We start from the raw sequence: 107929 nt of genomic DNA, 5'->3' as shown, positions 1-107929 counted from the left end.
GACGCTGTGCCCGTGACAACGGTGATCGCCTGGCCGCCGCACAGCCGCCTTCGTGCAGTTGCCGACCTGGTCCGCATCGCCACACACCTGTGAACCCGGATGAGGAGGGCGGCCACCCGGCGACAGCCTCGATCAAGCAACTGGCAGCTCAACGCCCCTGCCTCAGCAGGGTGGTGTCCTTGACGGTCTGCTGCCCTGAGCGGACATCGGCACCACGATCGCCCGCGGCAGCTGTCCTTCGCCGTCCGGCTGATCCGCTGCCAGCGGCAGCCTTCCTCCATGCTGACCGGCCGACGAACAAACCCCGGGCGACGTCCCACGACCAACGCCAAGCAGGTCCTGGAGACAGTCCGCTGACCGCCGGGCGGCACATCGATGACCCGGCCAACGCTGCGAGACGAGCCACTACGCAGGTAAGCGCCAGGTTGCACGTGTCACCTCGTACTGCTGCCCGAGCCCTGTGGAGCCACGCCTCCCCGCGCCCACTCCCAGCCGGAGCCGACCATGAGCAACAGGACCGACCGACGAATCCGCAAGACCCGTCACGGCCCGAAGGCGCCCCGCTCCGTCAGGGCGGTCTGATGGTGCTGCTGGCTGCGGTACCGGGCGCATCCTGGGCACGTGACCGGTTCGGCCGTATCTGTCGGATCGTCAACTCTGGCCCTCCACAACGGAAACGAGTGCCCAAGGAGGGCGGGCACCACACATGGGCGGGAACGAACGACGGTAAGCCGTCTCCGTTCACATTTCAATCACAAACTCTCGTATGAATCGCCTCAACAACCATTGTGGCTACGCATGTTCGAAGGTAGAGTCCCGGTTCGCCGAGCACGGAGTTGCTCGTGAGCCTTCAAATTGGGGCGGACATGTCAAAAATTCGAGGCGTCAATGGGGTCGTCCTCGACCTGTTTGACGCGTTCACGGAAATCGCCGGGCGATTTCCCGAACGTCCGGCGATCGTGCACGGCGGGCGCGCCGTGAGCTACCGCCGGCTGCAACAGCTGGCGAACACCCTGGCAGAGCGCCTGGGGCCGGAGCCCGGTGCGGTTGCTGTGGAGGCCACCCACACGCCGGGAACGGTCGTGGCGCTGCTGGGAGTTCTGGCCGCGGGTGGCGCGTACTGCCCCGTCGATCCGGCCTTCCCGATCGAACGCCGACAGGCGATGGCGGCCGCGGTGGGCTGCCGCACAATAGTGGCCTCGGAGCCCGGTTCAGCGGCCCGACCGGGCCTGGAATTAGTGGAGTTAGAGCCCCTCGAGGACCCTGCGGAAGACTTGCCGGGAAGCGCGGCAACCGGCCGGACGGATTTCCCGGCCGACGGCGGCCCTCCCGCACCGAACACCCCCGGGGCGCCTGCCCCGCGCGCCGCTCAAGGCCCCCATCGGGCCGACGCGCCGGCCTACATCCTCTTCACCTCGGGCTCCACGGGGCAGCCGAAGCCCGTTGCCACTCCCCGTCGGGCGGTCTCCGCCACCGTGCAGTCGCTGCGCGCACTCTTCGGCCTGACCTCCGAGGACCGCGTCCTGCAGTTCGCCTCGCTCAACTGGGACACCAGCCTCGAGGAGATCCTGCCGACGCTCACCACCGGAGCCGCCCTCGTCCTCGACGACGAGGCGCACTCGGGGTCCTTCCCCCGCTTCCTGCGGATGGTCGAGCGCGAGCGGATCACCGTCCTCGACCTGCCCACCGCCTTCTGGCACGAACTCGTGCTGCACCTCGCCGAGGACGGGCTCGCACTGCCCACCTGCGTGCGCACCCTCGTCATCGGCGGCGAGGCCGCCGGCCCCGCCCGGCTGGCCGACTGGAGCCGCCTCGACACCGGCCGGATCCGCCTGGTCAACACCTACGGCTGCACCGAGACGACCATGATCACGCACGCGGTCGACCTGCACGGGCCCGAGGCGCCGGCGGACGGTCCCGTGTGGGACGGCACGACGCGGGCGCCGATCGGCCGCGCGCTGCCACACGTCGTACAACGCATCGTCGAACAGGGCGAGTTGCTCGTCGGCGGGCCGGCGGTCGCGCTGGGCTACGTCGGGCTGCCCGAGGCCACGGAGGCCCGGTTCACCGTCATCGACGGCGAGCGGTACTTCCGGACGGGCGACCGGGTCGCCGCCTCGCCGGACGGCGTGCTCACCCACCAGGGGCGGCTGGACGGCGAGATCAAGGTGCGCGGCATCCGCGTCGACCCCGCCGAGGTGGAGGCGCACATCGCCGGCCACCCCGGGGTGGGTGCCGTCGCGGTGGCCGGGGCGACCATCGCCGGCCGCTCGGTGCTGGTCGCCTACGTGGTGCCCCGGGCCGGGGCGGCGGGTCGCACCCTGGACGCCGACGTCCTGGCGTACCTCCGCGGCAAGGTGCCCGCACACCTCGTACCCGGCCGGATCACCGTCGTGCCCGCCCTCGTTCACACCGCGAGCGGCAAGGTGGACCGGGCCGCCTCGCACCGGCGGCACTCCGCGCCCCCGGGCGCAGCACACGCCACCCCGGCCGCCGCCGGCACCTGACCCCGCGCACACACCGGCCCCGCCCGCCGGGCGCCCGGACGCACCGCTCGCACCGCTCGGCCCGCACGTCACCGCGCCACTTGTACGTCACCGCGCCACCCGCATGCTGCCTGCGCCACCCGCACCCGGCAGCCCGACGCACCGCACCGCCGCCGTCCGACACCCGGTAGGCGGCACCGACGCACAGCACCGCCGTGCCCGACACCCCGGTACGCGGCGCGCGACCAGGTCAAAGGAGACCTCGCATGAGCGTTGACACCACCGGCGCCACTGCCGGCGCACCCGCCGGTCCCGGTGCCCCGGACGGTCCCGGCAGCGGGGCCGAGGCTGTGGCGGCGATCTTCCGACGTGTGCTGGAGAGCTCCGACGTCACGGCCGACTCCGACTTCTTCGAGCTCGGCGGCGACTCGCTGATCGCCACCCGGGTGCTGAGCGCGATCGCCCGCAACCACGGCGTGGAGCTCTCGTTCGAGGACTTCCTGCTCGCCCCCACGCCCGAAGGCCTGGCCCGGGCGATCGAGGCCGCCCGATGAGCGGCACCGGTCACCTCGCGGACGACCACCCCGACCCGACCGCCACCCCGCGTACGACCAGCGCCGTCGTGGTCGGGGCCGGGCTCGCCGGACTCACCGCCGCGGCCGGTCTGGCGGCGCACGGAATCGAGGTCACCGTGCTGGAGGCCCGCGACCGGGTCGGCGGACGGATGCACGGCCTCCAAGTGGCACCCGGCGGCTGGGTCGACGCCGGTGCCGCCTACCTGGGCGAGCGGCACACCGAACTCCTCGCCCTGATGGCCGACCTGGGCCTCAAGACCACGCCCACCACGATGCTCGGTGCCAGCCGCTTCGCGCTCGGCGCCGAGGACGCCATCCGGGACGGCCGCTTCCCGCCGCTGAACGCGGTCGCGCTCGGCGACATGTTCGAGCTGCTGGACGAACTCACCGCCGCCGTGCGGCCGGACGCACCCTGGCTGACCCCGGACGCCGAGCGGCTCGACACCACGACCGCCGCCGCCTGGGCGGACCGGCACCTGACGCACCCGGACGCCCGCCTGTTCTTCCCGCTCTTCCTGGGCGAGATGATGGCCGCCGACCCGGCCGACGTCTCCGTCCTGCACATGGCCTTCTATCTGCGTTCCGGCGGCGGCATCCGCTACCTCAACGCCTTCGAGGGCGGCGCCCAGCAGGACCGCGTCGCCGGCGGCGCCCATCTGGTGTGCGAGCGGCTGGCCGAACGGCTGGGTGCGCGGGTGCGGCTCGGCGCGCAGGTCACCGCCGTCCACCAGGACGGGGACGGGGTCACCGTGCACGCCGCCGGCGGCCCGTACCGCGCCGACGTCGCGGTGATGGCGGTGCCGCCGCTGCTGGCGGACGCCGTCGAGTTCCGCCCGGCCCCGCCCGTGGGCCGGGCCGGCGAGCGGACGGCCCGCGGCTGCGCGGTCAAGGTCAACCTGGTCTATCCGGCGCCGCTCTGGCGGGAGCACGGGCTCTCCGGCTGGTCGGTGAACGCCGAGGGGCCGCTGCTGTCGACCGTCGACGACTCGCCGGCCGAGGGCGGGGTCGGCGTGCTGACCGGCTTCGTCACCGGCAGCGAGGCCCACCGCTTCGCCGCCCTCGACCCGGAGCGCCGGCGGGCGGCGGCGGTCGCGCAGGCCGCGCGGCTGTTCCCGATGCTCCCGGAGCCGATCGGCTTCCACGTCACCGACTGGGTCAACGAGCCCTACAGCCGCGGCTGCTACGCGGCGCTGTTCGGGCCGGGGGACTGGCTCGGGAACGGGCCCACCCTGACCGTGCCGCACGGCCGCGTCCACTGGGCCGGCACCGAGACCAGCACCGAGTTCTTCGGCCTGATGGAGGGCGCCGTCCGATCCGGCCACCGGGTCGTCGCGGAGATCAGCGCCCGCTAAGACACGCCCTGGCCCGCCACGGCGGGTACCACCGCACTCCGCTACCACCGCACTCCGCGCAGACCGGTGCCACCTGCACCGATCCGTTCACCTGTACCGCCATCAGCGCTATCTGCACACGGATCTGACGGAGCGTCAGATTTCTTGCCACTTCAGGAGAGCGACATGAGCGAGCAGACGTCCATCGCCCCACTTTCCGCCCGACAGCAACTCATGGCCGAGCCCGAGCTCGGCGCCGGCAACTTCCTCGACCACGCCATCGCCGCCAACCCCAACCGGGCGGTGCCGTACCTCTACACTCACCGCACCGACCACCGCGGTGCCGTCGTCCTGCGCGGCCACAGCCTGCTCGACGTCGCCGCACTCCGCGACCGCTACGCCGCCTGGTACCTGGCGAACGGCGTGCGCCCGGGCGAGCCGGTCGGCATCGTCGTCGGCGAGGGGCTGGAGCCGCTGCTGCACTTCCTCGCACTCACCGCGCTGGGCGCCGTGCCCGCGCTGATCAACGACGCCATGCGGCACGACGTCATGGTGCGCTACCTCGACCACGTCGGCGTGGTCGGTGTCGTCGCGGACGACCCGACCCGGCTCGCCGCCGCCTACCGCGAGGACCCGCAGCGCCGCCCGCGGTTCATCGCCATGGCCGCCGAGATCCAGGCCTTCGACGCCTCCGCCGTGCAGCTGCCCGAGCAGTACCCGTACCGGCACGCCGCCGAGGACGTCGTCGCGCTGATCCACTCCTCCGGCACCACCGGCACGCCGAAGTCCACCATGCTGGCGCACCGCCAGTTCTGGGACGGCAAGCAGCCGCGGATGGTGCGCTTCCCCGCGGAGCCGTACGACCGGCTGATGTCGCTGATGCCGCACACCCACGCGGGCGGCCTCAGCTACTTCCTCACCGCCACCCTGCTCGGCCTGCCCACGGTCGTCATGTCCGACTGGCGACGCGCCGTGGTTGAGCCGGTGATGGAGGCCTTCCGGCCGACCATGGTCGCCTCCTTCCCGCGCACCTTCGTCGAGCTGGCCACCGGCGAGCTGCCCGTGGCCGGCGCGGCGAAGGTGCACTCCTGGTTCAACACCGGCGACAGCGCCCACCACGGGCACATCCGGCGGCTGGTCGGCCTCGGCGAGCGCCCGGCCGGCCTGATCAAGCCCTGGCTGCTGCCGCAGGAGCAGGCCGAGCAGCCCGCCCTGCCCGGCTCGCAGTTCATCGACGGCCTGGGCTCCTCCGAGATGGGCATGGCCCTGTTCGGCCAGGTCACCACGCCCGAGTCCACCCGCGACGACCGCTGCGTCGGCAGACCCCTGGAGGTGGTGACCCGGGCCGCCGTGCTGGACGAGAGCGGCGCGGAGGTGCCCGACGGCACCGTCGGCATGCTGGGCGTCGTCACCCCGTCGCGGACGCCCGGCTACTGGAACAACCCGAGGCTGACCGCGACCTTCGAACTGTCCGGCTACTGGCTCACCGGCGACGTCGCCCGCCGCAACGCCGACGGCGCCTTCTACCACCTCGACCGCACCGTCGACGTCATCGACACCGCCGGCGGCCCGGTCTACAGCCTGCCGATCGAGGAGGTGCTGCTCGCCGACTGCGACGACCTGGTGCAGGACTGCTCGGTGGTCGGCGTCCCCGGCGCCGCGGGCGAGGGCCAACGGCCCATCGCCGTCGTCCGGTTGCAGGCCGCCGCCGCGCACGCCGCCGCCGAGGACGTCCAGCGGGCCGCCAACAAGGCGCTCGCCGAGGCCGGGCTCGCCGAACTCGCCGCCGTCAGCATCGCCAGGACCCCGGAGGACTTCCCGCTCGGGCCCACCGGCAAGGTGCTCAAGCGCGAGCTCCGCACCCGCTTCGCCACCCTCTTCACCGGCCAGTAGCCCCTGATGGACCACCACGCTAACCGGCAGCCGTACCAGTACGTACGGACCACCCTGGCCGAGCCGGACTGGCGCCGGCTGCCGGGCTGGCGCGACGTCACCGAGGCCCAGTGGCGCGACGCCCAGTGGCAGCGCGCGCACTGCGTCAAGAACCTCCGGCAGCTGCACACCGTCACCGGCACCCTGCTCACCGACCGGTTCTACGAGGAACTCGCCGCCGACCAGGCCGGGTTCGCGACCATGCCGATGCTGCTGCCGCCGCAGATGCTCAACACCGTGGCACCGCACGCCCCGGACGACCCCAGGGCGTTCACCGCGGCGTTCCTGGCCGACCCCGTGCGGCGGTACATGCTGCCCGTGCGCGCCGACCGGCACCCGCGGTGGCCCAGCCACCCGAAGGCCGAACGGGACTCGCTGCACGAGGCCGACATGTGGGTCGCGGAGGGCCTCACCCACCGCTACCCGACCAAGGTGCTGGCCGAACTGGTCGCCACCTGCCCGCAGTACTGCGGCCACTGCACCCGGATGGACCTGGTCGGCACCTCCACCCCCCAGGTCGCCAAGACCCGGCTGGTGCTGCGGCCGGTCGACCGGCAGGAGCAGATGCTCGACTACCTCAAGCGCACCCCGGCCGTGCGCGACGTGGTGGTCTCCGGCGGCGACCTCGCCAACGTGCCCTGGCCGCAACTGGAATCCTTCCTCGTCCGGCTGCTCGACCTCGGATCGGTACGGGACATCCGGCTCGCCAGCAAGGCCGTCGTCGGACTGCCGCAGCACTGGCTGCAGCCGCACGTCCTGGCCGGCCTCGGCCGGGTGGCGGCGCTCGCCGCCCGCCGCTCGGTCAACCTCGCGGTGCACACCCACGCCAACCACGTGCAGTCGGTGACACCGCTGGTCGCCGAGGCCGCCAGGGCCCTGCTCGACGCGGGCGTCCGCGACGTCCGCAACCAGGGCGTGCTGATGCGCGGCGTCAACGCCACCCCCGAGGACCTGCTCGACCTCTGCTTCGCCCTCCAGGGCGAGGCGAACATCCTGCCCTACTACTTCTACCTCTGCGACCTGATCCCCGGCGCCGAGCACTGGCGGACCCCGCTCCACCAGGCCCAGCGCCTCCAGGAGGCGATCATGGGCTACCTGCCGGGCTACGCCACACCGCGCCTGGTCTGCGACGTCCCGCACGTCGGCAAGCGCTGGGTGCACCAGGCGGTGGCCTACGACCGCGAACGCGGCATCTCCTACTGGACGAAGAACTACCGCACCGCCCTGGAACTCCGCGCCCCCGCCGGCACGGCACCCGAGGACCCGCTGGAGCGGCGCCACCCCTACTACGACCCGGTCGACACCCTGCCGGAGGCCGGCCGCCGCTGGTGGTCCGCGCAGTCCGCACCGCCCGGCGACTGACCCGACGACGCACCCACCCCGCCTGCAACACCCCCTGTGAGGACGACGATGACCCCACCCGCACCGCAGTTGCCGGACACCGGATCCGACACCGGCCCCGGCGGCCCGCTGCGCCGGATGTGCTGGATCTTCCCCGACCGCGAGTCGACCCGCACCGGCGCCATGTGGAAGCACTACTTCTGGGACATGTACGCCGAGGTCGCCGAGGCCATGGGGATGAGCTGGACGCGGCACTCGCCCGACGCCGTCACCGTCGACGGCACCGACCTCCGCCGGCCCCGGGTCTACGTGGACGACCAGGAGGTCACCCCGCAGGACACCCTCTTCGTCACCGCGCTCTACTCGCTGCCCTACCAGTCGATGGACGTCTTCAACCAGTACGCGCTGTACGCCGTGCTGGAAGAGGCCGGCTTCTACCTGCCGTTCCCGCCGCAGACGTCGCTCATCGGCAACGACAAGCTGGCCACCCTGCTCCACCTCGCCGACTCCCCGGTGCCGCCGGTCCCGTCCGTCCGGATCGGCTCCGGCCGCGACGTCGGCAAGCACCTGTACGAGGTCGCGCTGGGGAACATGACCTACCCGGCCATCGTCAAGCCGGCCGGATGGTGCGGCGGCGGCGGGATCAACCTGGCGCGCAGTGCCGAGGACGTCCGCGGCCTCGCCAGCCTCGCCCAGGGCGGTGACACCACCCTCGTCGTCCAGCCCTACCTCGGCGACGGCACGGTGGACCACCGGGTCTACGTCGTCGACGGCAAACCGTACGCGGTGCTGAAGCGCATCCCCGAGGCCGGCTCGCCGGTCGCCAACGCCAGCCGCGGCGGCACCATGCAGTTCGCCGACATCCCGGACGAACTCGCCGCCGCCACCGCCTGGTTCGCAGAGCGGCTGCCGATCCCGTTCTTCTGCATCGACTTCCTGCACGACGGCCGACGGTTCTGGTTCTCCGAGTTGGAACCGGACGGCGTGATCGCCCCCGACTTCGACGACCCGAACCGCTCCGTCCAGCGGGACGTCACCCGCGCCCGCTTCGCCGCCTACCGGGACGCCCACGCGAAATGGCTCGCCGACCGCGGCCACGCCGCCACCTCCGCCGAGACCGCCACCACCGCCGAGCCGGAAGCGAGCTGACGCCGATGTTCTCCCTCACCCCCGACGCCGCCGGGCCACGGCTGCACGTCGCCCGACGCACCCTCGAACGGCTGCGGACCGTACCGGAGTTGGCACCCCGCTACACCGGGCACGCCGAACCGCACGGCCTCGCCGACCTGGCCGCGCTGCCACCGCTCGCCAAGGACGACCTCAACACCGCCCTCGCCCACCTGGAACCCAAGGCCGAACACGGCGCGACCTGGCTCTTCCAGAGCGGCGGCAGCACCGGCGCCCCCAAGATCGGCTACGCACCCACCGGCTTCTACATGGCCGGTGTGCACGCCCACTGGCAGCCGCTCGACCCCGACGACGTGTTCGTCAACGCCTGGGGCGCCGGCCGGATGTGGGGCGCCCACTTCCTCGCCGCCGCGCTCGCCGACCTCTCCGGCTGCCAGGTCGTCGCGGTCGGTTCGGTCGCCGCCGACGAGTACCCCGACTGGCTGTCGTTCTTCGCGGCCCGCCGGGTCACCGCCATCGGCGGCACCCCGAGCGTGCTGCGGCTCTGGTTCGCCCGCGCCCGCGCCGCCGGCATCACCCTGCCCGACCTGCGCAAGGTGCTCTGGCTCGGCGAGGCCTGGCAGCCGCAGCTCGCCGATGACCTGGCCGCCGTCGCCCCGCAGGCACGCCGGTACGGAATGTTCGGCAGCACCGAGACCTGGGTGGTCGGCACCAACGGCCCCGAGTGCCCGGCCGACACCTTCCACACCCTGCCCGAGCAGCTGGTGCACGTCGGCCCGGACGACCTGCTGGACTTCACCACCCTCAACCCCGAGATGCTCAACCCGGTGCTGCGCTACCGCACCGGCGACGCCGGCCGCCTGGTGACCTGCCCCTGCGGCCGGTCCGGCCCGGCGATGCAGGTCCTCGGCCGCCGCGACAGCGTCGTCCAGGTCCGCGGCCTCGGCCTGCACGTGGAGGAGGTCGTTGCGCAGGCCGAGCGGGAGCCCGGCGTGACGCAGGCCCAGATCCTGGTCACCGAGCAGGGCGGCCGAGCCTCCGCCGTCGAGGTGCTGCTGCTCACCGCCTCCGGCGCCGAGGTCGACACCGAGCGGCTGCGCAAGGAGATCCTCTCCGCGACCTTCACCCTCAGCACCGCCTTCCAGCACGACCCGCAGTCCTTCCGGGTACGTGCCGTCGACGCACTGATCAGCAACGACCGCACCGGCAAGACGTCCGACCTCGTCGTCCGGGAGGACTCGTGAAACCGCGCCTGCCCGTCTCCCTCGGACGGGGCTTCAACCTGTTCTGGACCGGCCAGACCATCAGCACCCTCGGCGACCGGGTCACCGTCTTCGTCGTGCCCACCCTGATGATCTTCGTGCTGCACGCCTCCGCCCTCCAGGTCGGCATCGTGGCGATGGCGCAGTACCTCGGCATTCCGCTGCTCGGTCCGATCGCCGGTGTGCTCGTCGACCGCTGGGACAAGCGGTGGACGATGCTCGCCTGCGACCTCGTGCGGCTGGTCGCGGTCGGCATCATCCCGCTCGCCTACTGGTTCGGCTGGCTCTCCACCCCGCTGATCTTCGGCTGCGTCGCCGCGATCAGCGGCGCGACCATCTTCTTCACCGTCGGCTACCTGATCGCCGTCCCCGCCGTGGTGCCGAAGGACGACCTCGTCCGGGCCTACTCCCGCCTCGAGGGCAGCCGCTCGGTCTCCGAGGTCTCCGGCCCGTCCGTCGCCGCCGCCCTCTACGGCGCACTCGGCGTCGCCGCCCTCCTCGTCGACGCGGCCAGCTACCTGGTCTCGGCCCTCTGCCTGCGCTCCATGCCCTCCTGGGGCGACCGGACACCCGTCTCCGGTTCCGTGTGGGAGCGGCTCACCCTCGGCTTCCGGCTCAACTGGTCCGACCCGGTGCTGCGCCGGGTCGTCGTCGCCGCCATCACACTGAACTGCGGCGGCCCGATCTTCGTCACCGTGCTGCCCGTCCTCGCCTACCGCGGACTCGGCGTCTCCGTCGCGGTGTTCGGCGCGGCCATGTCCGTCGCGGCGGTCGGCGCACTGCTCGGCGCAGTGGTCGCACCCAAGATCAGCGAGCGGTTCGGCACCGGCCGGACGATGGCCTACGGCCTCCTGCTGCACTGCCTGGTCGGCCTCGGCGTGCTCGCCGCCCCCACGCTGCCGACCGGCCCGGTGATCGCCGTGACGATGGGCTGCTACGGCTTCTTCATGTCCTGCATCAACGTGTGCAGCGCACCCGCCCGCCAGTCCCGGATGTCCGCCCGGAACCAGGGCGTCATGCACGCCGCCTACCGCACCGTCACCTGGGGCGTCATCCCGCTCGCCGCACTCGTCGGCGGCTGGGCCGTCAGCCTGCTGACCGACTCCCTCGGCATCCTCGACGCCGCCCGCGTGGTGATGGCCGGCGGCACCCTGCTCGCCGCGTTCTCCTTCCTGCCCGCGATCCGGATCCAGCCGCTGCTGGACGCCGCCGAACGCGAGAAGGCCCGGGCGGCGGCCGAGGCCGGGTCGGCGGACGCGGCCCTCGCGGAGCGCACCTCATGACCACCATGCGCAAGACCGTGCTGATCACCGGAACCTCCTCCGGCATCGGCCTGGCCACCGCCGTCACCGCCGCGCGGGCCGGACACGCCGTGGTCGCCACCATGCGCGACCCCGACCGCGCCGGAGCACTGCGCGGGGCGGCCGCGCAGGCCGGCGCCGAGGTCGACGTCCGCCGGCTCGACGTCACCGACGCAGACTCCGTCACCGCCTGCCTCGACGCCGTCGCGGGGGAGTACGGACGGCTGGACGCGGTCGTCAACAACGCGGGCATCTCCAACTTCGACCCCACCATGGAGATGTCGACCATGGCCGCGCTGCGGACCAACCTGGAGGTCAACTTCTTCGGGGTGATCGCGGTCAGCCGGGTCGCGATGCCGCTGCTGCGCGCCGCCCGCGGCAGCCTGATCACCATCGGCAGCGTGCACGGCGTGGTCGGCCAGCCGTTCAACGAGGCTTACTGCGCCGCCAAGTTCGCCGTCGAGGGCTTCATGGAGAGCCTCGCCCCGGTCGCCGCCGCCCACGGCGTGCGGGTGTCCCTGGTGGTGCCCGGCTTCGTCCGCGGCACCAACTTCGGGATCTTCCCGGACGTCAACCGCACCACCGTCCAGGCTGCCTCCGGCCCGTACGCCGACACCTTCGCCGACTACGTCGACTGGGTCCGTACCAAGGGCTGGGAGGGCGCCGGGCAGCAGCCGCAGGACGTCGCCGAGATCGTGGTCGACACCCTCGGCGCCGAGAACCCGCCGTTCCGCATCCCGGCCGGCCGGTGGGCCGCCGACTACCTGGACCGGAAACTCACCGACCGGGACGGCGCACGCGTGCAGACCCTGGCCCGCACCTGGATCGGCCGCCCCGACCTCCCGTAGCCGCCCCGATCGCCCGTAGCAGCACCTCAGCCCACCCGCCCGGAGGATCCGTGCCCGCCAAATCCCTGCAGGAACTCGTCGACCACGCCCGCACCCACTCGCCGTTCTACGCCGAGGCCTACCGCGACGTGCCGCGGACGGTCTCGCACATCACCCAGCTGCCCGTCGTCGACCAGGACGCGTTCTGGACCGCGACCCGCGGCAACCGCCTGCTCACCGGCCCGCTCACCGACGCCGGCGTCTACAAGTCCGGCGGCACCACCGGCGCCCCCAAGCTGTCCCCGTGGACCCGCACCGAGCACGCCGAGGCACTCACCGCCTTCGGCGCGGGCATGGTGCAGGCCGGCCTCAAGCCCGGCCACCGGGTCGCCAACCTGTTCCGCGCCGGCGAGCTCTACAGCGGCTTCCTCTTCATCGAGGGCGCCCTGCACCACGCACCGGTCGACAACGTGCGTCTGCCGGTCGGGGGCGCCGCACCCGACGAGTACATCGCCGACCTGGTCAACGGCTTCGGCGTGCACGTCCTGGCCGGCGAACCGATGAAGCTCAGCGCCGTCGCCGAGCACCTCGTCCACCGCGGCGAGACCGCCGAATCGGTCGAACTGCTGCTGTTCGGCGGCGACCTGCTCTTCACCGACCTGCGGCCGCTGCTCGCCAGGGCCTTCCCCAAGGCGGCGATCTCCTCGATCGGCTACGCCTCCGTGGACGCCGGCCTGGTCGCCTCGCCCGTCCCCGGCGACGACGTCCGGGTGCACGAGGCCTTCCCGAACCGCACGCTGGTGGAGATCGTCGACAGCGCGACCGGCGAGCCGATCACCACCCCCGGCGTTCCCGGACGGGTCGTCGTCACCAACCTCTTCCGCACCCTGATGCCGATCCTGCGCTACCCGGCCGGCGACCGCGCCGAGTGGCTCGACGCCGAGTGCCGCCGCTTCCGGCTGCTCGGCCGCTCCGAGGAGGGCGGCCGGGTCGGCATCGTCTCCATGCCGAGCGAGGACGTCCGCGCCGTCCTCGTCGCCGCCGACCCCGGGCGGCACATCGCCGGCATGCAGATGGTGCAGCGCCGCCGGGACGGCCGGGACGGCATCGTCCTGCGCCTCGGCTGCACCGAGCAGCCGCCCGCCGACCTCGCCGAGCGCCTGATCGCAGCCGTGTACGCGGCCCGCCCCACCTACCCCGAGGAGGTCGCCGCCGGCGCGATCCACCCCCTCTCGATCGAGTGGGTGCCGCGCTCCGAACTGGTCACCAACCCGCGGACGGGCAAGCTGCGCCAGGTCGTGGACGAGCGCCCGGAGGACTGAAATGCCGCGGGGCAGAGCGCCGCGTCCGCCGGAATTCCTCAGTCGCTGCGCGGCTTTCCGGAGAGCGTGACGCTCTGCCCGCGGAATTCCGCGACGACCTTCCCGGTGGATTGCCGGACGGTCACGTCGTAGATTCCGTTCCGCCCCGAGCGCGACCGCTCCGCCGCCTCCGCCACCAACTCGTCGCCGACCGCCGCCGGAGCGAGGAAGGTGACCTGGGCGGCCTGCGCCAGGGTGACCGGGCCGTAGCTGTTGCACGCGTACGAGAACGCGGCGTCGGCGAGCAGGAAGATGTAGCCGCCGTGTGCGATGCCGTGGCCGTTCACCATGTCGGCGGTCAGCTTCATGCCCATGAGCGCGTGCCCCGCGGACACCTCGTCCAGGGTGATTCCCAGTGACCGGCACGTCAGGTCGCGCTCGAAGAGCGCAGCCATCCTGGAATTCACGGCTGCGCCCGGCTCCGCATTCCCGCCCATATTCCACTGCCTCCCCGGCATCGGCCCGAAACGCCCGTTGATCCGTTCCCGGAATTACATCGAGCCGCACCGCCGGCTGTCAATGGTGACCCTCACCGCCTGCCGGGCCGGCAGCGGAATTCATGTGAATTCGGGCGGGGGAGAGGGCCGCAGCCGGACGCAGCACTCCCCGGGGGCGGGGACGAGGACGGCATCGACGCCCGGGACGTCCAGGCCCCGGAGGTAGCCGGCGAGGAAGGCGTGGTTCATGCCGCAGACGAGGTCGGGCGCCTTGGCGGCGAGCGGGTGGAACGGGCAGTTGCGCAGCCGGACCTCGGTCGGGGACTCGCGCACGGGCTCGTACCCGTGGGCCTCTAGCATCTGCTCGCACATCGTCAGCCCGCGTTCCACACCGAGCCGCCCGGGACGGCCGGCCTCGCGTTCCGCCTCGCCGAGCTGCCGTCCGCGCCGGCCCGCCGCGTCCACGGCCGCCCCGGCCGCGCTGCCCCCGCCGCTCTGCGCCAGGACGGCGTCCAGGAGCAGGTCGGCCAGCAGTTCGTGGCGCCGATCGGGGATCGAGACGGTGATCTGGGCGCCGGTCGGCTCGTAGACCTTGGGCTGGCGGCCGACCTTGCGGACGGCGCCGGGGGCGCCGTAGCGGGCCCGCAGCAGGCCGGCGTCGACGAGTTTGTCGAGGTGGAAGGCGGCGAGCTTGCGGGAGATGCCCACGCTCGCGGCCGCCTCGTCCCGGGTCACCGGCCGGCCGGCCCGCCGGACGAAGGCGAACATCCGCCGACGCGACTCCTCCCCGAGCACGCTCACCGACCGGATGCGGTCGGCCGGGGCCGTCGCCGCCGCGCTCTCGGTGCTCTCGTCACTGGTCACCCGCCCACGATAACTCCCACGGGTGAGGTCGTGTCCGCGTGCTCGGCGCTGTGGCCTGCCGGTCTTGACGGACGTCCGAATAACGACAAAACTTGTTGGTGAAAAAGGGCGAGTCGGAAAGGGGCTCGGCATGACCAGTGAGCAGCAGTTGCAGGCGAAGCAGCCGGTCAGCGCGGCGATGGCAGGCCCCTACGGTCATCCGTTCCATCCGATCCTGGTCACCGTCCCGATCGGGGCCTGGGTGGCGAGCCTGGTCTTCGACATCGCCTCGCACGTGGTGGACGACCCGGCCTTCCTGGCACGCGGGGCGATGTGGCTGATCGCGGTGGGCGTGCTCGGCGCGCTGGCCGCGGCAGTGGTCGGCTTCCTCGACCTGCTCGCCATCCCGCCGGGCACCCCGGCCATGCGTACGGCGCTCGTGCACATGTCGCTCAACCTGCTGGTGACCTGCGCGTACGCCGGCGGCTTCTTCTGGCGGCACGCCGCCGGGGCCGCGGGCAGCGTCGGGGCGGGGATGCTCGCCCTGTCCGCGGTGAGCCTCGCCGTGCTCGGCGTGTCCGGCTACCTCGGGGGCAAGCTCGCCTACCGCTACGGCGTGCGGGTGGCCGACGAGGCCACCCAGGCCGAGGGCTACACCGGCGCACCCACCGGTGCCGGAGGCGGCTGAGATGTTCCAGCGCCCCGAACCCGCGCCCGAGGCCGGTGACGGCCGATTCCCCTCCCTGCGGCCGGTGCCCCGGGTCGGCGGCGAATCCCTGCCCCGGATCGGCGACGAGCCGGACCGCACGGATCCGGCCGCGGCCGAACGGGCCGCCGCCCAGTTCCTGCGTGCCCTCGGGATCCCCATCACCTCGGAGAGCCTCCGCGACACGCCCGCCCGGATGGCCCGCGCCTACGCCGAGCTGTTCACCCCGCGTCCGTTCGACCTGACGACCTTCCCCAACGACGAGGGCTACGACGAACTCGTCCTCGCCCGCGCCATCCCGCTGCGGTCGGTGTGCGAGCACCACCTGCTGCCGTTCGTCGGCACCGCGCACGTCGGCTACCTGCCGGGCAGCCGGATCCTCGGCCTGTCCAAGCTCGCGCGTGTCGTCGAGCTCTTCGCCTGCCGCCCCCAGGTGCAGGAACGCCTCACCCGGCAGGTCGCCGACTGGCTGCAGGAACACCTCGAACCCAAGGGCGTCGGCGTGGTCGTCGAGGCCGAGCACACCTGCATGACCCTGCGCGGCGTCCAGGCCACCGGCTCCCGGACCCTCACCTCCACCCTGCTGGGGACCCTGCGCGAGGACGCGCGTTCCCGCGCCGAGTTCCTCATGCTCACCGGCCTGTCCCGATCCTGACCGGGCCCCGTCCCGATGGGGCGGCGTGCACGCGGACGGTTCCTCCACCCGGAGCCCCGTCAGGGACGGTGTGCGGGTCGGGTCCTGCGCGCCGGGCGGTGCCTCCCGGGGCCGGCCGGGACGGCTGCCGGGCCGACCGTCGTGGCGAGCACGATCAGCGGGAAGCTGCGGGTGTCGACCATGGCGAAGAACGCCGAGGCCCACACGCCCGTGCCGACGGCGCCGGGGAGGAACACCCCGGCCGGGCACTGAATGGGATGCACTGCCACGGGAGTTGTGCCGAGTGTGGAGCGCAGGCCCATATGCCGTCCGACCCCGTCGGGGTGTGAACGCGTCGACCGCGAGGCCCGTACGGGCTCAGCTCGTCCAGCGTCAGGACGACCCGCCACGGCGAATCCCGCGCCCACCTCTCGTCACCCCACAGGCGGCACTCGATGACTCCCCCGATGTCCACTCCCACGGGCACGGAGTCTACGGCGTCCGCCCGGTTCACCGATGGGGCTGTCCGGGTGCCTTCCGGGCCTTTCGCGGGCGGGAGGCGTCCGGCGGCGGGTATGTCGTCTCGCACGAGACGGTCCAGGACCCGCGAGGAGAACAGCATGTACGCAGCAGTGCGGCGGTACGAAGGCGTGACCGATCCGGCCGAGGCAGGACGCCGGGTGGCCGAGGGATTCGTGCCCCTCCTCCGCCAGGTGCCCGGATTCGTGGCCTACTACTGGGTCGACGCCGGGGACGGAGTGATGCTCTCCACCAGCGTCTTCGAAGACCGGGCCGGGGCCGAGGAATCCATCCTGAGGGCGGCGGACTTCGTGCGGGACAACCTCGCATCACTGCTTCCCACCCCCCCGCAGGTCACCGCCGGCCAGGTGGTGGCCGCCGGGTAGCGACCTGCGCAGCGGGTGCGGGCGGTCCGGCCTGCCTGATCGGTGCAGGAGAATGGACCGGCGGCACGGTGCGAGGGAGCAGGGCGTGGACTGGTACGGGGTCCGGTGCGTGTTCGAGTGGACGACGTCGGACGGGAGGGCCTTCGAGGAGCGGATCACGCTCTGGCAGGCGTCGTCGGCCGACGAAGCGATCGCCCTCGCCGAGGCGGAGGCCGAAACGTACGCGGCCGACAACGGCTTCGATTATCTGGATTTCGCCCAGTCCTACCGCCTGGACGGCGCACCGGGCTCGGGCGCGGAGGTCTTCTCGCTGCTCCGGGACAGCGCGCTGGAGCCGAGCGAGTACCTCGACGCCTTCTTCGACACCGGCACCGAACGCCAGCAGCACCACTGAGCGCTTTCCGGCCTGAAGGTTCTGGTCAGCGCTGAAGGGGCGGGGCCGCGGTTCCACGGTGACCGGGCGTCCCGCAACTGCGGCGGCCGCGAGCTTCCGCCGGTCCTATGCCGTTGGTTCGGCGGCGTCCTGGTGGGGGTTGAAGGTGCGGCGCCAGGTGGCGGGTGGGATGCCGTAGGCGGTCCGCATGTGGGTGCGCAGGGAGTTCGCGGTGCCGAAGCCGGAGCGGTGGGCGACGAGGTCGATCGGCAGGTCGGTGGTTTCGAGGAGGTGCTTGGCCATCTCGAGGCGCTGTGCGGTGAGCCATTGGACGGGGGTCATGCCGGCTTCGTCGCGGAACCGGCGGGTGAAGGATCGCAGGCTCATCCGGGCGTGCTCGGCGAGGCGGGTGAGGGGGAGGGGCTCGTCGAGGTGTTCCAGGGCCCAGGCGCGGGTGGCGGTGGTGCTGGCGAGGGTGGGTTCGGGGACGGGGCGGTCGATGTACTGGGCCTGCCCGCCGTCCCGCCAGGGCGGCACCACGCACATGCGGGCGGCCCGGTTGGCGACGGCGGTGCCGTGGTCGCGGCGGATGAGGTGCAGGCACAGGTCGACGCCTGCGGCCACGCCGGCGGAGGTCAGGACGTCGCCGTCGTCGACGAACAGGACGTCCTCGTCGACCTTGACCTCGGGGTAGGCGCGGCGGAACTCCGGGGCCAGGTTCCAGTGGGTGGTGGCGGGCCGGCCGTCCAGGAGCCCGGCGGCGGCGAGCACGTAGGAGCCGGTGCAGATGGACACCAGCCGGGTGCCCGGCCGGATCCGGGCGATGGCTGCGGTGATCCCGGGCGGCAGCGGGCCGCCGTCGCCCAGTTCGGGCATGGCGTGCGTGGGCGGGACGATCACGGTGTCGGCGGCGGCCAGGGCCTCCGGGCCGGCGGCCGGCTGCACGGTGAAGCCGGCGTCGCTGAGGACGGGAGCACCGTCGGCCGTGCAGACGGTGACGTCGTAGAGCGGGCGGCCCTCGGAGTCCTGCGCGCTGCCGAAGACACGGGAGGGGATGCCGAGTTCGAAGGGCGGGACCCCGGGCAGGGCGAGCACGGCGATCCGGTGCCGCCGCTGCTGCGCCCCCGACGCCCGCTCGTCCTCCCGGTCGCGTTGCTGCTCGGTGGTTTCCGCCTGCGCCGTGGCCATGGCCAGATCCTGTCACATAGTGGCCAAACGGCCAATACTGTGACGGGCGGGGATGCCGGATCGTTGAGTGCGTTGGCCCCGGGAGACCCCGGCGGCGCACGGATCGAGGAACGAAGGACGAGGCGGACAGCATGCGCGCGGTGGTCGTGGAGCAGTGGGGCGGGCCCGAGACGATGGTCGAGCGGGAGGTCGAGCGGCCCGAGCCCGGACTGAACGAGGTCCTGGTGCGCGTGCACGCGGCCGGGGTGAACCCGGTGGACTGGAAGACCCGCGCGAGCGGGGCCCTGATCGGATGGGGCGAGGTGCCGGTGGTGGGCTGGGACGTGTCCGGGACGGTGGAGGCCGTCGGACCCGGCGTGGGGATGTTCCGGCCCGGTGACGAGGTCTTCGGGATGCCGCTGTTCCCGCGCCAGGCGGGCGGCTACGCCGAGTACGTGGTGGCGCCGGCCCGGCACCTGGCCCCGAAGCCCGCGGGTCTGACCCACGTGGAGGCGGCGGCGCTGCCGCTGGCCGCGCTGACCGCCTGGCAGGCCCTGGTGGACGCGGCGAACGTGCGCCCGGGGGAGCGGGTGCTGGTGCACGCGGCGGCCGGCGGGGTCGGGCACTTCGCGGTGCAGATCGCCAAGGCCCGTGGCGCGTACGTCATCGGCACGGCCAGCGCCGGCAAGCACGACCTGGTGCGGGAGCTGGGCGCGGACGAGGTGGTCGACTACCGCGCGGTGCCCTTCGAGGACGTGGTGTCCGACATCGACGTGGTGCTGGACGGGCTCGGCGGCGAGACGGCCGAGCGCTCGCTGAAGGTGCTCCGGGCCGGTGGCCGACTGATCACGCTGCCCGGCCCGGACGACGTTCCCGCCGCCGGGGACGGGGTGCGGGCGACGTGGGTCCTGGTCGAGCCGGACCACCTGGGCCTGCGGGAGATCGCCGCCCTGGTGGAGCGGGGCGCGCTGAGGCCCGTGGTCGACACGGTCCTGCCGCTGGCCGAGGCCGCGAAGGCGCACGAGATCGGCGAGCAGGGCCGCACCACCGGCAAGATCGTCCTGACGGTCGCCTGACCCGCGGGTCCGTAGCCGGGGGGTTTGTCCGGCCGGGGAGGGGCGAAACGAAGGCCGGGCGGAGAACACGGCCCGGCCGGCAGCACCCCCTCCGCCGGCCCGGACCGGTCTCCGCCGGGTTCAGACCCGGCCGCCGAGACCACCCCCTCCGGCGGCCGGGGAACCACCCGGGACCGGGCCCGGAGGCTGCGTACGCGCCGGCACCCTCCCCGGGCCCGCGTTGTCGGCGCCGCCCCGTACGGTACGGGGTGTCGGGCCGGACGGAGATCGTGAGGGACTCGCGGCCACGGGGGTGGGCAGTACGTCCCCGGCAGCCTGCTCGGGACCGGAAGGACCGAACCCCGCCCCCGCCTCCGACGCGACCCGAGGACGCGACGAGCACGGAGGAGCGCGGAACCGATGACGCCCGCCACGAGTCAGGACGACCTGCTCGCGCCCTACCGGTCGGGCGACTTCGCCGCCGCACGGCGCCGTGTCCGGCAGATCGCCCGCGAGTACTGCGCCGCAGCGGCCCACGGGACACATGAGGTCCACGAGGTGCACGAGGCGTACGAGCGGGTGCTCCGCACCATGCTCGCCCTGATGCACGCGCCCAACGTGCTGTCGGGCCCGACCGAGGGCAGCGCGGCGGCCGAGGCCTTCGTCGACGGGGTCGTGATGCGCAAACTGCTGGCCGACGCGGAGCAGGCCGGCGCCGTCCCGGACTCCGCCGCACACCTGGAGACCTTCCGGCACGGAATCTGGAGCCTGGAAGCGCTGGCCTCCTCCTGCGCAGGCCGACTCGACCGCGGGCACGACCACGGTCGGCTGGTCGCCTCCGTCCGCAAGCTGCTCGCGACTTACCACCGCCGGCACGACTTCGGGGCCGGTACCGACCTGTCCACCACCGTGACGGGTCTGGGGATCCTCGCCGGACGGCTCGCCGAAGCGGGCGACCTCTCTGCCGCCCGCCCCGCGGCGAAGATGATCGTCCAGCTGCGCCGCCGTCAGGTCCACGCGTACGGGGCCGGGTACCACGCGGCGCTCGCCGCCTCGCTGCATCGCCTCGCCGCGGCCTGCGAGCAGGACGGTGACGCCCGCGGTGCCGACGACTGCCGGGCGGAGGCCGCCGCGCTGTAGCGGCTGCGGCGTGGCGCAGGCGCGGGTACCCCAGGCCCTGCCGGGCCCGACCGTCGGCGCGTCGAGGAAGAAGAGTTCTGATCGCAGGGCGGAACGGCAGGCGCAGGGTCCCGGACAAGCCGCGGAGCCGTTCCGCCGCGCGGTCCTACCGGGCGGCAGTGGTCTGCGGCCCGCCCGGGCCGGAGGATCTCCCGCGCCGGTCGAGGCGGTCGGCGATCAGGCGGGCACAAGCGGTGGGATCGGTGGTGGCGGTGTCGATCTCCAGGTCGTAGGTGATGCCGTGGTGGACGGCGAGGGCCTGGATCGCGGCCATGCCCGGGGTGCGGTCGCCGCGTACGGCCTCGCGGGCGGCCGCGACCTCCGGGGCGCAGTGGACGCCGACCCAGAGCACGTCGAGCCCGGCCAGTGCGGTGCGCCAGCGTTCCTGTGACGCCGGGCCGCCGAGGAAGACGTCGTCGACGACGATGCGGGTGCCCGCGCGGGCCATCGCCGCGATGCCCAGGCTCCAGGCGGTGTCCAGCTGCCGGAAGGTGTCGCCGACGGCGATCGAGCCGTCGTCGGCCACGTCGATCCCGCTCCCCGGTCCGTCGACCAGGGCGGGCGGCATCGCGTCGATCAGCGTGTCGACGCCGAAGGTGAGCCAGGGTTCGGGCAGCGTCTCCTGAAGGCTGCGGGCCAGACTCGACTTGCCCGAGCTGGAGCCCCCGTTGAGGACGATCACGTGAACGGTCACCCGGCCACCCTACGGGCCGGCCTGCCGGCACCGTGGCCGAGTGGATCCGCCCCGCGCCGGGGCCTCCCGCCGTCCGTTCAGGCCCGGGAGCGGTAGGCCCGCATCGCCAGTGGGATGAACACCGCCGCGATGCCGGCCGCCCAGGCGAGCGACCACAGCACCGGCCCGGCCACCGGGCCGCCGGTGAGCAGTCCCCGGTAGGCGTCCGACAGGTGCGTCACCGGGTTGACGTTCACCCAGGCCTGCATCCAGCCCGGCATGGTGTCCACGATCACGAAGGCGCTGCTGGTGAAGGTGATCGGGAAGATCAGCGTGAACGCGAACACCTGCACCTTCTCCGGATCCCCGGCCAGCATCCCGATCAGCACCGCGCACCAGGACATCGCCGCCGTGAACACCAGCAGCAGCGCGACCGCCGCCAGGAACCCGCCGAACCCGGTGGTGATCCGGAACCCGAGCAGCATCCCCAGCCCGATCATCAGCAGCATCGCCCACAGCTGTTTGCACAGGTCCGCGGCGATCCGTCCGAACAGCGGCGCCGAGCGGGCGATCGGCAGGCTCCGCAACCGGTCGAACACGCCCTTGGTGAGGTCGGTGTTGAGCGCCATCGCGGTGTACATGGTGGTGAACAGCGCGTTCTGCACGATGATCCCGGCCAGCGCGTACTGCAGGTACTCCTGCGGGGAGCCGGCCATCTGCCCGCCGAAGACGTAGGTGAACAGCACCACGAACATGATCGGCGTGACCGAGAAGTCCACCAGCTCCAGCGGGTTGTGCTTGACCGAGACCAGGCTGCGCCAGGCCATGGTGCCGGTCTGCTGGAGGGCGGCCAGCGGCCGGACCCGGCCGTGGGCGGTCAGCGGGGTGGTGACGGTGGTCATGACCTGCTCCCGGTCGGCTCGAACTCTTCCTCGCCCGCTCCGGCTTCCGGTTCGCCGTCCCCGGGCCGGGTGCGGTGGCCGGTCAGCGCCAGGAAGACCTCGTCCAGCGAGGAGCGGCGCAGTGCCAGCTCGCCGACCGCGATCCCGGCGTCCTCCAGCCGCCGCACCACGGCGGGCATCAGCGCCGGGTCGTTCACCGGCGCGGTGACCAGGTCTCCCTCGATCTTCGTCTGCGCCCCGGCGAGCCGCCCGACCAGTTCGTGGGCCCGCGCCAGGTCCCGGCCGCGGATCGGCCGCAGTTGCAGCACCTGCCCGCCGACCTGGGACTTCAGCGCGTCCGGGGTGCCCTCGGCGATCACCCGGCCGCGGTCGATCACCACGATGTCGTCGGCCAGCCGGTCGGCCTCCTCCAGGTACTGGGTGGTGAGCAGGACGGTCACGCCCTCGCCGACCAGGCCGCGCAGCAGCTCCCACACCTCGCCCCGGCTGTGCGGGTCGAGCCCGGTGGTGGGCTCGTCCAGGAAGAGGATCCGCGGCCGGCCGACCAGGCCGGCGGCGAGGTCGAGGCGCCGCCGCATGCCGCCGGAGTACGTCTTCACGGCCCGCCCGCCCGCCTCGCTCAATCGGAACCGGGCCAGCAGCTCGGCCGCCCGGGCCCGGGAGTCGCCGCGCGGCATGCCGAGCAGACGGCCGATCATCAGGAGGTTCTCGGTGCCGGTGAGGTTCTCGTCCACCGCGGCGTACTGGCCGGTCAGGCCGATCAGCGCCCGCACCCGGCCGGCCTCCCGGACCACGTCGTGGCCGGCCACCGCGGCCCGCCCGCCGTCCGGCTGCAGCAACGTGGCGAAGATCCGCACCGCCGTGGTCTTGCCCGCCCCGTTCGGCCCGAGCAGCCCCAGCACCGTCCCGGACCGCGCGGTCAGATCGACCCCGGCCAGTGCCCGGGTCTCCTTGAACGACTTGGCCAGGCCCTCGGCCTCGATCGCGTACGACATGAACACGCCTCCGCATCCGCTCGGCTGGACACGCACCCCTCCACTCTCCTGCAACCCGGCCCGCGGAGGCAGCCCGGCACCGCGGCCCCGCCTCGCCGCCCCGCCCCGGCTGCCCGCCCGCCCGGCCGTCCTGCCCCGGGCAGGGGTGTACCCAGGTACACCCCCGTCCGGTATCCAGCTGCAATGGCAGCGGCCCTGCGGCCCGGCATCGTCGGTGCCATGCGAAAGACACCCGTGGACACCACGGCGACGGCCCTGTTCCTCGTCGTCGCCTTCCTCGCCGCCGGCCTGCTCGGCGCACTCCAACCCGCCACCCCGATACCCTCGGAGGTCGTCCAGCTGACGCAGTTCGGGCCGGCCCTCGGGGTGGCCGCCGCCGCCCTGCTGCGGCCGGGGCGGGTGCGGGCACTGCTGACCGGCGGCCTGCCGGGACGGGGAGGCCGCGGCCGCCGGGCGCTCCTGCTCGCCACGGCACCCCTGGTCGTCGTGGTGGCCGCGGGCGCGTACGCGGCCCTCACCGGGGACGCCCGGCCGACCCGCCCCGGCGCCCCGTTCGCGCTGATCGCCGCGGCGCAGTTGGTCGGCGCGTGCGGCGAGGAGATCGGCTGGCGCTGCTTCCTGCAGCCGATGCTGCGCACCCGGCTCGGCCTCCTCGCGGCCTCGACCGCGGTCGGAACGGCGTGGGGCGTCTGGCACGTCCAGGTCTTCGCGCAGCACCCCGTGTACGCGGGTGCGTTCCTGGTGGCCGCGGTGTCGATGTCGGTCGTGCTGGGGTGGGCCCTCGACGGCGCCGGGATCTCCGGGCTCCCGCTCGCGGGGGGATTCCACGCCCTGGTCAACCTCGCCATGCTGCTGCTGATGGACGAGGAGTCCGGCGCGGTGCTGCCCATGGTCCTGTTCGGTGCCTCGTGCCTGGCGGCGGCCGCCCTGTGGACCTGGTGGGGCGTCAGGCGGGGGTGGAGGACGGCGCCGACACCGGCTAGGCTCCCGAGGATCATGGAAGACGTCCGATAAGCCGCGATGCCCGACGAGCCCCGTGCGGCCCTCTCCCGTGCCTGTGTCGCGGTCGGCCGGTGCCAGCTGGCGAGCCTGCACGCGCTCGCCGCGTCGGCGGTCGGCGCGCTGGTCCCGCTCGCCCTCCTCCTGGTGCCGGTGGGCATCGGCCTCCGGCTGCTGCCGCCCGCCGCGCGGGCCCTGCGCGCGCTGTCCGACCGCTCGCGGGCCCGCGCCGCCCGGTGGACCGGCGTCCGGATCGACCCGCCCGCCCCGCTGCCCGCGGACCGCACCGCGCCCGCCCGCAGGCAGGCGGGCGCGATCCTCGCCGACGACGGGTTCTGGCGCGACCTGGCGTGGGCCTGGCTGGAGCCGGTGACCGGCGGCCTCCTGGTCGCCGTCCCCCTGGCACTGGTCGAGTACGGGGCGTTCGGCGCCCTGGTGCAGCCGTTCGTCTGGCGGGCCCTCGGCGACGGCAACTGGTACGCCTTCGTCCCGGTCCGCAGCACCGCGACCGTGCTCGCCGCACTGCTGCTGGGCCTGGCCCTCGCCGCCGCCGGCCTCCTCGTCGCCCCCGCCGTGCTGCGACTGCACGCCCGGACGGGTCGGGTGCTGCTCGCACCGGCGCGCAGCACCCGGCTGAACCGGCGGATCGAGCACCTCACCGACACCCGCGGCCGCGCCCACGACACCCTGGCCGCCGAACTGCGCCGCCTCGAACGGGACCTGCACGACGGCGCGCAGGCCCGGCTGGTCGCCCTGGGGATGACGCTGGACCGGGCCACCCGGGCGCTCGAGACCGACCCGGAGGCGGCCCGCGAACTCCTGCAGGACGTCCGCCGGACCTCCGAACGGGCCCTGCAGGACCTGCGCGACCTCGTCCACGGCATCCACCCGCCCGTGCTGGCCGACCGCGGCCTCGGCGACGCGGTCCGCTCGCTGGCGTTCGACAGCTTCCTGGACGTCCACGTCGACGCCCGGCTGCCGGCACGGCTCCCGGCACCCGTCGAGTCCGCGGCCTACTTCGCCGTCGCCGAGGCGATGACGAACGCCGCCAAGCACTCCGGGGCCCGCGAGGTCCGCATCGCCCTGACGCACGGGGACGGCCTGCTGCGCGTCGTCGTCGCCGACGACGGGCGCGGCGGCGCCGACCCCGCCGGGGGCACCGGGCTGGCCGGGGTGCGGCAGCGCCTGGACACCTTCGACGGCACCCTCGCCCTGCACAGCCCGCCGGGCGGACCGACCACCGTGACCCTGGAGATACCGTGCGCGTTGTCCTCGCCGAAGACCTCTTCCTGCTGAGGGACGGGCTGACCCGCACCCTCCGGGAACACGGCTGCGAGGTCGTGGCGGTGGACAACGGCCCGTCCCTGCTGCGCGCCCTGCTCGACGCGGGCGATGCGGCACCGGACGTCGCGGTGGTGGACGTGCGGCTGCCGCCGACGTTCACCGACGAGGGCCTGCAGGCGGCCCTGGAGGCCCGCCGCCGGCGGCCCGGCCTGCCCGTCCTCGTGCTCTCCCAGTACGTCGAGCCGCTCTACGCCAACGAACTGCTGGCCACCGGGGAGGGAGCCGTCGGGTACCTGCTCAAGGACCGGGTCACCAACACCGAGCAGTTCGTCGACTCGGTCCGCCGCGTCGCCGCCGGCGGCACGGTGATGGACCCGCAGGTCATCTCCCGCCTGCTGACGCGCGGCGACGCCCGGGGCACGATCGGCGGTCTGACGCCGCGTGAGCGCGAAGTCCTTGAGCTGATGGCGGAGGGCAGGTCGAACGCCGCGATCGCGCACACCCTCCACATCAGCGAGAGCGCCGTCGCCAAGCACATCGCGAGCATCCTGACCAAGCTCCGGATCGGCCCGTCGGCGGACGACAACCGCCGGGTGCTGGCCGTGCTGGCCTATCTCAGGCAATGAGCCGCACGCACCGGCCGGGCCCCTGCGGGACGCTTTCCCGCAGGGGCCCGGCCGGTGCCGGTCGTGCCCGTCAGTCCCGGTGGGCCTCCGCGGTCGCCCGGACCCGGCCGCGGACCAGGAACCAGCCGCCGACCAGCGCGGCCGCGATCAGCGGGAGGCAGGTGACGGTGGTACGGCCCACGCCGCCGTCCAGCCACATGAGCACCACCACGGAAGCGAGGAAGCCCAGCGTGACGATCTGCGTCCACGGGGCCCATGGCAGCCGGTAGCCGGGCCGGGTGACCCGACCGGCCTCGGCGCGCCGCCAGAACAGCAGCGAGCAGACCATGATCATGGCCCAGGTGCCGAGGATCCCGATCGAGGCGAAGTTGACGACCAGTTCGAACGCCTCGCCCGGCATGACGTAGTTCAGCACCACGCCGAGCACGCCGAACGCGGCGGTCAGCAGGATGCCGCCGTAGGGGACGCCGCCCTTGTTCATCACGCCGGTGAACTTCGGCGCGGAGCCCGCCACCGACATCGAACGCAGGATGCGGCCCGTCGAGTAGAGGCCGGAGTTCAGGCTGGAGAGGGCGGCGGTGAGGACCACCAGGTTCATCACGCCGGCCGCGCCGGGGATGCCCAGCTTGTCGAAGACGGTGACGAAGGGGCTCTGCTCCCCGGAGTAGGCGGTGTACGGGAGCAGCAGGGCGAGCAGCACGACCGAGCCGACGTAGAACAGGCCGACACGCCACATGATGGAGTTGATCGCCTTCGGCATGATCTTCTCGGGGTGCTCGGTCTCGCCGGCCGCGACGCCGCACAGCTCGACGGAGGCGTACGCGAAGACCACGCCCTGGACGAGCAGCAGCATCGGCATCACACCGCCGGGGAAGATCCCGCCGTTGTCGGTGATGGTGGCGAGGCCCGGGGTGTGGCCGCCGACCTCGTGCCGGGTGACGACCAGGAAGATGCCGACGAGCATGAAGGCGACCAGCGCGGCGACCTTGACGATCGCGAACCAGAACTCCATCTCGCCGAAGTACTTCACCGAGATCAGGTTGGCCGCGAGGACGACGGCGAGGGCGATCAGCGCCAGGACCCACTGCGGGACGCTGCTGAACATCGCCCAGAAGTGGGCGTACGTCGCGGCGGCCGTGATGTCGGCAATGGCCGTGGTCGACCAGTTGAGGAAGTAGAGCCAGCCCGCCGTGTAGGCGCCCTTCTCGCCCATGAACTCGCGGGCGTAGGAGACGAAGGCACCGGAGGACGGCCGGTAGAGGACCAGCTCGCCGAGCGCGCGCACCACGAAGAAGGCGAAGACGCCGCAGACCGCGTACGCGATGAAGAGGGAGGGGCCCGCGTTCGCCATGCGGCCGCCGGCGCCGAGGAAGAGCCCGGTGCCGATCGCGCCGCCGATGGCGATCATGTTGACGTGACGGGACTTCAGGTCCTTGCGGTACCCGGCGTCTCCGGCGTCGACGTGCGGGGAGGGGGCCGTCGGCGCCCCGGTGGCGAGCGGGCCGGCCGCAGTCGTCGTGCGGTCACTCATGGAGTTGTTTCGCCTTCGTGAGGGGAGGGATGTCCTGCTTCGCCCCGGTGCGACGGTGGTGAGGGTGGTCACCGCGGCACGGGGCTGACGGCACATCCTGGCGGCAGGCGAGGCTTCTCGGCAGTGGCAGATGTCACGTTTGGCATAGATTTGCAGGAGATTTGAGCTTTCTCCCTCGTTTCGTGCGGGAGCTTGGGATTTACGCCTGCAGAATCAGATTCGGGCGTAGGGGTTGCCGGTAGGCGGGCCGGCCGTGTCGACCGATCAGGCCGACGGCGGAAGGTTCAGGAAGTCCATCCGGTTGTCGGCGCTCAGCACCTCGCCCCGGACGGGGGCCCGCGCCTCGCGGCGAAGTTCCCCGACCGCGGGCCGGGCGAAGGAGACGGTGAGCGTGTACGGGGGCCGGCCGGCGGCGGTGTTGTGCGCGTCGACGGGCGCCATCAGCCGCTCGGTCACGGTCGTGAGGTCGTGTCCTGCGCACAGGGCCTCGGCCGGGAGGACCACGATCCCGCTCGCCGCGTCCGGCCCGAGGCGGATGTGTCCCTCGGGGCTGCGGCTCGCCCCCTCGCCGAACTCCACCCGCAGCCCGTACCCGCCGCCGACCAGTCCGTCCGGGCCCTCGATCTCCACAACGACGCCCTGCGGGGCCAGCCGGTCGGGCAGGTCCATCGTCCCGCCCGGGCCCGCTGCGAGCAGCAGACCGATCTCGAAGCGGCCCGGATCGTGCGCGCCCTCGGACACCGACCCGTACGAGCCGAGGGTGAGCCGCGGCCCGGGCACCGGGCGGTCGGGTGCGCGCTCCGGCTCGGGCGGGGGCTGGGGGAGGAGGTGGAAGCCCTTCTCGCCGCACCGGCTGTGGAGGGACGTCCCGCCGCCGGGCAGCGGGGTGTCGACGGTCGGCGGGGCGACGAGGGGCGCCGCTTCGGGGGCGGGCAGGCGGTGCGGGGCCGACCCGCCGTGCTCCCGCGGCTCCGGCCGGTAGACGACGAGGCCGGTGATGCCGAGGATCAGGACGACCCACGGGGCGGCCTTCCTGGCCCGCTCGTTCACACGTTCCCTCCTCCGCGATGCCGGGAGGATATCGGAGGCGTGCGACGGCGCCGCCGCCCGGTGCAGTGCCCGGTGTGGCGGCGGAGGCCGGTGCCGGTCGGTCAGCCCGGGATGTCGAAGGTGGCGGGGAGGAAGATCAGGGCGGCGGCGACGAGGCCGGCGCCGTCGCGGGCGTCGATCTCGCCGGCCGCCTCTTCGGCCGGACCACCGCCCGGTCCCGGGCCGGTACGGGCTGTCGCGGGTATGGCCGTGGGGGCGGGCGGCGCCAATAATGGGCATGCTCATGACCTGTCGGATCCTCACCGGAAGGTTGTTCCCTTGTTCCTGACCGACACTCCGATCACGAGACGCACGTTCGCCCGCTCCGCGCTCGCCGCCGCGCTCGCCGGTGCCGGGCTCGGGCTCGGTGCGCCGCAGGCCTCCGCGGTCCGGGCCGCGAGCGTCCCCGGCGGCGCCGACTGGCTCGGCGCACTCGGCCCGGACGCCGTGCTGTCCCGGCTCACCCTCCCCGGCACCCACGACACCTGTGCCCTGTACGGCGGGGCGCTGGTGCAGACCCAGACCCTCAGTGTCCCGGACCAACTGGCCGCCGGTGTGAGGTTCCTGGACATCCGGTGCCGGGCGATCGACGGGGTGTTCGCGATCCACCACTCGTCGTTCTTCCAGAAGATCTTCTTCGGTGACGTGCTCAACCAGGTCGGCGCGTTCCTCGCCGCCCATCCGGGCGAGACCGTGGTGATGCGGGTCAAGCAGGAGTACTCCAGCGTCCCGGACGCCGATTTCGGGGCGATCTTCGCCGACTACCGGCGCCGCTGGCCGGGCCTGATGTGGACCGAGGACCGCATACCGCGGCTCGGCGAGGTCCGCGGCCGGATCGTGCTGCTCGCCGACAACGGCGCGCTCCCGGGCATCCGCTGGGGCGGGCCGCGCACCGACATCGAGGACGACTACGACATCGGCACCATCTTCGACTTCTACAACCGCAAGTGGCCGGAGGTCTCCGCGCACCTGGACGCCGCCCGGGCCTCCGGCGACCCGAACCGGCTGTTCCTCACCTTCACCTCCAGCTCGGGCTGGGGCCTGTGGCCGCGGCAGGCCGCCGACGCCGCCGCCTCGAAGCTCCGCGGCTACCTCGGCGGGCTCGACCACGCCTCCCGCCCGGTGCTCGGCACGGTCCCGATGGACTTCGTGACGGCGGACTCCGCGCGCAGCCTGTACGCGCTGAACTTCGGCGGCTGACGGCGAGGGCACCCGCCCGGGCCCGCACGACGGCGGCCCCGGCCGAGAGGCCGGGGCCGCGGTCACCGACGCCGTGTCAGCAGTTGACGGTGCCCCGGCGCAGCGCGTGGCCGGAGGTGTTGCTGTCGTCCGCCCAGTACACCGGCTTGGAGCCGGCGGTGCACTCGCCCGCCCCGGCCAGGGTGAAGCCCTCGTTGTTGATGTTCGCCATGCCGCTCGGACGGTTGTAGACGGCAATGGTGGCGAACACGCCGGAGGCGTTGACCTGCATCGTCCGGTGCTGGCCGCTGCAGGTGTCGTCGCAGACCACCCACAGGCGCGAGGCCTGGGGCTCCCACTGCACCTCCATCACCCCGGCCATCCCGCTGCTGATCGAGGCGACCCGGGTGAAGGCGCCGGAGTCCTGCAGCACGTAGCCGTACACCGTGCCGGTGCCCTCGACGCCGACGAAGAACACGCCGGCGGTGTGCGTGCCGTACCCGGCCGGGTTGTAGGCGGCACCCGTCGACTCGTCCTTGAAGCCGGCCGCGGTCAGCGCCGTGTCGGGGACCCAGGTGATGCCCTCGAAGCCCAGGTTGGAGCCCACCGACGGCAGGTCGGCGGTGAGGTTCCACTCCTTGGCGGCGGTCAGCGTGGTGCCCGTGCCGCTCACGTCGTACCGCAGCACCGACAGCCGGCTGGTGCCGGAGGCGTCGCCGTTGCGCTCGCTCGCCACGAACACCCCGGCCGACGAGCCGGAGCCGGTGACCGTCACGCCCTCGCTGTCGGGCGTGCCGGTGCCGCCGGTGAAGCGCAGCGTCTTGCCGGAGGTCCAGCCGTTGGCGGTGTCCGGCTGCCAGCCGCCGGAGCCGTTCGGGACCAGGCGCCACAGCTTGCCGGAGTTCTGCGCGCCCCACATCACGCCGCCCTCCTGGTGGAGGCCGCTGAGGTCCGTGCCGAACACGTTCGAGGCGTCGGCCGTCGCGACCGAGCTGCCGCCCGGCCACGCCGCCGGCGTGCCCCCGCCGCCGCAGCTGTTGGCGGCGCCCAGGGTCAGCGCCGCCGACCCGAACGTGCCCGTGCCGTCCGGGCAGCGCGACCAGGACGGCGAGGAGTGGCTGCTCCAGGTGAAGCTGTCGACCAGCGTGCTGCCGCCCGGCAGGTACAGCCGCGCCTTGTCGGATGAGCCCAGGCCGAACGAGTTGTGGACGTCGAAGGCCCGGAACCCGCCCGCGGCCAGCACCGTTCCGGAGGCGATCGTGTAGTTCGAGCCGTTGTTGTCGTCCTTGAGGACCCAGCCCGACACGTCGACCGCGGCGGTGCCCTTGTTGTAGAGCTCGATCGAGTCGTTGACGCTGCCGGTGGTCACCACTTCGTTGATCCGGACGTCGTCCGCCGGGGCCGCCTGGGCCGGCGACACGGCGAGGGGCCCGAGGGCCAGCGCCGGGCCGGCGACGGCGACGAGGAAGAGGCGGAGGCTGCGGCGCCACCGGGGCATGCGTGATGCTGTCACGAAGTCCGTCCTGGGGTCGTGCTGACAGGCCGGCACCACCGTCCCGGTCCGTGCCGAACGGGCCTCCTCCGGCAGGCGAGTGTGTTGTGAACGCTGGACGAACCGGAGCCCCGGCGCGGCCGCCGTCCGTGCGGCGCATGGCCGCCGTTCGGGCGGGGCATGGATGACGGGTCCGCGCCAACTCCACCCGGAAGGCTGCCACGTGAAGCGCAAGTCCTGGGCCCTGCTCACCGCTCTGACCACCCTGCCGCTGGCCCTGTCCAGCACCACCGCGGTAGCCCTGCCGTCCGACGGCGGCGGCACGGCGACCACTGCCTGCAGCTACACACCGGCGGTTCCGGCCGACAACTTCAAGGGCATCCCCGTCTTCGACGCGAAGAAGGCCGCGAAGCCGTACAGCGCGACCCTGCGGACCAGTCAGGGCCGGATCACCTTCAAGGCGCTGACCGACAAGGCCCCGTGCACCACCTTCTCGTTCCGGTTCCTGGCCGAGCGCGACTACTTCGACCGCAGCCACTGTCACCGGCTCACCACCCAGCGGATCTTCGTGCTGCAGTGCGGCGACCCGACCGGCACCGGCAGCGGCGGGCCCGGCTACTCCTTCCCGGACGAGAACCTGGAGGGCGCCACCTACCCGGCCGGAACGGTCGCCATGGCCAACGCCGGTCCGAACACCAACGGCAGCCAGTTCTTCTTCGTCTGGAAGGACACCAAGCTCTCGCCCAACTACACGCCGTTCGGGCAGGTCACGGCCGGGCTCGACGTCCTGCAGAAGATCGCCGCGGGCGGCGAGGACGACCAGAACAACCCCGGCGACGGCTTCCCGAACCTGCCCGTCAACATCCGGCACGTCGGCATCACCAAGCGCTGAGCGACCGAAGGTCGCATCGGGCGCCGCCAGCCCCGCGCCGCCCGCAGGCCCGTCCGGTACTGCACCGGACGGGCCTGCGGGCCATCGCCCGGGCCGGTTCCGGCCGGTGCGCTGTCGGCCGCGGCCGGACAGGACCCGGGTGGGCGGAAGGGCGAGAGCCGTTGTCCCGGCGGCGGGCGGACGGGTCGCCGTCCCGCCTGCCGTACCGGCATCGCAGGTCCGATAATCCCGGCGATCAAGGACGGATGGGGCGTATGGTCGTCAATCCCCCTCAAGGGAGAGGAGTTGACCTGATGGGACTTTTCAAGGACGCACCGCCACAGGTGCATCCGGAGTACACCCAGCTGCGCTTCATGGCAGCCGGGTCGCCGTCCTGGTGGAAGCAGAACCGGCACCGCGTCCTGGCCGTCGCGGGCCTCCTGGCCGGCTTCTGGCTGGCGGGACACCACGACGCCGCGCCCGGCACCTGCGAGACCCCGGCCGCCACGGCGAGCCCTGCCCGCTGATCCGTGCGCCGCTCCGGCGGCCGGGCGGGCCGGGCGGGCCGGGCCGGCACGTCACCGGGCAGGGACCGCACTGCGGTGAGTCCGTCGCTCGGGCTCGTGGCACCCGTGGGGCGATGAGGAGTTCGGGCAGGGCACCCACCTCGGGTGCCGCGCCCGCCTGCCGAGTGCGAGCCGCCGCTGTCGGCAGGGCGCACGCGACGGTGCCGTCTCCGGACGAGTTTCTCCACCAGGCCGTCAGCGGCACCCCGGGCATCCGCCTCGGTGCGGGTCACTGTTCTTCGCCGAGTTCGGTGAAGAGGGTGAGCTGGAGGGCACCCGGTGCCTCCAGCCGGGAGTTGAGCGAGTTCCACGGTGTGCGGACCGGCTCGGCGACCACCTCGGCCCCGGCCGCGGCGAGTGCGGCGGTGGTGGCGGTGGAGTCGTCGACCTGGAAGGCCACCCGGATGTGGCCGGCCACCCGTCGGCCGACCTCGACCTCGTCGATGAACGCGGCGTTGCCCGGGTCGGTGATCTCCAAGGTGGCGCGGCCGGCCTCCAGGATGGTCACCCGGCCGCCGGGCGAGGCGAAGGCACCGCGCTCGGTCAGCCCGAGCACGTCGCGGTAGAAGTGCAGCGCCTCCTCGTAGTCGTCCGCCGTCACCACCAGACGGAGTTCGCGAACGGCGGGCTCGTTCCCGGAGGCGGCAGGGGCTGCGTCGGACATCGTGGCTCCTCGTGCGGACGGCGAACGTGTGGACGGAGAACCGGCGGCCCGTCCGATCCATTCTGCGTGGCCCGGCCGCGGCTACTTCAAGAGCGCAGAGTGGTCCGGGCCTGACCGGACCACGGTGACCACGGAGAAGGAGATCACGGTCTTCACCCTGGACCCGCTCAGCGGCCGGCCGAGCGAGCCGAGGACGGGGCAGCGGTAGCCCGCTCGGCGGGGGGGGGGCTGTGCCTGTCAGCGGTTGAGGCGGACCGTCATCTCGACGCTCACCCGGTCGCCCGCCGCGAGGCCATGGGGTTTGCGCACGGCGCTCTTGAGCGGGAGCAGGTAGCGGCCGTCCTTCGGGAAGAGCGAGGTGGCGAAGGCCACGTTCCCGATCCGGGCGTCGACGGGGATGGCGCCCCAGCCGTACGTGGCCTGCGAGGCGATCTCCTGGATGTCGGCGGACTGTTCCTCCGGCACCGGGACGAAGTAGAACGGCGAGGGCCCGCGCCACTCGATGACGCGACCGGCGAAGGCGAGGTCCATGGGGGAGAGTCCGTTCCTGAAGGGGAGCCCGGGCCCTGCAGCGTAACGCTGTCCAGGTCCCGTGTGCCGACGGGTCCCGAGTCGAGTACTTGTACGGATACCAGGTGTCACACCGCTTTCTTAGGCTCTGCGTTCGTGTCACGGACCAGGGGGATCAGAGTGAGCGACCGGATCGACGTCGAGCCGAGCGAACTTCGCGGATCGGCTGTACCGGTCCGTCGGATCCTCGCCCTGGTACTGACTGCCCTCACCACCCTGACTGCCGGAGGATGCATGTCCACCCCGGGAAGGAACGATCCGTTGCCCGTCATGGCCAAGGCCGACGCCCAGGCGTGGGCGCAGCACATGACGGAGTCCCTCGCGCAGAGCGCCGGAGTAACACTGTCGCCGACCACCGCGAAGCCGTTCTTCAGCAACTGCGTCGGCAAGAACGACGAGGTCGCCGACGACGGCCGCTACACCCTCAGCTACGCGGTCGACAGCACCGTTCCCCTGCAACAGCACCCCGAGGCCGTCAAGAAGATCCGCGCCGTACTGGAGCAACAGAAGTTCAGCATCGACGGCTACCGGGAGACCTGGGAAGGCCGGCCGTCCGCGCTGTTGGACGCCACCGACACCGACGGCCGCTACCTGGTCAGCGTCGAGACGGGCGGTGGTACCGACCGCCTGCTCTTCCGGATCAACACCCGTTGCCTGATGCCGCCGTCCACCGCTTCTCCAGGTCAGCGCTGAAGCGGGAAGGACGCCATCTCCGCCGGACCCGGGCAGAAGGTCTTGGTCCTCTGTCGTCCCATGCCCCTGTCTTCGCATCCCCGCCCGTGCCCGCCCCTGCCGGTCCGGTCCGCGCCGAACCGTCGGCGGCCGGGCGGGCTGCGGTCACCACTGGGCCCAGGGCATGGTCCAGCCGCTGAGGCCGTTGGCGGGGTCGAGGGGATGCTTCTTGACGGAGTTTCGGATGATGACGACGTCGCCGACGAGGGAGGCGGCGTAGACCTTGCCGGCGGTGGAGTCGTCGTCGCCGGCCGGGGTGTCGACCATGCCGATGCAGCCGTGGCTGATGTTCGAGCGGCCGACGGCTCCGCCGGCCTGCGGGTTGCCGTGCAGGTAGGTGCCGCTGGTCGTCAGCCGCATCGCGTGCGGCTCGACGGCGTCGTAGCCCTCGCCCACGAGGCCGACCTGGCCCCGGGAGGTCATCCTCTCCATCCGGCTCATGGCGGAGATGACCATGGTGCCGTTCCAGGACGGGTTGTCGTCGGTGCCCGCGGTGATCGGGATGGTCTGGTCGGGCTTGCCGTCCTCCTTGACCACCATCTGGTGGGTGCGGGCGTCGACCTCGCTGATCCGGGAGCGGGCGACGGTGAAGTTCTCGTCGCGCTGGGTCGCGCCGTACACGCCGGGTGCGAGTTCCACGCTCTTGGTCCCCAGGTGGATCTTCACCGTGGTGCCGGGCTTCCAGTAGGCGGCGGGACGCAGGTCGAGGCGGGTGTCGTTCTCGAACCAGTGACCCCTGACCTCGGTGCCGTCCGAGGCCTCCACGGTGATGGCCTTCTCGGCGTCCTTCTTGTTCTTGACCTTCACGCCGAAGTGCACCGAGATGATCATGCCGACGCCGAACTTCCGGCCCGTGACGACGTTGTCCTCGACCTTGGCGGTCTTCGTGGGGGTCAGGGTGGTGAACTTGCCGGTGGCGGTGGTCGCCACACCGGAGGCGTCCACGGCCTTGGCGTTCACGGTGTAGGCCGAGCCGACCGCGAGGCCGCCGGTGGCCGGGATCCAGGTCAGGCCGTCCGCGGCGACGGAGCCCTCGACCGGCCTGCCGTCCGCGCCGGTGACGGCGACCTCGGTCAGCTTGCCCGTCGCCACCGACACCTTGACCGCGCCCGGGGCCACGTTCTGCGCGCCGTCCTTCGGCTCGATCGACAGCACGGCCGCGGACGCCTTCGCCGCACCGCCCCCGCCGGTACCCCCCGACCCGCCGGAGGCCTCCCCGGTGCCGTCGGCCCCGCCACCACTGCACGCGGTCAGCAGGAGAACCCCGCCCAGTGCCGCACCCGCCATCGATGTCCGTCGCACGACGGCCCCCCTCCATCGGATCTTCCGGAGAGGTACACGCGTCGAGGGGCACGCAGGTTGCGGCCGAAATGATCGAACAGTGTCACGGATGCGTACCGGAGGGACCCGGCGCATCTCCGAGGTGCGTCCTCGCCGTGAGCGGGCTCCTTGCGCCGCGGCCTGCGCCCGGGAACCGGGAGCGGGCGGGGTGCGTCGCGAGGCACAGGACGATCGGTCGGGGGCCGGTATGGGGTATGTGGAGGAACACGGGAGTGCCGGTGGCTGCGCGCGGGTTGCGGTGTGGAGCGCGGCAGCGCTGCTCATCGCCACGACGGGCGTCCTCTACGGCAACACCCGGGTGGGTGAGGCGTGGCACTGGTGCCTGACCCAGGATCACGAGCCCGATCCCAGGGCGGCCGCGGCCGCCCGCTCCGTGTGGGTCCTCATGTTCGTCGCGCTGCTGGTGCTCGGCGCGGTGCTCTCCCCGCTGCCGCACAGCAGCTGGTACCTGGTGCCGGCGATGCTCGCCGTCGCCGCGGGGCTGACCTGGCTCTACGTCACCGGAATGGGGTCACCTGCCCCCTCGCAGGTCGGCGAGCCGATGGAGGCCTCGTGCCGGACCGCGCCGAGCTTCCCGTTCAGGCACTGAGCCCGTGGCGGTCGTGACGCCGTCGGGAGCGACGCCGCCAACGGCGCGGAGCCCGCGTGCCGTGCCGTTCGGCGAGGGCCCGCTGGGCGGCCTCGGCCGCCTCCGGGTCGTCGTACTCGTCCTCCTCACCGATCCGGACGCCCCAAGCCCCGGTGACCCGTTCACCGACCGATGAGCCGAGCCACTGCCCGTCACAGCCTGCGATCCCGGAGGCCCTGCTGTGCCGGCAGGGCCTCCACCCTTCGATTCCCCAGGTCGCTTCCACGCGGTCCGGCCCACACCACGACCCGAGCACGGCCTCTGAGACCGGTGAGCTCGCACACCGAAGGGGAGAGAGAAGAAGTGACGGTCCATCTGGTCGGCGGCGGACGGGATCGCGCTGGACGAGAACACCGCGCTGTCCGTGGCCGACGGGACCGGCCCGGTGCGGGGCGCCGGCCGCGCCAGGGTGCCCCACTGGGCGGGGACGGTGCCACGGTCAGCTCCCACCGCGCCGGCGCGGTGGGAGCCGTGACGCGGCTGACGCCGTGACAGCGGACGGACGGCGGCCCGCCGTCCGCCCCTCCCCGGCAGCCCGAGCGGCCCGTGCTGCGCCGCTGCCGCGGCGGCCGGGAAAACCGCTTTCCGGCGGCCCGAGCAGGGTGGTAGACACCCGGGGTGCATAACACTCTCGAGTTCTCCGACCTCCTGCGGCTGATTGACGAACGGTCGACCGCGTTCCGGGCCGCGGTCGCCTCCGCGCCCGGCCTTGACGCACAGGTGCCGACCTGCCCCGAGTGGACGCTGTTCGACCTGGCGCAGCACCTGGGCGGGGGCGACCGCTTCTGGGCCGCCATCGTCGGTGCGGGCCCCGCCGAGGCCCCGCCCGCCGAGGCCGCCGCCGAGCGGGCCACCCTAACCCCGCCGCGGGAGCGCGAGGCCCTGGTGGCCTGGCTGGAGGAGTCGACGCAGCTGCTCCTGGGCGCGCTGCGGGAGGCGGGCCCGGACCGCGGCTGCTGGGCGTGGTGGAGTGCCCTGCAGACGCCGCGGACCTCCGGCGGTGTCGCCCGGCACCGGGTCCAGGAGAGTGCGGTGCACACCTACGACGCCCAGCTCGCCGCGGGCGCCCCGCAGCCGCTGCCGGCCGAGGTGGCCCTCGACGGTGTCGAGGAGTTCCTGTTCACCTGTGTCGCGACGCCCAGCGCCTGGCCGCACAAGCCCACCGCCTTCGACTTCCACGCCGCCGAGGGGCGCTCCTGGCGCCTCACGGTCGACGGCGACGGCGCCCGGACCACCCGTCTGCCCACCGCCACCGGCGGCGAGGGCCCGGACGCGGCCGGCGTCTCCGTCCACGCCACGGCCGGTGAACTGGTCCTCTTCCTCTACGACCGCGTTCCGGTGGACTCCGTGCGGATCGACGGCGACGCCGGGCTGTTCGACCTGCTCCGCGCCTGGGAGCCGGAGGAGTAGGACGTCACGGGGCGCCGGCCACGCCGCCCCCGGGGCCCGCCGCGAGCAGGGCGGTCCGGGGGTGGCGTACCGGGTCGGCGGGTCTCAGGAGAGCACGCCGCCGTAGTCGGGCAGCTTGAAGGTCCGTTCGGCGTGACCGCCCACCAGGTCGGTGGTGTTGTTGCCGATGTTGGCGATGATCGTGTAGCCGTTGCGCTCGATCTCCTGGCGCTTCGCGGTCTTGAAGGCCGAGGTCTCCTGGAAGAGGTCGAACAGCGACCGGCCGTACAGCCCGTCGACCGGGTAGCCGACCTTGGTCAGGTTGTACCGGGTGAAGGCGTCGATGAAGTCCGGCCGGGCGGTGACGAAGAAGACCTTCACTCCGCGGTCGTGCGCCGCCCGCGCCACCTTCAGCACCGCCGCGACCGCTGGCGTCGGGTAGGACGGCGTGTAGTCGGTCTCCAGGGAGGTGTTGTCGATGTCGAGGACGACCGCGGGCCGGTAGCCCGTCGGCGCCTGCGGCACTCTCTCCTGCACGTAGGCGCCCGCGGCGTCGGCGACCACCTGGACGTCCTTCAGCCAGGTCTCGTACGGCACGTCCGGGCGGCCGAGGGTCTGCACCTGGTCCGCGCCCCGGGCGGGTTCCGCGGCGGCGGCCGGCTGCGCCGCCCCGACGAGCAGCACACCGCCCGTCGCCACCACGACCGCGAGATGCCGCACTCCGAACCGTCCTGCCATGCCCATGCTCCTTTGTTCGAGGGTGGGAGCAGGATGACCCATCCCGGTTACCTGTCGGTAGACATCGGGCGAAGATCATTGCGGAACCCGATTCCCCTGCGCCCCACCGGACTTCGCCCGCGCCTCACGCCCCGGCAGCATGCGGGCGGGTCCGGCGGCCGGTCCGGTGTCGTCAACACCCGCTACGGTTCCTGCCGGCACCACGGCGGTGCGGGAAAGGCGGGGAGCGGTGAACGACGGCACGGCCACGGTGATCGGCTGGGACGAGGTACGGGCTCTGATCGCGGGCCGGGTCCCGGGCCCGGTGATCGAGCGGCTGTCCGGGGTGCCCGCGGAACGACTGGCCCACCTCCGCACCCCGCTGCGCAAGCTGCGGTCCGAGCTGCTCCGCGAGGCGGTGTCCGCCGATGCGAACCGCTCCTTCCCCGCCTACGGACAGCTGGCGGCACTCCAGGCGGCCGGCCTGTCCGCCGCCCGCACCCCGGCCGAGGCCCTCGACTGGCTAACCCACCGCCGCCTGCGGGACGTCACCTGGACGCTGCCCGACGGCGGCTCCACCAACGCGGACCACCGCGCACTGCTCGCCGTCCTGCTGGAACCGCACCGCAGCACCGCCTGGCAGTGCGAACTCGCCACCCGCCTCGCCGAGTGGCTGCCGCCGCGCGGGGACGGCCCCCGCTGGCTGGTGGCGCACGGCCTCGCCGTTTGGTCCGGCGCGGCGGTGCCGGCCACCGACGGCTACGTCACCGGCTGGGTGCGCCAGGGCGGCCTGATGCGGTACCAGCACCGCGAGATCGCCGAGTGGTTCGCCGACCAGGGCCTGCGCGAACCGGTGCCGCACCACGACACCCTGCTCTCCTGGCTGCGCGCCCAGCCCCGGCTCGCCGAATTCGTCCGCCGACTGTTCGAAGTCCCGGACGTCGGCGCCGAGTTCACCGACCCGTACGCCGCCCGGTCCGGACCCGACAACGAGTGGCCCGAGGCCCTCGCCGCGCTGGCCGCCGAGGGCGTGCTCGACCGCGCCGAACTGCTCGACCACTGCCTCGGCAAACTGCTCCGCGGCGACCGGCCGGGCAACCTGCGCGGCTTCCTCCACCTGCACGACGCACTCGCACCGGACCCGGACGAGATCCTCGCCCGCTCCCGCGACTACCTCCGGCTGGCCGCCGACGGGGCGCCCACCGCCGCCAAGACCGCCCAGGCGGCCCTCCGCACCCTCGGCGACCGGCTGCCGGCCGACACCTTCGCCGAACTCACCGAGGCCGTCCTCGGCCGCCCCGAGAAGACCCTGGCCAACACCCAACTGACCTGGGCCGGCTCCCTGCTGCGCCACCACCCGGCGCAGGCCGACGCCCTGCTGCCCGCGGTCGCCGCAGGATTCGCCCACCCGGCCGCCGGCGTCCAGGACAAGGCCCTGCAACTCGCGGCCCGCCACCTCGCGCAGGCCGGGCCCGACACCGTCCGCACCCTCCGCACCGCGGCCCGAGGGCTCGGGCCCGTGCCGGCGGCGGACGCCCGCCGCCTGCTCGGCACCGACGACGCGACGGCCGACGCGGCGGCCGACGCGGGCGCCGGCCCCGCAGCCACCCCCGGCCCGCTGCCGCCGGCCGCCCCCGTGCTGGCCCGCCCGATGCCGCCGGCCGTGTCCGGGCCGTACGAACTCGCCGAGCGGCTGGCCGCCCTGCTGGCCGACCACAGCCCGGAGCCCGCCGAGTTCGAGGTGGTCCTCGCCGCCGTCGTCGCGGAGCACCACCGCGACGCACCGGCGGTCGCCGAGGCACTCGCCCCGCTCGCCGCCCGCCGCGGCCGCAGCCACTGGTTCCACTCGGTCGAGTTGCGCAACGTCCGAGTCGTGCTGGGCTGTCTGTTCGACGTCCTCGCCGGGGAGGACCACGGCCACGACCCCGAGGGTTACACCGCAGAACTGTGTGCCCTGCCTGCCCACCTCCGCACCGCTTCCGTGCTGCCGGCGCTGCGGGTGCTCGAGGTCGCGTCCGGCCTCGCCGGCCACCGCGCCGACCGCGGTGGCTCCGGCGGCCCGGTGCCGGTCCTGCTGGCGACGCCGACCGGTGCCGACGGCACGCTCGACCCGGCCGTGTTCGCGGACCGGCTGGACGCCTGCCGGGCCGCCGGTGCCGTCCCGTGGCCCGTCGACCTCGCCCAGGCACTGCTCCGGCTGCCGCCGGAGGCGGTGGCCGCAGCCACCGACCTGGCCCGCGGGCTCGGCGCCGAGCCGCCCACCGCGCCCCTGCAACTGCCGGAGGGTTTCCACGTCCAGCGCCCGGACATGCCGGAGCGGACGGGCCCGTACGGCTGGAAGCCCCCGATGGCCCCCAGGATCGCCCCGTGCGGCCGTCCGGGGCCGGATCCGGCGGCGGTGGCGCCGGTCGACCGGCCCGCCGCCCTGCTGTCCGCGGTGCCCGACCCGGGCGAGGCCGTGCTGTTCGTCGTGGGCGGGCACTGGGCGGCCGGTTCGGCCTGGCTCGCGCAGCTGCCCGTCCAGACGCCCTGGCACCCCGAGTCCGCCGCGGCCCACGCCGTCCCGGCCCTCGCCGTCCAGGCGCTGGACGGCGACGGCCAGCGCGGGGCGAACCCGGTGCTGCCCCTGCTCGCCGAGGCACCCGGCACCCCGGGCCCGGTCTGCCACCTGGCCCTCGCGTACGGGCTGACGGCCGCCCGCGCCGACCACCGCACGGCCGCCCTGGACGCGCTGCTGACCATGGCCGCGCGCGGCACCCTGCAGGGGCGGGACCTCGGCGGGCGGCTCGCCGGGCTCTGGGAGCTCACGGTCGCCAAGCCGAACCGGTTCCTGCCCGTCCTCGCCGACGCGGCCCGCGGCGGGGCGGGCCCGGCGGTGTGGCCCGTCCTCGCCGCACTGATCGCGGAGGCCGCCGCCGCACCCGCCCGCCGCGGGCTGGCGGACCTCCTGACCACCGCAGCGGAATGCGCCGCCGCCTCCGGCATCCGGGCCGACCTGCCCGTCCTCGACGCGCTCACCGCTCCCGCCGCCCCCCGGCGGGTCCGGACGGAGGCCGCCCGGCTCCGGGAGGTGCTGCGCCGTTCCCCGGGATCATGAGAGGGGAACGCGGCCCGCAACGGCGCACCGTCCAGGCCCTGGCCTCCGCCCTCCGACTCACCCCCCGGCAGGCGGCCGCACTCGAACAGGCCGCCGCCGCATGCGGCTGGAGGAGGAGCACGCCGAACGGCTCGCCGCGCTCCGCCGCGCACCGGCCGCCGGCCGGCACCGACAGGTGATCGACACGGCCGAGGCGATGCACTGGTTCTCCGGCCGGCTCATGCGCTGGGACACCTGGGGCGAGGTCTTCCAGCTCTCGGTGGACGCCGCCCGCGTGTGCGGCGACGTCCGTGCCGAGACCGTCCACCTGAACTACCTCACCTGGACGTCCGTCATGTGCCTGCACCGGTACCGGCGCGGGATCGAACTGGCCCACGACGCCCGGGAGCCGGCCCGTCGGATCGGCGACGCCGAGCAGGAGGCGTGGGCACCGAGCTACCGCGCGAGCGGCCTGCGGTACCTGCAGAGGTGCGAGAAGGCGGCCACCGCGTACCGGCAGGCCGCCGGGGTCCTCGCCGCGGTGGGCAACCGGCCGGCGCAGTACGGGGCTGCCGTCGGCGTCGGTCAGCGCTCGGGTTGCAGGTGCGCGAGCAGGTCGTGGAGGGGAGCGGGCACGTTCCCGGGTTCGAGGGCTTCGACCAGGAGGTGGCCGTAGCGGATCTTGCGGCCCTTCTTCGTGCCGAGGAAGCGCCGCATCTGGTGGTGCGGGGGCCGGCCGTGCTGTGCGGGCTGGCGTACGAAGGTGTGCCAGGCCGGGAGGTCGCCCTCCGCCCGGAGGACCTCCTCGACCCGTGCCACGCCGAGCGCGCGGATGAGTTCGTCCTCCAGGTCCGTCGCACACGTGAAGAACCCTCGGCGCGGTGCGCCGACCCCCTCGAGGGCGCGGTCGTAGAAGCGCTGCTCGCCCACGTCGCACAGTCCGGCGAGGCGCAGACCCAGTCCGGGAGGCCCGAGGAGGGTGGCGTAGCGGCCGACGTTCATCGCGCCGCCCATGGGTATGACGCACACCCCTTCGGCGGGCAGGTCCCTGCCGTAGCGAGCGGCCAGCGTCTCGACGGCCGCGAGATCGCTCGGCCCTTCCAGCAGTACCGCGGTCCGTACGCGCAGCCGTACGGCCAGTTCACTCGCAGGCCCACCGGGGCTGCCCGCCGCCCAGTCGCCGACCGCATCCCGGAACGCTCGCATGTCCGTCATGAGGAGATCCTGCTCCTGCCCGGGCGGGCGCGGCACGGAATTTTCCGTCGGCCGGGCCCCGCGGCGTCACGGTGACGGCGGAGCGGACGGGCGGTTCCGTCCCGGTCAGGAAGGCCGGGACCGTTGGAACGTCGTGGCCACGATCAGTGCGCCGCAGGAAGCGGAGATCGCCACGAGCCGGAGGCTTGCGGTGGCGGATGCGTGCTGCAGCAGCTGGCCTGCGGCGACGAAGCCGATGGGGCCGGTGACGGAGAGGGCCGTGTTCACGGCGATCATGACTTGGGTCCTGACCCCGGCCGGGGTGCGGGTGGCGAGGGTGGAGAAGAAGCGGGCGAAGAACACGCCGAACGACACCCCGCCGAGGGCCACGCCCAGGCCGACGATCCAGGGGGACCAGGAGACCAGCAGCAGCCAGGTGGAAAGGGCGAAGCCGCAGACCGCCACGGCGGCCGTCCGATCGGTCGGCGCCTTGATCCGGCTGGCCATCAGGCCTCCTGCCACCGAGCCGGCGCCGTAGGCGGCCACGAACCAGCCCGCCATGCGGGAGCCGCCGTCGAAGCGGGTGAGTGCCAGCACCGGCAGGGTGGCCATCATCGCCGTCCAGCCCATGTTCTGGATGCCGACACCGAGGATGCGCCGGGACAGCCGGCGGTCGCGCAGCAGCCATCGCAGGCCTGCCGCAACGCTCTGCGTGCCCTCGTCGGCGGCGGGCTTCGCGGTCCGGGGCACGAACGCCGCCACCATCAGTGCCGGCACCAGGAACGACACCGCGTCGATCAGCAGCACGGCCGGGGCGCCCAGGGCCGCGATCAGGAGGCCGCCCAGCGCGGGGCCGGCGAAGCTTCCTGTTTCGTTCACGGCGCCGAACAGGCTCCCCACCCTGGTGAGCCGGGCCTCGTCCTCGTTCACCAGGCGTGCCATGGCCAGCCACTGGGACGACGAGTAGGCGGGGAAGAAGGCGCCGACCCCGAACCCGAGCGCCAGCAGCCAGGGCAGCGACAGCAGGTGGGACCAGTGCAGGGCGGGGATCAGGGCGACGAGGACCGCACGGGCGATATCGGAAACGATCATGGTGCGCTTGGGGCCGAGCCTGACGGCCAGGGGGCCGCTGGGGATGCCGCACAGCGCGATCCCGGCGAACTCGGCGGCCATGACGGCACCCATCTGACCGGCGGACCCGGAAGTGACCAGGACGAACCAGGGCAGGGCGACGGCTGCCATCTCCGTCCCCAGGATCGAGGACGCCTCCGCGAAGAAGAGCGCGGACAACGACCATCGGGCCTTGCGGGGAACGATCACGACTGACGTGAGCCCTTCGGTAGCGGCGCGGGGTATCGGAGCGGTCCGTTTCCCACCACTGAGGAGGACCGGCCACCGGCGACGGGGGCCGGCGCTTCACGAGATGGCGCGGAGCCGGGCGGGGGCCTGGTGGCGGAGCAGGTCGAGTGCCCGGGTCGTCTCCTCGTCCGCGGGCAGGAAGACGATCAGTTGCTGGGCGTCCGTGGTGAGTTCTAGCGTCTCGCGCAGCAGTCGGAGCTCGTGCCCGGACGGGTGGGCGAGGCGCAGGACGCCGCGTTGCGGGATGCTGTGGCGGTTCAGGCGCTTCGTGAAGTCGGGGCCGGCGACGGGGGCGAGTTCGGCGGTGAGCCACTCGGAGTTCTCGACGGACGGCCCGAGCCAGATGTCGAAGGCCTGCTCGTCCGCGACGTCGTCCCAGTCGGCGAAGAACGTGCGGGCCCTCGGGTCGGTGAAGACGTAGCGGGTGAGGTTGGGGGCGTCGGTCTCGAGCAGTCCGCCCGCACCCATCACCGACCGGTAGCCGCCGGTGTGGGCGAGGACGTCGCCCAGCCGGTTGGTCACCGCGGCGATCCCCGGTTCGACGAGGCGGAGCACGTCCAGTACGGCCGGTCGGACCTCTCGGGGCGGCGGTGCGGGCCGGGTGCGGCCGGCGCACTCACCGCCCGTGATCTTCCAGAGGTACCGCAGGTGGTTGCGCTCCGAGGGGTCGAGGCTGAGCGCGTCGGCGAGCGCGTTCACGATCTGCACCGAGGGATTGCGGTCGCGGCCCTGTTCGATGCGGGTCAGGTACTCGACGCTGATGCCGGCCCGCGTGGCGAGGTCCAGGCGGCGCAGCCCCGGTGAGCGGCGGCGGCCGCGGTCCGGCAGCCCGAGCGATTCCGGCTGGATGCTGTCGCGCTTGGTGCGGATGAAGTCCCCCAACGGCGTACCCATGGTGGGAGCATAGGGCGCCGCCGGACCGGTCGAGGAGTGCTCAGCGTGGCCCTGCGGGGGCCAGTCTGAGCGGGGTCTGGTTACGGTCGCCGCGCGGGCCGATGGTGGTGGGCATGGAGAACACGCACAAGCTGCTGATCATCGTCGGAAGCGTCCGCGAAGGGCGGTTCGGCCCGGTCGTCGCCTCGTGGGTCGCCGAACGGGCAAGGGAGCACGGAGGGTTCGAGGTGGACGTGGTCGACCTGGCCGATGTCGACCTCCCGCTGGCACTGCCCGCCGCGCCGCCGAAGTTCGCTGGCGGCGGCTATCCCCGTCCGGCGGGCATGGCCCGGCTGACGTCGGCCCTGGAGAGCGCCGACGCGTTCCTCGTGGTCACACCGGAGTACAACCACAGCTACCCCGCCTCGCTGAAGGCGGCCATCGACTGGCACTTCACGCAGTGGACGGCCAAGCCCGTGGCGTTCGTCAGCTACGGCGGTGCGGCGGGCGGCCGGCACGCGGTGCTGCACCTGGAGAACGTGCTGACCGAACTGCACGCGGTGACGATCCGCGACGGCCTGGCCTTCCCGAACTACTTCACCGCGTGGCAGGACGGCCGCCCGCTCGACGCCGGGGCGCCCGGGTACGCCAAGACCCTGCTGGACCGACTGGCCTGGTGGGCGGGCGCACTGAGCGCGGCGCGCGAGGCCGCGCCCTACCCGGCGTGAGGAGGACGGCCATGGAGTACGTTCCGCTCGGCGGCACGGAGTTGAAGGTCAGCCGGATCGCACTCGGCTGCATGGGATTCGGGGACCCGGTGCAGGGGGTCAACCCCTGGGTCCTGGACGAACGGGCGGCGGCACCGGTGTTCCGGCAGGCCGTCGAACTGGGCATCACCCTGTGGGACACCGCCAACGTCTACGCCGGCGGCACCTCGGAGGAGATCGTCGGCCGGGCCGTGCGGACGTACACCCGGCGCGAGGACGTCGTCCTCGCCACCAAGGTGGGACTCCCGATGCACGACGGCCCCGAGGGCTCGGGGCTGTCGCGGAAGGCGATCCTCCGTCAGGTGGACGCATCGCTCACCCGGCTCGGCACGGACTGGATCGACCTCTACCAGATCCACCGGTTCGACCCCGCAACGCCGGTCGACGAGACGATGGCGGCCCTCCACGAGGTGGTGACGGCGGGGAAGGTCCGGTACATCGGCGCCTCGTCCATGTGGGCGTGGCAGTTCGCCAAGATGCAGTCCGCGGCGGCGCAGCAGGACGGTACGCGGTTCGTGTCGATGCAGAACCAGTACAGCCTCGTCCAGCGCGAGGACGAGCGGGAGATGTTCCCGCTGCTCGCCGATCAGGGCGTCTCCAGCCTGCCGTGGTGCCCCCTCGCCAAGGGGCGCCTGGCCCGGCCGCACGGGCGGGTGACCGGCCGTTCCGCGAAGGATTCCGTCGGGCAGCGCTTCTTCGGCGGCGTCGACCGCCCGATCGTCGACGCGGTGCAGCGGATCGCGGCGCGGCGCGGGCGGTCCATGGCGCAGGTCGCCCTCGCCTGGGTCCTCCACAACCCGACTGTTGCCGCCCCCGTCGTCGGCGTGACGGACCCGGTCCACCTCCAGGACGCGGCGGACGCCCTCGCCGTGCACCTCGACGATACCGAGATCGCCGACCTGGAGAGCCACTACACGCCCCGCCTGCCGACCGGATTCTGACCGCGGCCGCCCGCCACCCGTGTTCGGGCGGGCGGAGGTCTCCTGGCTCCCTCGGTGCGGGCGATGTCGGGGCCGGTTGATAAGAAGAAACCATGATCAGTAGCGAGGACATCGGGTCCGTGGTCCGCCGGTTGACAGCCGGCTCCGTCGGGCCGGGCTGGAGCGAGCACGACATGCGGGCCCTGGTCGACCGGCTCGGTTGGACGTGGGTGGCCGAGCCCGACGGTCGGGTCCGGGTGCTGACCGGGCTCCCGGGCGGAGACGCGGAGCTCGTGCCCGTCGATGCGCGGGCCCGGACGTACGCCCCGACGCAGGCGTACCTGGAACTGGTGGTACCGGTGAGCCGGCCGGCACCGGAGGTGCGGCCCCAGGCGGAGGAGTTCCGCCGGGTCGCGGACGCCGTCCGCCGGGTGTGCGGGGAGGCGACCTACGCCGGAGCCGCGGGATTCCACGGGCTGGCCGGCTTCCGCATGGATCCCGTCTGGGGCAGGCCGTTCCTGCGCTGGCGCCTAGGGGAGGTGACCGTCGAACTGCGGGCCGGGGCCGGCGGGCCCGAACTGGTCCTGCAGTCCAGCGAGGTGTGGGAGTCCTGGTTCGCGCTGGCCGGCGAAGGCTTCGTGGGCGTCCTCGAAGGTGAACGTCCGCTGGACCACCCCCGCTGGGAGGGCCACGGAACCTGGGAGGATCTGGAGCTCGGCCTGGGCGGGTTCCTCAGGACGCTCGCCGCGGAGACGGTGGCGACCGGGATCGTCCAGAGCATGCCCCTGTACGGGCGGCTCGCCCACGACAACAGCGGACCCCTCCTGTTCTCCATCACCTGCACGGACCGCCTCTACGTCGACTACACCGAGTACCGCGTCCCCGAGGCGGCCAGTGGGGCGAACGCCGCCGCTCTCGGATGGACCCCACGGGAGGCCCTGCCGACCGGGCACCTCCCCGCCGACCTCGACGGAGGGGCCCCGTGGCGCATCGACGCCGGCGGCCCCGGAGACCTGCAGGCGGGCACCGCGATCGCCTCCCTGATCGTGCGCACCGCCAGGGCCGCCGGGGTCGGGTCCCACTCGGACCTGCTCCTCGGCGGCGAGGCGGAGTTCCGGAGTCCCTACCGGATCGGCTTCCCCGGCCTCCGCATGACCGTCGTCTGACGGCCCGGCCCACGGACCCGGCGATCACCCTCCTCGTCCCCGGGCGGCCCTCCGGCCAGGCCCGAACAGCAGTGACGGCCCACCGGAAGAACCGTTGGGCCGTCACGACGGATGGAGGTCAGAGGTAGTTGAACAGCGGGGGGAAGACCAGGGCCACGATCCAGGCCCATGCGGCGTAGACCGGGAGGTAACCGGTCTGCCAGCGCTCGAGCGCCGTGAACGGCGTGCGGCGGCGGACGAAGCCCAGGAGCAGCCACGCGGACCAGGCGAGGTTGGCCAGCAGGATGACGTTCTCTCCGAGCGCCGCAGCCTTGTTGGGTGTGGTGCCGTACTCGGTGATGCGCCCGGTGATGGCCAGCAGCACCAGCACGTCGATGACGAGCGCGCTGACCACCAGGGCGAGCTGCACCTTCTCGAACAGGCCCGGGGGAGCCTCCGGATCGCGGGCGGAGAACGAGTAGAGCAGCAGTCCCAGCACCACGACCAGCACGACGTCGAACAGGATCAGCGCCGTCCGCTCGACGTCGATACCGGTGCCGGACCAGCCGAAGGCAACGATGAAGGCCAGCAGCACCGCGGTGAACAGCGGAGTGAACAGCCGCGCGAGCACCGGGGCCATGTTCTCGACGACGCTCTGCTTGGCCTCGACGAGCCACCCGGCCACCACTACCGCGGCCACACCGCCGCACGGCACGAGCCACTGCCCGATGAACTCCCCGGGGGCGATCCCGATGGCCTTGAAGGTCCCGGAAATCATCAGGATCAGCACCACGCCGCCGCAGGCGAGGAGGGAGAGGTAGACGAACCATTCGCCGGTGAAGCGGATGAAGTCCATTCGTCGGCGTGACGACCGCACCTCGTCAGCCACATAGGCCAGACCGACCACGAACCACAGGGCGATGGGGACGTGGATTCCGGTCAGGACGGCCGACTGGGAGTCGTCCGCGAGCGGATAGGCGTTGGCCGCCGCGGCGCCGAGCGCGAACAGTGCCAGCAGCGTCCCGACCAGGACCGGCCCGGCCTGACGGCGCCAGGCCAGCAGGGCCGCCAGCCACGGCAGCGCGAACAGGCCGAGGTTGCGCAGGTAGAACGCGCCGTCCTCGTAGAGGCTCAAGCCGAACAGGCCGGGCAGCTTGACGGATGCTGCCGCGCCCGCCGCGCAGACGACCACCGCGAGCAGATCGCGCCGCCGACGGCCGTCCGCCGACGGGCCGTCGGTCCCGCCGGTCAGCACCAGTTGCTTCCACAACCGCTCGGAATGCTCCCTGGCGAACTCGCGGGACAGCTCGTCCAGACCGCCCATGCGCTTCACCGCGACCAGGAACGCCTCGTCGGGGCGCAGGCCGACGGCGATGAGCCCGTCGACGGAGCCGCGGAGATGGTCCTCGAGCTCCTCGACGTCGGAGTGCCGCAGCTCGGGGCGGCGGCCCACGTAGTGACGCCACTGGGCGAACTGGGCCTCCAGCTCGTCCTGCTCGTCCTGCTCGTCCGACAACGTCATGCCTCGCCTCCCAAGGGGATCGCCGTGAATGCCCTCAAATCGCCGGGGCCGGGCCAGACCCTCCTGAGCGCCTCCACGACCGTGTCCCACTGGCGGCGCTGCTCGGCGAGCTCGGCCAGGCCGCTGTCGGTGATGCGGTAGTACTTGCGCCGCCGTTCACCCGGGGTCGACTGCCAGTTCGACTCCACGTGTCCGAGACGCTCGAGCCGGTGCAGCAGCGGGTAGAGCAGCCCCTCGGTCCAGTCCAGCTGTCCGCCGGACAGCTCGCCGATCCGTTTGAGGATGGCGTAGCCGTAGCTCTCCCCCTCGGCCAGAATGCCCAGCACGATCGGCGTCGCCGACGCGGCCACGAGATCCTTGGTGACCTTCACCAGTCCCCTCCTCCCCATACCTAGAACTGTGATGCATAGAAGGTCCAGGTATTGTGCCCGCGCGGGGCCGGATTGTCCACGAGTCGCCCGGTGGACGATGCCCGGCCGGGTCGTTCGGGGGCTCCCGGGCGACCCGGAGCCGGGTGTGGTTGCCCGCGCGGGCCTCGAGTGCGGGCACGAGCGGCCAGGGGCCGCGCCCCGACCGGAGACCGCGCTCTTGCCGGAGGAGCCGGCCCTGGCGCCCCGCTGTCCCGTCTCTCATCGGATCTTGCAGGGGCGGGGCCGTTGACCTGCGGGGCCATCGGGCTGTCTCCGCATCAGCGGCTGAGCGTGGCTGTCGAGGATTGCGCGGGGCGGGGAACATACTCCATGCATGAGTGAAGAGTTCAGGCAGCGGATCGGACCCACCCGGACATGACTCGAATCATCGCCGACATTTCGGTTTCCCTCGACGGGTTCGTCACCGGGCCCGACCCCGGTCCGGCCAACGGGCTGGGCACCGGTGGCGAGGCACTGCACACCTGGGCATTCTCCGACGACCCCGAAGACCGCCGCCTTCTGCGCGAGGCGACCGACCGCTCGGGCGCCGTCGTCCTCGGCCGTCGGCTCTTCGACCTGGTCGACGGGCCGAACGGCTGGGACGACGAGACCGGTTACGGTGCAGGCGTGGTCGGCAAACCCGCATTCGTCGTCGTGACCAGCTCGCCACCGGGGTCGGTGCGCCTCGGCGACCTCGACTGGACGTTCGTCACCACCGGCCTGGCCGACGCCGTCTCCGCCGCGCGCGATCGCGCCGAAGCGGCTTCGGCGAGCAGCGGCAAGGACCTGGACGTCGTCCTCATGGGCGGCGGCGAGTTGATCCGCTCGGCGCTCGACGCCGGACTGGTCGACACGCTGTCGCTGCACCTGGCACCCGTCGTGCTGGGCGCCGGCACACCGCTGCTCGTCGACGCGGTGCCGCGTGCGCTGGTGCAGCAGAGCGTCATCGCAACATCGACCGCGACGCATCTGACCTACGAAGTCCTCTGACGACGTCTTCGACGGCGGCCTCCGCCTCGATGCCGCGGGGCTTCGCACATCCGGGGCACTTCGCAGCCCGCCGGGCTCCCGAGCAGCAGGAGCCGACCCGCAGTTGTGACTTGCCGTAACCACTCGGCCGGCTACCGCGGGAGGCGCTGCGGGGCGAGCGCAGATGACAGGCCGGGCAGGCAGGCGCATGGTGGAGCCAGGGGTACCGTACGCCGCCACCGGAGGTGCCCAGGATGAAGCCCGTGCCGGGGAGCGAATCCCTCCCGCCGCCCGGGGCGATCCGGAGTCAGGTCAGCCCGGCGCTCAAACCGGGTTCCGGAGAGCAGCGCAGCCGGGTGGTGCCGATCGACGACGAGGACCGCAGCCCGGTCCTGGTCGAGGTGGACCTCACCCGGGACCCGGACACCGAGCAGACCCGAACCGCCTTCCTCGGCCTGTACCAGCGGGTCTTCCCCGGCCGGCCGCAGCCGATCCGGGTCGCCGCCAGCTACCTGCCTTCGCACCGGCGGAGCAGGCCAAACTGGCCGAGATCACCACGCTTCTGGAGCAACAACCGGAGGAAGCCGAGCAGTTGACGAACTGCCACCGACTGATCGGCGGTCTGGTCACCTCCCCGCCGCTGGCCGGCGAGGACCAGGGGCCGCAGGCGGTGCTGGACAAGCCCACCGGCGAAGTGTTCAGCGCGCTGGCCGGGCTGGCGAGCGAGCAGGGCGACGCCCAGGGCTTCCCCAACCCGTTCAAGGTGCTCTGGCACGGCGCCCGGGAGGCGCTGCGCACCGCCAGCTACTACGAGATGAAGAACCGCGGCGGGGTGGTCGGCTGGTGGTACCCGGCGGCCTCGATGCTCAACAACGAGGACGACCAGGCCGCCTCCGACCTGACCTACCGCTGGGGCGGGATGGGCCACGACGGCTTCCAGCAGGGCGGTGCCGAGCAGTTCGACCTCAGGCCCGCCGGAGAGCCGTACCCGCTCCGGTCCGGGCACTTCTACCGGCTGCGCGGCGACGAGGTCATCAAGGCGGACCAGTCGCCGTTCGCCGGCGCGCACAGCGACATCAAACACCCCGAGGTGGTCTGGGCCGCACTCGCCGGCGCCACCACGGGGGTGGATCTCGCGGCCTGACGGGACGCGCCGGGCGGCGACGACGAGATGGACGAACCGGAACGCCGCATGTTCGTCGCCAACTCCGGATCGGCCGCCCTGCGCTTCATCGAGGCCCTGGGCGGAGTCGGGCGTCGTGGCCGAAAGTACGAGCGATGACCAGCGGCAGGAGGGCCAGGACCGCGGGGATCGCGAATGCGAGGCGGAAGTGGCCGCTGGAGCCGATGAGCCCGCTTGCGGCGGCCCCGCTGAGGACGCCCAGGTAGTTGAAGAGGTTCAGGCGGGCGAGGACGGCTTCGGCGGCATCCGGTTGCAGCTTTCCGGCGGTGGCGAGACACAGCGGGGTGAACGCGGAGACGCCCAGGCCCACGAACCCGGCTGCCGCGATCGCGTACGGCCAGCCGGGAGCCCCGGCGAGCGCGGCCAGGGCGGTGGCGGTGACCAGCGCGGCGGCGCGGATCACCGCGGCCGGCCCCGTCCTGCGGATCAGGTGGTCGGCGCAGGCCCGTCCGGTGACGGTGCCCGCCTGGTACGCCGCGTAGGCCAGGGGAGCCGTCGGCAAGGAGGCGGCGAGGACCTGGTGGAGGTAGACGGTCGACCAGGCCGAGACCGTGGAGTCGATGACGTACGCGACGAGGAGGACCAGGCCGAACGGGACGAGCTCGGCCCACGTCCTCCGGCCGAGCGGCACAGCGGCGATCCCGGACGGTGCGCCGGATGCCGCCGTGTCCGCAATCGGGTGGGAGCGGATGGTCAGGGCGAGAGCGAGAACGAGGGCGGCCTGAGCGGTCAGGATCTGCTCGGGCGGCCTGCCGAGGCGAGCCATGCCCGCCGTCAGGAGGGCCGAGGCGACGCCCCCCACGCTCCAGAGGGCGTAGAACGACGAGAAGATGCTGCGCCCGTACGCACGCTCGACCGCCGTGGCCCGGGTGTTCACGGAGACGTCGATGCCGCCCAGGGCCGTTCCGAACAGCAGGTAGGCGACGGTGACGCTTGCCTGACCGGGCGCCCACCCGATCAGCAGCAGGGCGGCGGCGGTCGCCACAACGGCGCAGCGCATGGCGGCGACCGCGCCCGCACGGCGGATCGCAGCCAACCCGGCGAAGCTGCCGGCGCCTGCGGCGAGTGCGACGGTGACCATCAGCACAGTGGTCACCAGCGACGACAGCCCGAGATGCTGCTGGACGCCCGGCACAGTGGTGAACACCGCCGCCACGGCGGCGCCCTGGGCGGCGAACGCGGTTGCCGTGACTCGTCGGGCGCCCGCGAGCGGGCCTCTTCGCCGGTCGTCCGCCGGCACCGCAGCCTGCAGGAAGAGAGTCATGGCGCGCCTGACTGCCGGGCGCTCGACGGGCGCCGGCGCATCTCGATGGATCGGATTGCCGCAACCGTACGGAGCGGATCGGGCCGGAGTCAGGGCGTCGGGGGCCAGGCGGCGGACTCCAGCGGCCACCACGCGAACCGGCGGTGTCCGCCCGTCTACAGTGGTCCCACTGGCCCCGTCCAGGCCCTGGTGGGAGAGACCGCAATGCCCGATACCCCCGGCCCGGCGAGTCCGCCGGGAACCAGCCGCAGCACCTCGGCGACCATTCCGCCGAACATCCTGCGCTCCCTCTCGGTGGTCGCCGGCGAGGACGGTGTCGACCTGCGGCCCGAACTGGCCCGGGTCGGCCTGGAGGAGGCCGTGATGCGGTCCGCCGCCCTGCGGGTCTCCTACCGCCAGGGCAGCACTGTCATCCGCCGCGCACTGGAGCTGACCGGGGACGAACGTCTGGGCCTGCGGGTGGGCTCGGCGCAGCACCTGACCGCGTGGGGACTGCTCGGCTTCGCGCTGATGGCCTGCGACACCCTGGAGCACGCGATCAAGACCGGAGTGAAGTACCAGAACCTGTCCGGAGCGATGACGGTCTGGTCGGCGGGGGCGGAGGAGGACGGCTTCGTGCTGCGGGCGAGGCTGCCCGACCCCGCCCTCGACCCGGGAGTGGGTGTCTTCCTGACCGAGGAGGCGTTCTCCAGTGTCGTCACGCTGACCCGCCTGATCGTCGGCCCGGCCTTCGCGCCGAGCCGGGTCGCGTTCGTCCATCACGCCCCGCGTGACATCACCCCTTTCAGCGACCTGTTCGCCTGCCCGGTGGGCTTCGGGGCGCAGGACAACCGCTACGTCGTCCATCCGGCGTGGGCTCGCACCGTGATGCCGGGCCGCGACCCGGTCATCCTCGCCTCGGTGCTCGAGCTGTTGGACGCTCAGGTGGCTGCCCGTCGCGACCAGCAGGAGCTGCTCGAAGTACTGGAGGTCTCGATCGCGCAGGGCCTCCCGTCGGTGCCGTCCTTCGCCGAGCAGGCGCGCCGGCACGCGGCCAGCGAGCGCACCCTGCGCCGGCGCCTGGCCGACTGCGGCACCACCTACGAGGCGATCGTCGACGGGGTACGACGCGAACGGGTCGAACAGCTGCTGCGGCGTTCGGAACCGACCTTGCGCGATGTCGCGCACCAGGCCGGTTTCTCCGACGAACGCGCCCTTCGTCGCGCCGTGCGCCGCTGGCACGGCGTGGCCCCGCTGGAGTTGCGCAGGCGGTTCGAGCGGCCCGAGGAGCCCGGCGGCGTCAGCGGGAGGTGAGCAGGCCGACGGCGGTGGCGTGCGCGGCGAACGCGGCGGCCGGCTTCGCGGCATGCAGGACGCCGCGAGCCTCGGCCGCTCCTCGACCGGCGCATCCAGCTGTACGGGGTGGGCAAGGTGGTGGGTCATGGTCGGCTTTCAGCGGGTGCGGATCCAGATGGTCTTCTCCCTGGTCCACTGGGCGAAGGCCGCGGTGGACTTCTCCGCGCCGCCGAATCCGGACTGCTTCCAACCGCCGAACGGAGTGCTGAGGTCCCCTTCGCTGTAGGCGTTCACGGAGACCACGCCGGCCTGGACGTCGCGCGACAGGCGCAGTGCGGTATCGAGGTCGCGGGTCCACACGGAGGCTGCGAGCCCGTACTCGGTGGCGTTGGCCAGGCGGATCGCCTCGGCTTCGGTGGTGAAGGTCTGGACCGTGACGACCGGTCCGAAGAGTTCCTGCGTCAGCACGTCGCTGGCGACGGGGGCTCCGGTGACGATGGTGGGCGGATAGTAGGCGCCGGCGCCGGGCAGACCGCCGGGAAGGCCCGCGGTGTGGATGTGCGCGCCGGCCGCGGCGGCGGCATCCACGGCGCCGGCGACGCGGTCACGGGCAGCGTGGCTGATCAGGGGGCCGATGCGGGTCTCCGGCTCGGAGGGGTCGCCGATGACCAGCGACTCGGCGGCGGCGACGAACCGGGCCAGGACCTCTTCGGCGATGTCCTGGTGGATCAGAACGCGTGAGCCGGCCGTACAGTTCTGACCCATCGTCAGGAAGGCGGCCTCGATCATGTCGTCGATGAGCTCGTCGCCGAAGCCGAGCGCGTCGGCCATGAGGATCTGGGGGCTCTTTCCGCCCATCTCCAGCGAGACGCGTTTGAAATTGGTCTGCGCCGCGTCGGTCAGGATACGGCGCCCCACGGCGCTGGAGCCGGTGAAGGACAGCGCCCCCACCAGTGGATCGCGGGCCAGAGCCGTGCCGGCGACCGGCCCGTGACCGGGCAGCACCGTGAGCACTCCTTCCGGCAGACCGGCCTCGGTGGCGAGGCGCGCCAGATGCAGCGCCGAGTGCGGTGTCGCCTCGGCCGGCTTGATCAGGAGGCAGTTGCCGGCGGCGAGAGCGGGCCCGACCTTCCAGGCGGCCATGGCCAGCGGGTAGTTCCACGGCAGGATCGCCGCGACCACCCCGACCGGCTCGCGGCTGATCAGCCCGAGGTGGTCCCGGCCGGTGGGGGCGAGACGGCCGAAGAGCTTGTCGGCCGCCTCGGCGAACCAGCGGATCGACTCGATCGCACCGGGCACGTCGCCGGTGCGGCACTCGGTGATCGGCTTGCCCGCGTCCGCGCTGTCCAGGCGGGCCAGCGTCTCGGCGTCCCGTTCCATCAGGTCGGCGAGCCGCAGCAGCACCGATGCCCGTTCCCTGGGCGGCCGTCGGGACCACGACCCGCTCTCGAAGACCCGCTGGGCCTGCTCGGCCGCCTCGGCGACCTGGCGGGTGTTCGCAGCGGGCAGTTCGGTGATCAGCTCTCCGGTCGCCGGGTTGGTCACCCGCAGCACCGACTGGTCGGTCGCATCCGTCACGGTCATGCTTCCTCCACGAGTTCCCAGTGACCGTCGACCTGGCGCGCCAGCCCTCGGCTTCGCAGGTCCTCCAGGTAGCGGGCCATGCCGCGCTCGCCCCGCCCACGGAAGAGCGGGAAGACCTTGGGCAGCAGGTTCGGGGCCAGCATCGCCAGCCGCACCAGAAGAGACTCCCTCGGCTTGGGATAGACCTCCAGGCGGGGCCTGTCCAGCAGACTCACCACTGCGGCCACGACGTCGGCGGGCTGCTGGGGCGGGTCCTGGAACTGCATGGCGTTGCCGCCGTCCACGGCCTCCTGGCGGAGCATCCGGGTGTCGGTGGCGGACGGCAGCACCGACCCGGCCAGGATGCCCTTGTCCCGCAGGTCGAGAGCGATGGAGAGCATCGCGCCGCGCAGCCCGAACTTCGAGGCGGTGTAGATCGGCGTCTCGCCCAGCGGGAAGATCCCCCCGAGGGAGACCGTGGTGACCACCCGGGCGTCGCTCGACGAACGTAGCAGCGGAATGGCGATCCTCGTCGTGATCAGCGGGGAGAGCAGGTTCAGGTTGATCTCCCGTTCGATGCTCTCGATGCTGCGCACGTCGAAGCGTTCGGCGCTGGTCATGCCGACGTTGTTGACCAGGACGTCCAGGTGTCCGTAGGTGGCGGTGACCTGGTCGAACAGCCGCTGGACCGCGGCGCGGTCCAGCAGGTCGCAGTCCAGCCCGGTGTGCCCGGGGCCGGGGAGGTCACCGGCGACCTGCTCGGCGCGGGCCGCGTCGATGTCGACGACGATGCACCGCGCGCCGCCGACGGCGAACCGGCGGCACAGGGCACTGCCGATCCCGCCCGCACCGCCCGTGACCAGGATGACTTTGTCGCCGAAGTCGTAGCTCATGACTGCACCACCGGCTGGCGGGCCGAGACCGAGGGCGGGTTGCCATGGGTGCGCCAGCCCATCTGGCCGGCCACCTTGGCCAGGTGTTTCACGATGGCCCCGCCGTCCACGTAGCCGGTGTGCCGGGGCGAGGCGACGAACTTGAGTCCGCCGGACAGATCCGGACGGTCGTTCCGGATCAGGTCGGCGAAGCGCTGCGCGCTCGGCAGCTTGCGCTGCGTGTCCTGGATGAATCCGGCGATCAGCTGCGCCTGGGTGTCGAAGAGGTGGTAGGCCCCGGAGTTCGTCTCCACGAAGCCGACGCCGAACAGCCCTCGGTGCTCGCGGGAGAACGACGACAGGTAGAGATCGGGGTGCTGCTCACTGCCGAAGTACTGCTGTGCGACCGGCACCTTGTGCACGTATCCGGTCGCCAGCAGGATGAGGTCGAAGTCGTCGCGGGTGCCGTCGGTGAAGTGCACCGTCCTGCCCTCGGTACGGGCGATCCCCGGCTTGGCCGTGATGTCCCCGTGCTGGAGGTGATGGATCAGCATCGAGTTGATCGCGGGGTGCGTCTCGAACAACTTGTGGTCGGGCTTCTGCAGGCCCAGCCGGCGCGGGTCGCCGTTGATGACGCGAAGGAGAGCACCGAAGATCCGCTGCTCCAACCACATCGGCAGCTTCGGCCCGTTCTGGGCGATCGTGTCCACGGGCCGGCCGAACAGGTGCTTGGGGATGAACCAGTAGCCGCGCCGCATGCTGATCACCGCGTGGTCGGCGGCCCGGGCCGCGTCGCAGGCGATGTCGCAGCCCGAGTTCCCGGCCCCGACGACCAACACGCGCTTGCCTCGCAGCTCGTCCGCGCTGCGGTAACCGACCGTGTGCCGTACCTCACCGGTGAAGTGACCAGGCAGGTCGGGGACGTTGGGATGCCACTGCGAGCCCGTGCACACCACGACCTGCCCGTGGACGCTCTGCCGCCCGTCGGCCCGCGTCACCGTCCAACTGCCGTCCGCGTTCTTCCCGATGCTGCGGACCTCGGTGCCGAACTCGATCCTGCCCGTCAGTCCGTACGCGTCGGCGAACGACGTGAGGTAGGAGAAGACCTGACGGTGCGACGGGTAGTCGGCGAAGTGGTCCGGCATCGGCCACCCGCCGAAGCCCGAGAGGGTCTTGCTGGAGATGAAGTGGGCCGACTCGTACATCGGACCACCGGGGTTGTCGATGTCCCACAGACCCCCTGGGCCCGTGTGCCGCTCGACATGCGTGTACGGGATGTCCCGCTCCGCCAGTGCCCGCGCCACCGCCAGTCCAGCAGGTCCAGCTCCGATCACACACGTGTCGTACCGGGTGTCTTCCACGGGTCCGCCTCCCTCTGTCGCGATCCGCCGATGAGGGAAACCTACGTACCCGCCGGTCAGCGCGAACTGGCCCGCGCGGCCACCGGGGGGACCGTAGCGGCCATGCGGTTGGCGTCCCTGTGCTTGTTAGCATCTGTGCGGCCGAACGCCCGCAGACGGGTGGTCCGGGGCGGCAACTGACGGCCGGTGAGGGTGGGGAGAGAAGATGCGGAGCCGGGATCAGGCCGGCCCCTTCGGGGTGCGCCTCGTTGTCGAGGCGGAAGGCAAGAAGTGGATGCGGGACCTGGACCTGCCCTTCGCCCCGTTCCCCGGCATGGGTATTCGCGTGGACGCCTACGAGGTGCTGGACGTTGCCACGGTACTGGTCGACGATCCCGACGGCGCCGTGACGTGCATCGTGGCCGGCGATGACGGGCACGAATTCACCGCGAAGGAGTGCGCGTCGCTCGGGTTCGTGGAATGCGGGACCTCCGGTGCACGCGCGGTGCGGGAGGCTTTTCCGGTTCGGGTCAGTGTCATCACCTTTGCGAGTGGCCGGCAGTGGAGCAAGGTGTGCAACCTGCCTTTTGCGCCTTTCAGCGGCCTGCACGTCCGGGTGAATGGCGACAAGCTGCTCAAGGTATTCACCGTCGTGGTGGGAGACGGCCACCGGGGCGGAGTCGAGTGCTACGCCGGCTTCGAGGGCGAGGGGGCGGACACCGTGACCGGGGACGATTGTGAGGCCCTCGGCTTCGAGAGGGATTACAGGTAGGGCTCGGAGTGGCGGCCGGCGCGACGACCGCTCGTCTCCGTGTGCCTGGCGATCACCGCCGGTTCCGCACCTCGTAGCGGGCGGCCAGGGCCCGTACCGTCCCGGCGATGCGGTCGCGCAGTTCGGCCGGCGCGACGACCTCGATGTCGGTGCCCAGCCGCAGGAATTCCCCGTGGGCGTGGTCGATCGACTCGATGGGCACCAGGGCCTCCGTCCAGCCGTCGCCCGCTCCTGCCACCCCGAGCCGGCGGGCACCCTCCGGGGTGAGCCGTACCAGTGCCTGCCCGGTGTGCAGCCGGGCCCGGAAGTCCTTCAGGTAGCCCGTCCAGTACGTGCCCAGGTCGAACCCGTCCGGCAGGGCGAACTCCTCCTCCAGCTCGCGCAGTCCGATGATCTGGTCGATGCGGTACGTGCGGATCCCGGACGGCCCGCCGGCGACCAGGTACCAACGCCCGGCCTTGAGCACCAGCCCGTACGGCTCCACCCGGCGCTCGATCTCCTCCGGTGCCCGCCAGCGCCGGTACCGCAGGACCACCGCGCGCCGCGCCCACACCGCCGCGGCGACGGTGGCGAGGTGCGGGGTGTCGTCCGCGTCGCCGTACCAGCCGGGGGCGTCGAGCAGGAAACGCTCCTGGATCCGCCCGGCGTGCTCGCGCAACTGCGCCGGAAGGGCGGCCCGCAGCTTGAGCCGGGCGGCGGCGAGCGCCTCGCCGAGGCCGAGTTCGGCGGCGGCGCCCGGGAGCGCGGCGAGGAAGGCGGCCTGCGCCTCGTCGGCCGTCAGCCCGGTGAGCCGGGTCCGGTACCCGTCGACCAGTCGGTAGCCGCCCGCGTGCCCGGCGTCGCCGTACAGCGGGATGCCGGCGGCGGCGAGCGCCTGGACGTCCCGGTAGACGGTACGGACGGAGACCTCCAGCTCCTCGGCCAGTTGCTCGGCCGTCATCCGCCCCCGGTTCTGCAGGAGCAGGAGCAGGGTGACCAGCCGACTCGCACGCATGCCGCTCAGTATCCACTGACAGCAGGTGTCAGGGGAGTGCCCCTAGCCTGCGGCGCATGAGCATCGTCGAACTCCGCCGGTACACCCTGCATCCCGGCGCCCGCGAGACCCTGATCGAGCTGTTCGAGCGCGAGTTCGTGACCGGTCAGGAGGCGGCCGGCATCACCGTCGGCGGCCGGTTCCGCGACCTCGACGACCCGGACCGCTTCGTCTGGCTGCGCGCCTTCCCCGACATGGCCCGTCGACGCCGCTCGCTGGAGGCCTTCTACGGTGGCCCGGTCTGGCGGGAGCACCGCGACGCGGCCAACGCCACCATGGTCGACAGCGATGACGTCCTCCTCCTGCGCGGCCCCGGCTTCACCCCCGCACCGGCCGCCCGCACAGTGCTCGCCACCGTCTGCCACCCCACCGACCCGGCCGCCTTCGACGCCTACGCCGGTCGACACCTCGGCCCGGCCCACGCGTTGCACCGCACCGAACACGCCGAGAACGACTTCCCCCGCCTGCCCGTCCGCACCGGCGAGGACGTCCGGGTCTGGTTCGGCCCCGCCGAGCCGCCACCCTGGCCGATCCGGCGGCTGCGGCTGGAACCCGTGACGACGTAGCCGGGCCCGGATCCGCCGCGTGACCCCGGCCGGGTGGCGCAGCAGGCTGCGCCACCCGGCCGGAAGCGGCCTCGGGGCGCTCAGGGTGCTCAGACGCGGTCGGCGGCGATCAGGAGGTACTGGAACGAGCCGTCCTTGTAGGAGTTGATGAACGCCTCCTCGATACCGGTGACCAGCGAGGACGTGGCCCGCAGCTCCCAGTAGGGCAGGGTCGCCGAGGTCAGGTCGATGACGGCCTGCGGGACGAGACGGTTGTCGGCCATGGCCTGCAGGTACTCCCGGCGGGAGTGGATGTTGCACTCGAAGTGCGCGTTGATCTGGGAGACCCACTTCGAGGGCTGGCCGTAACGGGGGTTCCAACAGCCGGTGATGGTCACGTAGCGACCACCCGCGCCGAGGATCCGCGAGTGCTCGGCGAAGAGGTCGTGGAGGTCGACGTACATGCTCGACTCGTTGTTCCACGAGGCCGAGACGTGCCCGGTCTCGAAGGGCATGTCGAGCATGTTGCACACGCGGGCGCGGACATGGTCGCCGATGCCCAGTTCACGGGCGCGTCCGTTCGCGAATTCGGCCTGCTTGGCCGACAGGGTGACGCCCTCGACCTTGCATCCGAAGCGCTGGTGGGCCATGACCATCGATCCGCCGCGGCCGCAGCCGGCGTCCACGAGGGTCCCGTCGGCCCCGATGGCCCCGAGGTGGTCCAGCAGGACGTCGGTCTGCGCCGACTCCAGGCGGTGCAGCTCGGCGATCAGCTTCTTCTCGTACGTGCTGTCCTCGGTGTCGCCGAGGGCGGCGTGGTCGACGTCACCGATGCCGTAGTGGTGGTGGTAGAGACCGTCGACGTCGCCCAGACGCAGGTTCACGGGCCGGGCCTCGTGATCCCAGTAGCGGGCGATGTCGCCCTGGTAGGGAGTCGCCGGGGCCGGGATCACGGCCGAGGCGGTGGCGGTGGCGAACTGAGTGTTGGTCACAGATGATTCCGTTCTTACCAGAAATCGGGCAGGCTGTAGCGGTAGGTGTTGGTCTGGTGCCAGTAGTGGTTGCCGTCGACCCATGCGGCCACGCCGCGCAGGAAGCGCAACGCGCTGGGGTGGGGGACCTCGGCGGCGAGGTCGGCGGCCGCGGTCTCGAAGGCGTGCATCAGGTCGTTGTGGACCTCGACGGCCTTCAGGTAGGCGTCGCGGACGGAGCAGTCCTCACGCTCGGCGATCACCACCGGCAGGTTCAGGTGCCGGCCGGGGCTGGCGAGTTCCTTGGTGTACGAGTACAGGTCGTTGACGATGGTGGTCGCGTTCCCGGCGAGCGCGATGACCCGCTGCATGGCGGGCAGGGCGTGCAGGTCCGCAGGGAGTTCGTAGCCGCCGACGGTGTCGGTGATGGTGGGGCAGGGGCGGAAGTTGTTGAACTGGCGCATCGCCAGGTACTCCCACACCTCCGGTACGTAGTCCGTCTCGGCCCAGGCCGCTTCCGCGAGGTACCCCAGGTGCAGCCGGGCCATGTCGTGGCGGTACCGGTCGGCCTGCGAGTGGCCGGCCTGCTGGACGAAGTACTGCATGGCCGAGCGGTAGGCGCGCCGCGGCGCGTCCGCGTGGAGCGACTCCGCCCAGTCCGGCTGGTACTCGGTCGTCGTGTGGAGGGGGTCGAGCGCGGTGTGGGCCAGCAGCAGGCGGCCGCCGAGGCCGACGGGCGAGCCGCCGTGGTCCTCGCAGTAGCAGTCGTCGAGGGCGTTCTCGGCCGCCATCAGCCGTGTGGCGATCATCAGGTGGTCGACGGTGGGGGCGTCGGGATGGCAGGCGACCATGTAGCGGCCCAGGGAGAACCCGTCGAACTGGTCCTCCCAGTCAGGGGGGAACAGCTCGACCTCGTCCACCGCCCACGCCTTGATCCTCCGGCTGACCTCCTCCACCCGGTGGGCGTCGGGCTCCGGCACCGGGTGGTGGTAGAGGCCCGGGACCGGCCTGCCCGCCGCCGGTTCCGCCGGCGCGGAGGGCAACTCGCGAGGGGACAGGTACAGCCCCGCCGTGCCCAGGCCGCTGGGGCCGCGCAGGATCTGCTGCAGCGTGGGGCTCGGTGTCCGCTCCGGGGCGGCACTCTGCGGCACGGGCTCGCCGGCCGGGACGGGTACGGTCCCCGAGGCCGGAGGGAGGACCGAAGGCGGTCCGGGCAGGCTGCCGCTCCGGGCTCCGGCGCTGTGGCCGAGGGTGGGGGGCCCGAAGCGGGACACGGCGGAGGGCAGGCTCGGCTGCCCTGGCGAAGGCGCAGGGACGGGCATCCGTAGCTCCTTGGTGAGGTGTGGGAACGTCTCGGATCCGGGCACGTCGGGCGGGGCCGAGGGGGTACGTGCTGCGGTTGCCGGCAGGCGCCAGGGCCGTCCTGCCCGGGCCGCGCCGGACCGTGCCTGACATGTCGGTCCGGCACCGCACAGCACGCCGGACCGCCGCAACGGTTGCCCGGTCCGGCGTCCGGCGGCTCCTGCGGTGTGTGCGGTGCACGGCAGCGTGCCGCTCGCCGGGCCGACGTGATCCGGCGAAGATGATCGAAACCGGCTTGCCTAGCCCTGCCTGCGGCCGATCTGCACGTTCTCCAGTACGCCGAGCGCGTCGGGCACCAGGATCGCTGCGGAGTAGTAGGTGCTGACGAGGTAGGAGATGATCGCCCGTTCGTCGATGCCCATGAACCGCACCGACAGGCCCGGTTCGTACTCATCCGCCAGCCCGGTCCGGTGCAGGCCGATGACGCCCTGCTTGTCCTCCCCGGTCCGCATCACGAGGATCGAGGTGGTGTTCTCCTTGCTGATCGGGATCTTGCTGCACGGCAGGATCGGGACTCCGCGCCAGGCCGGAACCTGCTGTCCGCCGAGGTCGACGTGGTCCGGGTAGAGCCCGCGGGCGTTGAACTCGCGGCCGATGGCCGCGATCGCCCTGGGGTGGGCGAGGAAGAAGCGGGAACCGCGTCGGCGGCAGAGCAGTTCGTCGAGGTCGTCCGGGGTCGGCGCACCGGAGTGGCTCTGGATCCGCTGTTTGAAGGCGGCGTTGTGGAGCAGGCCGAACTCACGGTTGTTGATCAGCTCGTGCTCCTGGCGCTCGCGCAGCGCCTCGATGGTGAGCCTGAGCTGCTCCTCGGTCTGGTTCATCGGCTCGTTGTAGAGGTCGGCGACCCTCGTGTGGACCCGCAGGACGGTCTGGGCGACGGACAGCTCGTACTCGCGCGGGTTGAGTTCGTAGTCGACGAACGAACCGGGCACCTCGACCTCGCCGGTGTGGCCGGCCGACATGGCGATCTCGGCCTCGCCGTGCCGGTTCTGCCGCTGGAGCGGGATCGCCGAGAACCGTTCGACGTGCGCCCGGAGGTCCGGTGCCGTTGCCAGCACGGCGTGGAAGTCCGCGCGTGCGAGCGTGAGCAGGGTACCGGCGGTCTCGGCCGTGGCGGTGCAGTCCCACGTCGCACCGGCGTCCAGCAAGGCGTTCTCGCCGAAGTGGTCGCCGTCGGCCAGCACGGCGACGGACACCGTCTCGCCGTACCGGCCCTCGGAGCTCTGGCCGACCCGGCCGTGGGCGATCAGGTGGATCCGGTCGGCAGGAGTGCCGCGCTCCACCAGCACCTCACCCGCACGGAAGTCGCGCTGGACGCAGCGGCCGGCGAGCGCGGTCAGCACGGCCACGTCGTCGAAGCCGCGCAGCACGGCGAGTTCGCCGAGCTCGCGGGGGATCACCCGGACCCGGGCGCCGTCCTGGACGAACTCGATGCGCCCGTCACCGACGGTGTAGGTCAGCCGCCGGTTCACCCGGTAGGTCCCGCCCTTGGTCTCCACCCAGGGGAGCATCCGCAGCAGCCAGCGGGAGGTGATCTCCTGCATCTGCGGAGCGGACTTGGTCGTGGTGGCAAGGTTCCGGGCGGCAGCCGTGCCCAGGCTGCTCTGTCCAGTAGGCTCCGACTGCGCCGCCTGGCTGGTGTCCACCGTCATCGAGCAGGATCTCCTTCAGTAACAGCGGCGACCGGTACGGTCCATGTCGTACGTGACCGGGGCGAACACAGCGAACGTCCGCGCAGGCCGCTGGCCTCGATGAGCAAACTAGCCGTCGGCGCGGCCAGTTGGCGCACCACACCCGGTGCATTGCCCCGAAGTGGTGATCTTTTTCGACAGCATGTTTGTGCTCGGACGGGCCGCATGCGATGCAGGGTCCGGCCGCGCGGGGGTCCGTGCCGTCAGCGGCACGTGCGAGCCGGGCCGGCAATGCCGGCGCTTCCCCCGGCTGTGACAGGGCTGTTGCCGTAAGTGTGACTGTCGTCACGGCACCTGACGATCAGTCATGGTCAGCTCGGCGAGTGCATCGTTCCCGTACCGTTTCTCCGGTCCTTCTGGCCGCCGGGGCCCTGCTGCTCACCGCGTGCGGCTCGCAGGCCGCAGCCGGTTCGCAGGCCCCCGCCCCGCCGGGCGGCACGTCCGCCTGCGGTGTGCCGACGGGTCGTTCGGCTTCGGCGCCGGTCGGTGATCCGGCCGAGCGGGAGTCGGGCGGTGTCAGGATCACGGGCTCCGGCCCCCTCTGCACCGAATTCGAGGTCACCAACCGGGGGAGCGAACCCTTCACCTACACGGTCACGTTCACGCACCTGTCACAGTCCGGGCAGGCGATGTCGGTCAGCAGGCGGACGGTGCCGGACGTTGCGCCCGGTCGGACCGTGGCGGGCACCGTCGCGGCCGATGAGCCCTCGTCCGCCCTGCCCGAACAGCACATGGTCGGTGCCGTTCCCACTGGAGCAGGTGCGTCCGCCTCCACGGGCGGCGGGCGGGTGCGGATCACCAAGGTGCGCAGTGTTCCGAGCAGGGAGGCGTCGGCCGAGTCCGGGGTCTGCCCGCCGTCCGGGACGCGGGTGTACGCCGACGAGGGCGATGCCGCCATGGGGCTGCGCGTGGTCGGTCTCCATCTGGAGAACTGCGGGGCGGGGACCGTCGAACTGAACGGTTATCCGGAACTCCAGGTCATCGACGAGGAGCACAGGCCCGTCGGCGACGTGCGGATCCTGCCCGGCGAGCGCGCCTACGCCGGGTTGGTCTGGCGCAACACCGTGGAGGTCGGCACGGCCGACCTGGTGAACGCACCGTATCTGAGGGTCCGGGCGAAAGCCGGTGCCGACCCGGTGATGGTGATCCCGGAGCTCGACCTGGGCACCACGGGCCGGCTCGGTGTCGGTGCCTGGAAGCAGGACCGGACGCTGCCCGCGTCCTCCCCGGGCGCCCGGCCCTGACCGGCTGCCGGTGCCGGCGGGATCCCCTCGGCTCAGGCGCCCGGTGGATGCGGTGTGAGCGCGTCGAAGTGCAGCCTGAACGCCGGCGGCGTCAGCAGGGGCGCCCGGCGGCGCTGGGTCCACAGCACCGGGCTGCCGTCGGTCGCGCGGGCGAGCATCGCCCGGCGTTCGAGCCGCAGCCCGTCCACCGGGATCGCGGCCGGCTCGACCTGGTGGACGGGATGGGTGGGCGCGACGACCAGCAGGTCGCCGGCGGGCTCCGGCATCAGCACCGGCACGGGACCGGTCAGGTCGGCGGCCCGGGCCTGGACGAACCTGCGCCGGCCGTCGACCGGCTCGATGACGTACGGGTGCCAGCCGGGTGGTGTCCTGGTCGCCGCCTCGTAGGTGTGGCCGAGGCGGCCGGAGGCGTCGACGGCTTCGGGGACCGGCGGGGGAGGGTCCGGCGGACTCCCGACGTCCCGTCCGGTGACGCGGCGCTCGACCGCCCATGCGAGGTTGGCGTCCTCGTCGACGCCGACCGTCACCTCGTCGAGCACCGGCCCGGTGAGCGGTGCGGCCGCGGCGGCCCAGACGACCAGGGACTCCCGGCCGAGGCCCTCGGTCGCGTACAGGCTCCAGCCGTCCGCGGGCGGGGCGAGCTTCCACTTGTCCCCGAAGGAGTCGACCACGGTCACCGAGGTCAGCGTCACGACGTGGCCCACCAGGGCGTCGACGGGGAAGTCGAACCAGTCGTCCGACTGATGGACGATCAGATCGATCAGTAGCAGCGTGGCGAAGTGCGAGCGGTCCGGCGGGTAGCCGCCGATGTCGACCGTCGAGTCCTCGATCTGCCACCACCTGGGCAGCGGCGCTCCGGGGTGACGCACCCGCCCCGGATACACCTGCCGTCGCTCGCCGCCCCCGGCGGCCGCGGTCCCCGAGGCGTCCGCGCTGTACCAGTCCAGGTCTCCGCCGTCGTGCCGGCGGACGGCGAGATCGACGCCGCCGGCGGTGAAGTCGGCGGAGTAGCCGAACTCGGTGGGGTCCCACAGGTCCTCCGGTTCCCGCTCGGGCGGCTTGACCGGGCCGAACCAGGACGGGTCGAGGCCGAGCTCCTCGCGCCGGGCCCACAGGGCCCGGCCGTCGAAGCCGGTGAACGTGTCGTAGGGCACCGGTAGTCCGGTGAGCAGCAGGGCGCGGTCGTCGGCGGGGATCGCGACGCCCGCCTGCCCGGCCGCGTCGGCCGCCAGGCGGCCCAGCCCGACCCGTCGGCCCGGCGTCCACCAGTCGAAGGGTTCGGATTCCACGATCGCCTCCGCGGGCGTGGTGACCGGGTCGCCGCCGCTCGGCGATTCGACGGGCGTCTGCCGGCACGTGTAGTGCACCCGCACCGGCGACGAGGCGTCCTCGCCCCGGTGCTCGCCGAGCTGCCACTGGCGCCCGAGCAGCCACGCCGGGTCGGCGACCTCCGCCGCGAACCCCCTGGCGAGGTCGTCCAGGCGGGGCGTGGCCGTGATCCGCCGCACCAGGTCGTAGATGATGGCCATGTCGGACCCTCACTCCCATGTCGTGCCCGCTCCGGTGCCGCGCCGTCACTCGATCGGGGTGTCGGTGCGGCCGGTCGCGGGCAGCAGGACGGTCGGCAGCAGTCCCAGGACGGCCGGGTCGAGGTCGGCCGGCCGGGCCATCCGGGCGTGGGCGAGCTGCCGGGTCTCGACCACGATGTCCAGCACGGTCCGTTCGTCCAGCCCCGTTTTGGGATCGGGCGGCACGGCCAGCAGGATGCCCTGGGGGGCGCGGGCGGCCGGGGCGTCGAAGCCGAACGCCGCCGCCGTCGTCTGCTCCGGGTCGGGGACGACCTCGGTCCACCGGTCCAGCACGGCCGCGGTCACCCGCGGGGCCGCGGTGAGGTCGAGTCCGGTGGGGGCGTAGGCCACGACGAGCCGGCCGGTGTCCGCCGGGTCGCGTTGCCACGGGTCCGCGGGTTTGGTGGACCAGGCGGCGAAGGCCGACGTCCGGAGCTGTTCGACCTCCAGCCGGGCCAGCGGGGGCCGGACGGCGGCGACGGTCGCGAGCCAGTCCAGGTCGAGGTCGGCGGCCTTGACCGGCGGCGGAGCCGCCGGTGACAGGACGGCGAGCTGCCCGGTCGGGCTGACCAGCCGGGTGATGGCGTCGAGAAGGCCGCCGGTGTCGAGACCGGTCGGGTCGGGGGCCGCCTGCACCCGCTCGGACAGCAGGGCGCGGGCCCGCGCCGAGGCCGCACCGGGCGCCGCCTCCGGGGGCGGGTCGGGGGCGATCCCCCAGGCCCGGCAGGCCACCAGCAGCCGCTCCGCAGCGGACGGGTCGGCGGTGTCCGCCAGCAGATCGGCGAGGATCTTCGCCGTCCGGCGCAGTTCCTCGTAACGGGCCCGCAGCCCGGCCTCGACGCCGCTGGGCGGGGTGGGCAGCCCGGGCTCGGTGGTGATCGCGTCGGGGCCTGCCGGCGAGCGGCCGAGCAGGCCGGTCAGCCGGGCGGCGTCCTCGTAGCGGCGCGAGCCGTCCGCGGACTCGAGTACGGCGTCCCGTCCGCCCGCCGCGGCGAGCACCAGGCGCTCCAGGTCGGTGAGTGACAGGGCGAGCGCGTCGGCCGGGGCCAGGCCCAGGTCGGCCAGGCCGACCCGGATGTCCCCGGCCCCGCCCCGCACGGTCCAGGTCCAGGCGCTGGCGGGGCCCGTCCGGGCGGTCAGGTAGGCCGCAGCGGACGGGTCGGCCAGGGCGGCCGGTGACAGCAGGGCGTGCTCCGCCGGCTCGTCGGGGATCGCCGGCGGGGCCGCGTCGGGCAGCAGGAGCAGCACGCTGGTGGCCACGGCGCGGCCCTGCCGGTGGCTGTTGACCACCTCCAGCTCGGGCGGCCGGGACAGCCCGGCGGCGGCGTCCATCGCCGCGCCGGCCACCGTCGGCCGCCCCTGGGTGACGTGGTGCACGGCCTCGGCGACGAGCAGGTCGCCGTAGGCGTCCACGGCCTGCCGGAGGGCCGTCAGCTCGGCCAGCTGGGCGCCCGACATCCCGAGCGACGTGGGAGGTGCGTCCAGGACGGCCAGACCGTCGCAGACCCGGCGGCCGGCGTGTTCGGTGCGCAGCGGGAACGCGGTGCGCAGGGCGTCGACGAGGTCCGGCGAGCCGGCGATCCGTTCGACGTCGCGGCCGAGCACCTCGCCCAGGTGGGACCCCGCGCGGACGGAGTCGCCCAGCCGCGCCGCGTCGCGGACGGTCCGCGAGGTCAGGTCCATGGCCCAGCGGCCGGCCTGCGGGTCGTTGACCGCGCGGTCCCGCAGCACGGTGGCGGTCAGTGCCTGGGCCTGCGAGGGGGCGTGCAGCAGCCCGCCGGGCGTGGGCCCGGGACTGCCCGGCCGGGGGGCGTCCACCCAGCCGTAGGCGCCGAGCCGCGGGGCGGGCCGGGCGTCGAGCAGGTCCTGGAGCCGGCGGGTCGGCGGGCCGGCCAGCCACGGATCGAGGCGGTGGGCCGCGGTGTCCAGGTTCGCGCGGAGCATCCGTTCGAGGCGGTCCTCCGCCGTTTCGACGAGGGACGCGAGCCCGCCGGCCACCCGCTGGAAGGCCACCGCGGCCGGGCTCGGGCCGCGCAGCATCTCGGGCGTGGTCCGGCTGATCCAGTGCTCCAGCAGCCCCTGCCGGTTGTCGGGGCGGGCGAGCTGTTCCAGGGCCGGGACGGGGTCCCCGAGCGCCTCCCGGCCGACGTCGCCGATGGCGACCTGGAGGGCTCGGACGACCAGGCGCAGGAGCAGGCTGTCCGGTTCCACCTTCAGCCGTTCCACCAGGGACCGGGTGCCGGCGAACAGGGCGGGCGCGCGGGTCGCCGTCTTCAGCAGCAGCGCCAGCAGTTCGCCGACGGTACGGTCGGCCGGCAGACCGTCCGGCACGACCAGGGGCATCCGCAGCGGGCCGGTGCGCCCGCGCGAGCCGTACCGGCGGTGCGGGGCCGTTCCCAGCTCGCCGACGAGCGGGTAGGCCAGCTGCCACTGCTGGTCGAGTTCGTGCCACCCGCCCGCGGTGCCCAGCAGCAGCATCGACTGCCACCACAGCTCCAGCGGGGCCGCCCGGCGGTGCCGGTAGGACGGGGCGCTCGGGACGTGGCCGAGCAGGTCGAGCAGGCCGTCCGTGGAGGTGCCGGCGACCGTCCCGCGCCGTTCGGCAGCGGCCTGCCAGGACTCCCTCAGCCGCAGGAGCGGCGGGAGCAGGCCCGACTCGACGTCCTGCTCGCCGGCCACCCACCGGGTCAGGGCGGTGGCCGGGAGCAGGCCGTAGGGCTGCGGGCCCACCCGGACGGCCGGGAACATCCCCTCGGGGAAGAGCGCCTCGGCGGCCCAGGCGGCGGTGTCGGCCGCGCGCGGCAGCGCCCACACGTCCGTCGCGGCGAACCCCCACAGCGCGGGCCACAGGGCGCGGACCATGCCGGTGGAGGCGCTGAAGTGCGGCTCGGTCGGGCCCGGCAGCCGGCCCAGCAGCTGCTCGTCGCCGGTGAGGGCGAGGCTGACCAGTCGTTCGTTCTCACCCGGCGTGCCGTCGAGCAGCTGCCAGCAGCTGTCGGCGTCCGCGGCGAGTCCGGCGGCGGGTTCGCCGTCCACCGTGTTGGTGGCCGTGCCCGGTGCGATCAGTCCGAGTCGGCCCTCGGCGCGCAGTGCGCCGAACAGTGCGCCGGGCGGTGTCCCGCCCAGCCCGGTGACGACGAGCAGGTCGATGTCGCCGGGGTCGCCGGACAGGGGCACCTCGCCGGCGAGTCCGGCGCCGACGGCCTCGTCCCAGTCCTCCCACCAGCGGGGGGCCGTCGAGTCAAGGGCCACGGCCAGCCGGGTGTGGTCGACGGCGAGGGTCAGCACGTGCTCGGGGCCGCCGCCGCCGCGCGCCAGCCAGACGTGCAGCTCCTTCGGCAGGCCCTCGATCCGCTGGAAGACCGGTTCCTCGTTCAGCTCGGCCGGGTCCTCGGTCAGGTACGTGCGGACCAGGAAGGCGGCCCGCGGCGCGCCCACCGCCGAGGCCAGCTCCCGGAACGCGGGCAGGCCCGGGTCCGCGGCGTAGCGCTTGAGCGCGGTGACCTCGGCGGCGCCCGGCCGAGGGTCGTGGCGGGTGAACCAGAGCTCGTCGGGCACCACCCGCAGTCGCAGGGTCGGCCCGGCGAACCGGGTCTCGATCCGCAGCGGGAGCAGCACGCCCAGGTCGGCCGGCATGGGGTCCTCCTCAGGGGGCCGGGGTCGAACGGTCAGGCTGTCGGGGGTCACGGTGACAGGGGGCGGGGTGTCGGGGCGTCAGGCTGCCGAGGGGGTCATGCTGTCGCCGCGGACGAGCACCCGCACCGGGTCGGCGAAGGCATCGTCGGCGAACCGGGCGCCGTCCCGGCCCGCCGGGCTGACGGCGTCGTTGAAGAACCGGTAGCCGGACGGCGGTTCCTCCAGCACGACCCAGTGCGAGGCGATGCCGCCGGCCGGGAAGTCCTGGAACCCGAAGAAGGTGATGTCGGCGCCGATCCGTCCCTGGAAGGCGGGGAGCACGCGCGGCGCCGCGGAATCGGGGTCGCTGTCGAAGTCGACGCCGCCCCCGTGGACGGCCGACACCAGGTAGAGCAGCGTCTTCGGGTAGCGCAGGAACAGCTGCCCGCGGAACAGCAGGACCAGGTCTCCGCCGGCCGCGCCGCCGGGCCGGTGCCCGGCTGCGCCCAGCTCACTGCCGGGCGGCCAGTTCGCGACCCCGACGATGTCGTCGACGCGCTGCCCCGACGCGGTGTCCGCGCGGTCCCAGAAGACCCGCAGCGGCGTGCAGCCGGTGGTGATCGGCAGGTTGCGCCAGCGCAGCTCGCCGATGAGCTGGGTGTTGTAGCCGACCAGGAAGGCGTCGGTGAAGACGGGGTTGGTCTGCACGGCGTTGACCGAGTCGTCCGGCAGGTTGCCGGCGCCCGGCAGCAGCCATTCGGCGAACGCGTCGTTCAGGTCGCGCCACACCGGCCGGTCCAGGCCGACGCAGACCTCGGGCGGGGCCAGCGGCTGGGCCTGGTCGAGTCCGTCGATGCCGGCCAGGACGCGGACCCGCGCCGGCGCGTCCTCGGTGGTGGGGTCGAACAGCGGGGTCACGCTCGCGGCCAGCGCGTCGAGATCCACCGGACGGCACGGTGGTTCCCGGCCGGGGCGTTCCGCCAGGGCGTCGAGCAGGCCGATCAGGTCGCCGGGCAGCTCCGGATCGCGGCCGAACTCCTTCAGCGCCTGCTCCAGCAGCTCACGGGCGCGCGCCAGGGCCCGCTCGTCACGGGGGTCGACCGCGGCGGCCGTGGTCAGGGCCTCGATCGACCGGCCCCAGGCCAGGTCGGTCCGGCCGTCGGAGGCGGTCTGGATCAGTCGGCGGAGCAGGGCCGTGGCCGGTTCCCGGAGCTCCTCGGGGAGCCGCCCGACGTCGAAGCGGCGCAGTCCTTCGACCGCGTTCCGGCTGTCGAGGCGGCCCGAAGTCAGGGCCTCCTTCAGCCGTTCGTCGAAGCGCCTGCCGAGCGGCGGTACGCCGTCCTCGCTCAGACCGGGCGGGCGGGGGCAGCGGTTGGCGGCCCGGAGCACTTCCGCGGGATCGACCGCACCCCTGAGCAGCGCGGTGCGGGCCGGCCCGGGGCGGACGGCGCGGCGGGCGGCGGTGGAGAAGATCCCCCGGGGCAGTGCCAGGCCCTGCGCCACCGTGAGCTCCGCCAGCGGGCCCTGCGGGGTGACCACCCGCCGCAGGGCGGGGCCGAACAGCCAGAGCCGGTGCAGCGGATCGGTGGGCAGCCGGCGCCGCCAGAGGCTGCCGGAGGCGGCGAGGCCGAGGCTGAGCCGGCCGAGCCACTGGGCGGCGACGGCGAGTGCCCCGGCGTGCTCGCGGGCCTCCTCGACCAGCTCCTCCTGGAGCCGGATGCCCAGTTCGAGGCCGAGTCCGGCCGCTCCCCGGTGGCGCGGGTCGCCGTTGAGGCCGGTGGCCCAGACGGTGGCTGCCGGCGGCCAGGCCGCTCCGTACACCGGCGGTCCGATCACCGGGCGCCCGCGCGGGTCGGGCGGCGGGACGGTGTGCTGCGGCAGGTCCGCCGCGATCGCGGGATCCAGTGGCGGGTCGGCGGAGCCGATCGGTGCGAGCGCGCCGCGCAGTTCGACGGTCCGGTCCGCGAGGTACGGGTAGCGAACGGTCGCCCGGCCGGTCCCGGGGTCGGCCGCGCCGGGGGTCAGGCGGGCCGCCAGTTTGGCGAAGCCGCCGGGCTGGGCCGCGGTCCGGAAGCGCCAGCTGTCGTACACGGGCAGGGTGACCGGGGCGGCGCCCGTCCACCCCGGTACCGCGGGTACCAGCACCGCGGTGTAGTCGGTGTCGGCGGCGAGCGGGCGGGTCGACAGCAGACGGGCGAGGTGGCGGCCCTCGGCCCGCTGGACGTGCCCGTACGGGTGCGGCGCGGCGAGCGGGTGGGCGTTCTGGACCTCCGTACCGAGCGAGACGAAGTCGCCGGCGAGGGTCAGTTCGGTGTCCTCGACCCCGACCACCAGTGCCAGCCACGGCCGCAGGACCCCGGTGCCGGCCGCGGGGTTGGCGGCCGGGGTGTAGCGCCAGGGCAGGGCGGCGTCGGCGAACTCGACGTGCGGGCACTTGTCGGTCTCGGCGTCGACGGCCCCCGGCACCGGGTAGCGGCCGACGACCGCACCCGGGTTCAGACCCGCCACGTCCTGCGGGCCGGCGAGCAGGAAGCGGACCTGACGCGTCTCGGTGCCCGTGATCGCGCCGTCGGCGGCCCGGCCGGTGAGCGTCACGCCGGTGGACACCCGGGCGCGCCCGTCCTCGGTGCCGGTCACGAGTTCACCGACCCGCTCCCGGGCCCAGCTCACGAACGTCAGTGTGGGGGGCACTGCCGACACCTCCTCGGAAGGGCAGCTCTGCGGGCGGACCTCCGCCTCACGGTTCCTCAGAACGGCACGGACGCGACCTGGTCGGTGGCGGGGACGGCCGCTGCCCCCGCACCGGCGGCGGTGAGCTGGTGGGCCTGGCTCTCGCTGAGCCCGCCGGCCGCCACGGCCCCGTCCGCGGCGTGCACCTGCCACTGCTCGTCGTGCACCCCGATCGCACCGGCGACCGCCGCCCGCTCGACCTGCCCGGTACGGGCGCCGACCGCCCTGGCCAGCCAGCCGGGCACGACGAACTCGAACCCCGCCGACGGCGGGTTCGGCAGCCGGATCTGCTCGACCGTCACCACATGGGTGCGGGCCGGACCGTCCGCCGTGCCGGGCGCGCCGAGCCGGACCCCGCCGTCGAGGCGTTCGAACGCCCTGCGGTTGAGCGCGTCGCTGTCGGACAGTTCGGCGAACGCGCCGGGCGCGAACCAGTCGACGGCGTCACCCGTGACCGCGGGGCCGCTCGCCGTGACCGTCTCCGGGGTGGCCAGCACAGTGCCCTCGAAGCGCTGCAGGAACAGGCCGAGCGGTGCCCGGGACTGCGTCCAGGCGACCTGCCCGACCGGGGAGAGGACCGGCAGTGCGGTGCCCGCCGCCGGTTCGACGACCGCCGAGCGGTCGGTGGCGCCCTCGCCGGACGTGACGTTGCCCGGCCGTTCGAGCTCGGCGGCCAGCTCGTCCACCGCGCTGCCGACCGGAACCGCCGTCGGACGTCCCTGGGAGCCGAGGGTGAACGTGCCCTCGAAGCAGATGTCGAAGAAGAGGATCTCGATGCAGTACTCACCGTGGAAGGTGATCGGGCCGGGCCCCGACAGCTCGCCCGTCACCCGGACGCCGGCCAGCGTCGTGCCCTCGAAGCGGACCCGGAACGAGGCCGAGAAGGCGGTTTGGAAGAAGAACGGGTCGAAACGGATCAGCGTGTCGAAGCCGAGGAAGCCACGGGCGCTGATGGGACCCGCGTTGACGGCGGCCTCGACCGTCGCACCCAGCTGGAGGGTGTTGGTGGTGACCGCGAAGTAGCCCTCGAACCGCAGGTACAGCAGGTCGTCGGGGGTGCCCCGGGTCATCGCGATCCGGGTGAGGGACGGCGGCAGCACCAGCGGGGCGGGGGAGTACGCCGGATGGAAGCCGCCCACCGACAGCAGCACGTACGGCTGGTCTCCCCAGCTCAGCCGGAACGCGGCCCCGCCGGAGAGCTCCAGCACCTCCAGCAGCCGGCTGTCGACCAGGACGGCGTCGAACTCCAGCACCCGCTTGGCGAAGTCGAGCAGACCGATGATGTCGAGGCGGAGCTGCAGCAGCGGTCCACCGCCGGCCGGGTTGTCGATCACCGCCCGGGCCGAGCCGAGCAGCACGGTCTTCGTCGGTCCGGGCAGCTCCACGAAGACGCCGAGGTCGAACCGGACGAGCTCGGCCCAGGAGAGCCGGAGGGTCGGTCCCACCACGCTGACGCCGGGGGTGGGCGGGAAGACCGCGGAGAGGTCGGCCAGCAGTACGGGCGCGTTGCGGACCGGGTCCTCGGGGGCGAGGATCCGGCCGACCGCGCCGGAGGCGAACCGGCCGCGCAGCGCGTCCACGTCGATGCGCCGGTTCAGCGCGAGCAGCCCGCCGACCGAGGAGAGCGCGAACCCGAAGCCCAGCTGGATCGGCGGGAACTCGGCGCGCAGCACGACCAGCAGGGCGAAGCCGCCGGCGGCCGGGCCGGTGTCCAGGATGCCGGTCGCGGAGACCCCGACGGCCGCCAGGTCGACCTCGAAGGCGCCGGCGTAGCGGCCGGCCGGCTGGTCGAACAGCAGGAAGCCGCCGCCCTGCACCGGCCCCGCGTCGACGGCCAGCCCGAGCCCCTGCGGGGCCAGGAACCGGAACGACACGTCCACCGGCCCGAGACTGCCCTGTCGGAGGGCGAGGTCGGTGCCCACACCGATGCCCTCGACCGAAGCGGTGAACGGGCCGAGCGCGATCCCGCCGGCCACCCGGGCCTCGGTCCCGATCCCGGCGGCGGTCGGCAGCACCGCGACGTCCAGCCGGTCCAGACGGAGCGGGCCGAGCTCTACGGTGAGCGGCACCGTGAGCCGAAGGGCCGCACCGCCGTTGAACGTGACGCCCTCCTGCGCGCTCCAGTGCAGCCCGAGATCGAGATCGAGCTCCAGAGTCCCGGGCAGGAAGGCGGCGAGGAAGCCGTCCGCACCGTCGAGGCCGACCACCAGCCGGCCGTCCGCGATCCCGGCGTCCACGACCAGGTCCGCCACCACCTCGGTGCTCGCGGCCGCGAACCGCACACCGAACCCGGCCTGCACGGACCCGGCGGTCAGCCGTGAGCCGTCGGCCTGCCCGAACAGCAGGACGGGCCCCGTCCCGGGTGCGGTGCGCCGGAATCCCAGGGTCAGCTCGCCGGACAGTTCCGGCGCCGGGGCGAGCGGGACCAACCTGGCCGGCGGCTCGATCCGCACCCCCGCACCGATGTCGAGCGCGCCGTCCGCCCGCAGGCGCACCTCCCACTGCTCGCTGAGCGGGAGCAGCACGTCCACCCCGGTGAAGTCGACCACGTCGAGGGTGAGTTGCAGCGGCGTCGGCGCCGGAGCACCGCCGTCGGGCTCCAGCGCGAGCAGGAACGCGCGCAGCCGGGGTACGTCCGGCTCGATCACCGCGGGCAGCCCGATCGCGGTCAGCAGCGCGCACAGGCGGCCCAGCAGCAGCCCGGCGTCCAGGACCTGGGCCGCATCGCCCCAGCGGTAGACGCTGTTCAGGGCCGTCGCGGGGTCGTCGAACACCACCGGCAGCCGGTCGAGGCGCAGGCTGCGCCGCTGGTACGCCGCCCGGGTGCCGTCGGCGGGCTCGGTGACCGACTCGATCAGCCCGAGCAGCGCAAGCGTGCTGCCGATCCTCGGGCGGTACCGCTCCAGGTAGCTGACGATGGTGAAGTGCAGCAGCCGCTCGGGCAGTTGGGCGAGGAGCGGGCCGAACTCGGGTGGTGCGCCCTGGAAGGCGTTCTTCACCTGGGTCGCGAGTTGGTTGAGCGAGGTGAACGTGGTCGCGACGGCCGGTACGAGCTCCGCGAAGCCCTGCGCGATCAGCGCCCGGTCGTCCGCCCGGACGGCTGCGGCGAGAGCGGCGGTCTTGGGCGCGAGGCCGCCCAGCGCAGCGGCCGCCGTGGTGGTGGCGGACACCACGGCGGGGGCGTCCCGCACCGCGTCCGGGAGCGGAAGCCCCAACTCGGCGAAGAGCGCGTCGACGTCGCCCGCCTGCAGCCGGGTGCGGAGCGGCTCGAGCAGGCGTCCGAGCTCGAGCGCGAGCAGTTCGGCGGTGCCGGCCATCAGTCCGTCCTTCCCGGTGCGGTCCGTTCCGGTGGGGTTCGTCCCGGTGCCCTCGTGGCCGGCTCCGGGAACGTCCTGAGCAGTGCGGCCGCCGGCCCGACCAGGCCGTGGCGCACGGCGGCCCGCGCCCAGGGGTGGGCGAGCAGGTAGCGCGCGACCGGCGGGCTGATCCGGTAGTAGCAGCGGTCGAACCGCGGCCCCAGCCACGCGTCGCGGAAGCGGCGCAGCGTCACCACATCGGGGTGATCGGGCGTGCCCGTGGTGGCGGTGGCGACCAGGCAGGGCTTCCCGAGCTTGGCGGCGATCGTGCCGAGCGCGATCAGTGCGGCGTGGATCTCCCGCTCGATCTTGGCGTAGTGGCCCGGCGGGCTCGCGTAGTCGGGATGGAAGCCGGCCTCCTCCTCGTGCCCGGACTCGATGCCGAACGCGAAGACCGGCGCCCTGGCAGGGTCGTCGAACTGCTTGCGGAACGCGTAGTCGTGGGTGGTGCCGGTGACCGGCCCGCCGCCGACCGGGTGGTAGAGCACCGCGGCCTGGGCCACCTCGAAGGTGGAGTGGTCGCGCCTGGGGTCGGGTGCCGTGGAGCCGAGCACCACTCCGGCACTGGCCAGGATGGCGTCGCGCATCGTGTCCCCGATGAAGCCCAGGTTCTTCCTGACGAAGTGCGGTGCGTCGTCGGTGACGAACTCCTTGTAGTCGGGGCCGGTGAGCGGGAGGGACAGGCTGCCCGGCCGCAGGCCGTCGCGCTTGCCCGTCCAGGCGGGGGAGGAGAAGGTCATCGTCGGGTCGTCGCCGTTGTCCTCCAGGCCCCAGGGCAGCAGGACCTTGCGGCCGAACTGGTGGATGTCGACGAAGAACGCGGGCTTCTTGGTGTCGACGATCCACTGCACGTTGGCGGTCTCCGGCTCGGAGGCCACCGAGGGGCCACGGTAGGTGTCCTTGGACTCGTCGACGGCTTCGGCCGGGCCCGTGGGATAGTCCGCCCGGTAGAGGGCCATGTCGTAGTAGTCCTCGAACTTCCACGCGATGTCGTGGTTCCGGTTCAGGTCGACACCGATCTTCGCCGGGTCGGCATGTGCCCGCCGGTTCTTGCGCCACCCGCCGGTGAACGAGGACGGAGGGTGCAGTTGGTCGAAGAGCCGCCCGTCCGGATTGATCAGCGGCGCGATGTACAGGTCGACCGCGTCGATGATCCTCTTGACGTCGCTCGCCAGGATCGTGAAGTCGGGGTAGTCCACCGCCGGGCCCGAGGGAAGCGGTTCGCAGGACATGGCGGGGAACGTGATGTCGCTGCCTCCGTCGTGGCTGACCAGGACGGACTGGGCGAAGCGGATCAGCGCGTCCGGCGGCGCGGACTCGCGGGCGTGCACGCCGCCGATCAGCACCATGACCGGCCGGTTGGAGCCGCTTCCGTTCGCGATCTTGATGAAGTGGATGTCCCTGCCCTCGACGCTCTTGTCGGGAAACCTGTCGAGCGTGCACAGGGCCGGAAAGGAGGCCGCGAGGTCCGCCAGTGCCGCCTCGATCTGGGCCGGAGTCTGCGGAACGGTGATCGCGGGGTAGGGCGGGGGCATCGCTCACACCTCCCCGCGGGCCCCGCGGCCCTGCTCGATCACCGCCGCCAGCCGGCTCTGCTGCTCGGCGACCGCCTCGGTCGAGACCAGCACCACCACCACGGCGCCGGCCGCGACCGCCGCCTCGACCGCCTCGTCGGACGCGTAGGCGGCGACCCGGAGGTTCCCGTCGTCGAGCGTCACCAGGCTCGCCCGGACGTCCTCGATCTCCGGCATGGCCACCACCGCGCGCAGGACCTCCGCGGAACCCGCGATCTGCACCAGGCTCACAGCGCTCTCCTCGTGCTCGGAGAACGACCGGACCCGGAGCACGAGGCCACCGCCGCGCAAAGCCGCACGCACACCCGACGGTGGCCCCCGGCGATGTCGCCGGCGGATCGGACCCGGTCAAATGGGAAACCCGACGGCCGAGTTGCGTGCCGACAGCCGCCTGAATCCGGGTACTTCCAGCCTGGCACAGCGGGTCTCGGGCGCAACCTGCATCGGAGGACACCAGGGACTGTTGACGCTGTGTGATCCGCCCCGTCCTCACGCTCCGTACACGGCGCCCCGGACACCTCGCCGCCGACACGGCACAGTGGCCGTGGGCCGAAGACCCCGCGAGCCGAGCCGTGCGAGTGACGGTACGTCATATCTACTGGCCCATCCGCACCCGCCGATGCGACGCGTCGGCAGGCGCACCTTCCGCGCGGTCCTGGAGTAACGGACTGCCGAGCGACGCGCCTGGACCTGTGCCGGACGCGCCGTGCCTCTGACCACAGGTCGGGCCGAGTGCTGCGGCCGCCCGCAGATCCGCCGGATCAGGCGGCGAAGAACTTCAGCAGCACCGGGGCGAGGACGTCGGCCGCGACCTCGTGGGTCTGGTCCGGGAGCGTCCGGTACTCGGCGCCGGGGACCGCGGCGGCCACCGCACGGGCCGGGGCGCGCAGCAGCTCGGGGCTGGCGCCGCCGTCGAGGGCGAGGACGGGCACGGTGACCCCGGCGAGCGCGTCGACGGGGACGCCCGCCCCGGACGCCGCGCCGAGGACCGCTGCGTCGTACGCCAGGGTGGGCGCCACCGCTTCGAACGCGGGCCACGCGGGCGAGCTGCGCAGCTGCTCGACCATCGGCTCCGGTGCTCCGGCGAAGGTCATGAACCGGGCGACCGCGTCCCCGCGCCGCCCGTCGGCGAGGTCCGCCGACAGGCCGGCCGCGTAGGCGGTGAACCGTTCGCGCTGCCCGTCCTCGGTGCTGAACGGCGGCTCGTACGCGGCGACACGGCTGATGCCGATGCCGCTCGAGACGGCGCGCAGGGCGAGCGCCGCGCCGGAGGAGATGCCGACCACCGCAGCGCTCCCGCCGGCAGCGGCGATCACGGCGGCCAGGTCCTCGACCTCCCGTTCCACGGCGTACGGCGCGGTGTCGCCGCTGGTGCCGCGGCCGCGCCGGTCGTAGGTGTGCACGGTGTGGTGGGCGGCGAGCTGCTCGGCCACCGCCCGGGCGGGCCCGAAGTTCCGGTGGCACAGGGCGCCGTCCACGAAGACGACGGCCGGGCCGTTGCCGATCGCGGTGCAGGCGATGGTGGTGCCGTCGGCAGAGACGACGCTGGTCATGGGAGAAGTCCTTCCGGGCGGGTCAGCGGGTGGTGTTCCCGGTGGCGAGGGTGTGTGCGACCAGGGCGTTGGCGTGGCCGTGGCCCAGGCCGTGTTCGGTCTTCAGCCGGGCGACCGGTTCCGTGTGCCGGGTCAGCGGCGAGGAGCGGATCAGCTGCTGCCGTTCGGCGATCGGCCGGCCGTACTTCTTCTCGATCGAGGGGAAGTAACCGGCGGGCCCTTGGCCGGGGTGGGCATGGTGTTTTTTCGTCGGTAAGTTACTTGTCGGCCGGGCCGTAGACGGTGTGCAGCACGCCCGTGGTGAAGACGGTGTTGCTCAGGAGCTTCAGCCGGATCGGGTCGGCGGTCTCGTCGAACAGGCGCATCCCCCTGCCGACCGCGATCGGGTGGACGAACAGGTGCAGCTCGTCGATCAGTCCGGCGGCCAGCAGCGCGCGCACCACCGAGATCGAGCCGGACATGCCGATCGGGCCGCCGCTCTCCTGCTTCAGGGCTGTGACGGCCTCGACCAGGTCGCCCTCGAGCTGCTCGGAGTTGCGCCAGGTGAACTCCAGCTCCGAGTTCGAGACGACGATCTTGCGGGCGTCGCCGAGCGCCTTGGCCATCGGGGCGTCCTCGCCGCCCGCGTCCTCCCGGGCAGGCCAGGCGCCGGCGAAGGTGTCGTAGGTGGTGCGGCCGAGCAGTACGGTGTCGGCCGCACCGAGCTGGGCGGTCACGGCTGCGCCCATCTCGTCGTTGAAGTACGGGAAGTGCCACTGTTCCGGGCTCTCCACGACGCCGTCGGCGGCGATGAACAGTCCGGCGGTAATCTTCCTCATGGGGTGCTCCCTGTGCTTCTCGGGTGTCGGTTGCTCTCACCCGGTCAGACGGGGCACCGCGCTCGGACTCATCGGTCCTCGGCGGAAGTTTTCAGGATTTTTTGCAGGGGCCCGTGCGCGCCGATGAATCGAGGGCCGTCGAGGGGTCTCCATAGGTGTGGAGAGCTTGCTGTTTCCCGCGTTCCCGGCCGTCCCGGGCGACGGCCCGCTGCTGCCGGAGCGCCTGGCCGGGCTGCTCGCCGAGCGGCCCGCCGTCCGGCTCGTGGTCTGCGAGGTCGCGTCCCTCACGGCGCCCGGCCCCGCCGACCTCGACCGGCTGGCCGGCCTGGGACTCGTTGCCCGGCGGGCCGGCGCCGACCTCGTCCTGCGCGGGGCCGGCCGGCGCCTGCGGCTGCTGCTGGCGCTGACCGGCCTGGCGGAAGTGCTGCGCTGCGAGGACCCGTCAGACGCCGGAGGCGGCGCCGGTGGCGGGGAGCCGCATGGGTAGGCCCCACAGCGGGAACAGCCGCTCGGTGTCCATGTGGTTGGTCATGGTGCTGATCCGCCCGTCGGTGATCTCCAGCACCGTGATGCCCCACGGCGTCCAGCCGTTCCCGTCCTCGGCCGGCCGGTACTGCGCGAAGGCGGGCGAGCCGTTCGCCTCCACCGCCAGCAGCCGCGACCCGCGGCAGCCGCAGCCCGCACCGAGCCACCACTCGCCCAGCTCCACCGCACCCCGCACCCACATCCGGTAGGGCGGCATGTTGAGCACGGCGTCCTCGTGCAGGAGCTTCTTCAACCCCTCGATGTCGAACGCCTCGAACGCCTGCACGTACCGCGCCAGCAGCGCCTGCTGGGCCTCGTCCAGCGGCTTGTACGTGTCGCTCTCAGGGATCCCGCCGCCCTCGGCCAGCGTGGCACGCGCCCGCTGCAGCGCGCTGTTCACCGAGGCGACCGACGTCTCCAGCAGCTCGGCGGTCTCCGCCGCCGACCACGCCAGCACCTCCCGCAGCACCAGGATCGCCCGCTGCCTGGCGGGGAGCGTCTGCAGAGCCGTGACGAACGCCAGCCGGATCGTCTCCCGGCCCACCGCCACCTCGGCCGGATCGCCGCCCAGCACCCGCCGGTCGGGGACCGGCCCCACCCAGATGTTCTCCTCCAACTGCGTGAGGTCCGGCGCGGACGCCGCCACCGGCGAAGTCAGGTCCATCGGCCGGGCCCGCCGCTGCGCGGCCGGCGCCATGTCCAGGCACACGTTGGTCGCGATCCGGTAGAGCCACGTCCGCAGTGCCGAACGCCCCTCGAATCCCGCGTACTTCGACCAGGCGCGGACCAGTGTCTCCTGCACCGCGTCCTCGGCCTCGAACGCGGAACCGAGTATCCGGTAGCAGTACGCCGTCAGCTCCCTCCGGAACGGTTCGAGCTGCTCGGCGACGTCATCACGATCCTTGGTCACAGACACGGCCCCACCCTAAGGGCTGTCCCGCAAAGATCGCCTGACACCAGCCCCGTCGGCCGGATGGCAACGCGGCATGATGACCAGCGTGACCAACGACGCGGATGTACGTCCCACACGGATACCCGGCTACCACGGCGGACCCTTCGGCCTGCGCCCCGAGTTGCTGGAGGGGAGGCTGTTCTGGATGGGCCACCTCTACCCCTGTGCCGGCTCTGGTCGCGCCGGGGGGCTGCTGTTCGGGCACGGCTACGACTGGGCGGAACACCGGTCCTACCAGCAGCGCCTAGCGAATGCGACAGGTGGCCCGCGGGACACCGGACCAGCTGACCACCTCTGTGCTGTTCGCGAGAGCGGGAGTCGGCTGCCACAGGCCTTTCCCGGGCGTATCCGTCACTGCCCGGTCCGGTTGGTGAGGGGCTGTGGAGGGGCGGTCGGTGGTGCGAACAGTGCCTGGACGGTTTCGGTGGCCAGGTCCCGCAGCCAGGTGTGGGCGCGGTCGTCGTCGTAGCGCTGGTGCCACAGCAGGTACAGGGGTACCTCGGGCAGGGGGAGTGGCGGCGGCAGTGCGGCCAGGCCGAGTTGTTCCCGGGCTGCGCGGGTGACCGCGTCGGGGAGGGTGACGACCAGGTCGGTGTCGAGGGCGAGTTGCAGTGCGAAGGCGGCGGTGGGCCCGGCGGCGACGACGCGGCGTTCGAGGCCGCGGGTGGTCAGGGCGTCGTCGATCGGGTCGCGCAGGTTTCCGCGCCGCGAAACGGTGAGGTGTTCGGCGGCCGCGTAGCGCTCGATGCTCAGCGGACCTTCGGTGAGCGGGTGGCCCGGTCGGACGGCGACGACCAACCGGTCGCTGCCGACGAGGCGGTGGCGGATGTCGGGGAGCGTCGGAGCGCTGGAGCTCGATTCGAGGTCGACCTCACCCCGGCGCAACTCGGCGTCGTCCGTCCCGGGTTCGGCCGACAGGCGCAGCCGGACACCGGGGGCCCGGTGGTGGACGGCGGTGATCAGGGCGGTGCCGCAGGCGGCGGTCAGGGCGTCGTGCCAGCGCACGGTGAACACCCGGTCCAGAGCCGCCAGGTCGAGTTCCTGCTGCGCGGACAGAAGTTGGTGGGCCTGCTGCACGAGGGCGTGGACCTGGGCGCGCATGGCCAGCGCGCGGGTGGTGGGAACCATGCTGCGGCCGGTGCGGACCAGGATCTGGTCACCGGTGGCCTTGCGGATGCGGCCCAGGGAGCGGCTCATCGCCGGTGCGGTGACGTGGAGGCGTGCTGCGGCGCCGGCGACGCTGCCCTCTTCCAGCAGGGCGTCCAGGGCCGTGAGCAGGTTCAGATCCAGTTGCATGACAGTAACTCTACAAGTGACAAGCATGCACTTGTTGTTAATGGCCAGGCGGCCTACCTTCGAAGTGCAGGCGCGAGACAAGCCGCCCGCACACATCGAACCCAAGGAGCCCGCCATGAGCACAGCCATGCCTTTCGCCGCCGACACCACGCTCCTGTCCGACGTGACCGCCGCGGTGAAGACCGCAGGCATCACCCTGCGCGCCCGCCACACCCCGCACGCCCGGGGCGTGAGCCTGGACGAGGTCGTCGCCGAGATCCACGCCAACGACGATGCGGTGCTGGACGTGCTGCGGGAGCCGCTGCTGCGGGCCCGGCCCGGATCGCAGTGGGCCGAGGACGAGCTGGCCGGCGGTGCGCTCCCGTCGGGGGAGTGGTGGGTCGTCGACCCCGCCGAAGGCAACATCAACCACGTCCACGGCATGGAGGACTGGGCCGTGACCGCCACCCTGGTCCGCGACAACCAGCCGGTGCTCACCGTCGTCCACCTGCCGCTGACCGGCGACACCTACACCGCCGTCGCCGGCGGCGGTGCCCGCCTCAACGACCGGCCCCTGCAGGTCTCCGCCAAGACCGATCCGGGCGCCGCGCTCGTCGGCACCGGCCAGGCCAGGCCCGGCGAGGACGAGCGAACCTTCCGGCGGATCGGTGACTCGGTCACCGCCATGCTCATCAACGGCCTGGTCGTGCGCGTGTCCGTTCCCGCCACGATGCAGCTCATCCACGTCGCCGCCGGACGGATGGACGCGTTCTGGCAGTTCTCCGACGTCCGTTCCGGCCTGGTCGCCGGGGCCCTGCTGGTCTCCGAGGCCGGAGGCACCGTCACCGACCTGGCGGGCGAACCCTGGACCACGGGTAGCCGCGACTTCCTGGCCGCCGCCCCCGGCATCCACACCGCCGCCCTCAAGGTCCTCGCGCCGATCGCCTGACCGGGCACCTCCGCTCTACCCACCCCGATACCGCAAGGAGCGTCACCTCATGACCAGCATCGGCATCCTGGGCACAGGCCGCGTCGGCACCAACCTCGCCGGCAAGCTCTCCGCAGCCGGACACCGTGTCACCCTCGGTGTCCGGAACCCGGAAGAGACCGCAGCCCGCGCCGCCGGGCTCGCCCCGCGGATCGCCTTCGCCGACCAGCGCACCACTGCCCGCACCGCGGACATCGTGATCAATGCGACGCCCGGCGACAGTTCCCTGGACCGCCTGGTCGGCCTGCGCACCGAGCTCTCCGGCAAGATCCTCATCGACGTCTCCAACGCCACCCGCGACGCCGATGACGGCCTGCCCGGCGACCTGTGCTATCCCGGCAGCAGCCTCGCCGAGCAACTCCAGGCCGCCCTCCCCGACACCCATGTGGTCAAGACCCTCAACACCATGCTGTTCATGGTCATGACCGCTCCCGAAACCCTGGCCACCCCACCGACCGCCTACCTCTCGGGCAACGACGAACACGCGAAGAAGACCGTCACCGGCCTGCTCGGCGACCTGGGCTGGCAGCCCGAACGGATCGAGGACCTCGGCGGCATCACCACGGCCCGCGCCACCGAGGCCATGATCCTCGTGGTTCCCCACATCCTGCGCCGACACGGCTTCAAGCCCTTCGCCGTCTCCCTCGCCCGCTGACCCACCATGACCGGGCGCGGACCGAAGCAGTGGCGGACTCGTGCGAGGCAGCCGGGCGCCCGCGGCTTTCAGACGCTCGCGGCCGTGGTCGAGGGCGACGGGCCGAACCAGGTCGCGCTGGCCGGCTACCTGCGGATCGACCGCACGGTGATGACCTACCTGCTCGACGACCTGGTGGCGGCGGGCCTGGTGGAGCGCCGGCTCGACCCTGCCGACCGCCGCCGGCGCAAGATCGTCGCGACCCGGCAGGGCGTCGAAACCCTCCATGACCTGCAGCGACAGGTGAGGGCGGCGGAGGACGAGCTGCTGTCCGTCATCGACGAGGACGAGCGCGAAGTGTTCCGGGCCCTGCTCGCCCGGCTCGCCCGCACCGTCGCGGAGGGCGAACCCGGCGGCGCGTCCTGCGACATCGGCGCCGACTCCTGCGACGCCGCCGTCAGCCCAGAGCGCGGTCCAGATTGAAGGCAGCGCTGATCAGCGAGAGATGGGTGAACGCCTGGGGGAAGTTGCCTAGCTGTTCGCCGGTCCGGCCGATCTCCTCGGCGAACAGGCCGACATGGTTGGCATAGGTGAGCATCTTCTCGAAGGCCAGCCGGGCCTCCTCCAGCCGACCCGCCCGGGCCAGCGCCTCGACGTACCAGAAGGAGCAGATCGAGAAGGTTCCCTCGGAGCCCCGGAGTCCGTCCGGACTGGCCGCCGGGTCGTAGCGGTAGACCAGGGAGTCGGAGACCAGGTCCGAGGTGAGCACGTCCAGGGTGGAGAGCCACTTGGGGTCGGTCGGCGAGACGAACTTGGCCATCGGCATCATCAGCAGGGACGCGTCGAGGACCTTGTCGTCCAGCCCCTGGACGAACGCGCCGCGCTCGGCCGACCAGCCGCGGTCCATGATCTGCCGGTAGATCGCGTCACGGGACTGCCGCCAGCGGGGCAGGTCGGCGGGGAGCCCGCGCCGGTTCGCCATCCGTATCGCCCGTTCCAGCGCAACCCAGCACATCAGCCGCGAGTACACGAAGTTGCGCCTGCCCGCCCGGGTCTCCCAGACCCCCTCGTCGGGCTGGTTCCAGTGCTCGCAGAGCCAGTCCACCACGGCACCGACCTCGTCCCAGTGACCGCTGCTGATCGGCTGTCCCCACTTGTCGTAGAGATAGACGGAGTCGAGCAGCGCGCCGTAGATGTCCAGCTGGAGCTGCCCGGTGGCGGCGTTCCCCACCCGCACCGGCGCGGACCCGAGGTGACCCTCGAGGTGGGACAGCTCGTACTCGGGCAGGTCGCAGCGTCCGTCGATGCCGTACATGATCTGCAGCGGTCCGGTCTCCTTGGTGCCCCGCATGATCCCGTGCTCGGAGATGAAGCCCATGAACGCCTCGGCCTCCGAGGTGAAGCCCAGGCGGAGCATGGCGTAGATGCAGAAGGCCGCGTCACGGACCCAGACGTAGCGGTAGTCCCAGTTGCGCTCGCCGCCGATCTGCTCGGGCAGGCTGGTGGTCGGCGCGGCGACGATCGCGCCGGTGGGCGCGTAGGTGAGCAGCTTCAGGACCAGCGCCGAGCGATGCACCATCTCCCGCCACCGTCCGTGGTAGCGCGAGCGGGACAGCCAGTGGCGCCAGAACCGGACGGTGGCCTCGAACTGCCGCTCCGCCTCCAGGCCGGCGCAGCCACGCGGGCTGACATCGGCGCTCACCCGGTCGAAGGCGAACACCGCGGACTCGCCCTCCAGCAACTTGAAGTGCGACCACACATCCACGCCGTCGGTCTCGATCGGCACGGTCGCGGTCAGCGCCAAGGACAGTGAAGGGGAGCGGAACACCGCGTGGCCACCCTCGAGCTCCACGGTGTGCGCCTCGGTCCCGTAGCCGAAGCGCGGGGCGACCTTCGCCCGGAACGGGAGCACCCCGCGGACACAGATCACCCGCCGGATCAGCCGGTGGCGGTCCGCCTCGCGGGACTCGTCAACGACGGGCATGAAGTCCTGGATCTCCGCCACACCGTCCGCTGCGAAGAACCGCGTGATCAGGACGTTGGTGTCGGGGAAGTAGAACTGCCGGGTACGGGCCGCCACGTCCGCGGACAGTTCGAAGCTGCCGCCCCGGTCGGCGTCGAGTATGGACGCGAACACGCTGGGTGCATCGAAGCGCGGGCAGCAGTACCAGTCGATGGTGCCGTCGGTGGCGACGAGCGCGGCGGTACGGAGATCACCGATCAGGCCGTGCTCGGAGATCGGCAGATACCGGGAACCGCCCAGTGGCCCGAATCCGCCTCTGCTCTCCTGCGCCATGGCGGCCTCCTCACCCGGTGGTGCGGGGCATTGAGCCGAACCTCTTGCTTCATGCTAGATCGCGGCATATTCGAGCGCCGAAGCGAACCGGTGCACCGCGGGAGTGCAGCACGCTGACCGGCAGCCGAAGACCGCCGTCACGAGGGCCGGCCGGTGACCTTGAAGGCGGTGACCTTGAAGGTGGCGACCGGCTGTGCGTGACTGGAAGGAGCAACAGTGGGCCGGCCGACATCGAGGTGCCCCGGATGGGATTCATCGGCACGGTGGGGCTGGTACTCCACCCCGAGCGCACCTGCGCGCCCACCGTGGAGGCCGTGATCCGCTGGAGCCGGGCCCGGGGGACGAAGGTCCTGGGGCTGGCGGCGGAGGTGGCCCGGATCGGCTGCGAGGCCATTCCGGTCGAGGCCGAGGAGATGGCCACGAGCGCCGACCTGATGATCAGCCTCGGCGGGGACGGCACCATGCTGCGCGCCATGCGGCTCTCGACCAGGGGCCACGCGCCGGTCCTGGGTGTCAACGTCGGGCGCCTGGGCTTCCTCGCCGAGGTCGACATACCGGAACTTCCTGCCGCACTGGACGCCATCGACGCGCGCCGTTTCACCATCGAAGCCCGCTCCGGCGTCCACGCCCGCTTCGGCGATGCCCAGGAGACGGCACTCAACGACGTCGTGCTCCTGCGCAGCCCGGGACACAAGTCCGCCACCGTCGCCGTACGGGTCCAGGGCGAGCCCTTCGTGGCCTACACCGCCGACGCGGTCGTCGTCGCCACGCCGACCGGCTCCACCGCGTACAGCTTCTCCGCCGGCGGCCCGATCGTCTCGCCCAACGCGGAGGGCCTGCTGATCACCCCCGTGGCTCCGCACGCCGCGTTCAACCGCTCCGTCTTCCTCTCCAGCGGCGAGCGACTCGACCTGGAAGTCCTGCCGCACAGCGGCGACCTCGCCGTCGAGGCCGACGGCCTCCTGGTCGGCCACCTCTCACCGGGCGGCGTCGTCGAGGTGACCATGCTGCCCGCCGCCGCACGCGTCGTGCGACTCGGCCACACCACGTTCTACCAGCGGGCCCAACGCAAACTCCGGCTCACCGGCTCGGCGGAACACGGCTGACTCTCCGGCCCCGTGGGAAATCCTCTTCCGGCCTCGGTGGGCCACGGCCCAGCGTGGCAGACCTCGGCCCGGTCGACCGGGAGGCGGCGCTCGGCGAATGCCCGTCCGCCTCGCGTCCCCGCGCCGGCTGACCCGCCAACAGAGTGCCGCCGGCCTGCCCCGCAGCTCGTGCGGGACCGGCCGACCGTACCCGTAGGGGCGGCATCAGCCGGTGCTGCCGTCCCCTGTCGGCGCAGGGTCACCGCCGGAGTTCTGGATGCACAAGCCCTCCAGAAGCATGCCCAGATAGCGGCGGGCGGTCTCGACGCGGGTGGCGGGGACGGCGTGGACGTTCGCGGCGTAGGCGATCCCGCACATGAGCGGGACCAGGTCGTCGGAGGTCAGGTCGGCGCGCACGACCCCGGCGGCGCAGGCCCGCTCGAGCAACTGCCCGCCGACCGACCGCAGGGTTAGCTTCAGTTCGGTGGTGCGCGGCAGAGCGTCCGTGGGCGCGGAGGTGACCGCGGACAGGGAAGCGTCGGTGACCTGCGCTTCGATGGTGTGTGTCAGGAAGCCTGCGAGGGCGCGCTTGGGGTTGTCATCGGCCAGCGCCTGCTCGCCGTGGGCGGCGAGTGCCTCCAGGCAGGGGGCGGCAACGGTCTCCAGGAGCGCATCGGCGGTGGGGAAGTGGCGGTAGACGGTGCCAACGCCCAGATGGGCGCGGCGGGCGACGTCGTTGAGCTGCAGGGGTGTGCCTTCGTCGACGAGATCGCGGGCCACGGCGACGATCCGTTCCCAGTTGCGGGCGGCGTCCTTGCGTAGGGGTGCGGTCGTCATGGGGGAAGTCTAATCGGACGGCTCATCCGCATTTCTGTTGTTCGCGCATCGGACGAGCCCCCGTTTCCCGTTCGGGGCAGCCCCGTGCCGAGCACGCCGAGACGTGACGCGAGGTCACCGAGGGCCGCCGTCGCCGACCCTCGGCGCGCCTCCGGGGCTGCCCGCTTCGGTGTCCTCACCCGGCCGTGAGTGGCGCGAGGCGTTCACTGAGGTGCCGGACGGCTTCGGCGATCCGCGGGTCCGTTGCCGGCCGGAAGGGGGCGACCGGAAGCGCCTCAGGTCCGATGACGACGCCGGTCCGGCCGGTCAGCGAGCCGTCGGTCGCGGCGAAGATCGAGGACTTGGCCGCCACGGATGCCGGGCCCGAGGTCGAACGTTCGAACTTCCGCCGGACCAGCGGCCAGAGCAGCCGCAGCCCGGGCGAGACGATCTTCGGGTCGCGCATGGTGCCGTTGGTCATGTCGGTCGCGGCGCCGCCGGGGTCGGCCGCGAAGACCGAGACGCCCGTGCCGTCGAGCCGGCCGGCCAGCTCCAGCGCATAGGCGAGGTTGGCGAGCTTGGCGCGGCCGTACCAGTGGAAGCCGTAGTAGCCGCCGGGCGGCTCGACGGCGTCGAAGACGCGCTTGGCGACGCCGATCGCGCCCGAGGTGACGTTCACGATCCGGCTCGGCGCACCGGCCCGCAGCGCGGGCAGCAGCAGTTCGGTCAGCAGGTACGGCGAAAGGTGGTTGACGGCGAACGTCGCCTCGATCCCGTCGACCGAGTCCTGCCGGTCCGGGAACATCGCACCGACGTTGTTGACCAGCACGGTCAGTGGGCCGTTGGCGACGATGCGGTCGGCGAGGGCGCGGACCGCATCGAGCGAGGCGAGGTCGGCGGCCAGGAACCGGGCGGGATGCGCCGGTGCCGTGGAGTTGATCCGTTCGACCGCACGGGCACCGCGCTCGGCGTTGCGCCCCACCACGGTGACCTCGAGGCCTGCCGCGGCCAGCCCCAAGGCGGTCTCCAGCCCGATTCCCGCTGTCCCTGCCGTGACCACCGCTGTCTGCTTCATCGCGCAACCCGCCCTCTATGTGGATAGTTTATCCGCTTGTCTTCACCATAGCAGATGCGGATGACCTATCCGATTTGGCTCCGGGGATTGGTTCGGGCGGTGCTGGAGCGTGGCAGCGGCCCCGGGGCGATCGGCCCCGGTGCCTACCGCTCGCGGTGTGGCTCGCCCCGGTGGCGGCCTACTGCCTGGCCAACCTGACGGTGTGGCAGCTTGTGCCGGGGCCGCTGCCGCGCCCTGTCGGGCCGCCTGCGGCCGGTTCCGGTTCCGCGGCGTGGTGGTTCGGCTCACGGCCGGTGGCCGGTGGGCCGGGGGCCCTCCAACGCCCGCCCCAGTGGACGCGCCGTACAAGATGCTTGGGGGAGCCCGGTGTTGGCGCAGCGCTCCGGTTGCGCACCATTCCCGCGGTTCGTGCGCGTTCTTGCTGGTCGCGGCGGTGGCGGTCCCCGCGGGTGCCGGTACCGCCCTGTGTCTGCTGCACGGCGACCGGGTCCTGCGGCGGCTCGCCGCCCTGGTGCTGCGCCGTCTGGTCCTGCCCGTTCTCAGGTGCCCCGTCCCGCAGTGGCCGAGCGTTCCGGTCCGCAGCATGCCGGCCGTCCGCATGCACGGGGTCCTCCTGGCCAGGTGCGTGCCCCGGAGAGGACCACCGCTGGTGGCCCGGGCCTGACAGCAACACCCGTACGCGGGTGTGCTCCGGCCTGCCGCCCTCGCCCCGTACACGGGTGAGGCCCCACCGCCCACCGGTCCTTTCTTCCCGCACTCGGCGGCCATGCCCGCGTGCGCGGAAATCCTGGAGCAGACACGTCCTTCACCGTGGAACCCGCATCCCCCGTCCTTCCGCCCGACCAGGTACCGCCCCGGCCCGAACGGTCCCGGCCGGCGCCCGGGCCCTGCTGGTGCGCCTGCACTTCTACGCCGGAGTGTTCGTCGCTCCCTTCCTGCTGGTCGTCGTGCCTACTGCTGCGCTACAGCACTTCCAGTTGGCGCAGCACCGCTGCGGGCGACGCCCGTGGGAGCCTGGGACGGCAGGTCCGTTCTTCCCGGGGTGGCCTACCGGAGGTGGCGATGCGGGTCGTGTTCGTGCACGGGGCGTGCGTGCGGGACGGGTCGTGGTGGTGGCACCGCACCGCCGACCTGTTGCGGGAGCGGGGGGTGCCGAGCGTGGCCCCGGCGCTGCCGAGCTGCGGCGAGGCGGGCCGGCCCGGCGGCGCCGGCGGTCCGGGGCTGCCCGAGGACGTCGCCGCGGTGCGGCGGGTACTGCAGGCCGGCGACGAGCCGACCGTCGTGGTCGCCCACAGCTACGGCGGCATCGTCACCGCGGAAGCCGCCGCGGGAATCGGGTCGGTGCGCCACCTGCTGCTGGTCACCGGTTACCTTCCGGAGGTCGGACAGAGTCTGTCGGAGTTCGGGGACGGCAGCCTTGCCCCGTTCCTCGACGTCGACCCCGACGCCGGCACGTTCGGGGTCCGCCCCGAGCTGCTCGTGGACACGTTCCTGCAGGACTGCGACCCCGAGGTCCAGGTACAGGCGGCGGACCACCTCGCCCGGCAGAGCGTGCAGGTGACCGGACAGCCGGTCGGGGCTGCCGCATGGCAGCAGGTGCCCTCGACGTACCTGGTCTGCGCCCGGGACCGGGGCACCCCACCGCGGCTGCAGCGCGAGTTCGCCCGCCGGGCCGGCAGCGTCGTCGAACTCGACACCGGCCACCACCCGTTCCTGTCCCGACCCGCCGCAATCCGGGACCTGCTGCTGAGCCTGTGACGGCCGCCGCGGACGAGCCGAAGCAGGCCGTTCGAGGGCCGGGAGGCGTACGGCAGGGGCGGACCGCGCTCTTGATCATCGACCGCTGGACTCCCGGGTTCGGATGGTGTCGGTGGACCGGAAGGCCAAGCCGTGGACGAGGACCGCTGGGCCAGGTGGCCGGAGGCCTGGGCGGGCACGGATGCCGACATGCGTACGGTCGTCGGCGCGATCCCGCGGGAGGTCAAGGACGGGTTCAGGTACGACGAGATCTCCGGTCGACTGCAGCAACGGGCTGCGCCGCTGCATCCAGGAAATGCTCACGCCGAGCATCCCCTGATGCCGGCAGGAACGACCGCCGCCTCTCGGTCACGCCCACCGAGGGGGCCGCGGTGCGCCCCGTGTCGGACAGGCCGTCAGGGAACGCCTGGGCAGGCAGCGGGCGCCGATCCGCTCATTTGGCAGGCCGCGCTCGGCCACCGCCCCTATCGATGAAGGACGAATGCACCGCATGAGGATCGTCGTACGCGTCTACTTCGCTGCCGCTGCGGCGATAGTCATCGGCATCGGCCTTGCCGCCCTGCCCGACATCATGGAATCGGGTTGCCCGCAAGCCCGGAAAGCGGCCGATTCAAAAGAGTTTCGAGCGCTGGCCTCGCTGCACCCGGAGGGAGCGACACCAGTGAAGGAGTGGGCGGTTTCCTGCAATCATGACGGCGGCTTCGCCGATGCCCAAGTGGATTACGGCTACCCGCTCGCGGGCGGCAAGGTCGTGGAATTCTACAGCGATGCGGCGCAGCGGCTCGGATGGCAGCCCGGTCGCGAGGGCGAGCAGGGTGACCCCACCGTAGGCGGTTTCTGCTTCAGCCGAACGATCGACGGCGTTCCCGTGATGGCGCGGATCGGCTTCGACAGCCAGACCAAGATCTATTCGGTGGTGTCCGAAGTCGCCCTGGACGGATCGCGGATCAGGTGCTGGCTGTAGATCTTCTTCCAGTGCCGGCGGCGTAACGGGTCGGACGCGACTGCAGGACTTCACGGGACGGGGGGACACCGCGACGGACCGTTGCGGTGTCCACGTACGTGCGCGGCAGCCCGCTCCGGAAATCTGCGAGCGGGCACCGCTGCCTCGGCCACCACTGCCGGGCCTGTAGCGCACGGCCTCAGGAGACGTTCCGTTGCAGCACGTCACGCAGCCGCAGCAGCTCACGACGGCGGGATTGCGCCCTGGCCAGGAGCAATCCCGCGGTGGCGACGAGGACGGTGCCGACCAGGGCGGCGGTCAGGGTCGCGGTCACGGTGCCGCGTGCTGCGGCCAGGGCTGTCCCGACGGTTCCCGTCACCGTGCTCGCCGCGAGTGCGAGCCGGGCTCCCAGCACTTGGTCCCGTGCGTACAGCGGCCGGCGCCTGCTCAAGACCCAACCGGCGAAAGCAGCCCAGGCCAGCCCGACGGCGATCAGCCCGGCGAAGACCGCCTGGGTGCGTGGAGGAAGGGGTCGCGGCTCGGTCGCCCACAGCACGGCGACGAGTACCGCTGCGCACCCTCCCGCAAGACCCACGGCCACGTACCGCATCCGGGAACGCAGCGAGACCTCCGCCGCCAGCGCGCGCTCCAGCTCTGCGGGCACGCCCCGGTGCGCTCCGTGGTCCTGCTCGCTCATGTCCCGTAGCCCCTTTCGGTGAGGATCTCGCGCAGCGTGCGACGCGCACGGTGCAGCCTGCTCTTGACCGTGCCCGGTGGTACGCCGAGTACCTCCGCACAGGCAGTCAGCGGTAGGTCCTGCAGGTGGAAGAGGATCATCACTTCGCGCTCCAGCGGCGGAAGTTCGCCGAGACCGGCTTCGATCTCCATCGTGGTCAGGAGGCCGCTCAGGGAGTCGTCGGCGGCGACGTCCGTCTCCTCCACCGACGTCTGCGGAGCCTTGTACGCCTCCCGCAGATGGTCGGCCACCGTGCGCCGGGCGATGGTGAACAACCAAGGAGCGAATCGGTCCGGCTCCCGCAGCCGCGGCAGCCCGCGCACCACGGCGACCCATACGTCCTGCGCAAGATCGTCCGCGACGTACGGCGAGCCGACCATGCCCCGCACATAACGCCACAGCGCGTCATGCCACAGGCGCGCCAGTTCCCCGAACGCGGCCCGCTCCCCGAGCCGGCAGCGCACCACCAGCAACCCGGAGCGATCATCCTCGTTCACTGCACCTCCCTGTCCCGCGTCCCCGTCACCGGAACAGTCGGCACCTGTACCGGAAAGGTTCACGGTCTCGAGCCACCCGCCCCGCGGGACTCAGCCCACGGTCACCACCCTGGCCCAGGGCGGCGGCGTGTCCGGGACGTGGTCGGGATCGTCCTCGTCCCAGGACCGCCGGGAGCCCTCGCGGCGGAACAGACCGACCACCGTCCGGCAGGACGGCCGCTCCCGGGGCCACGGTGTCTGACCGTCGGTCAGGACCACCACCACGTCCGGCCGGGGCCTGGACCGCAGGGCCGCGGCGAAGCCCGCCCGCAGATCGGTGCCGCCACCGCCGATCAGCCCGAGCCCCTCCTCCCGGCAGAGCGGCAGCACCGCGCCGGCCGCCGCGTCGCAGGACACCACACCGACCAGATCCCGCCGCCCGCCCACCGCACGGGCGATCGCGGCCACCTCCAGCAGCGCACTGCCCAACTCGGCGTCGCTCACCGACCCGGACGTGTCGACCACCACGCAGACCCGCGGCGGCCTGCGTCGCAGGCTCGGCAGCACCGCACCCGGCACCGAGGCCGACCGCCGGGACGGCCGGCCGTACGTGTAGTCCTCGCCCGCGCCCGACCCGGACGCCGCCGAGCGGACCGCCGCGCCCAGCAACTCCCGCCAGGGCTGCGGCGGATGGAAGGCCTCCTCCGCCCACCGCCGCCACCCGCGCGGGGCACTCCCCGGACGGCCCCTGATGCCCTCCGCCACCCTGAACCGGACCGCGTCCTGCTCGTGCGGCGCGAGACCGTTCGCGCCGCCCGGCCCGAGGTCCCACGCCCGCTCCAGCCCGTCGGCGCCGCTTCCGCAGTCCAGCCAGGCCAGGTCCTGCGTGAGCGGCCCGAGCCCGAACAACCGCAGGTAGTCCTCCATCAGCCCGCCCTCCGGCAGCCGCAGCGCCGCCGGAAGCACGGCCCCCTCCGGCCGTACCAGCCCGTCGCCGAACACGTCGTCGTTGATCTCGCAGTCCGCCGCGATGTTCATCCGCAGCCGCTCCGCCCGCCCGGACAGCCCGCGCTCCCGCGCGACGCGGTCGCTGCGCCCGTGGTGGTCGCGCAGCAGGTGCGACACCTCGTGCACCCACACCGAGGCGAGCTCCTCCACCGGCGTCCGGTGCACGAACGCCGGCGAGACGTAGCACCGCCAGTGCCGGTCGACCGCCATCGTCGGAACCTGCCGCGACTCCACCGCGTGCAGGGCGAACAGCGCGGTCGCCAGGTAGGGCCGGGCCCGGGCCGCCTGCAGCCGTGCGGCGTACAGCTTGTCGAGGTCCAGATCCCCCGCTGTGCCCTGCCTCATCGGCCGGCCCCCGTACCGGATGCGGGGCGCTCGGCCGCCCGGGCCGCCGCCCGGTCCGCGCGACGGGAGAGCGAGACCGCGCCGGCGAGCCGGTCGATCGACGCGGGCACGTCCCAGTCCTCCCGGCGCAGCGAGGCGAGGGTGGTCGCGGGGACGACCACCAGGTCCGGCGCGCCGGTCTCCAGGGCACGGGCCAGCAGGGCCCAGGCCGCGTCCCACCGGGCCCGCTCGGGCCGCCGGCGGACGGCATCCACCACGGCGTCGAGCGCGGCCTGCCGCAGGTCGCCCCGCTCGGGCAGCACGGCCGCCACCGGATCGGCGAGCAGCGACTCCGGGTCCGGCAGGTCCATCCGGTCCAGGGCCGCCAGCAGCTCCAGGCCGGGGCCGTCGCCGACGGCGCCCCGGACGAGCAGCGAGAGTACCTCCCGCGAGGAGCCGGCCGCCGTGGCGAAGGCGAGCAGACGCAGCGTCATGTCCCAGCTCCGCGGCGACGGCCAGGCGCCGCCGCGGCGGGTCTCGTTGCCGGGCAGCCGGTGCACCAGCGCCGGGCGGGCGGAGAGCAGTCCGCACACCGCGCGGCGGGCGAGGTCCACGGCCTCGGGCAGCCGGCCGGGATCGAGCCGGGGCAGGGTGGCCCGTGGCCAGACACCACCGAGGCCGCGCACCACCACCTCGTGGTCGTGGGTCCAGTGCAGGTGGACGAAGCGGTTCGCCAGCGGCGGGCTCAGCTCCCAGCCGTCCGCCGCCGAGGAGCGCGGATTGGCGGCGGCCACGATCCGCACCCCGGGCGGCAGTTGCAGGGCGCCGATGCGCCGCTCCAGTACCAGACGGAGCAGCGCGGCCTGGACGGCGGGCGGTGCGGTCGACAGTTCGTCCAGGAACAGCAGGCCGCGGCCCGCCCGTACCAGCCGCACCGCCCAGTCCGGCGGGGCCATCGGGACGCCGTGCTCGGCCGGGTCGTCGCCCGGCACGGGCAGCCCCGAGAAGTCGGACGGCTCGTGCACGCTGGCGATCACGGTGGTCAGCGGGAGGTCGAGCGCGGTGGCGAGCTGGGTCAGCGCCGCCGTCTTGCCGATCCCCGGCTCACCCCACAGCAGGACGGGCAGGTCGGCGGCCACGGCCAGGGTCAGCGCCTCCAGTTGGGCGTCCGGGCGCGGCTCGGTGGTGGTCTCGCCGAGCAGCGCGAGCAGCTCGCCGGCCACGTCGAGCCGGGAGCGCTCCGCGGGGCCGGCGACGGCGGCGGTCAGGGTGTCGGTGGGGGCGAAGGACGTGTGTGCAGGCATGGGTGATCACCTCAAGGGGTCGGACGATCGGGACGGGAAGGACGATCGGAAGGCAGGTCGGTCGGCGGGTCAGCGGCCCCGGCCGTGGCGCGGGTGCCCGCGGCCGGTGTCGCGCCGGACGGGGCCCGGCACCGCTCCGGCGAGGCCCGCCCGGAACAGGCCGTGGGTGACCCGCCGGGCGGCGGCCGCTGCGAGTTCGTCCCGCAGCGCACCGGCGCGCAGCAGCGCCTCGGGCCCCAACAGGCCCTCCACCACGGCCAGTGCGCCGGCCGTGTCACCGTGGTCGAGGCGTGCCCGGACGTCGTCGAGGACCTCCGGTCGGCGGTGCACCTCGTCGATGACCTGCAGGCAGGGCAGCGGAGTTCCGGTCAGGGCGGCCAGCAGCTCCTCGCGGCGGATCTCCTCCGGGTCGTGGTCGAGCGGCACCAGGACCCCGTCGACCAGGCCGATCCGGTGCCGGGCGCCGCGGCACTCCACGACCCGCGGCCGACCGGCCGGATCCGGCGCAGCGGAGACGCCGACCGGAGGAAGACCCGGTGCCAGGGCCGCGGCGACCAGAGGGTGCAGCCGACCGGCCTCGATCAGGCCGGCGCGGACGAGATCCAGGTCGGGCAGCACCCAGGTCGCGGCATCGGGCAGCACCGGCAGGAGGGTGCCCTTCCGGGGCGGCGGCACGTCCGTGACGTGCACGGCCGCCGGCCCGTCCCCGGCCGGGACCGGGTCGAGGCACAGCCGACGCCGGGCCCCGAGGCGTACCTCGACGGGGCCGTCGGGCCGTCCCTCGGCGCGAAGCAGGATCGCCGCCTCGTCCGCCCACCGGTCGACGGCGCAGCGGTACCCGGGCCCGGTGGTGTCCGGCAGTCGGTGGCCCCCGGCGGCGTCGCCGGACAGTACGTCGGCGCCGGACCGCACCCGGAGCTCGTCGGCCCGCAGTGCGTCCCAGAGGTGGCGGTGCAGGTCGAGCCGGAACCGCCGGTGCGGACGCGGGTGGGGATGGAGGCCGGCGCCGGCCGTGGGCCGGGAGGCGTCCCACAGTGCGAGTCCGATCCGCTGGCCGGCGTCCGCCCAGGCCGGCGGCGTCCGGGCGACGAGGTGCACGGGGCCGTCACGGTCGCGCCCGGCACCGCCGTACCGGGCCAGGGTCACGGTCAGACCCGGGCGCAGCAGACCGGTCGGGGCGATCCGCGGCCAGTGCCAGCGCAGCAGGTCGGGAGCGAGCCGACGCAGGTCGGAACGGACCAGTGCCGCGAGTTCGCGCCCGTGCGTCCGGGCCAGCGCACGCGGACTGACGTCGACGTCCACGCCGGCGGCGGCGCACGCCCCGGCCCAGTCGCCGACGAGGCGTCGGGCCGTCGCAGTCGCGATCACGGAGGGCGGCACGGCGAACTCGCGCACGCGCAGCCAGAAGGAGAGACGGGAATCCCCGTCCGCGGTCCAAGTGCCCATCAGCACTCACCTTGCGCGGACGGGACCCCCATTCTGTCGACAGAGTGAGTGGTCATCGCGCAGGAGCGTACCCCGCGACGTCCGGACCGGCCAGCGGTTTACTGCCGGCCTGCGCGCGGCGGTCACGGAAGCGCGGCTGGTGCGGCACGGACTCGAGGTCGGTGAGCACCGGCTCGCGGGTCGTCGTCCTCGGCGATGTCCTCGACGGCGGGTCCGGTCCGCCGGATCCGGGCCTCGTCCCGGCGTGCAGCGGCGCGTGTCAGCCGCGGACCTGGTGTTCCACCCGGTGCCGCAGATACTCGTCCGGGTGCGACCGGGCGATCGCCACCGGCCGGCCGCCGCTCGAGGACCACCGCGAGGCCGCCTGGCGAACCGCCCGGCCGGGGGCGGAAATTCGATGGGAGGCACCCGCTCCGCCCGGCCAGAATGACCGCATGCCGCACGAAGCCGATCAGTTGCTCGCCGATCTCGACCCGCTCTCCTACCCGGATCGCCAACGGCTCGTCGCCCGCAGGGCCCGGGAACTCGCCGCCGACGGCGACCTCCCCGGGTTGCTGTCCGACCGGGAGCGCTCCGGCGTGTACGGCCGACGGCTGGCCGCACTCGCCGCGTCGGCCGGCCGCGCCACCGACTACCTCACCGAGCGGCTGACCGACCCCGACCCGGTGGTCCGCGGGTACGCCCTGCGCGCCGCCCGCACCCAGGGCATCCCGGACGAGGCGATCGAGGCGGCCTTCACCGATGCCCCCTGCACCCTGCGCCGGCAGCTGGCCCGGGTCGTCCGGCACGGCCGTCGGCACCGGCTCGCCGAGCGGCTGGTGGGCCGCCTGTGCGCCGAGTGGGGCGATGCCGAGGCCGCACGGCTGCTCTCCGCCTGCAGCCCCGCGTTCGTCGCCCGGACCCTGCCCGACCTCGCACACGCCACGCCGCTCGCACCCCTCGCCGCACGCTTCCCGGACGAGGTCCTGGACCACCTGGAGCGGGTGCTCGCCAAGCGCCCCGAGACGCTGCGGCTCGGGCAGTGGCCCGAGCTCGCCGACGTCCTCGGCGCGACCGCGCGGGCCCGCCCCGAACGGGTCCTCGACCTGCTGGAGCGGTTCGGCCCGGACCTTCCGCTGCGCCGCGACCTCCTGCCGCCGCTGGCCGCCGCGGACGCCGAACGCACCGTCCGGCTCCTCGCCGACCCGCGGCGCGGTGCGGCCGGGCCGTACACCGCGCCGCCCACGAGCGGCACCCTGCGCCGGCTGGTGTGCGCCGACCCGCCCTCGCTCCCCGCCCTCGGCCGCCACTGGCTGGCCGCGCCCCGCTGCTTCGCCGCCCTGCTGCGCGCCCTCCCGCCGGGCCGGCGCGACGCGTTCCTCGACCTCGCCTACGCCGGTGCTCTCCCGCGGGAGGCCGAACTCTCCCTCCTGCTACCGCTGTTCCCGCACACCCGTCGCCACGCCGAGGCGTGGCGGCAGGTGGCCGCACGCCGCGCGGAGGGCCGCCCCTGGGCCCTGATCGCCCCCGCCCTGGCGTGCCTGCCCACCGAGGAAGCCCAGCCGGAGCTGCGCTCCGCCCTCTCCCGCCCGGACGCCGACGACCGGTCCGCCGCCTGGGCGGCAATGCTCGCCAACGCGGCCGCCTCCGCCGACCGGGCCGCCGTCCAGGACGTGCTCGGCCTGCTGCCGCAGCTGCGCAACGAGCAGGACCCGGTGCGCTGCGCGGCGCTGACCGCGCTCGCCCAGGTGCCCGCCCGGCTGCTGACCCCGGCCGCAGTGCCCGTCCTCGACACCGTCGTGCAGGACGCGGTCGACGCCCGCGACTGCTCGTACACCACCCGCGCCGCCCTGCAGCGGCTGGTCGCCGAGGTGTTGCGCGAGCACGCCGTCACCGGCGGGGCGGAGCTGATCGAGTGGGCGCTGCGGAGCGTGCGGCGGATCGCCGGCCAGACCGGCACGGTCGAACTCGGCCGACTGGAACACCGGCTGCGGCGGGGCCAGGAGCACGCCGTGTTCGCGACCCTCCGGCCGTGGCTGGACACCATGGCCGACACCGCGGAGTACTGGCTGCTGTTCACCCTGGCCCGGGCACTCGGCCGACGGGCCCGCGGCATTCCCGAGCTGCAGGAACTCCTTCTGCACGCCCTCCGGTTCGGGTCGGACGGCGCGTTCACGACGGCCGCCGCCCTCTGGCTGGACGATCCGCGCACCCGCGCCGCCCGGGTCGCCGAGATCCTCGAACTCGAACCCTCTGCCGCCGTCCTGCCGCCGGTGCGGGACGTGCTCGTCGAGCGGCGCACCGACCTGCTCGACCCGCTGCTCGCCCCCGTGCCGCCGTACGGGCGGTTCCTGAAGCGCCCGCAGCGGGCGACCCTGCCGCCGACCTGGTCCGCGAGCCGCTGGACGCCGCGCCAGTGGCGGGCCGCCGCCGAGCTCGCCGCCGCGGCCGCCGGCGACCCCACCCTGCCTCTGTACGGGCGTGCCGCGGCCGTCCACGCCGCCGCCGCGATCCCCGAGTACGGCGAGGCGGTCGTCCGCGCCCGACTGGACTCCGCCGAGGTGGTGCTCGCCGAGGCGGCGCTCGCCGCGCTGGCCCGGACGGACCGGCCCGCCGACGCGCTGGGCGACCTGCTGGCCCACGCGGGCGGCGACCGCGCCCGGGTCGCGGTGTACGCGGCCACCCGGGCCGCCCGGTTCGCCCCGCCCGGCGAACTCGCCGAGCGGCTCAGCGAGCTGCTGTCCGGGGCACGGGGCAGCAAGGTGACCAGCCGCAAGGAGGCCGTGCGGCTGGCCGCCGAGCACCTGCCGCCGCGGGCCGCCGCCGATCTGCTGGTCGCCGCGTACCGCGTCGAGGGCCAGCACCGCGACGTGCGCGCCGCGGCCGTCGCCTTCGCGACCGACCTGCTGGACGCCGAACCCATCTGGGAACTGCTCGCCGAGGCCGCCGGGCAGGCCCCGCCACCCGTGCGCCGCGCCGTCCTGCGGGCCCGCCCGGAGCACCTCCCCGAGACCCACCGGGCCCGCTACGCCCGGCTGGTGGCCTCCGTCGCCGCCGCGGCCGACCCGGAGGTCGCCGTGCCGGCCCTCGCCGCGCTGCCGCGGTGGGCCGCCTGGGCCCCGGAGACCGCGGACGTGGCCCGACAGGCCGTCACCGACCTGGCGAACCGCGGCAGCTGGCGGGAGGCCGCGGGCGCCGTCCGCACGCTCGCCGCCTCCGGGCTGCCACACCCGATCGGCGGCGCCGCCCCCGGCAGCCTGCTGCACCGCACCCTCGCCGAACTCGCCGCCGCCACGCGGACGGACGACCCCGACGCCGGGGACGACCGGGACCTGCCGGCCCGCCGGAGGCTGGCCCACCTCGCCGACCTCCCCGCCGACGACCGCCACCGGCCGCTGCTCGCCGGCACCGCCGACCTGCTCGCGGCCGAACCCGACCTGGCGGGCATCAGGGCGGCCGCGCTGCGCCGGCTGGTGGACCCGGCAGCCGGGCCGCAGGCGCTGGCGGCCGCGCTCGGCGCGCTCGCCGACGCCCACCGAGGCCGTCCGGCGGCGGCCGCGCTCACCGCGGCGGCGCTGCTGCGGGAGCACGTCTCGGGCCCGCTGCCACCGCCCGGGACACTCGACGCGCTGGCACGGACCGCCCGCCGGGACGGGGACACCGGCCCGGCCGCCGGGCTGTTCGCGACGGCGCTGACGGAGGTGTTCGGGGACCGCCTCGGCTGGCCCCAGGAGTGGCGGACCCTGCTGCGCGAGCTGCGCCGCCACCCCTCGGCGGACGTCCGCGAGCGCGCCCTCGCGGCCGTCACGCACCGGGAGTGACCTGCGGCCGGGCCGTCCGACCCGCGGCGCCGAACCATCACGCGGCTGCCACCCGCGCAGGGGTTCCTCTCGGGTGGTGGCGGCCCGGCAGGGCCGGGACACATCGGACGGGGAACGGTCCTGCTCCAGGAGCCGTCCGGTCGGCCGACCGGGATCAGTCCATCTGCGACCGACACGCCTGCGTCATGCCTCGGCCGCGGGCAGCGAGCCGTCGGTGAAGCAGGCCTCGCAGACGGGTGGAGGCGCCTGGGAGAGCCCCGAGCCTCCTCACCTCGTCAGAACCGCCGCGCTCCTGCCGGCCGGGCACCCGCGTGGGGAATCATGATGAGCAACAGCTCCGGCCGACTACCTGAGCAGCAGGTGGGGAAATCAACGATCCCGGTGCCACGGCGCAGGATCGTCTCGCCGAGCTGATATGCCCGGACCGAGTGCCCGACCCCGACCGCCTGACGAACCGTCAGTCGTCAGTCGGCTCCACGATCACCAGCGTTCCATGGCTTCCGCCACGCACCGCGTGCACGGTACCCGCCGCCACCACGTACAGCTCGCCCGCCCCCACCGACACCGGCGTGCCGTTCACCTCCAGCTCCAGCCGGCCATCGATCACGAGCAGTGCCTCATCGGCACCATGGCTCTCCTCCTCCACCGGCAGCTCGTCCATGCGCAGTACCTTCACGCAGGCCGCCCCCACCCGGCCCAGCCGGCGAGAACTCCACGCCTGCGGCAGACCGGTTGCGGTTGCCACCAGGTTGACCACACTCATGGCACACCCCTCCCAACGGGCCTGATCGGTCGCGCCGACCGGCCTCGCGCATCGAGATCAACGGATGCCTCGGAAGCTACCCGACCAGTAGTACGAAGTGGTCGACCGTTTGGTAAAAACTGCCGTCGGCCGCAGACCGCCACCCCGGCCGAGGCCCGGACGCGCGTCCGGTTGCCCGAACCAAGGTCTGGGAAGAGACACTTGCGCAGTCGCTGCGCGCAGCCGTGGGACCTGTGGCAGCCCCTGCCACTCCTCGGGCCGGAGCCGTCCGGGGTAGCTTCCTCCAGGTGGGCACTGTGGCTGTACAGGTGCGAAACAGCAACAGTGGTCGGTCAGTCGAAAATCCCGAGATGCAGGATGGTGGCCCAGTCGCTGGTGACCAACAGCAAGTTGCGCCACCATATGTAGCCCGTGTGCGGGCCGTCGACGTTGCCGGAGATTCGGACGGGCCCCAGATGGGCTTCGATGAGGTCGGCGATGCCATCGGCGAGTTCGCCTGCCTGCCGGATCTCGGCGGGCGTGCGCAGGTCGGCGTCCGGCCACCTCTTGGCGGGCTGCATGATGCCGTCGGTCACCTCTCGGCGGAGAATGTCCCGCCAGGCTCGCGGTGACCCGAACGGGACGACCGATGTTCCTACCCGGTGTCCACTGGCCCCCGCGTCGTACACGGCTTGAGAGAGACCCTTCATCCAGTCATGACCGGGCGTCGTCCCAGCCACTGGGACGACATGGGACAGCTCAATGGACGACACAAATGGGTTGCAGTCGTCGAGCAGGTCCTCGAGCGGTTCAGCTGCGGCTGACACCGCATCTGGAGCGTCGAGTGGGTTCAGCATGGGCGTCCGGGTCCTCTGTGCGGTTCTGCGCTTCGGCCTCAGTGTGTCAGCCGAGCACGTTCATGCTGCGAGGTTTTTTGGGGCGTCCGACGAGCTGACCGCGTTCGAAGCGGGCCCGGCGCGGACCAGCGGGACGAGGTGGGCGCCTTCCACAGGCCCATCGCGCCGTCGCCGACGACCGGCGCGGGGTCGCGCATGCCTCGTCGGTCCCGGCTGCCGATGCCGCGGCGGCCACGAGTCCTGCGGTGATCACGGTGTGGTCCGTGGCGGTCGGAGAGCGGGCCGGCGAGGAGGAAGCCGGCGGCGTAGGCGAAGCCGAATGCGGTTGCCGTCCAGGTGGCCTGTCCGGGTGTGGTGCCGAGCGCGGTGGCCATGGGGTTCAGCAGCGCGAGGACGGCGTACATCTGGCCGACCATCAGGACGCCGAGAGCGGTCAGCAGGAGTGTGGTAAGGGCGGCCGGGGCCCAGCCCGGCGGTTGGTCGGGCGTGCTGCTCTTGGCTGCACGACTGAAGGTGGTGCTGGGGTGGGACATGAGAACTCCGGAAAGGGCATCCGGTGGCGACCCCGTGTGTTTGCGCACGACACGATCGGCCGGTGGCAGCGCCGGGGCAGTAGGTCACCCCGGCCGGCGCGTGACCGGCCGGGTGACGATGAAGGGGATGCTCAGGCGCTCGGGGTGTTCAGCACGTACTCGCGCGAGGCGTGGACCTCTCGGCGCAGGGCGGACAGGTCGACGTCGAGGACGTGGCCGTTCCACTTGCGGGGCTCGCCGTTGACGAGGACGGCGCTGATGTTGCGGGCGTCGGAGCCCAGCACGACGGTGCCGATCGGGTCGTTGAGCGGCATGTTGTTGAGCTCCTCGGCCTGGATGACCAGCAGGTCGGCCTTCTTGCCCGGCGTGAGTGAGCCGGTGACGGCGGCCAGGCCGTTGGTGCGGGCGCCCTGGAGGGTGGCGAAGTCGAGGACATCGTGGGCGGTGATGCGGTGGGGCTGCTGGTCGGTGCCGTAGGCGGCGTTGACGGCGCGCATCCGCTGAATGGCGTGCAGGGCCCGCATCTGCGTGAACATGTCGCTGGCCAGGGCGACTTCGACGTCGATGCTCAGTCCGGGGCGGATGCCGACGGACAGGGCCTCGTCGACGGCGGGGATCGCGGTCTCCAGGCCGATCTGGGCGTCGGAGGTGGGGGCCAGCGCCACGGTGGTGCCGGTCTGTCCCATCGCCTTCCACGCCTCGGGGGTCAGTCCGGTGGCGTGGATGAGGGTGACGTCGGGGTTGAGGATGCCGTCCTTGGCCCAGCGCAGGATCGCCTCGGAGGAGGAGGTGCCGAAGACGGCGTCCACGCTCACTCCGATGCCCAGGTCCTTGGCGACGCGGGCGAGTGCGGGGCCGTAGGCGAGTGCGGGGCCGGCGATCTCGTCGGTGGCGAGGGTCGCCAGGCGCAGGGTCAGCAGCTGGTCGTCGCTGCTGAAGTACTGGTCCTTGAGACGGGTCAGGTCGCCCGGCCACTGCCGGTCCCAGTCGCCGAAGTGCGGGCCCATGGAGGCGTGCACGCCGCGGATGCCGGTGTCGCGGAAGGCCTCGACGGCGGCGTCGGAGTGCGCGCGGGTGCGGGAGTTGTGGGAGAAGTCGAGCATGGTCGTGATGCCGCTGTCGATCGCGGTGAGGGCGGCCAGCCTGGTGCCGGTGTACATGTCCTCGGGCCGGTAGACCGTGGCGTAGCCGGCCAGGGTGGACATGACGTAGCCGCCGAGATCGTCGACGTCCGGCATGATCCGGCGCAGCTGGGCCTCCCAGGCGTGCCGGTGGGTGTCGACGAAGCCGGGGCTGAGGACGGTGCCGGTGGCGTCGACGACCACGGCATCGCCCGCGGCGAGGTCACGGCCGACGGCGGTGATGGTGTCGCCCTCGACGAGGAGGTCGCCGCGGTCGATGACGCCGAGGTCGGGGTCCATGGTGACGATGGTGGCGCCGGTGAACAGGATGCGCCGGTCTGCTGCGGGGCGGCGCCGGAGCTGTTCGAGGACGGCGGCGTTGGTGGTGTCGTTGACGTTCATGAGAGGTCTTCTTTCCGTACGTTGGAGAGGGGTTGGTGGGCTGCCGGGGGCGCCGGTGCTGCTCGGCCTCCAGCCTCGGTCGCCCCGGCTACGGCAACCAGGCCGCCGTTTCCCCAGGTGTCGCGCACCCAGGATCAGGACGTGTACGGGCAGCGCGGTCCTGGAGCTGGTCGTCTGCGGGCTGCCCAGGGGCCGGGCCGCTGTGTTTGCCGCACGGGGTCTGCCGATCGGCGGGTCCGGTGCGGCCGGATGCCCGCCTCGGGGGCGGTGGCCCGGCCGGGAGCGTCGGTGCCCGCCCACAGGACGGGCCGGCCGCGACCGGTGCGCGGACCTGCTCCGGCCGGGACATGAGGTGGCTACCGCGCTCGGCACATCGGCGGCGAGTTCGTCGGGCACCACCAGCAAGTCGGTGGTGTTGCCCCGGGGGCAGCGTTGCGACGTTGTTCCGATCGGCGGCCGCATCCGCCGGCCGGCGCGACGGTGTCCACGACGGCGGGGACGACGGTCATGCCGGTGCAGGTGGGAGACAGCTGCTCGGCAGGTACAGCAGCTGCGTGACCATCAGGTTCGGGGCCCCCGGCCGGCCCGGACGGGTTGCCGGTGCGGGTTCGCCGTATCCGGGAGACTTGCCTGTTCCGGCAGCCTGATTCGCTGCGCCGTTCCGCTCGCGATCGTGGGTGCACCGCCCCCGGGAAGCCCGTACCTGGGGAGACGGCGGCCTGGTTGCCCTCGGCCGCCGGGCCAACCATGGAGCCATGACCAGCAACACCACGCCCCGCGACCCTCACCCGCACGTCGGGATGTGGGTGACCGCGGACGGATTCATCCGCCAGGAACTACTGCCGAACGGCCGCTACGACGAGGCCCGCGGCAACCGCCGGAGCGCCTATACCGGCCGCTACACCGTGACCGGCAACCACATCGACTACGTGGACGACACCGGCTTCACCGCCACCGGCGACATTCGCGACGGTGTTCTCTTCCATGAGCACCTGGTGCTCTACCGCGTGGGCGACGAGCGCGCCCGGCAGGGAGGCATCCGGTTGCGCGGCCGATAGGTCGCGCGGAGTTCTCGTCCGAGTGCGTGGTGCGTCCGCTGGAGCCCGCGCCGTGGGCGCCGCTGTACGGCATGCTCACCGACCGCTTCGGCGTCACCTGGGTCCTGGACGTCACCGCCC

The 107929-nt window shown here is 73.1% G+C and carries 96 protein-coding genes and 3 pseudogenes; 48 read left to right on the top strand and 51 right to left on the bottom strand.

The window, feature by feature from the left end:
- The 11 genes and pseudogenes from AB0M03_RS20710 to AB0M03_RS20660 form a co-directional block, all read left to right on the top strand.
- Positions 1-93, top strand: a pseudogene (locus tag AB0M03_RS20710) (LysR family transcriptional regulator); the annotation flags it as partial.
- A 773-nt stretch (positions 94-866) separates the two neighbouring features.
- Positions 867-2507 (top strand): amino acid adenylation domain-containing protein, encoded by a 1641-nt coding sequence (locus AB0M03_RS20705; protein ID WP_363493023.1) that lies wholly within the window; start codon positions 867-869, stop codon positions 2505-2507.
- A 245-nt stretch (positions 2508-2752) separates the two neighbouring features.
- Positions 2753-3040: a phosphopantetheine-binding protein gene (locus AB0M03_RS20700; protein WP_363493022.1), complete on the top strand. Its 288-nt coding sequence runs from the start codon at positions 2753-2755 to the stop codon at positions 3038-3040.
- Entirely contained in the window at positions 3037-4413 is a 1377-nt protein-coding gene (locus AB0M03_RS20695; protein WP_363493021.1) for an FAD-dependent oxidoreductase, read from the top strand. Before AB0M03_RS20700 ends, AB0M03_RS20695 begins: the two co-directional genes overlap by 4 nt.
- Positions 4414-4578: 165 nt before the next feature.
- Positions 4579-6285, top strand: a complete 1707-nt coding sequence (locus AB0M03_RS20690; protein WP_363493020.1) for a class I adenylate-forming enzyme family protein — start codon at positions 4579-4581, stop codon at positions 6283-6285.
- A 6-nt stretch (positions 6286-6291) separates the two neighbouring features.
- Positions 6292-7686: a lysine 2,3-aminomutase gene (locus AB0M03_RS20685; protein WP_363493019.1), complete on the top strand. Its 1395-nt coding sequence runs from the start codon at positions 6292-6294 to the stop codon at positions 7684-7686.
- A gap of 48 nt (positions 7687-7734) precedes the next feature.
- Positions 7735-8814 (top strand): hypothetical protein, encoded by a 1080-nt coding sequence (locus tag AB0M03_RS20680; RefSeq protein ID WP_363493018.1) that lies wholly within the window; start codon positions 7735-7737, stop codon positions 8812-8814.
- A gap of 5 nt (positions 8815-8819) precedes the next feature.
- Positions 8820-10037, top strand: a complete 1218-nt coding sequence (locus AB0M03_RS20675; protein WP_363493017.1) for an AMP-binding protein — start codon at positions 8820-8822, stop codon at positions 10035-10037.
- A complete protein-coding gene (locus AB0M03_RS20670; RefSeq protein WP_363493016.1) occupies positions 10034-11338 on the top strand; it encodes an MFS transporter in 1305 nt (434 codons plus the stop codon). Before AB0M03_RS20675 ends, AB0M03_RS20670 begins: the two co-directional genes overlap by 4 nt.
- A complete protein-coding gene (locus AB0M03_RS20665) occupies positions 11335-12204 on the top strand; it encodes an SDR family NAD(P)-dependent oxidoreductase (protein ID WP_363493015.1) in 870 nt (289 codons plus the stop codon). Before AB0M03_RS20670 ends, AB0M03_RS20665 begins: the two co-directional genes overlap by 4 nt.
- A gap of 50 nt (positions 12205-12254) precedes the next feature.
- A complete protein-coding gene (locus AB0M03_RS20660; RefSeq protein WP_363493014.1) occupies positions 12255-13505 on the top strand; it encodes a phenylacetate--CoA ligase family protein in 1251 nt (416 codons plus the stop codon).
- Between the two features lie 38 nt (positions 13506-13543).
- Here the strand turns inward: AB0M03_RS20660 and paaI are convergent, their stop codons facing one another.
- Both paaI and AB0M03_RS20650 read right to left on the bottom strand, forming a co-directional pair.
- The gene (paaI, locus tag AB0M03_RS20655) at positions 13544-13939 is read right to left on the bottom strand and encodes a hydroxyphenylacetyl-CoA thioesterase PaaI (RefSeq protein WP_363493013.1); all 396 of its coding nucleotides are present in this window, start codon (positions 13937-13939) and stop codon (positions 13544-13546) included.
- A gap of 162 nt (positions 13940-14101) precedes the next feature.
- Positions 14102-14845: a helix-turn-helix domain-containing protein gene (locus AB0M03_RS20650; RefSeq protein WP_363493012.1), complete on the bottom strand. Its 744-nt coding sequence runs from the start codon at positions 14843-14845 to the stop codon at positions 14102-14104.
- A 130-nt stretch (positions 14846-14975) separates the two neighbouring features.
- Between AB0M03_RS20650 and AB0M03_RS20645 the strand changes: the two genes are divergently transcribed.
- Positions 14976-15512 carry a DUF2231 domain-containing protein gene (locus AB0M03_RS20645; RefSeq protein WP_363493011.1) on the top strand — a complete coding sequence of 179 codons (537 nt, stop codon included), beginning with the start codon at positions 14976-14978 and terminating at the stop codon, positions 15510-15512.
- A gap of 1 nt (position 15513) precedes the next feature.
- Positions 15514-16185 carry a GTP cyclohydrolase I FolE gene (gene folE / locus AB0M03_RS20640; protein ID WP_363493010.1) on the top strand — a complete coding sequence of 224 codons (672 nt, stop codon included), beginning with the start codon at positions 15514-15516 and terminating at the stop codon, positions 16183-16185.
- Between the two features lie 59 nt (positions 16186-16244).
- On the opposite strand, the gene AB0M03_RS20635 is transcribed toward folE, so the two are convergent.
- Positions 16245-16454 (bottom strand): hypothetical protein, encoded by a 210-nt coding sequence (locus AB0M03_RS20635; RefSeq protein WP_363493009.1) that lies wholly within the window; start codon positions 16452-16454, stop codon positions 16245-16247.
- 330 nt (positions 16455-16784) lie between these two features.
- Between AB0M03_RS20635 and AB0M03_RS20630 the strand changes: the two genes are divergently transcribed.
- Both AB0M03_RS20630 and AB0M03_RS20625 read left to right on the top strand, forming a co-directional pair.
- The gene (locus AB0M03_RS20630; RefSeq protein ID WP_363493008.1) at positions 16785-17069 is read left to right on the top strand and encodes a hypothetical protein; all 285 of its coding nucleotides are present in this window, start codon (positions 16785-16787) and stop codon (positions 17067-17069) included.
- Positions 17070-17154: 85 nt separating this feature from the next.
- Positions 17155-17463: a hypothetical protein gene (locus AB0M03_RS20625; protein WP_363493007.1), complete on the top strand. Its 309-nt coding sequence runs from the start codon at positions 17155-17157 to the stop codon at positions 17461-17463.
- Positions 17464-17568: 105 nt separating this feature from the next.
- On the opposite strand, the gene AB0M03_RS20620 is transcribed toward AB0M03_RS20625, so the two are convergent.
- On the bottom strand, positions 17569-18630 hold the full coding sequence (locus AB0M03_RS20620; protein WP_363493006.1) for a helix-turn-helix domain-containing protein: 1062 nt from the start codon (positions 18628-18630) through the stop codon (positions 17569-17571).
- A 131-nt stretch (positions 18631-18761) separates the two neighbouring features.
- Here AB0M03_RS20620 and AB0M03_RS20615 point away from each other — a divergent pair, with 131 nt between their 5' ends.
- Both AB0M03_RS20615 and AB0M03_RS20610 read left to right on the top strand, forming a co-directional pair.
- A complete protein-coding gene (locus AB0M03_RS20615; protein WP_363493005.1) occupies positions 18762-19685 on the top strand; it encodes an NADP-dependent oxidoreductase in 924 nt (307 codons plus the stop codon).
- Positions 19686-20084: 399 nt separating this feature from the next.
- Entirely contained in the window at positions 20085-20804 is a 720-nt protein-coding gene (locus AB0M03_RS20610; protein ID WP_363493004.1) for a hypothetical protein, read from the top strand.
- A gap of 145 nt (positions 20805-20949) precedes the next feature.
- Here AB0M03_RS20610 and cpt read toward each other — a convergent pair whose 3' ends face one another.
- From cpt to AB0M03_RS20595, 3 genes are all read right to left on the bottom strand, one after another.
- On the bottom strand, positions 20950-21537 hold the full coding sequence (gene cpt, locus AB0M03_RS20605) for a chloramphenicol phosphotransferase CPT (protein WP_363493003.1): 588 nt from the start codon (positions 21535-21537) through the stop codon (positions 20950-20952).
- A 77-nt stretch (positions 21538-21614) separates the two neighbouring features.
- On the bottom strand, positions 21615-22418 hold the full coding sequence (locus AB0M03_RS20600) for an ABC transporter permease (protein WP_363493002.1): 804 nt from the start codon (positions 22416-22418) through the stop codon (positions 21615-21617).
- Positions 22415-23413, bottom strand: coding sequence for an ATP-binding cassette domain-containing protein (locus AB0M03_RS20595; RefSeq protein ID WP_363493001.1), 999 nt, complete (start codon positions 23411-23413; stop codon positions 22415-22417). Before AB0M03_RS20595 ends, AB0M03_RS20600 begins: the two co-directional genes overlap by 4 nt.
- Before the next feature lie 219 nt (positions 23414-23632).
- Here AB0M03_RS20595 and AB0M03_RS20590 point away from each other — a divergent pair, with 219 nt between their 5' ends.
- The 3 genes from AB0M03_RS20590 to AB0M03_RS20580 are packed head-to-tail and all read left to right on the top strand — an operon-like array spanning position 23633 to position 26322.
- Positions 23633-24427: a CPBP family intramembrane glutamic endopeptidase gene (locus tag AB0M03_RS20590; protein WP_363493000.1), complete on the top strand. Its 795-nt coding sequence runs from the start codon at positions 23633-23635 to the stop codon at positions 24425-24427.
- A 6-nt stretch (positions 24428-24433) separates the two neighbouring features.
- Entirely contained in the window at positions 24434-25708 is a 1275-nt protein-coding gene (locus AB0M03_RS20585; protein WP_363492999.1) for a sensor histidine kinase, read from the top strand.
- Complete coding sequence (locus AB0M03_RS20580; RefSeq protein ID WP_363492998.1) at positions 25672-26322, top strand: response regulator transcription factor; 651 nt, start codon at positions 25672-25674, stop codon at positions 26320-26322. The genes AB0M03_RS20585 and AB0M03_RS20580 overlap by 37 nt, the downstream gene beginning before the upstream one ends.
- A 70-nt stretch (positions 26323-26392) precedes the next feature.
- Here the strand turns inward: AB0M03_RS20580 and AB0M03_RS20575 are convergent, their stop codons facing one another.
- The 3 genes from AB0M03_RS20575 to AB0M03_RS20565 all read right to left on the bottom strand — a co-directional run bounded on the left by AB0M03_RS20575 (position 26393) and on the right by AB0M03_RS20565 (position 29172).
- Positions 26393-27853, bottom strand: a complete 1461-nt coding sequence (locus AB0M03_RS20575; protein WP_363492997.1) for an amino acid permease — start codon at positions 27851-27853, stop codon at positions 26393-26395.
- A gap of 264 nt (positions 27854-28117) precedes the next feature.
- Entirely contained in the window at positions 28118-28903 is a 786-nt protein-coding gene (locus tag AB0M03_RS20570) for a hypothetical protein (protein WP_363492996.1), read from the bottom strand.
- 101 nt (positions 28904-29004) lie between these two features.
- Positions 29005-29172 (bottom strand): hypothetical protein, encoded by a 168-nt coding sequence (locus tag AB0M03_RS20565; protein WP_363492995.1) that lies wholly within the window; start codon positions 29170-29172, stop codon positions 29005-29007.
- 49 nt (positions 29173-29221) lie between these two features.
- On the opposite strand from AB0M03_RS20565, the gene AB0M03_RS20560 reads away from it, so the two are divergent.
- On the top strand, positions 29222-30142 hold the full coding sequence (locus AB0M03_RS20560; RefSeq protein WP_363492994.1) for a phosphatidylinositol-specific phospholipase C: 921 nt from the start codon (positions 29222-29224) through the stop codon (positions 30140-30142).
- Between the two features lie 76 nt (positions 30143-30218).
- Here AB0M03_RS20560 and AB0M03_RS20555 read toward each other — a convergent pair whose 3' ends face one another.
- Positions 30219-31634, bottom strand: a complete 1416-nt coding sequence (locus AB0M03_RS20555; protein ID WP_363492993.1) for a lamin tail domain-containing protein — start codon at positions 31632-31634, stop codon at positions 30219-30221.
- Positions 31635-31836: 202 nt separating this feature from the next.
- On the opposite strand from AB0M03_RS20555, the gene AB0M03_RS20550 reads away from it, so the two are divergent.
- Both AB0M03_RS20550 and AB0M03_RS20545 read left to right on the top strand, forming a co-directional pair.
- A complete protein-coding gene (locus AB0M03_RS20550) occupies positions 31837-32505 on the top strand; it encodes a peptidylprolyl isomerase (protein WP_363492992.1) in 669 nt (222 codons plus the stop codon).
- A gap of 293 nt (positions 32506-32798) precedes the next feature.
- Positions 32799-33011, top strand: coding sequence for a hypothetical protein (locus AB0M03_RS20545; RefSeq protein WP_363492991.1), 213 nt, complete (start codon positions 32799-32801; stop codon positions 33009-33011).
- 268 nt (positions 33012-33279) lie between these two features.
- Here the strand turns inward: AB0M03_RS20545 and AB0M03_RS20540 are convergent, their stop codons facing one another.
- Positions 33280-33714 carry a VOC family protein gene (locus AB0M03_RS20540; protein ID WP_363492990.1) on the bottom strand — a complete coding sequence of 145 codons (435 nt, stop codon included), beginning with the start codon at positions 33712-33714 and terminating at the stop codon, positions 33280-33282.
- Between the two features lie 237 nt (positions 33715-33951).
- The gene (locus AB0M03_RS20535; RefSeq protein ID WP_363492989.1) at positions 33952-34245 is read right to left on the bottom strand and encodes a DUF1905 domain-containing protein; all 294 of its coding nucleotides are present in this window, start codon (positions 34243-34245) and stop codon (positions 33952-33954) included.
- A 300-nt stretch (positions 34246-34545) separates the two neighbouring features.
- Here AB0M03_RS20535 and AB0M03_RS20530 point away from each other — a divergent pair, with 300 nt between their 5' ends.
- Positions 34546-34977 (top strand): hypothetical protein, encoded by a 432-nt coding sequence (locus AB0M03_RS20530; RefSeq protein WP_363492988.1) that lies wholly within the window; start codon positions 34546-34548, stop codon positions 34975-34977.
- 144 nt (positions 34978-35121) lie between these two features.
- Here AB0M03_RS20530 and AB0M03_RS20525 read toward each other — a convergent pair whose 3' ends face one another.
- Positions 35122-36318, bottom strand: coding sequence for an Ig-like domain-containing protein (locus AB0M03_RS20525; protein WP_363492987.1), 1197 nt, complete (start codon positions 36316-36318; stop codon positions 35122-35124).
- A 277-nt stretch (positions 36319-36595) separates the two neighbouring features.
- On the opposite strand from AB0M03_RS20525, the gene AB0M03_RS20520 reads away from it, so the two are divergent.
- A complete protein-coding gene (locus tag AB0M03_RS20520) occupies positions 36596-36946 on the top strand; it encodes a hypothetical protein (protein WP_363492986.1) in 351 nt (116 codons plus the stop codon).
- 657 nt (positions 36947-37603) lie between these two features.
- Positions 37604-38395, top strand: a complete 792-nt coding sequence (locus AB0M03_RS20515; RefSeq protein WP_363492985.1) for a maleylpyruvate isomerase family mycothiol-dependent enzyme — start codon at positions 37604-37606, stop codon at positions 38393-38395.
- 84 nt (positions 38396-38479) lie between these two features.
- On the opposite strand, the gene AB0M03_RS20510 is transcribed toward AB0M03_RS20515, so the two are convergent.
- On the bottom strand, positions 38480-39112 hold the full coding sequence (locus AB0M03_RS20510) for an HAD family acid phosphatase (protein WP_363492984.1): 633 nt from the start codon (positions 39110-39112) through the stop codon (positions 38480-38482).
- Positions 39113-39341: 229 nt separating this feature from the next.
- Between AB0M03_RS20510 and AB0M03_RS20505 the strand changes: the two genes are divergently transcribed.
- Positions 39342-42188 carry a DUF6493 family protein gene (locus AB0M03_RS20505; protein WP_363492983.1) on the top strand — a complete coding sequence of 949 codons (2847 nt, stop codon included), beginning with the start codon at positions 39342-39344 and terminating at the stop codon, positions 42186-42188.
- Between the two features lie 100 nt (positions 42189-42288).
- Positions 42289-42843: a hypothetical protein gene (locus tag AB0M03_RS20500; RefSeq protein WP_363492982.1), complete on the top strand. Its 555-nt coding sequence runs from the start codon at positions 42289-42291 to the stop codon at positions 42841-42843.
- Here the strand turns inward: AB0M03_RS20500 and AB0M03_RS20495 are convergent.
- The 3 genes from AB0M03_RS20495 to AB0M03_RS20485 form a co-directional block, all read right to left on the bottom strand.
- Entirely contained in the window at positions 42753-43382 is a 630-nt protein-coding gene (locus AB0M03_RS20495) for a TOPRIM nucleotidyl transferase/hydrolase domain-containing protein (protein ID WP_363492981.1), read from the bottom strand. The genes AB0M03_RS20500 and AB0M03_RS20495 overlap by 91 nt on opposite strands.
- Positions 43383-43487: 105 nt before the next feature.
- Positions 43488-44681: an MFS transporter gene (locus AB0M03_RS20490; RefSeq protein ID WP_363492980.1), complete on the bottom strand. Its 1194-nt coding sequence runs from the start codon at positions 44679-44681 to the stop codon at positions 43488-43490.
- Between the two features lie 96 nt (positions 44682-44777).
- Positions 44778-45614 (bottom strand): helix-turn-helix transcriptional regulator, encoded by an 837-nt coding sequence (locus AB0M03_RS20485; protein ID WP_363492979.1) that lies wholly within the window; start codon positions 45612-45614, stop codon positions 44778-44780.
- A 113-nt stretch (positions 45615-45727) separates the two neighbouring features.
- Here AB0M03_RS20485 and AB0M03_RS20480 point away from each other — a divergent pair, with 113 nt between their 5' ends.
- The 3 genes from AB0M03_RS20480 to AB0M03_RS20470 all read left to right on the top strand — a co-directional run bounded on the left by AB0M03_RS20480 (position 45728) and on the right by AB0M03_RS20470 (position 48446).
- Positions 45728-46321: an NAD(P)H-dependent oxidoreductase gene (locus AB0M03_RS20480; RefSeq protein WP_363492978.1), complete on the top strand. Its 594-nt coding sequence runs from the start codon at positions 45728-45730 to the stop codon at positions 46319-46321.
- An 11-nt stretch (positions 46322-46332) separates the two neighbouring features.
- Complete coding sequence (locus tag AB0M03_RS20475) at positions 46333-47301, top strand: aldo/keto reductase (protein ID WP_363492977.1); 969 nt, start codon at positions 46333-46335, stop codon at positions 47299-47301.
- A gap of 92 nt (positions 47302-47393) precedes the next feature.
- Entirely contained in the window at positions 47394-48446 is a 1053-nt protein-coding gene (locus tag AB0M03_RS20470; protein ID WP_363492976.1) for a DUF6301 family protein, read from the top strand.
- A 118-nt stretch (positions 48447-48564) separates the two neighbouring features.
- On the opposite strand, the gene AB0M03_RS20465 is transcribed toward AB0M03_RS20470, so the two are convergent.
- Complete coding sequence (locus AB0M03_RS20465; protein WP_363492975.1) at positions 48565-49947, bottom strand: permease prefix domain 1-containing protein; 1383 nt, start codon at positions 49945-49947, stop codon at positions 48565-48567.
- Positions 49944-50318, bottom strand: a complete 375-nt coding sequence (locus AB0M03_RS20460) for a helix-turn-helix transcriptional regulator (RefSeq protein WP_363492974.1) — start codon at positions 50316-50318, stop codon at positions 49944-49946. The genes AB0M03_RS20465 and AB0M03_RS20460 overlap by 4 nt, the downstream gene beginning before the upstream one ends.
- Positions 50319-50732: 414 nt before the next feature.
- Between AB0M03_RS20460 and AB0M03_RS20455 the strand changes: the two genes are divergently transcribed.
- The 3 genes from AB0M03_RS20455 (at position 50733) to AB0M03_RS20445 (ending at position 52470) form a co-directional block, all read left to right on the top strand.
- Positions 50733-51347, top strand: a complete 615-nt coding sequence (locus AB0M03_RS20455; RefSeq protein ID WP_363492973.1) for a dihydrofolate reductase family protein — start codon at positions 50733-50735, stop codon at positions 51345-51347.
- 233 nt (positions 51348-51580) lie between these two features.
- Positions 51581-51922: a hypothetical protein gene (locus AB0M03_RS20450; protein WP_363492972.1), complete on the top strand. Its 342-nt coding sequence runs from the start codon at positions 51581-51583 to the stop codon at positions 51920-51922.
- Complete coding sequence (locus tag AB0M03_RS20445) at positions 51919-52470, top strand: hypothetical protein (RefSeq protein ID WP_363492971.1); 552 nt, start codon at positions 51919-51921, stop codon at positions 52468-52470. The genes AB0M03_RS20450 and AB0M03_RS20445 overlap by 4 nt, the downstream gene beginning before the upstream one ends.
- Positions 52471-52555: 85 nt before the next feature.
- Here the strand turns inward: AB0M03_RS20445 and AB0M03_RS20440 are convergent, their stop codons facing one another.
- Positions 52556-53773 carry an MFS transporter gene (locus AB0M03_RS20440; protein ID WP_363492970.1) on the bottom strand — a complete coding sequence of 406 codons (1218 nt, stop codon included), beginning with the start codon at positions 53771-53773 and terminating at the stop codon, positions 52556-52558.
- 204 nt (positions 53774-53977) lie between these two features.
- Between AB0M03_RS20440 and AB0M03_RS20435 the strand changes: the two genes are divergently transcribed.
- Positions 53978-55066, top strand: coding sequence for an AraC family transcriptional regulator (locus AB0M03_RS20435; RefSeq protein ID WP_363492969.1), 1089 nt, complete (start codon positions 53978-53980; stop codon positions 55064-55066).
- Between the two features lie 138 nt (positions 55067-55204).
- On the opposite strand, the gene AB0M03_RS20430 is transcribed toward AB0M03_RS20435, so the two are convergent.
- Genes AB0M03_RS20430 through AB0M03_RS20420 form a run of 3 tightly spaced genes read right to left on the bottom strand, consistent with a single transcriptional unit; the run spans position 55205 to position 58844 of the window.
- Positions 55205-56632: an aldehyde dehydrogenase family protein gene (locus AB0M03_RS20430; protein WP_363492968.1), complete on the bottom strand. Its 1428-nt coding sequence runs from the start codon at positions 56630-56632 to the stop codon at positions 55205-55207.
- Positions 56629-57504 (bottom strand): SDR family oxidoreductase, encoded by an 876-nt coding sequence (locus tag AB0M03_RS20425; RefSeq protein WP_363492967.1) that lies wholly within the window; start codon positions 57502-57504, stop codon positions 56629-56631. The genes AB0M03_RS20430 and AB0M03_RS20425 overlap by 4 nt, the downstream gene beginning before the upstream one ends.
- On the bottom strand, positions 57501-58844 hold the full coding sequence (locus AB0M03_RS20420) for an NAD(P)-binding domain-containing protein (RefSeq protein WP_363492966.1): 1344 nt from the start codon (positions 58842-58844) through the stop codon (positions 57501-57503). The genes AB0M03_RS20425 and AB0M03_RS20420 overlap by 4 nt, the downstream gene beginning before the upstream one ends.
- 205 nt (positions 58845-59049) lie before the next feature.
- On the opposite strand from AB0M03_RS20420, the gene AB0M03_RS20415 reads away from it, so the two are divergent.
- Positions 59050-59595 carry a hypothetical protein gene (locus tag AB0M03_RS20415; RefSeq protein ID WP_363492965.1) on the top strand — a complete coding sequence of 182 codons (546 nt, stop codon included), beginning with the start codon at positions 59050-59052 and terminating at the stop codon, positions 59593-59595.
- A 52-nt stretch (positions 59596-59647) separates the two neighbouring features.
- Here the strand turns inward: AB0M03_RS20415 and AB0M03_RS20410 are convergent, their stop codons facing one another.
- The gene (locus tag AB0M03_RS20410; protein WP_363492964.1) at positions 59648-60589 is read right to left on the bottom strand and encodes a WYL domain-containing protein; all 942 of its coding nucleotides are present in this window, start codon (positions 60587-60589) and stop codon (positions 59648-59650) included.
- A gap of 56 nt (positions 60590-60645) precedes the next feature.
- Here AB0M03_RS20410 and AB0M03_RS20405 point away from each other — a divergent pair, with 56 nt between their 5' ends.
- Positions 60646-61194 (top strand): NIPSNAP family protein, encoded by a 549-nt coding sequence (locus AB0M03_RS20405; RefSeq protein WP_363492963.1) that lies wholly within the window; start codon positions 60646-60648, stop codon positions 61192-61194.
- An 89-nt stretch (positions 61195-61283) separates the two neighbouring features.
- Here the strand turns inward: AB0M03_RS20405 and AB0M03_RS20400 are convergent, their stop codons facing one another.
- From AB0M03_RS20400 to AB0M03_RS20390, 3 genes are all read right to left on the bottom strand, one after another.
- Entirely contained in the window at positions 61284-62165 is an 882-nt protein-coding gene (locus AB0M03_RS20400; protein WP_363492962.1) for a geranyl diphosphate 2-C-methyltransferase, read from the bottom strand.
- A 14-nt stretch (positions 62166-62179) separates the two neighbouring features.
- The gene (locus AB0M03_RS20395; RefSeq protein ID WP_363492961.1) at positions 62180-63466 is read right to left on the bottom strand and encodes a family 2 encapsulin nanocompartment cargo protein terpene cyclase; all 1287 of its coding nucleotides are present in this window, start codon (positions 63464-63466) and stop codon (positions 62180-62182) included.
- A 279-nt stretch (positions 63467-63745) separates the two neighbouring features.
- Entirely contained in the window at positions 63746-65158 is a 1413-nt protein-coding gene (locus AB0M03_RS20390) for a family 2B encapsulin nanocompartment shell protein (RefSeq protein ID WP_363492960.1), read from the bottom strand.
- Positions 65159-65874: 716 nt separating this feature from the next.
- Here AB0M03_RS20390 and AB0M03_RS20385 point away from each other — a divergent pair.
- A complete protein-coding gene (locus tag AB0M03_RS20385; RefSeq protein ID WP_363492959.1) occupies positions 65875-66441 on the top strand; it encodes a DUF4232 domain-containing protein in 567 nt (188 codons plus the stop codon).
- Positions 66442-66473: 32 nt separating this feature from the next.
- On the opposite strand, the gene AB0M03_RS20380 is transcribed toward AB0M03_RS20385, so the two are convergent.
- The 9 genes and pseudogenes from AB0M03_RS20380 to AB0M03_RS20340 all read right to left on the bottom strand — a co-directional run bounded on the left by AB0M03_RS20380 (position 66474) and on the right by AB0M03_RS20340 (position 81655).
- Positions 66474-67970: a hypothetical protein gene (locus AB0M03_RS20380; protein WP_363492958.1), complete on the bottom strand. Its 1497-nt coding sequence runs from the start codon at positions 67968-67970 to the stop codon at positions 66474-66476.
- 45 nt (positions 67971-68015) lie between these two features.
- Complete coding sequence (locus AB0M03_RS20375; protein ID WP_363492957.1) at positions 68016-71645, bottom strand: hypothetical protein; 3630 nt, start codon at positions 71643-71645, stop codon at positions 68016-68018.
- Positions 71646-71723: 78 nt separating this feature from the next.
- Positions 71724-74294 carry a hypothetical protein gene (locus AB0M03_RS20370; RefSeq protein WP_363492956.1) on the bottom strand — a complete coding sequence of 857 codons (2571 nt, stop codon included), beginning with the start codon at positions 74292-74294 and terminating at the stop codon, positions 71724-71726.
- A 77-nt stretch (positions 74295-74371) separates the two neighbouring features.
- Complete coding sequence (locus AB0M03_RS20365; protein ID WP_363492955.1) at positions 74372-77671, bottom strand: DUF6603 domain-containing protein; 3300 nt, start codon at positions 77669-77671, stop codon at positions 74372-74374.
- The gene (locus AB0M03_RS20360) at positions 77671-79245 is read right to left on the bottom strand and encodes a M14 family zinc carboxypeptidase (RefSeq protein ID WP_363492954.1); all 1575 of its coding nucleotides are present in this window, start codon (positions 79243-79245) and stop codon (positions 77671-77673) included. The genes AB0M03_RS20365 and AB0M03_RS20360 overlap by 1 nt, the downstream gene beginning before the upstream one ends.
- A 3-nt stretch (positions 79246-79248) precedes the next feature.
- A complete protein-coding gene (locus tag AB0M03_RS20355; protein WP_363492953.1) occupies positions 79249-79515 on the bottom strand; it encodes a hypothetical protein in 267 nt (88 codons plus the stop codon).
- Positions 79516-80045: 530 nt separating this feature from the next.
- Positions 80046-80837: an alpha/beta fold hydrolase gene (locus AB0M03_RS20350; protein WP_363492952.1), complete on the bottom strand. Its 792-nt coding sequence runs from the start codon at positions 80835-80837 to the stop codon at positions 80046-80048.
- Between the two features lie 22 nt (positions 80838-80859).
- Positions 80860-81060: pseudogene (locus AB0M03_RS20345) on the bottom strand (DUF4287 domain-containing protein); the annotation flags it as partial.
- Between the two features lie 34 nt (positions 81061-81094).
- A complete protein-coding gene (locus AB0M03_RS20340; RefSeq protein ID WP_363492951.1) occupies positions 81095-81655 on the bottom strand; it encodes a dihydrofolate reductase family protein in 561 nt (186 codons plus the stop codon).
- A gap of 166 nt (positions 81656-81821) precedes the next feature.
- Between AB0M03_RS20340 and AB0M03_RS20335 the strand changes: the two genes are divergently transcribed.
- The gene (locus AB0M03_RS20335; RefSeq protein WP_363492950.1) at positions 81822-82142 is read left to right on the top strand and encodes a hypothetical protein; all 321 of its coding nucleotides are present in this window, start codon (positions 81822-81824) and stop codon (positions 82140-82142) included.
- Here AB0M03_RS20335 and AB0M03_RS20330 read toward each other — a convergent pair.
- Both AB0M03_RS20330 and AB0M03_RS20325 read right to left on the bottom strand, forming a co-directional pair.
- Positions 82098-83096, bottom strand: a complete 999-nt coding sequence (locus tag AB0M03_RS20330) for a sigma-70 family RNA polymerase sigma factor (protein WP_363492949.1) — start codon at positions 83094-83096, stop codon at positions 82098-82100. The two genes, AB0M03_RS20335 and AB0M03_RS20330, sit on opposite strands and share 45 nt — an antisense overlap.
- A gap of 387 nt (positions 83097-83483) precedes the next feature.
- Positions 83484-84428, bottom strand: a complete 945-nt coding sequence (locus tag AB0M03_RS20325; RefSeq protein ID WP_363492948.1) for a LysR family transcriptional regulator — start codon at positions 84426-84428, stop codon at positions 83484-83486.
- 115 nt (positions 84429-84543) lie between these two features.
- Here AB0M03_RS20325 and AB0M03_RS20320 point away from each other — a divergent pair, with 115 nt between their 5' ends.
- Genes AB0M03_RS20320 through AB0M03_RS20310 form a run of 3 tightly spaced genes read left to right on the top strand, consistent with a single transcriptional unit; the run spans position 84544 to position 86512 of the window.
- Entirely contained in the window at positions 84544-85356 is an 813-nt protein-coding gene (locus tag AB0M03_RS20320; RefSeq protein ID WP_363492947.1) for an inositol monophosphatase, read from the top strand.
- 49 nt (positions 85357-85405) lie between these two features.
- Positions 85406-86050 (top strand): NAD(P)-binding domain-containing protein, encoded by a 645-nt coding sequence (locus tag AB0M03_RS20315; RefSeq protein ID WP_363492946.1) that lies wholly within the window; start codon positions 85406-85408, stop codon positions 86048-86050.
- A 6-nt stretch (positions 86051-86056) separates the two neighbouring features.
- Positions 86057-86512 (top strand): MarR family winged helix-turn-helix transcriptional regulator, encoded by a 456-nt coding sequence (locus AB0M03_RS20310; protein WP_363492945.1) that lies wholly within the window; start codon positions 86057-86059, stop codon positions 86510-86512.
- On the opposite strand, the gene AB0M03_RS20305 is transcribed toward AB0M03_RS20310, so the two are convergent.
- Complete coding sequence (locus AB0M03_RS20305; protein WP_363492944.1) at positions 86487-88325, bottom strand: glycoside hydrolase family 15 protein; 1839 nt, start codon at positions 88323-88325, stop codon at positions 86487-86489. The two genes, AB0M03_RS20310 and AB0M03_RS20305, sit on opposite strands and share 26 nt — an antisense overlap.
- Positions 88326-88570: 245 nt before the next feature.
- On the opposite strand from AB0M03_RS20305, the gene AB0M03_RS20300 reads away from it, so the two are divergent.
- On the top strand, positions 88571-89431 hold the full coding sequence (locus AB0M03_RS20300) for an NAD(+)/NADH kinase (protein ID WP_363492943.1): 861 nt from the start codon (positions 88571-88573) through the stop codon (positions 89429-89431).
- Between the two features lie 204 nt (positions 89432-89635).
- Here AB0M03_RS20300 and AB0M03_RS20295 read toward each other — a convergent pair whose 3' ends face one another.
- Together AB0M03_RS20295 and AB0M03_RS20290 are read right to left on the bottom strand one after the other, a co-directional pair.
- Positions 89636-90247, bottom strand: a complete 612-nt coding sequence (locus tag AB0M03_RS20295) for a TetR/AcrR family transcriptional regulator (protein WP_363492942.1) — start codon at positions 90245-90247, stop codon at positions 89636-89638.
- Positions 90248-90422: 175 nt separating this feature from the next.
- Entirely contained in the window at positions 90423-91301 is an 879-nt protein-coding gene (locus AB0M03_RS20290; RefSeq protein WP_363492941.1) for an SDR family NAD(P)-dependent oxidoreductase, read from the bottom strand.
- 1062 nt (positions 91302-92363) lie between these two features.
- On the opposite strand from AB0M03_RS20290, the gene AB0M03_RS20285 reads away from it, so the two are divergent.
- Together AB0M03_RS20285 and AB0M03_RS20280 are read left to right on the top strand one after the other, a co-directional pair.
- Positions 92364-93059 carry an alpha/beta hydrolase gene (locus tag AB0M03_RS20285; protein ID WP_363492940.1) on the top strand — a complete coding sequence of 232 codons (696 nt, stop codon included), beginning with the start codon at positions 92364-92366 and terminating at the stop codon, positions 93057-93059.
- A 490-nt stretch (positions 93060-93549) separates the two neighbouring features.
- A complete protein-coding gene (locus AB0M03_RS20280) occupies positions 93550-94023 on the top strand; it encodes a hypothetical protein (RefSeq protein ID WP_363492939.1) in 474 nt (157 codons plus the stop codon).
- Positions 94024-94201: 178 nt separating this feature from the next.
- On the opposite strand, the gene AB0M03_RS20275 is transcribed toward AB0M03_RS20280, so the two are convergent.
- The 5 genes from AB0M03_RS20275 to AB0M03_RS20255 all read right to left on the bottom strand — a co-directional run bounded on the left by AB0M03_RS20275 (position 94202) and on the right by AB0M03_RS20255 (position 99296).
- Positions 94202-94699, bottom strand: a complete 498-nt coding sequence (locus AB0M03_RS20275) for a transmembrane transport protein (RefSeq protein ID WP_363492938.1) — start codon at positions 94697-94699, stop codon at positions 94202-94204.
- Positions 94696-95235: a sigma-70 family RNA polymerase sigma factor gene (locus tag AB0M03_RS20270; protein WP_363492937.1), complete on the bottom strand. Its 540-nt coding sequence runs from the start codon at positions 95233-95235 to the stop codon at positions 94696-94698. The genes AB0M03_RS20275 and AB0M03_RS20270 overlap by 4 nt, the downstream gene beginning before the upstream one ends.
- Positions 95236-95325: 90 nt before the next feature.
- Positions 95326-96567, bottom strand: a complete 1242-nt coding sequence (locus tag AB0M03_RS20265; protein ID WP_363492936.1) for a VWA-like domain-containing protein — start codon at positions 96565-96567, stop codon at positions 95326-95328.
- The gene (locus AB0M03_RS20260) at positions 96564-97850 is read right to left on the bottom strand and encodes an AAA family ATPase (RefSeq protein WP_363492935.1); all 1287 of its coding nucleotides are present in this window, start codon (positions 97848-97850) and stop codon (positions 96564-96566) included. The genes AB0M03_RS20265 and AB0M03_RS20260 overlap by 4 nt, the downstream gene beginning before the upstream one ends.
- 69 nt (positions 97851-97919) lie before the next feature.
- Positions 97920-99296, bottom strand: a complete 1377-nt coding sequence (locus AB0M03_RS20255; RefSeq protein WP_363492934.1) for a hypothetical protein — start codon at positions 99294-99296, stop codon at positions 97920-97922.
- Positions 99297-99730: 434 nt separating this feature from the next.
- On the opposite strand from AB0M03_RS20255, the gene AB0M03_RS20250 reads away from it, so the two are divergent.
- A complete protein-coding gene (locus AB0M03_RS20250; RefSeq protein WP_363492933.1) occupies positions 99731-103096 on the top strand; it encodes a hypothetical protein in 3366 nt (1121 codons plus the stop codon).
- A 457-nt stretch (positions 103097-103553) separates the two neighbouring features.
- On the opposite strand, the gene AB0M03_RS20245 is transcribed toward AB0M03_RS20250, so the two are convergent.
- The 4 genes from AB0M03_RS20245 to AB0M03_RS20230 all read right to left on the bottom strand — a co-directional run bounded on the left by AB0M03_RS20245 (position 103554) and on the right by AB0M03_RS20230 (position 106751).
- On the bottom strand, positions 103554-103859 hold the full coding sequence (locus tag AB0M03_RS20245; protein ID WP_363492932.1) for a cupin domain-containing protein: 306 nt from the start codon (positions 103857-103859) through the stop codon (positions 103554-103556).
- A gap of 332 nt (positions 103860-104191) precedes the next feature.
- Positions 104192-104695 carry a hypothetical protein gene (locus AB0M03_RS20240; protein WP_363492931.1) on the bottom strand — a complete coding sequence of 168 codons (504 nt, stop codon included), beginning with the start codon at positions 104693-104695 and terminating at the stop codon, positions 104192-104194.
- Positions 104696-104733: 38 nt separating this feature from the next.
- The gene (locus AB0M03_RS20235; RefSeq protein ID WP_363492930.1) at positions 104734-105228 is read right to left on the bottom strand and encodes an MFS transporter; all 495 of its coding nucleotides are present in this window, start codon (positions 105226-105228) and stop codon (positions 104734-104736) included.
- Positions 105229-105359: 131 nt separating this feature from the next.
- Positions 105360-106751, bottom strand: coding sequence for an amidohydrolase family protein (locus AB0M03_RS20230; protein WP_363492929.1), 1392 nt, complete (start codon positions 106749-106751; stop codon positions 105360-105362).
- A 755-nt stretch (positions 106752-107506) separates the two neighbouring features.
- Here AB0M03_RS20230 and AB0M03_RS20225 point away from each other — a divergent pair.
- Both AB0M03_RS20225 and AB0M03_RS20220 read left to right on the top strand, forming a co-directional pair.
- Entirely contained in the window at positions 107507-107809 is a 303-nt protein-coding gene (locus AB0M03_RS20225; RefSeq protein WP_363492928.1) for an Atu4866 domain-containing protein, read from the top strand.
- A 26-nt stretch (positions 107810-107835) separates the two neighbouring features.
- Positions 107836-107929: pseudogene (locus AB0M03_RS20220) on the top strand (VOC family protein); the annotation flags it as partial.

The organism is Kitasatospora sp. NPDC051914, from assembly GCF_040680995.1.
Lineage (GTDB): Bacteria > Actinomycetota > Actinomycetes > Streptomycetales > Streptomycetaceae > Kitasatospora.
The sequence above is the reverse complement of the archived record's forward strand: the minus strand, read 5'-3'. Positions and strand labels throughout refer to the sequence as shown.

Coding starts and splice junctions, on each gene's coding strand:
- AB0M03_RS20665 (WP_363493015.1), top strand. CDS start 11,335: ATGACCACCATGCGCAAGACCGTGCTGATCACCGGAACCTCCTCCGGC.
- AB0M03_RS20540 (WP_363492990.1), bottom strand. CDS start 33,714: ATGTCCGACGCAGCCCCTGCCGCCTCCGGGAACGAGCCCGCCGTTCGC.
- AB0M03_RS20500 (WP_363492982.1), top strand. CDS start 42,289: ATGCGGCTGGAGGAGGAGCACGCCGAACGGCTCGCCGCGCTCCGCCGC.
- AB0M03_RS20545 (WP_363492991.1), top strand. CDS start 32,799: ATGGGACTTTTCAAGGACGCACCGCCACAGGTGCATCCGGAGTACACC.
- AB0M03_RS20225 (WP_363492928.1), top strand. CDS start 107,507: ATGACCAGCAACACCACGCCCCGCGACCCTCACCCGCACGTCGGGATG.
- AB0M03_RS20485 (WP_363492979.1), bottom strand. CDS start 45,614: ATGGGTACGCCGTTGGGGGACTTCATCCGCACCAAGCGCGACAGCATC.
- AB0M03_RS20315 (WP_363492946.1), top strand. CDS start 85,406: ATGACCAGCATCGGCATCCTGGGCACAGGCCGCGTCGGCACCAACCTC.
- AB0M03_RS20280 (WP_363492939.1), top strand. CDS start 93,550: ATGAGGATCGTCGTACGCGTCTACTTCGCTGCCGCTGCGGCGATAGTC.
- AB0M03_RS20260 (WP_363492935.1), bottom strand. CDS start 97,850: ATGCCTGCACACACGTCCTTCGCCCCCACCGACACCCTGACCGCCGCC.
- AB0M03_RS20235 (WP_363492930.1), bottom strand. CDS start 105,228: ATGTCCCACCCCAGCACCACCTTCAGTCGTGCAGCCAAGAGCAGCACG.
- AB0M03_RS20535 (WP_363492989.1), bottom strand. CDS start 34,245: ATGGACCTCGCCTTCGCCGGTCGCGTCATCGAGTGGCGCGGGCCCTCG.
- AB0M03_RS20320 (WP_363492947.1), top strand. CDS start 84,544: ATGAGCACAGCCATGCCTTTCGCCGCCGACACCACGCTCCTGTCCGAC.
- AB0M03_RS20585 (WP_363492999.1), top strand. CDS start 24,434: ATGCCCGACGAGCCCCGTGCGGCCCTCTCCCGTGCCTGTGTCGCGGTC.
- AB0M03_RS20615 (WP_363493005.1), top strand. CDS start 18,762: ATGCGCGCGGTGGTCGTGGAGCAGTGGGGCGGGCCCGAGACGATGGTC.
- AB0M03_RS20595 (WP_363493001.1), bottom strand. CDS start 23,413: ATGTCGTACGCGATCGAGGCCGAGGGCCTGGCCAAGTCGTTCAAGGAG.
- AB0M03_RS20575 (WP_363492997.1), bottom strand. CDS start 27,853: ATGAGTGACCGCACGACGACTGCGGCCGGCCCGCTCGCCACCGGGGCG.
- AB0M03_RS20300 (WP_363492943.1), top strand. CDS start 88,571: ATGGGATTCATCGGCACGGTGGGGCTGGTACTCCACCCCGAGCGCACC.
- AB0M03_RS20290 (WP_363492941.1), bottom strand. CDS start 91,301: ATGAAGCAGACAGCGGTGGTCACGGCAGGGACAGCGGGAATCGGGCTG.
- AB0M03_RS20405 (WP_363492963.1), top strand. CDS start 60,646: ATGAGCATCGTCGAACTCCGCCGGTACACCCTGCATCCCGGCGCCCGC.
- AB0M03_RS20265 (WP_363492936.1), bottom strand. CDS start 96,567: ATGAGGCAGGGCACAGCGGGGGATCTGGACCTCGACAAGCTGTACGCC.
- AB0M03_RS20295 (WP_363492942.1), bottom strand. CDS start 90,247: ATGACGACCGCACCCCTACGCAAGGACGCCGCCCGCAACTGGGAACGG.
- AB0M03_RS20245 (WP_363492932.1), bottom strand. CDS start 103,859: ATGAGTGTGGTCAACCTGGTGGCAACCGCAACCGGTCTGCCGCAGGCG.
- AB0M03_RS20685 (WP_363493019.1), top strand. CDS start 6,292: ATGGACCACCACGCTAACCGGCAGCCGTACCAGTACGTACGGACCACC.
- AB0M03_RS20285 (WP_363492940.1), top strand. CDS start 92,364: ATGCGGGTCGTGTTCGTGCACGGGGCGTGCGTGCGGGACGGGTCGTGG.
- AB0M03_RS20495 (WP_363492981.1), bottom strand. CDS start 43,382: ATGACGGACATGCGAGCGTTCCGGGATGCGGTCGGCGACTGGGCGGCG.
- AB0M03_RS20305 (WP_363492944.1), bottom strand. CDS start 88,325: ATGGCGCAGGAGAGCAGAGGCGGATTCGGGCCACTGGGCGGTTCCCGG.
- paaI (WP_363493013.1), bottom strand. CDS start 13,939: ATGGCTGCGCTCTTCGAGCGCGACCTGACGTGCCGGTCACTGGGAATC.
- AB0M03_RS20700 (WP_363493022.1), top strand. CDS start 2,753: ATGAGCGTTGACACCACCGGCGCCACTGCCGGCGCACCCGCCGGTCCC.
- AB0M03_RS20470 (WP_363492976.1), top strand. CDS start 47,394: ATGATCAGTAGCGAGGACATCGGGTCCGTGGTCCGCCGGTTGACAGCC.
- folE (WP_363493010.1), top strand. CDS start 15,514: ATGTTCCAGCGCCCCGAACCCGCGCCCGAGGCCGGTGACGGCCGATTC.
- AB0M03_RS20680 (WP_363493018.1), top strand. CDS start 7,735: ATGACCCCACCCGCACCGCAGTTGCCGGACACCGGATCCGACACCGGC.
- AB0M03_RS20350 (WP_363492952.1), bottom strand. CDS start 80,837: ATGACCAGCGTCGTCTCTGCCGACGGCACCACCATCGCCTGCACCGCG.
- AB0M03_RS20610 (WP_363493004.1), top strand. CDS start 20,085: ATGACGCCCGCCACGAGTCAGGACGACCTGCTCGCGCCCTACCGGTCG.
- AB0M03_RS20310 (WP_363492945.1), top strand. CDS start 86,057: ATGACCGGGCGCGGACCGAAGCAGTGGCGGACTCGTGCGAGGCAGCCG.
- AB0M03_RS20690 (WP_363493020.1), top strand. CDS start 4,579: ATGAGCGAGCAGACGTCCATCGCCCCACTTTCCGCCCGACAGCAACTC.
- AB0M03_RS20630 (WP_363493008.1), top strand. CDS start 16,785: ATGTACGCAGCAGTGCGGCGGTACGAAGGCGTGACCGATCCGGCCGAG.
- AB0M03_RS20430 (WP_363492968.1), bottom strand. CDS start 56,632: ATGACCGTGACGGATGCGACCGACCAGTCGGTGCTGCGGGTGACCAAC.
- AB0M03_RS20380 (WP_363492958.1), bottom strand. CDS start 67,970: ATGGCCATCATCTACGACCTGGTGCGGCGGATCACGGCCACGCCCCGC.
- AB0M03_RS20440 (WP_363492970.1), bottom strand. CDS start 53,773: ATGACTCTCTTCCTGCAGGCTGCGGTGCCGGCGGACGACCGGCGAAGA.
- AB0M03_RS20590 (WP_363493000.1), top strand. CDS start 23,633: ATGCGAAAGACACCCGTGGACACCACGGCGACGGCCCTGTTCCTCGTC.
- AB0M03_RS20705 (WP_363493023.1), top strand. CDS start 867: ATGTCAAAAATTCGAGGCGTCAATGGGGTCGTCCTCGACCTGTTTGAC.
- AB0M03_RS20410 (WP_363492964.1), bottom strand. CDS start 60,589: ATGCGTGCGAGTCGGCTGGTCACCCTGCTCCTGCTCCTGCAGAACCGG.
- AB0M03_RS20275 (WP_363492938.1), bottom strand. CDS start 94,699: ATGAGCGAGCAGGACCACGGAGCGCACCGGGGCGTGCCCGCAGAGCTG.
- AB0M03_RS20455 (WP_363492973.1), top strand. CDS start 50,733: ATGACTCGAATCATCGCCGACATTTCGGTTTCCCTCGACGGGTTCGTC.
- AB0M03_RS20425 (WP_363492967.1), bottom strand. CDS start 57,504: ATGAGCTACGACTTCGGCGACAAAGTCATCCTGGTCACGGGCGGTGCG.
- AB0M03_RS20675 (WP_363493017.1), top strand. CDS start 8,820: ATGTTCTCCCTCACCCCCGACGCCGCCGGGCCACGGCTGCACGTCGCC.
- AB0M03_RS20600 (WP_363493002.1), bottom strand. CDS start 22,418: ATGACCACCGTCACCACCCCGCTGACCGCCCACGGCCGGGTCCGGCCG.
- AB0M03_RS20695 (WP_363493021.1), top strand. CDS start 3,037: ATGAGCGGCACCGGTCACCTCGCGGACGACCACCCCGACCCGACCGCC.
- AB0M03_RS20325 (WP_363492948.1), bottom strand. CDS start 84,428: ATGCAACTGGATCTGAACCTGCTCACGGCCCTGGACGCCCTGCTGGAA.
- AB0M03_RS20365 (WP_363492955.1), bottom strand. CDS start 77,671: ATGGCCGGCACCGCCGAACTGCTCGCGCTCGAGCTCGGACGCCTGCTC.
- AB0M03_RS20255 (WP_363492934.1), bottom strand. CDS start 99,296: ATGGGCACTTGGACCGCGGACGGGGATTCCCGTCTCTCCTTCTGGCTG.
- AB0M03_RS20230 (WP_363492929.1), bottom strand. CDS start 106,751: ATGAACGTCAACGACACCACCAACGCCGCCGTCCTCGAACAGCTCCGG.
- AB0M03_RS20465 (WP_363492975.1), bottom strand. CDS start 49,947: ATGACGTTGTCGGACGAGCAGGACGAGCAGGACGAGCTGGAGGCCCAG.
- AB0M03_RS20450 (WP_363492972.1), top strand. CDS start 51,581: ATGAAGCCCGTGCCGGGGAGCGAATCCCTCCCGCCGCCCGGGGCGATC.
- AB0M03_RS20390 (WP_363492960.1), bottom strand. CDS start 65,158: ATGACGGTGGACACCAGCCAGGCGGCGCAGTCGGAGCCTACTGGACAG.
- AB0M03_RS20620 (WP_363493006.1), bottom strand. CDS start 18,630: ATGGCCACGGCGCAGGCGGAAACCACCGAGCAGCAACGCGACCGGGAG.
- AB0M03_RS20395 (WP_363492961.1), bottom strand. CDS start 63,466: ATGCCCGTCCCTGCGCCTTCGCCAGGGCAGCCGAGCCTGCCCTCCGCC.
- AB0M03_RS20340 (WP_363492951.1), bottom strand. CDS start 81,655: ATGAGGAAGATTACCGCCGGACTGTTCATCGCCGCCGACGGCGTCGTG.
- AB0M03_RS20375 (WP_363492957.1), bottom strand. CDS start 71,645: ATGCCGGCCGACCTGGGCGTGCTGCTCCCGCTGCGGATCGAGACCCGG.
- AB0M03_RS20475 (WP_363492977.1), top strand. CDS start 46,333: ATGGAGTACGTTCCGCTCGGCGGCACGGAGTTGAAGGTCAGCCGGATC.
- AB0M03_RS20510 (WP_363492984.1), bottom strand. CDS start 39,112: ATGGCAGGACGGTTCGGAGTGCGGCATCTCGCGGTCGTGGTGGCGACG.
- AB0M03_RS20415 (WP_363492965.1), top strand. CDS start 59,050: ATGCGGAGCCGGGATCAGGCCGGCCCCTTCGGGGTGCGCCTCGTTGTC.
- AB0M03_RS20480 (WP_363492978.1), top strand. CDS start 45,728: ATGGAGAACACGCACAAGCTGCTGATCATCGTCGGAAGCGTCCGCGAA.
- AB0M03_RS20435 (WP_363492969.1), top strand. CDS start 53,978: ATGCCCGATACCCCCGGCCCGGCGAGTCCGCCGGGAACCAGCCGCAGC.
- AB0M03_RS20360 (WP_363492954.1), bottom strand. CDS start 79,245: ATGCCCCCGCCCTACCCCGCGATCACCGTTCCGCAGACTCCGGCCCAG.
- AB0M03_RS20645 (WP_363493011.1), top strand. CDS start 14,976: ATGACCAGTGAGCAGCAGTTGCAGGCGAAGCAGCCGGTCAGCGCGGCG.
- AB0M03_RS20240 (WP_363492931.1), bottom strand. CDS start 104,695: ATGCTGAACCCACTCGACGCTCCAGATGCGGTGTCAGCCGCAGCTGAA.
- AB0M03_RS20250 (WP_363492933.1), top strand. CDS start 99,731: ATGCCGCACGAAGCCGATCAGTTGCTCGCCGATCTCGACCCGCTCTCC.